Here is a 115,343-nt window from a genome sequence, read left to right on the forward strand (position 1 = left end):
CAACATTATAATCAGCTACTAGAAGAATTATTACATAAAAGAAACCAAAAGAAAGCATAGCACATATCGTTTGCTTGATTATCAATCTATTAAATTATATAAATTTTAAATAATTTCAATAAATGGAAAATCAAAATTTATTTTTTCTGAAAATTTTAGCGTTAACTGATGTGACTATGGCTTTCGCAAGGATTACTTTCTAAAAGAAGGTCATTATTAACCACAACACACCACCCGCTAGGGTGGTTTTATTCATTATTTCATAAATCCAATTCGATTTTTATCCACCTTCCAAATTTAAAATAAATAGCTTAATCATGTACATAGATAATCATAACAAGAAAAATCACATTTCGTGTTGACAACAAAAACACGTTATGTGATTATGATTACATCAACAGCAAACAGGCAGGACGCCCACGAAGTAGCCGCTACCGGCATATGAAGAGGTAGATGATTTGCTCAGACAATACGGCACAGCAGCCGTTTAGGTTAAGTGTTCAAGACCAAATTTGCAGTTTCAGTTGTCATGGAGGAGGAGAACCGCAGCACTCATCGCGACCTGCCATGATTACCACTCGATGACAACTGACTTTTATCTCAACACCAGGGGATACAGTCAGAAAGAGACCAATCACCATTAGCGTGATGCACCAAAGAGGCAACTAAACCGGTCGTCAGCCTTGACCAGGGTAAAGCGACGCTGGATAGCGTAACCAGCACCTTTTAGTTCGGAGACCATCGTCATCTACATGATGATACGTAAGAGGCAATCAATAACCTGACAGCCCGGAAAGACGGGCAACTTATTACAGACGTAAAAAAACCCACCGAAGTGGGTTCTTTTACCCCGGGTCGCCGACCAAAGCTACCGGGTTTCTTAGAGCGGAGACCAATCCGCTCAAAGAGGCAAGACCAATGATAACTCATCGATCCACGACAATATATAGGAGTTGCTATGAAAGCACAACCCAAGACTCTCAAAATTACCCTCTATGTGTATGCCAAAGAAGGTTTTGACCGACAGATTGAGTTCACCACGTTCACCAATGAACCTGTGAACACTACCTTTTGGGGGGCATTAGTTTCTCAGCATGACGTGGAAATCACGCTCCCGTCAGTTAATAAGTCTGATCTCATCCAGGCGCAGATCAACGCACTTAAGGCTGAAAAAGAAAAAGTACTGTCCCATGCGCAGGTAGAAGTGAACCGGATTGAAGACCACATCCAGTCGCTCTTATGCATTGAAGGTAAACCGGTTTCTGCTTCCGATATGGAGCTTCCTTATTAAACCCGGGTGAATTATGCAAGACATCAATGACGTGATTGAAATGATTCTGGATGCAGGCTTAGCGGCTGTTGAGCATGAAAATAACTGTGATTCCGTGAAAGGGGTAACCCATATTTCCATTCTTGGTGGAAAGCGGCGGGTGGAGTATTACCCGACAACGGGGATGGTTTACTCAAATCCTGTCAAGGATCTTTATTCCGCTGTTCGGCTTCCCAAAGCCGGCATTCGAAAAGCCATCAGACTGGCTAAAACAGGCAATTAACAAGAGGCAAGACCCATGACAACTTATGTTTGTGTATTTGAGCCGACTCCAGCGGCTCAACAGGGCGGTGCGATATCTTTAGCCATCGCGCTTGAAGCCAACTCCATCAAAATGGCGAAAGCCATGGCCATTGTGAATTTAGGTGAATTCTATCCTGATGATATGGATAAATTTAACACCGATAATCCCATTATTTGTGAAGATCGGGTCGGCTCCCCTCGCCCACCCGTGGGTAAATTTGATGAGAAGTTTGCGACTGAATATGAATTCAATGGCACAACCTGGCAGGCTAAAAGCCTCGAACCGGCTCAAACCCCAGCCATTAACAAACGTGATTTTGTTCATACTTATGCCACCCTGGATTTAGAAATCGCGCTGGCATTACTGGACGGGGATTTTCATTGCTGGGCGGTTATGTCACACAGTTTGACGGCCGCTAAACAACTCATTGCAGATAACGATAAAACATGGCGTTGGTGGTCTATGGCGTTTCGTATCAGAACGGATGCTTTATCTATCCCACGCGAAACAATTTTCAAGATAGTTCGCGAAGGTAAACGGCGCCCTGAGTTTTTGAGAAGCTTTAACAACATGAAGGCATTTTTGAACCACGCCTTAAGTGATACCCGCATCGCTGAATTACAGGATGCGCCTGACGAGCCGGCATCAATACCAGAAACCTCAGCAGAGAACGGCACTGTCAGTGAAGTTGAAACCCAGACAACGCCCGAAATGAAAGCGGAAAAAAGCGAAACTAAACCCCGTAAAACCAGAAAGACCAAACCAGCCAAAAAGGAGACTGTACCGGAAACCGAAGAAGTAGCGCCAGAAACTGAGAAAGCCGCACCAGAAATCGAGGAAGCTGCACCAGAAACTGAGAAAGCGGCACCAAAAACCGAGGAAACCGCACCCAAAACGGCGGCCAATGATGAAATCACTCCATTATTGCCAGTCAGTGGCCAGAACGCCAGTAATGATAATTTCCAGCACCGTGCCGATCTGCTCGAAGAAACCATCAAGGCACAGGGTAATCAACAGCAGGCCAATCTGCGTATCTGGAAAGCGGTTCAGCGTACCGATCCGCGTTTTACCAAGCCACTGGAAGGGATGGGTTATAGCGGCACCAGCATCAACAGTAACTATATGCTGATGCGAGCCACTGAAATATTTGGCCCAATTGGTAAAGGCTGGGGCTATGACATTCTGGAAGAAAAATCTATCGACGGCATTCCCATGACTGAACCCGTTCTGGATGAGCGTAATAAACAAATAGCCACCCGTTTTTTGCGTGATGGTGATGGCTCATTAATTTTTACCCAGAACCATTCTATCAAGATTTTATTCTGGTACGCAGATGAATATGGCGAACGTGCATCATTCATCAGTTATGGCGCGACACCCTATCGTTACCAATCAAATTATGGACCAAAAGCAGACGGGGAAGTGCTTAAGAAATCCCTGACAGACGCCATCAAAAAAGCCTTATCCATGCTTGGGTTTAGCGCCGATGTCTTTATGGGGATGCACGATAACCCAGAATACTTGGCTGAAAACAAAATTGAATTCGGTATCAAAGCCGCCAGTGATAAAGCCGAAGATCTCACCCGTTTACGTAAGGAGCTGGACGAGAAGTTTGCACGCAACACCGAAACCATGAAAACGGCGATCACTAAAAATGAGCTGAGGGGCATTGCATCCACACTGACCCGTGAAATCGACGTGCATCTCAAGAACGCGAAGTCACTCGGTGACAAAGAGTATGAACGCTATCTATCAGGCCGCTTACGCCGTTTAACTGAAATCGAAAAAGACTGTTTATCTAAACTCGAAGAGGCAGACTCATGACCACTGCGATTGCATTAGCCGCCGACTATGATCAGTTGCAAAAATTGATAGCAGCCGGTGAATTTTCACCGGAAGCCATCGCCGATACCCTTGAAGGTCTTGAGGGTGAGTTAGGTGACAAACTGGATACCATCATGATCCATGTCCGCAATCTTGAAGGGCAGGCCCGAACGCTGGACGATGAGGCCAGGCGACTGACTGAGCGCAAAAAATCCTTTGAAAGTCAGGTTAAACACCTCAAGAAATATGTGCTGGATTGCTTGCTCAAAGCCGAACTGAACAGCCTGAGAACCACGAAAAATACCTTCAGTGCGCGTCAGGGTATCGCCAGAGTCATTATCGATAATGAGATGTTATTGCCCGATGAATTAGTGGATGTGCAGACCATCACCGCACCGGACAAAAAAGCGATTAAGGCGGCTATCGAACGCGGTGAAACCATACCGGGCGCACATCTCGAAATTGGGGAAATAAGTTTGCAGGTTCGTTAACCATCAATTTATGCCCGATGATTCGGGCATTGAGGAGCACATAATGGCAGCAAGACTTGAAGTCAGTATCTTTTATAACGAAGAAATCGGGCAGTGCGAAGTGACCTGGTCGGCGGACAGAACCGAAGATTTTGCCCCCATGGAAAAGGCCGCCCTGGAACAACTGAAAACGGCCTTGGTAGGCCAACTGAATTCCGTCCACCGTCATGGTCAATTACATTGAGAGGGACAGTACGATGAAAAATAATCTGGAAGATCTGCATAATCATCTGTTTGCACAGTTAGAACGCCTTTCTGATGAAGCACTGAAAGGTGAAGAACTCGAAAGCGAAATTGCCCGTTCAAAGGCGGTTTCGGCGGTCGCCAACCAAATTGTGGAAAACGGCAAACTGGCACTTACGGTGCAAAAGATGTTGGGTGATAACGAAATTCAGTCCGCGCCCAAATATCTGGAGGTGAAATAATGGCGAATTTTGTCTATACCCCGGCAATGGAAGCCTGGATGCGGCAACATTATCTATTACGGCTGGGTAATCTCACCGTCGCCTTTAACCGGCAATTTAATGTGATTCGTTCCCCTGATGCCATTAATGCACTGCGAAAGCGATTGGGATTAAAAACAGGCCGCAGCGGTTGTTTTGTGAAAGGTCACACTCCGGCCAACAAAGGCGCAAAAGGGTTAACCGGTTCAAATTCAGGATCATTTAAGAAAAATAACCGTCCCCATAACTCTCTGGTTATTGGCAGTGAAGCCGTGACCAAGGACGGTTATATCAAAATAAAAGTGGCTGAACCCAATAAATGGAAACTGAAACATCGGGTAGTTTGGGAACAACATCATGGCCAGATCCCCAAAGGCGGCGTGATTAAATTTATCAATGACGATAAACAAAACTGTGCGATTGAAAACCTGATGCTGATATCGCAACAAGAGAACGCGGTCATTAACCGGTACTATGCAAATGCCCCCGCTGAATACAAACCGACCACTGTTCAGCTCGCACGGATAAAGATGGCCATTAGAGAGAAAACAAGAGGCAAGACCCATGCTTAAACATCAACATAAACGTTACCAGCCCATCAGACTTACCCTGCCTGATGGAACCAGCGGCCAAGTCATCACTGACCGCCGCTGCGCCGTCTTCTACGACTTCCCGCCCGAAGTCAAAATCGAGCCGGTTGACAACCACCAGAAGGCAGAGGCCGACAGTTTATTCCTCACCCGTAAACCTGATTAAGCCTAATCAGAAATCTGGTCACGTAATGCATAGCATGATGGGACATCCACCGAACGGAGCACCATCATGCAACCCTGGCAACCGGGACAACAACTATTAACTGACTTCGATATCAAACTGGGACGATTAGCCGCCAGCATCAAAAATGCGCCCTGTGATCAGGCAGAGATTACCCGCGCTTGTGACACCGCTGATCTGCTCATTTTATCAATGATGAGGCAAGACCATGAAAAACCACTGCGACATTATCACCGATGAAGAAATGGAAGAATTGACTGGGTATCAAGTTCCCTCCAAACAATGCGAGGCACTGGCCAAACATGGCATTTTCTTTATTACGCGCCAAGACGGTAAACCCCGAACAACCTGGAAGCATTTTAACCACCCCATGATTGCCACCCGTTACTCTAAGCCTGCCGAAGAGCCCGATTTCGAGAACATGTAATTATGGCCAGAACAAGGAAGAACGCCGCCGATGCCAAGTTACCCAAACGGGTCTATCGGGGAAAAACCAAATTTGAATTTCATCCAGCCAGAGGGGGATCGATTTCCCTTTGCCCTCTGGACGCCCCGCTTTCAGTTATCTGGGCGGAGTATGAAAAAATTATCTGTGACATGTCACGCGAGGAAAACACCGTGTCAAAATTAATCAAACAATTCCTGGCTTCAGCCACGTTTCAGGATCTGGCGACAGACACCAAAAAAGACTATCGGAAATATGCCAACAAGCTGATCCCTGTTTTTGGGAGAATGGCACCGGACAATGTGAAACCTGAGCATGTCAGAAAGTATATGGACAAACGCGGGCTGAAGAGCAGGACACAGGCCAACCGCGAAAAAACTTTCTTGTCCCGGGTCTACAAGTGGGGCTATGAGCGTGGAATGGTCAAAGGTAATCCGTGTAAAGGCGTGCAGCAATACAAGGAAAAAGCGCGGGAACGGTATATCACGGATGCGGAATATCATGCACTTTATTCCGTTGCCCCTACTGTCGTTAAAGTAGCGATGGAGCTGGCTTACTTGTGCTGTGCGCGGCAAGCCGATGTTCTGTCACTCACCCGCGCCCAGCTAATGGAAAACGGGATCTTTATTCGCCAGGGTAAAACCGGCAAAAAACAAATTAAAGCCTGGACGAAACGCTTAGAAAATGTGGTGAAGCTGAGTAACACACTCATAACTGATCCCGGTATTGTCAGCCTGTATGTAATTTGTCAGGCCAAAGGCCATAAATATACCCGCGATGGTTTTAACAGCCGCTGGAAAAAAGCCAGAGCCGCCGCAAAAGAGGCATTTCCTCATCTGGATTTTAATTTCACTTTTCACGACTTAAAGGCAAAAGGCATCTCCGATCTGGAAGGTACGCTGGCCGAAAAACAGGTAATTTCGGGTCATAAAAACATTACCCAGACCGCAAGATACAACAGAAAAATTGAAGTGGTTCCGGTTGTTGGCGGCCAACACACGGGATAATATTAGGAAAGGATATTAGGAATTTATTAGGAATGTGATTTGTGTCATGAAAAAAGCCACCGCGAAGGTGGCTTTTTCTAACCCTAACTCAATGTTTTACATCAAGTTTTTATTTGGTGCCCAGGGCGGGACTTGAACCCGCACAGCCTTACAGCCGAGGGATTTTAAATCCCTTGTGTCTACCGATTTCACCACCTGGGCTAAATTTGGAGGCGCGTCCCGGAGTCGAACCGAGGTTGACGGATTTGCAATCCGCTGCATGGCCACTCTGCCAACGCGCCTTTCTTGGAGCGGGAAACGAGACTCGAACTCGCGACCCCGACCTTGGCAAGGTCGTGCTCTACCAACTGAGCTATTCCCGCCTTTCCGAACCGCTTGATTTACTTAACTTGTTTCGTAAATCTCATGTGCCGTTCGATGCGTTGCATTCTACTTACTTCACGAAATGAGTCAACACAATTATTTATAAAACTCGTTCGTTCGATGGTTTTTGCGTCACTTGGATCAACTTTCACGCAAATCCTTCCATGCAGCGCTCAAATATTGAAACATTGACCAGAACGTCAGGACCGCAGCAGCGTATAATAGGATGAATCCCCCTACTTCAAGTTCAATGCAAGGACGCCATAATAAGGCAACCAATGCCGCCATTTGTGCTGTAGTTTTTATTTTTCCCATCCAAGAAACAGCTACACTACTGCGTTTACCCAATTCCGCCATCCACTCACGCAGAGAAGATATGATAATCTCACGAGCAATCATCGTCGCAGCAGGTAACGTAATCCACCACGTATGGTAATGTTCTGCAATCAGTACCAACGCAATAGCCACCATCACTTTATCCGCCACCGGATCAAGAAATGCGCCAAAACGTGTCGTCTGCTTCCACAAACGGGCAAGAAAACCGTCAAACCAATCGGTTGCAGCAGCGATAATAAAGATAATGGCACATAACATCGGTGCCCATTGGAATGGCAAGTAAAATGCCAAAACAAAGAATGGAATTAAGGCAATACGAAATAGGGTAAGCCATGTTGGAATATTTAATTGCATAATGCTTAGTAACTATCTGGCCAAGTTAAGTTTATCAGTATGGTGCATCAATACTTCTAGTGTTTCAACGCATTATAGATTTTTTCTGCCAGTGCATAAGAAATAGAAGGCACTTTTGCGATCTCTTCTACACTTGCATTGCGTAAAGGCTGTAATCCACCCATATATTTAAGTAACATTTGTCTACGTTTTGGCCCAATACCATCAATCGACTCCAATGTACTGGTCTTTTTCACTTTTTCCCGACGCTGACGATGCCCTGTAATGGCATGGTTGTGAGATTCATCACGAATATGCTGAATAACGTGTAATGCAGGTGAATCCGGAGGAAGTGCGATCCCTTCTCCTTCCGCTTCAAAAAATAGGGTTTCTAACCCAGCCTTACGATCACTGCCTTTCGCAACGCCAATTAGCTTCGGATACTTTTTATTCCATTCAACCTCCAAAGAATCGAAAACTTCAATCGCACGCGCAAGCTGCCCTTTTCCACCGTCAATAAAAATAATATCCGGGATTTTTGTCTGATCGATAGCTTTGCTATATCGACGACGCAAAACTTGATTCATCGCAGCATAATCATCCCCTGGAGTAATACCTGTAATATTATAGCGTCGGTATTCTGCACGAACCGGACCATTAGCATCAAAAACGACACATGATGCGACAGTTTGTTCTCCCATCGTGTGACTGATGTCAAAACACTCCATACGGTGGATTTTTTCAGATCCAACAAATGTAGCCAATGACGCTAATCTCTGATGAATTGTCGATTGTTGGGAGAGTTTGGTCATCAAAGCTGTAGCGGCATTAGTGCGTGCTAATTTTAAATAGCGCGCTCTATCACCTCTTGGCCGTGCCTGGATATAGATTTTTCTGCCCGATATTTCAGCAAGTGATTTTTCCAATAGTGCTTTCTCAGGTAATGCAAAATCCAACAAAATTTCTATTGGCAACGTCCTGTTTTGGCTTCCTTGGAGATAGAATTGACCAAGGAAAGTTTGCACTACTTCATCTAATTTCGTATCAGCTGGAATTTTGGGATAATAACTTCGGCTACCTAATATCTTACCCTGGCGGATAAATAAGACATGGACACAGGCCATTCCTGCCTCAAAAGCGACACTAATAACATCAAGATCATCGCCTTCTCCGGAAACAAATTGTCGTTCCGTAACTTGCCGTACTGCTTGGATCTGATCGCGATAACGAGCAGCCTCTTCAAATTTAAGCTGTTGACTCGCTTTTTCCATTTTTGCAACCAGCTCATCCAATACTTGCTGATCTTTCCCTGCCAAAAACAAGCGGACGTATTCAACTTGCTGCTGATATTCTTCATCTGTTACAACCCCCTTAACACAAGGGGCCAAACAGCGCCCAATCTGATATTGCAAACAAGGTCTTGAACGATTGCGGTACACATTGTCTTCACATTGGCGAATAGGAAATAGTTTCTGCAATAAAGCCAAAGTATCGCGTATTGCATGAGAGTTGGGGAATGGGCCGAAGTATTCTCCTTTCGTATGTCTGGCGCCACGATATAAGGTTAAACGAGGGTGGATATCACTACTCAAGAAAATATAAGGATAAGATTTATCATCTCTTAGTAATACATTATAGCGAGGCTGATACAACTTGATGTAGTTATGTTCAAGCAGAAGCGCCTCTGTCTCTGTGTGGGTAACGGTAACGTCTATCTGGACGATATTTTTCACTAATGACTCTGTTTTACGGCTACTAACTTGTACCCTAAAATAGCTAGATAAGCGTTTTTTTAGATCCTTAGCTTTACCAACATAGATCACTGTGCCAGTGATATCATACATGCGGTAGACACCCGGCTGACTGGTAACTGTTTTTAAAAATGCCTTTGAATTAAATAGTTCCGCCATGACTGATCACCCATCAAATCTTATTACCCACCGTGAGTTACTATATTCTGCGCATCAAGCAATCCACAGCGTATTGCCATATGGGTCAATTCTACATCACCTTTGATATTTAGTTTACTGAACATCCTATAACGGTAACTATTCACTGTTTTTGGACTCAGATTAAGCAACTCAGAAATCTCATTAACTTTGCGCCCCTGAGTTATCATTGTCATGATCTGCAATTCCCGCTCCGAAAGTTCATCCAACGGATTTTCTTTTGCAGGTGATAGTTGGTTGAGTGCCATCTGCTGGGCAATATCTGGTGAAATGTAACGCTGGCCTGCATAAACAGTCCGAATTGCATTGATCATATCCTGAGGAGCGGCAGCCTTGCTCAAATATCCCCTAACCCCTGCTTGCATCACTTTTGTGGGCAAAGAACTTTCAGTATGAATAGTCAGCATAATCACTCGTGTATCAGGTGAATAACGGATGATTTTTTTAGCCGCCTCCAACCCTCCTATACCGGGCATTCCCATATCCATCATGACAATATCCGTGCTGTTTGATCTACACCATCTGACCGCATCTTCTCCATTACTGGCTTCTCCTACGACTTTTATCCCTTTTATATCATCAAGGACGCCTTTCACACCAATGCGCACCAGTTCATGGTCATCAACTAATAAAACATTAATCAAACAACATCTCCACTAACATAATATCCACAATAATGATAAAATTAATAAACTCCAAAACAAAATGGACACGCTGAGTTTATCTTTATGATTTTCATAAGATAAATTGACAAAAAATAACATCCTCTCTCGAGTGAGAGAGAAACCTTTTGGATGAGATAACGGATTATACTAACATTAGGGCAAAACAGAAAGAAAATTGTCACATGTCAATGAAATGAAATAAACATATAGCCAATTGATTTCACTTGATATTTTGTTAATAACATATCTCTATATTATTTATAGCAATCCATTTTAATCCAAAAAAATATGGGGTGATACCTCCCCCATATTGCAATGATCATTTAAATAAATTAAGGACGTCTGCTTTAGTCAGCATAGAGGTTTTTTCAACAAAGTTATAATATGCTGGCTTACTGTCCACATAAATTTGGCGAACTAATTTACCTGAATGACTATTCTCAAACAAAGCAACTGGGACATAATAAGCACTTGGCTGATGCAAGTGGTAAAAAAGGTGTGTTCCGCATCTGTTACAAAAAGCGCGTTCTGCCCATTCTGATGACGGATATGTTGAAATATTTTCAGCTCCCTCTATTTTTAGATCATCCTTACAGTCCACAGATAAAAATGGACCTCCATTCCATTTTTGACACGTTTCACAGTGGCATACGTTAATATCTTCAATGCGTTGATTGGTTTTCACACTCACCGCACCGCATAAACAATGACCTTTATTCATCACTTAACTCTCTGTTAATAAGTTTATACGCATTAAACTTCAAGTTGTAATTTACAACATTATAAATAGGTTTTCATAATACTGAGAGTATCAGATGTTGGAGTTCCTTACCCCGCGCGGCGCGCGGGGTAAGGAATACTCCTATCATTTTGAAACACTATTTATGACACCTGATTTCTCCCCGCTTTGCGGGGAAATTTTTATATCTCAGATCGCATAAATCTACCACTATATTTCATCAAAAATACCCTATTCACGACAATAAATCTCTAATTTTTAGCCATACAAATAAATTCTGGAAATTTCAAATTATGGTTTGATAGCTAGCGGGAAAATAAGTTATTTATTTTTTCACATCTTCGTTATCTTCTTCATCATCAATGTGCCAGCTGTGCAGTATTCGGTGGACAAAAGGCGTCACCACCATTCCCACTGCGATAAAAAAGATAGCCTGAAGGAATAGTCCATAAATGGCAGCAAAATATTTTCCCAGTGTACTGACGGGTTCAATATGCAAGTTTTGTGTTCCAATCATTGAAACTGAATTTAGTATTGCATCAGAAATAGCATGACTTTCAATCAAGAAAAAACCCAGGACACCAGGAATAATACCGATCAGAAAGATAATGAATGCATGTAAAAGAAAGCGCAGTATCCGTAAAAGAAATCGGTCAAAGCTAATTAATTTATCAGTAAATTTTTCCATATCAGATCTCCACTAATAAATTAGTTACCATGGTGATTGTATGTTAGTTTTTATTTTTATCAACGTTCATGAGCCGAACATTACTCAATATTCCCTGCCCCAAGAGCACTCCTACAATAGTGACAACAACGCCAATTATCTGTGGCAAGCTGGGGATATTTCCCATTATTAGCTGTATCATAAGTGCAAACATGGGAACCAAGTTAAAAAATATTGCCGTTTTTCCTGCTCCACGAATAGCAACTCCCATATTCCAAAAAAGATAGGCAATAGTAGAACCACCAATACCTATATAGAAACAGGCCAAATGGCTTTCAAATGTTCCTGAAGATAATGCAGCTATTGGCGATTCCACAAAAATCGCAATAAACACTAATATGATCGCACCAAAAAGTATTGTCCAGCTCGTAGTCGCCAAAGGCGTCGCATCTTTGACAAATACCCGTATTCCCACTGTGTAAATTGACCAACCGAGACTTCCCATAAAAATGATTATATCGCCGGCTACTATCTGAGAGACACCGCCCAACATCAATTCACCGTTGGTAATAACTAAAGTAACTCCCAACAAACTGATTGCCATACCAATAACTCTCATCAATCCAGGTAACCGACGATTTATAATCGCTTCCAGAATGTTGGCAGAGATAGGCGTCGTTGCCACAATCAAAGCTGCCGTGACGGGGTTGGAACTTTGGAGACCAACAAAAAATGCCCCATTAAATCCCGCCACACCAATCGCCCCAAGAACAATAAATGCCCACCAGTTTTGCTTCAAAACTTTACCGTGAATCCCCTCTTTCCATGCAAAAAAAATAAAAATACCGATAACTGCATAGAAAAAACGCTCAACAGAAGCTGTCCACGGTGGCAAACTCGTCAGTGCAAATTTTGTTACCTGAAAATTGGATCCCCAAAAGAATGTTGCAATTAGCGTTAGCACTATCGCTAACTGTGGAGTTGTTTTCATATTCATTACCTATCTTGATTAATCTTAAATAAAATAATTCTTGGTAAAATCATTGTGGCATCTTTTAAAATTGAAATATTTAGGCAAAATTGGTAATCAAATTTTCAGAAACGGAAAATAAATCGTGCAATCACTTATTTGGGACGATATTCGAATATTCTTGGCAATAGCGCGAGCAGGAACTATCAGTAAAGCGGCTGAGCTTCTTGGTATTGGTGTGGCAACGGTATCGAGAAAAATAGAACGCCTGGAAAATACTTTCGGAATGCCATTATTTTTGCGGCATCAAACAGGTTATCAACTAACAGAAGATGGCGCAGAACTGTTGGAAAAAGCCAAAGCCATGGAAATGACAGCAAATTCATTTCTGTTTGAAGCCGATCTACGAGCAACTATTGCCGGCAATATACGCCTTGCAACACTTGAAACACTCTCCAATTATTTAATTATGCCAAACTTGCCGACCTTACAAAAAAATCATCCAAATCTGACATTAGAAATCACAACGGATAATTACACAGTAAACCTTCACCGTCGTGATGCTGATTTAGCACTTCGTATCATCAGACCGGAGCAAGGCCATGTCAATGTCCGACAACTAGGAATGCTGGGGTTTGGCCTTTATGGAAGCGAAGCCTATTTAGCCACCTGCACTTCCGATATATTTAGAGGTGAATACAACGACGCTCATTTTATTGGCTGGACAAGTGAATACTCACAACTTCCTTCCGTTAACTGGCTTAAGCAAACCTTACAAGGGCGTTCTCTTTCAGTCGCAACAACTTCGATTTGTTCTCAAATTGCAGCAGCAACTGCGGGCCTGGGATTAGCCGTGCTGCCTCATATTGCAGCCAATAACGCTGGGCTTACGTGTATTTCGCCTGATTTAGGCATAGATAAACCCATCTGGCTTGTTATTCAATCTGATTTGGCCCATTCTCCCAGGATCCGGAAAGTGGCAGATTTTTTAGCAGATATAGTTTTTCAAAATCAGGATAAACTGTCAGGACGGTCACACCAATCGGGCATACTATAACATTCCGCATAACCAACAGCGGCACACTTGATTGGATAAGCGATAAGATAGCCATCTAATTTTAATCTGGACTTCTGTCTAATCAATTATTATCGGCCAGGCTTCCGTTTAAGCTTATATTAAGATGTTAAAGATGAATAAATCTTTCCCATCCGATGATATTCGGATAAAAAATAATTTTTATCCGATCTTACATACATATTATTTACAATTCATTTATTCACGTTATGATGTTGTTGTGATATTGTGTATTGCAGCATCATTATCTCATTGAACCAATTTATTAAAGAATAAACTTAAAAATTTGTTAAAACATAATTCAGTAAGACGCTATTTCCACTATTGGAGCAACTAAGTGATTTCTCTAAAATTGGTATATATTCTTTATTATCATTAATATATCGCCATACTCATATATAGAAAAACGGGGAAATACTTTATCTTTTTTAATCATGAGGTTACTATGTTAGGGCGTGTTGACGTTTCGTGGAGGGAAGTTTGAACAGCATGATGATCTGGTATCATTGTCTTCGCGAAAAAACCATTACCCCAGCTCATCATGCCAAGAACAATGTTATCAAAATCTTTATGGAATACGCTAGCTGTATTAATGCAACAACATGGATGTATTTACCACAAAGACGCGCATTACCTGACTTTCGAAGGGATCCTTTATCGAATGAGAACGGGATGTCCGTGGCGGGATTTACCCGATGAATTTGGCAAATGGAATACGCTTTTTAAGCGCTTTAACGCCTGGTCAAAGAAAGGTGTTTTTGAATTATTATTCAAATTGTTATCTGAAAATACAGACACCGAATGGTTATTCATTGATGGGAGTATTATCCGCGCTCATCAACATAGCTCAGGGGCAGCTTCAACAGAAGATGAAGCCATCGGTAAAAGTCGAGGTGGACGTTCGACTAAAATTCATTTGGCCGTAGACAGTTATGGTTTGCCTGTCCATTTTGAGCTGTCAGGGGGTCAAACGCACGACATTGTACATGCAGAAAGTTTGGTCACCCATTCACCCGCATCCGATTTTGTGATCGCGGATAAAGGTTACGATAGCGGTACTTTCAGAGATTTCGTTGAAAAACAAGGTTCAAAAACGGTCATTCCCTATCGAAAAAATAGCCGAAAACCCGATAAAAGTATTGATGAAGTTTTATACTGTTATCGGCATTTGGTCGAAAATGCGTTTGCCAGAATAAAACATTTTCGAGCTATTGCGACAAGATACGATAAATTGGCGCGAAATTACGCCAGTATGTTGGCACTGGCGTTTGTCATTATATGGTTACCGATGTGGGTTGAGTAAATGGTGAACTCAAAACGTCAACAGCCCCTAATCATTGATGAAAAAAACAAAAGCATAAAAAACATGTTTTCTAACTTGTTTCATCACCCTTCAGTCAATAAAAAGAGAGAAAATAGCGAGGTTATTAACTTATTAATTGGATGGGATGAGAGACATAAAAATATTATTGAAAATATTTCAAGTGCCTCGACAGAATTCCCTTTGCTGGAAACTTGCTTACTGCCTCTCGATTCTACTCCTTCATCAATATTAATTGAACAAATTGAAAAATGTGATGTTTTCATGTTTCTTTATCTTTCATCAACATTAAAACCTTTTACATCATCAGGGCCTCAGTTTTTGTCCCCCATAAGGAAAGTTATGCAAGAAAATTGGCGAAAATCAATTATCTTCAAGGATTATGGTGAGCATTTTTATGAAGCTTTCTCTGAGCAAATAGAAATAATAAGTAATAGAAACCAATCAATCATAAATCTTGCCATGGTAAGTAAACAAATTATCTTTGAACAAGAACATGATAGCATTCTGACCGCAACGATTAACGAAAAACAATCATGGACATCAATAGACGGTAAAAATAGTTATGATATCACTCCTGGTGAAATAGCAACAAAACTACACAATCTAGAAGGATGTATTACTTTTAGTGGTACTTTTCTCAGTACTATCCCTTTTGCTATTAAATATGGAGTTGTAAAAGATTTTTTCAAAATAAAAGTAAAAAATAGCCAGATCATTGACTTTACATGCCGAGATCCTATTTTCTCCCAAGATTTTGACAAATATCTATCCGCAAATCCAAGCAATAGTGTGATTGAAGAATTTGGTATTGGGACAAACTATGGCGTTAAAAGGCTGTACGGTTTAAATGCTGGTTTTGAAGAACGGCACCCTGGCCTGCATCTTGGATTAGGTGGCGGTGCGATGGGTAGCCACCATTTGGATCTTATTTTTGAAGGCGGAAAACTATTCTTTGATAAGAAAAACTTTTTTCATAATAAATTATTTAATATTTAGATTAACGATACATTCATAAAATTCAATTTGATATATGGTTGCTAATCAAGAAAATAATACAACCACTTCAAAGTTTAAAAAATCAACTAAACAGCAAATTTTTATGAAAAACTAATATAATCGTACCATTATACCAGACAAAATAATTTTTGTTTTTTTACAATATATTTATTTACAATCCATTTTCATTCACTATCATACAATATTGTTATCTGCAACATATCATAGATAAATTATTTATCATACAGTTTAATCATCATAAACTTAGTAAAGTTGAGGTTAATATGGAAAATACCACTATCGAATTAAACGAATGGTTTGAAGAAGAAACTTTTGAAGAAGCTGTTGAAATTATGCAAGAAAAAGCCGTTGTTCCCGTTGGAACAGCCATGTGGCCCATTTAAAAGAATATATATTCTTCGCATTAGTATATTAATGATTATACCAATCTAACTTCAAGATGCGTGTGATTTCTCCCCGCTTCGCGGGGAGAAATCACGTTTCATAAAGTGTTGTAAATTGCAACTTGAAGTTTAATGTATATATAAAACGGAGAAATACTTCTTCATTTTCATATTTCAAGTTTTTTGCAAAATTCCTTTTGCCAAAGGTTAATTTATTATTTACTCCTATACCCTCTAAAAGCATCATGCAAATCGACTATTGATTAAAGCCATCCCCATCACATCACAATATTGACCATTTCTAAACGACTGCATACGCCGTATACCTTCGGCTTCAAAACCAAATTTTTTATACAGAGCAATCGCTTTTTCATTATCAGTAAAAACTTCAAGTTCAATTATGATGCAGCCTAACCAGTTGAATGCATAGTCAATAATAAAAGCCATCAACTTTGAACCAACACCTTTACCAAAATAAGCCGCATCAACACCGATACCAATCGCCACGGCGTGTCTACGTCTCGGATTAGCATAGGTAAATAACGCTATTGTACCCACAACTTTGCCATCTATTTCAGCCACAAAATCAATATGCCCTTGTGTTTTATTTAATTTTAAACGTTCACACCACATTTCATGCGAAGGACATGGGCGTTGTAATGTATTGAAGTAAACATCAGGATGGCCAAAAATTCGTTGATAATGCTCAGCATCCTCAGGCTCAGTTGCCCTTATTATAATTTCCATACACACCTCTTTTTAACTTGTTCTCTTTATAACTACCTGATAAAAAAACAAATGTAAATAGCATATTAAATGTTTACTTAAAGTAATAATTCAACCTTCTACTGAAGTTATTTCATACCCATTTATTTTTTGGAGTTCATATGATTCAGGAAAATGTAGCTATTTTTGAATTACTCAAAAATTTTGAAGTAAGCCTTCACGGTAAAAAGAGAAATAATGCCGATTGGTTAAATATAGTATTACACGATAATTTTCTAGAAATTAGTAAGTCAGGTTATGTTTATACTAAAAAAGATGTGTTTGATGCATTAACTACAGAAAAAAAACTAATTTTCAGCTTTTCTCAAAAAACTTTTCTATAAACCTTCTTGATAAAAATATTGTATTATTAACTTATCAATCTTACGAAATGGATCTAACTGGCAACCTTTTCAATCAAGCACTTCGTTCATCAATTTGGCAATTATCTTCAACTGGTAAATGGCAGCTTAGATTCCATCAAGGTACGATCATACCTGTTTAAGAGAAAAAATGGCCCAATATTTGGGCCATCCAGATTAATCAGCAGGATTCTTCTTTTGCTCAATGAGCAAGGCGAATTTTACGCTTTTTCACAATCTGAAACCCGATCATTAAAATAATAAACCAGATTGGTGTGGCTAATAACGCCAGGCGAGTATCTGGCTGCAAAGAAAGCAATACCAAAACAAAAGCAAAGAAAACCAAGCATACCCAAGACATGACAATACCAAATGGCATTTTATACACCGAAGCCTGGTGTAATTCTGGGCGACGCTTTCTATAAACCAGATAGGAACACAAGATCATGCTCCAAATAAACATAAACAGGATCGCAGAAACGGTTGTCACTAGAGTAAAAACCCGCATCACATCGGGGATAAAATAGATCAAAATGACTCCAAATGAGAGACATAGACAAGTAAAGACCAACCCTGATGCCGGAACCGAACGGCGGGAAAGACGGCTAAACTGCTTTGGTGCATCTCCTTCTTTCGCCAGACCGAACAACATCCTGCTAGTGGAGAAAACCCCACTATTTGCCGAAGATGCCGCAGAAGTCAAAACCACAAAGTTAACGATGCTGGCAGCAGCGGGTAATCCGATCAAAACGAACAATTCCACAAAAGGACTTTTATCCGCGCTAACAGCTCGCCACGGTGTGACTGACATAATGACAATCAAAGCCAATACATAAAACGTGATAATACGGATAGGAATAGCATTGATCGCTTTTGGTAAAGATTTCATTGGGTTTTTAGTTTCTGCTGCGGCAGTTCCCACCAACTCAATACCAACAAAAGCAAATATCGCGATCTGGAACCCGGCAAAAAATCCGCTTAACCCCATAGGGAACATACCACCATCATTCCAGACATTAGAAAGTGCTGCAACATGTCCTGCTGGTGATTTAAAATTGATGCCAACCAAAATGCCTCCTGTCACAATCAAGGCAATAATGGCAATAATTTTGATCATGGCAAACCAAAACTCCAGTTCACCAAACAGCTTAACTGTCGCGAGATTCAGAGTTAGCAATACCAGAACACACAAAAGCGAAGTTCCCCATTCTGGAAAACCAGGTACCCAATATCCAACATAAGCAGTGATGGCAACAATATCGGCTATACCAGTAATTACCCAGCAGAACCAATAAGTCCAGCCGACAAAAAAACCGGCCCACGGCCCTAGTAAATCTGCGGAGAAATCGCTAAACGACTTATAGTGCAAATTAGAAAGTAATAACTCTCCCATTGCCCGCATAACAAAAAACAGCATAAAGCCTATGATCATATAAACAAAAATAATCGATGGCCCAGCAAGAGAGATAGTTTTGCCTGATCCCATAAACAGACCAGTACCGATGGCACCACCAATTGCAATTAACTGTATATGTCGGTTGGTAAGACTTCGCTGCAAGTGCGAACTTCCAGTTTCAGTAGTGTGAGTGGGTTGTATTTTTTCTTCCATAGTTGTATCCAATTTATTCTCACAGCATGGCCTTAATACCCTCAAGCTGTGTTTAATAGAACATTTTGACATAGACAACCGCGCTATTAACAGAAGGATTTCACATGAAAAACAGAATGGTTATAATTAAACCGATTTGTTAAGCGTTTACTGTGCGTATTTCATTCAATTAGTAAAAAAATGGATATAGTCCATTGACGCCAAGTTGGCATTGGAGAATAATTAATCTTGATGGGTCGTTAGCTCAGTTGGTAGAGCCGTTGACTCTTAATCAATTGGTCGGGAGTTCGAGCCTCCCACGACCCACCAACATTATCAAGGACTTGCGTTAATATCGTGAGTCTTTTTTATTTTCAAGGATACCGATAGGATACCTTTTCGAAGTAGTAGAAAGTATAACGAGTTAATTTAATTCGTATATAAAATCATCAATACATAAAAACAAAAAAGCCATGAGTTCTAAAAATGGCTTAGTAGATGTACCATTTCAGCCTCAAGGCTTCATCTCAAAAATTACGCTTTTCACAAAATAAATAACAATGAGTGAACAATTATTATTCTGGTTTATTTCTAACCTTCCGCTCAATAAGCTGCCCACGCTGATCAAAATAGCGACTAGGCCATAAGAGGGAAACCGATTATCGGCGTATCGGGACGCTGGCGGAGTCTGGACTATCTGTCGTGGTATCACGCGGATACACAAACCGGAAATTACCAAATTGATATGCGTTGGTTGAACGAAGGTCGCACTGATTTACCAAAAGGGCATCATGTGCTGGGTTCGTGTCGTGGCTCAACCAACGACATTCTAATTGCCACCTCAGAGCAAATGATGCTGGGATGGCGGGCTAAATACAGTATCATGACGAGAGGACGGCGGGAATACTACCACCCTACTTGATTTTATTATAAACACAATACGTAATTCCACACCCCTGGATGCACTTTTGTACACTGAGCTAAACAGCTTGCCCATGCTGAACTGGCTGGAGGAAACATTGAGCAAGTCATGGCATACGTCTGTATTGAAGCTAAAAGAGTAGAGCCTGCCAACAGGCAAAGAATAATGAACTTTTTCATTTTACTCACCCCATTTCACTGACAACAACAAAAACCAATTAACCTATTAAACCTATTTTCACCCAACAACAAGTGAATAATGCTTAACAATTAGTTAGCCTCTGAAACTAAAGTCAATATTTCTTTACCCATTCCCTGAGTGGCTACAGGAATAACCCATGCTGCCACCCGTTCTCATCGCGTACCCAACGCCCACGGGCTGGTGACATTTTTGTTTTCACCGTACATTCACAGCGCAATTTTTTAAACGTCGAATCCAATCACTTTGATATGAGCTTTCGAGAAAGTCAGTTATAAAAGGACAAGTTGTTGCCCTTACCTTGAATAATTCAGGTATCCGTGATACTGCACGGACATTGCATATCAGCATTAATGCCGTCGTCCGCGTTTAAAAAACTCAACCCATGGGATGTAACCACACTCCCATTGGATAATCTGGAAATTCAGCATATCTGTGAAGTTGATGAAATCTGGTCATTAATAGTCGGAGTCAGAATACTTTGAAAAAACCACGGAAAAAATTATACCGATTTAATGTCGTTTTTTGGTGTACGGATAATTTCAGTGCTTACAACATATTATCGGTAAATAAACACCTCATCGGAAAAACTTTTACACAACGTATTGAACGTGAAAATCTCACTCTCCGTACTCGAACTGTAAAAGCACTGGGTTACTCAAAGTCAGTTGCAATGCATGATAAAGTCATTGGTACCTTCATTGAACGAAAATATTATATTTAACCCTAATCGACGGATTGAATACATGACCAACAAATTAGCCCCTGAATAATCAGAGGCTTTCTTATTTTATTGGGCTATTTGGTCTTATAATGCGCTTCTGCATCAGCAAAACGCTGTTGTGTTGCCTGACTTGGCGCTTTTCCTAGTAAGCTCACCACAATAATAGCAATCGTCGCGAAGATAAAGCCTGGAATAATTTCATACAGGGAAAACCAGCGGTACTCCATCCAAACCAGTACAGTGATAGCGCCTACCAACATACCAGCCAGCGCACCGTTACGAGTCATACGCTTCCAGAGCACTGACATCAGTACCACAGGGCCAAATGCTGCACCAAATCCTGCCCAGGCATTACTCGCCAGTGCTAGCACCTTATTATTCGGGTTAGTTGCAATTACAATTGCGATAGCTGCTACCAGCAGTACCATCATACGCCCCACCCATACCAATTCTTTCTGGCTAGCCTTGGTACGGATAAATGCTTTATACAGATCTTCCGTTAGTGCACTAGAACAAACCAATAGCTGACAACTTAAGGTGCTCATAACCGCAGCCAATACAGCAGATAACAATATACCCGTGAGCCATGGATTGAACAAAATGACAGCCAGTTCTATAAAAATGCGCTCACGGTTTTGCGATACAGCAGCAGCCTGTCCTGGATATAATTCAAAATACGCAATGCCAAAGAAACCCACTGCCACGGTTCCTCCTAAACATAACAGCATCCACGTCATACTAATACGGCGAGCCTTATGAATAGTCTGGTGGGAATCTGCCGCCATAAAACGTGCCAAAATATGCGGTTGGCCAAAATAACCGAAACCCCAGCCCAACAAGGAAATAATGGCAATGATATTCAGCCCCTTGAACATATCCAAGTAAGCCGGATCTTTGGCTTCAATGATATTGATTGCTGTATCAACACCTCCCACTTTAAGCAAGATCAGCACCGGCACCAAAATCAAGGCAAAAATCATCAAAGTTGCCTGAACTGTATCCGTCCAACTCACAGCCAAAAAGCCGCCGAGGAAGGTATAGGCAATTGTCGCCAATGCTCCTAGCCAGATAGCCTTTTCGTAGCTGATGCCGAACGTGTTTTCAAACAATAATCCACCAGCTACAACCCCCGATGCACAATAAATGGTGAAGAAAATCAGAATAACCAGGGCGGAAATAATACGCAGAATTTTACTTCGGTCTTCAAAACGATGGGTAAAATAGTCTGGTAAAGTTAATGCGTTATTATTTATCTCAGTATGCACACGCAATCTGCCTGCTACCCAACGCCAGTTCAAATATGCACCCAGCAAACAGCCCAATGCGATCCAACTTTCTGAAATACCAGAGAAAAAGATCACCCCCGGCAATCCCATCAATAACCAGCCACTCATATCAGAAGCGCCAGCAGATAATGCGGTTACCACACTACCTAATTTCCGTCCACCCAATATGTAATCATCAAAATTCTTGGTGGAACGATAAGCCGCAAAACCTATCAACAACATCCCTGCGATATAGATAATGAAGGTAATGAGCATTGGTGAATTTACTGTCATGCAGGTTCTTCTCCATAGTGTTTTTATAAATTATGTCTCTGCAAATGAGTTATTTACGTAAATAATGTCATCTATGCTTGAAGTACCTTTAAGTGATACCTCATCTTCTTTACCAGGCTGTAACAAGTTGTACCTGAAGATGCCATTAGTTTTCATATGTACTATTTATGCTTGTAATTATTCTAAAATTACATTCTATCCTAATTTAGCTAAAACATTTTTAACAACTAATTAACTGCATTTTTATAAAAAACGTTTGCTAAATCACATTTATCACTCCAGAAGTTGTACCTGAAATTGAATAACTGGTTATACCAAAAACTTGCACGATAAAAATAAAGTTAATAAATATCAATAATATACATAAAAATCAATAATAAGTTTCTCTGAAAAAATAATGAAAACACGATTAATTTCACAAATTTAGAATAACCGCTTTTAACAAAGTTGCACAAAGTTGCAACATGAAAGATATTGTTATGTAACTTGTTATAGTCTTACCTATTAAGGAGTGAAAATGGGTAGTACCACTATGGGTGTAAAGCTCGATGAAGCAACGCGTAATCGAATCAAAGCCGCAGCACAACGAATTGAACGCACACCACACTGGCTAATTAAGCAAGCCATTTTTAATTATCTTGAACGTCTGGAGAATGAGGGAAAGCTCCCAGAAATATCAGCAGGTCAGGATAACAAAGAAGAAATGATTTCCGAAGTAGAATCACAGATTGAGGCGCCTTATCAACCATTTCTGGATTTTGCCGAACATATTTTGCCCCAATCGGTGAAACGTTCTGCAATTACTGCGGCCTATCGCCTCCCCGAAACTCAAGCGGTTCCTATGCTGCTGCAACGCGCACAGCTATCAGAGGAGCAAGCGAAGGCAGCTCATAAACTCGCCTATTCTATTGCCGAAAAGCTGCGTCAACAAAAACAGGGTATTGGCCGCTCAGGTTTGGTTCAGGGATTACTGCAAGAGTTTTCACTTTCTTCACAAGAAGGTGTGGCATTGATGTGCCTCGCCGAAGCCTTGTTACGTATCCCCGACAAAGCCACCCGTGATGCCTTGATCCGCGATAAAATCAGCAACGGCAACTGGCACTCTCATTTAGGCCAAAGCCCCTCCATGTTTGTCAATGCGGCAACGTGGGGGTTGTTGTTCACTGGTAAGCTGGTGTCCACCCATAATGAAGCCAAGTTATCCAAATCCTTAAACCGTATTATCAGCAAAAGCGGCGAGCCGCTGGTACGCAAGGGTGTGGATATGGCGATGCGCCTGATGGGTGAGCAATTTGTGACGGGAGAAACCATTGCCCAAGCTCTTGCTAATGCGCGCAAGTTGGAGGAAAAAGGCTTCCGTTATTCTTATGACATGCTCGGCGAAGCCGCATTAACCGAAGAAGATGCGCAAGCTTATATGGTTTCCTATCAGCAAGCGATCCACGCCATTGGCAAGGCATCAAATGGCCGTGGTATTTATGAGGGGCCAGGCATTTCCATCAAACTTTCTGCCCTGCACCCGCGTTACAGCCGTGCTCAATACGAACGTGTTATTGAGGAACTCTATCCTCGTCTGCTTTCCCTAACCTTACAGGCTCGCCAATACGATATCGGTATCAATATTGATGCTGAGGAAGCCGATCGTCTGGAAATTTCCCTCGATTTGCTGGAAAAATTGTGTTTCGAGCCAAAATTGGAAGGCTGGAACGGTATTGGTTTTGTCATTCAGGCTTACCAGAAACGCTGTCCTTTCGTCATTGACAGCATTATTGATTTGGCACAACGCAGTCGTCACAGATTGATGATCCGGCTGGTGAAAGGGGCTTATTGGGATAGTGAAATTAAACGTGCTCAAATCGATGGTCTGGAAGATTATCCGGTCTATACCCGTAAGGTGTATACCGACGTTTCTTACCTTGCCTGTGCCCGCAAACTGCTCGCTGTCCCTAATCTGATCTATCCACAATTTGCTACCCATAACGCACATACTTTATCCGCCATTTATCACCTGGCCGGGCAAAACTATTATCCGGGACAATATGAATTCCAATGTCTGCATGGCATGGGGGAGCCGCTTTATGAGCATGTTGTCGGCAAAATTTCAGAAGGTAAACTCAATCGTCCATGCCGTATTTACGCTCCTGTAGGCACACACGAAACACTACTGGCTTATTTGGTGCGCCGTTTGCTGGAAAATGGGGCTAATACGTCGTTTGTTAATCGCATTGCTGATACGTCACTACCGATTGATGAACTGGTCTCTGATCCGGTAAAAATTGTACAGGAATTAGCCCAAAACGAAGGGCAAATCGGCCTGTCGCATCCCAAAATCCCTCTGCCACGTGATTTATACGGCAAAAACCGTGTTAATTCATTGGGATTAGATCTCTCCAATGAACATCGTTTAGCTTCTCTTTCCAGCGCCCTGCTCAGTTCTTCAATAGAAACGTGGAACAGCGAACCCTTGTTAGGTGGTGATTACCAACCGACAGGAGAACTGCCTGCAACTAAGCCGGTGAATAATCCCGCCATAAATGCCGACATTGTGGGTTATGTTCGTGAAGCCACTGAACAAGAAGTCAGCCACGCGCTGGATGTGGCTACCGATGCCGGCGCAATTTGGTTTGCCACTCCCCCTTCAGAACGGGCCGCAATTTTAGTGCGTGCAGCGGAGTTGATGGAAAATGACCTGCAATCTTTACTCGGTATTCTGGTTCGTGAAGCGGGTAAAACATTCAACAATGCAATTGCCGAAGTGCGCGAAGCCGTAGATTTTCTCCATTATTACGCGAGTCAGGTTCGCCAAGATTTCGCTAATGATACCCACCGCCCACTGGGACCTGTTGTGTGTATCAGCCCGTGGAACTTCCCGCTGGCAATTTTCACCGGCCAAATTGCCGCTGCATTGGCAGCAGGTAATAGTGTTCTGGCAAAACCCGCAGAGCAAACGCCACTTATTGCCGCCGTTGCGGTAAAAATATTGCACCAAGCGGGCATTCCTCGCGATGTGCTGCAACTACTGCCCGGACAAGGGGAAACGGTGGGAGCGCTGCTGGTTGGTGATGAACGTGTACGCGGTGTGATGTTTACCGGCTCTACCGCAGTTGCCAGCTTGTTACAACGCAATATTGCTGGCCGTCTTGATGCACAAGGGCGCCCGACACCGTTAATCGCAGAAACCGGTGGTCTGAATGCCATGATCGTCGATTCTTCCGCTTTGACCGAGCAAGTTGTTACCGATGTCATTGCTTCTGCTTTTGACAGTGCAGGCCAGCGCTGTTCAGCCTTGCGTATCCTGTGCGTTCAGGAAGATGTCGCTGAAAGGACTATCGCTATGCTGAAAGGAGCGATGGCTGAATGCCGGATGGGTAATACTGAGCACTTATTCACAGATATTGGCCCTGTCATTGATGCAGAAGCAAAAGCGGGTATCGAACGTCATATCCAAACCATGCGTAGCAAAGGTCGGACGATTTATCAGGCGGCATATGAAAATGCCACCGATAGCCAGGAGTGGTCACAAGGCACTTTCGTCAAACCAACGCTTATCGAGTTGGAAAGCTTCGACGAATTGAAAAAAGAAATTTTCGGGCCAGTCCTGCATGTTGTCCGTTTTAAACGTAATGAGTTGGATAAACTGCTGGATCAGATCAACGCTACGGGTTATGGCTTGACGCTGGGGATCCACACTCGTATCGATGAAACCATCGCCCAAGTCACAGGCAAAGCAAAAGTCGGCAACATATATGTCAACCGCAATATGGTTGGTGCCGTCGTTGGCGTGCAGCCATTTGGTGGCGAAGGTTTATCAGGCACAGGGCCAAAAGCCGGTGGGCCGCTGTATTTGTATCGCTTACTGTCACAACGCCCTCTCAATGCCGCCAGCCAAACCCTGGAGCGACAGGATACAGAGTATGAACTTGATGCCAAAGCCCGTGTTGATCTGCACACGCCTTTCTACAAACTGGCAGATTGGGCAACCGAACAAAATAATGAAGCATTATCCCAGGTGATTCAGGAATACAGTTTACTGGCACAAGGTGGAACAATACGCTTATTACCAGGACCAACCGGAGAGCGTAATACTTATACCCTATTACCACGTGGTTATGTTCTTTGCCTTGCAGACAACGAACAGGATGCATTGGTGCAATTAGCCGCAGTACTCTCTGTCGGTTGTCAGGCTCTTTGGGAGAAAGATGAACTGCATCAAGGGCTACAACGCCAGTTACCGAATGAAATTCACCAACATATCCATTGGGTTAATGATTGGCAGCATGAAGAAACAGCGATGGCAGCGGTTATTTATCATGGCGATTGCGATCAATTGCGCCGAGTATGTGAAGTGATTGCCCAACGTAAAGGGCCGATTATCTCCGTCCAGGGTTTTGCCCGTGGTGAAACTAATTTGCTGCTAGAGCGCTTACTGCATGAACGTTCATTAAGTGTTAATACGGCGGCAGCAGGCGGTAATGCGAGCTTGATGACAATTGGTTAATATCATTCGGGTAGCGTAATTTTTTTGTTGGAGCATTTATTTAGTACCCCAAATTCTGTTTAAGCCATCACTGGAAAATCCGCTTCTGAGTAGAAAACTTTCAGTGATGGTTCATTAATACGTTATTTGTGTGCAGCAGATCATCCAGAGAAGATATTTCGTTGGTAAATCTGAAAAAATGCAGGTATGGCAACCAGCGGAGATTTGGCTATCCAGCCATGACCCCGCTGTTTTTTAAATCAAAATAGTCTCGATGTTCTGGAAAAATAATGAAATTATAAGTCAGGGAAATATTGGGGAATAGCAATTGGTTACCATTCTTAAAAATTGCACTTATTATATGAATGCAAGATTTATTATAAATACATAGAGGGGAATGCGATTACTACGCATTCCCCTCTGAAATCGTTTCAATTTGACAACATTATCTATCGGTATAATTAATCAATGACCGTTCTGTTGCCAACTCAGATATTGTTCATATTTACGCAGTGCAATATTGTAATTGCTGAAAGCAGATTGGGATAATTTTTCGCTGAGTTTTTCCTGAATTTTTTCTGTGGTAAATTCACTGGTCGGATAATTACTTGAAGTCAGCAATTCATCCAAACGCCTTAAACGAACCACATACTCACGCACAGTACTGTGACTCATCTCCGTTTGCTCAAACAGATACTGTTTAAATGACATAATGTCGAAATAATCAGTCTGGCTATTGCAATAAATTTCACTACAAAAGCGGCACAACGCCACGAATTTACCCTGCAATTCATTCCAGGTTTTGTCATCCACCAACTCAGTCATCTCAGAAATCGCTTCTTTATTGATGACCTGACCGTTAAAAACCAGCGAAATACGGTCAAGGGTTTTATGACAGTGCAGACAATGAGTCTGGCTGTGTTTATAATCTTTGATATAACGGCTAAGAGGCCGTTTCTTTTGTGTTGTAATAGACATAAGAGATAAAGCCCTGTGTATAGTCTTAACAAAAAAAACAAACAAGCAAAAAGTTACTTCTCTGGATTCAAGCGCGCCCTCAACCTTTTTATTGCCTGGCTGTGAAGCTGACTTACGCGGGATTCTCCCACATTAAGCACCGCGCCGATCTCTTTAAGATTCAGTTCTTCCTGATAGTACAACGTAAGAACCATCTTTTCCCGTTCAGGTAACGATTCTATGACCTCGATAACCCGCTGACGAAGATCACCTTCCAGTAATTGTTGCAGAGGGTTTGCCTCATGCTCCTCCTCAATCACTGGTTCACAGCTTTCACCGTGAATTTCGTGCCATTCGTCATAAGAAAACAGTTGACTGTTATTCGTGTCTAACAGTATTTGCCGATATTCTATCAGATTAATCTTTAATTCTTTAGCAACTTCCTGCTCACTGGCTGGACGGCCTAACTCTTGCTCAAGTTTACGGATGGTCTGCGTGACTTCACGTGCGTTACGCCGCACACTACGCGGAGCCCAATCACGGCTCCTCAACTCATCCAACATTGCACCTCTGATGCGCTGTACCGCATAGGTGGTAAAGGCGGTTCCCTGCATGGAATCAAACCGCTCCACTGCATTCAGTAAGCCTATGCCACCGGCCTGAAGTAAGTCATCGAGTTCTACGTTGGCAGGCAATCTGACCTGTAGCCTCAATGCTTCATGGCGAACTAGTGGTACATAGCGCTTCCAGAGGCTATTTTTGTCCATCACGCCTTCGGCGGTATACAAATCGCTCACAACAACAGACACCTTTGGATAAGAGACTGGATACCATTATCCAATCCCCTAATCGGTACAATCGTTGGAACAATGAAGTAAAAGCACTTCTTTTTCACCTATGCGAAATTTTTGCTGTCCGCCCAAATGCATAATCAGTTTCAGGCTGTCCTTGACGATCTTGCTAAAAACACTCACTCAACACTAAAAAATAAGGATCGGCGAACCGATCCTTATTTTATAAGCGTTGTTTATGCAGGTTGCCCTGCATAATTGCCTAACGGGTAAATAAAAATTAACGCAGCAGAGACAGAACGGTTTGTGGAACCTGGTTCGCTTGTGCCAGAACAGAAGTACCCGCCTGTTGCAGGATGTTACCACGGCTCATATTGGAAACTTCAGTTGCGTAGTCAGCGTCTTGGATACGACTTCTTGCTGCTTCCAGGTTGTTAACAGTGTTGTTCAGGTTGTTAACAGTGGATTCCAGACGGTTTTGAACTGCACCTAAGGAGCTGCGCAGGCTGTCAACTTTAGACAAAGCTTCGTCTATTTTAGTCAATGGCTTTTCTGTAGCTGGTTGCCCTGCTGCTTGTGCTTTTTCAAGAGATTTTTGTGCTGTATCAAGCTTTCCTTGTGCAGTAGCTTTGTCAGCGGGAGATGCGGCTGCTAATTCTTTCTCAGCGTTTTTTACTTTTTCTTCTTCTGCCTTTACTGCTGCTTTCTGTGCATCAGTTTGTTCGAGTGCAACTCTAAACTCACCCAGACCTAGTTCTCCTTTATCAATTTTTTTCAAGTCAATCTTGATAATTTCACCATCATTAGCACCAACCTGAACCTTCATTTCAGTTACTTCGCCACTCAATACCTTCACGCCATTGAACTGAGTTTGTTCAGATATACGGTCAATTTCCGCCAGACGCTGAGTAACTTCTTCCTGGATGGATTTCTTGTCACTTTCAGAGTTTGTACCATTTGTAGACTGAACAGTCAGTTCACGGATACGTTGCAGGTTGTTATTGATTTCGTTCAAAGCACCTTCGGTAGTCTGGGCAATGGAGATACCGTCGTTAGCGTTACGGGCAGCTTGATTCAGACCTTTAACGTTAGCAGTAAAACGGTTAGCGATCGCTTGACCAGCAGCGTCATCCTTCGCGCTGTTAATACGTAAACCAGAAGACAGACGTTCAATAGCAGTACCCAGAGTACCTTTAGATCTGGTCAGGTTATTTTGCGCCAGCAGAGAGGAGTAGTTAGTATTAATGACTGATGCCATAGTAGAGTTCCTTTTAAAATCAAGTCGATATAATTAGTTTGAGCCTTTTGCTCACGGTGTTCATCACCGCCAACAGTTTTATCGGCCCCTTCAAAAGAACCTTTAATATTTCTTGAAAAAACTTTTTTATTTTTTTCTCACTTTTCCCCGATAACCCAAATAGCGCCTGTTCTCACCAATTATTCCATCCATCAAAAAAATCATTTTGTCAGTAAACTTTTCGCAAATTAGTCCGATAACACACCCAGTGATGCTTTTTATTAAAAGGAGTCAATATGGCTAGCATTTCTTCGATAGGAATCGGATCTGGAATAGATCCAAAATTACTGGATCAACTTGAAGCAAATGAAAAAAAACGCTTAGAACCACTAACACAGCAACAAACCAGCTATAAAGCTAAACTTACCGGTTTTGGTACGTTAAAAGGCAGTTTAGAAAAGTTAAAGAGTGCATCTGAAGAACTCAAAAAATTCGATAAACTCAATACCACTAAAACTAGTGAAGATCATAAAACATTTACTCCGAGTACAGATTCCAAAGCTAGCCCAGGTAACTATGTTATTGAAGTGCAACAGCTTGCTAAGGCTCAGTCTTTGCAATCTAAGGCATTTTCTGATGTAAAAACCCCACAAGGGGAACAAGGTAAAGGTACTCGTACCATTACTATTACGCAACCAGGTGAAAAAAAAGTCGGCGAAGAAAAAGAAAAGCCAATACACATTTCCCTGAAAGATAATGAAACTTCTCTGATTGAAATTCGCGATGCGATTAATAAACAAGAAGGCAATGTTAATGCCAGCATTATCAAAGCAGAAGATGATAAAAACTATTTGATCCTGACTTCGAAAAAAGCCGGCACAAAATCAGTTATGACGATTAAGGTTGAAGGTGATGATACGCTAGGTAAGTATCTGAACTATACTCCTGGTGTTGTTAACAATGATTCTGATGCAATAAAAGAAACTGTCGCCCCTAAAAATGCAATATTAACGGTTAACGGTATTAAAATTGAACGCCAAACCAATGAAATAAAGGACGCGCCAGAAGGTGTTATTCTAAATCTGAAAAAAGTCTCAGAAACAGTCACAGAACAAGTTCCGGGAAAAAATGGTACAACCGAAACCAAAGAAGTAGTTAAATCAGAAACACTGGTTGTTTCCCGTGATATCGAACCAATGAAAGAAGCAATCAAAAAATGGGTTGATGCTTATAATGATGTACAGGCCACTTTTACCTCACTGACAAAATTTAAGTCCGTAGGAAAAGGTGAAGCAGCTTCGAAAGACAATGGAGTCTTATTGGGTGACGGTACATTAAGAGGTATTCAAAGCCAGTTAAGACAACAACTGTTTGCGGCACAACACGTTGATGATATCGCTACCCTGAATAAACTGGGCATCAAACAAAAAGAGGATGGCAAGCTGGAAATTAGTAACGAAAAACTGGAAAAAAACCTGAAAGAGAAACCTGCCAATGTTAAGGCTTTTTTTATGGGGGATGGAGAAAAAACCGGTTTTGCCACCCAGACTTTTAATTTATTGAAAAAAACGCTGGATAGCCATGAAGGGACTATCGATACAGCAACAGAAGGTATCAAGAAGAGTCTGAAAACACTAGAAAGACAAGTAGAACAGACTAACAGAAACATTGAAGCCACAATGGCGCGCTATAAAAAACAATTTACCGCCCTGGATAAACTCGCCAGTTCACTGAAGCAATCAGAGTTATCCTTGTTCCAGCTTTTAAGATAAAAAAGGACACTAATGTATCAACGTTCGGCAAGCCAATTATACGCTCAAGTAGATCTTGAGAGCGAAATTATGAATGCCTCTCCCTATCAGTTGATTCAGATATTGTTCAACGGGGCGCTCAGCGCCCTGCGTCGTGCAATCATTCTGATGCAACAAGGGAATATTCCAGAAAAAGGGATAGCTATTTCAAAGGCGATTAATATCATTGATAATGGTCTCAAAGAGGGATTAGATTTCGAGAAAGGCGGCGAGATTGCCCAGAATCTTTTTGCTTTATATGATTATATGGGTCGCCGTTTACTCCATGCCAATTTACGCAATGATGAGAAGGCTATTACCGAAGTGATTGATTTACTTACCGAGATTTCAGATGCTTGGCGGCAAATAGGTCCTCATTACAACGCCAGTCAGGATATTGTTTAATGAAAAATGATACGGATCTTTTGTCAGCTTATCAGCAGATCCTTAGTTTAAGTGAGCAAATGATTGATTTAGCCAGAAATGAAAAGTGGGACGAACTGATTGATATGGAGATCACTTACCTGAAGGCAGTCGAAGTGGTGACTTCATTATCAGAAAATTCAGACGCCCCCATTTCATTACAGCAACAATTGACCAAAATTTTGCAAACTGTCTTGGATAATGAAAAAGAAACTAAGAGATTGTTGCAAAGAAGGTTAAATGAACTCAGCGACCTGATTAAACAGGAAAGTTGTAAGCAACTCTTACATGATACATACGGACAGTTCCCGACTAATAACTATGAAATGGAGTTAATTACGACGGAATCAAAATAGATATCACAGAGGCACCAGTGATTCCATTTAACAATAACTCTGATTAATGGTGTCATTTATTTTTTTATTTCAGGCGGTGTCAATTCGTCACTATCGTTTTTTTGGTTAATCTAATTCGGCACTTTATTGTATTGATATTTTGCAAACAATCAAGGTATCCTATCTATAATTTTTAACAAAAAATTAACCATTAAATGATAGTGGCGATTCTGATTTCGTGAGGCAATTAACAGGCGATATTATCAACAAATATGATTTTTAATTAAAAGGCGAATAACACAAAAAAACTATATAAATAATATCGTTATCATCATGATATTATCCATTCGAGAAATAGGATTTTCTCAGTATCAATTTTAATTGACAGCTATCCTCTGGAAAAAGGGTACCGATTCATATCAGTCTGGAGAATACCTGCGTTCAGAAAGAATATCGAAAAATCCGCCGGGATCACACTTTCAGCTACGGTAATCGGTTTTATCTAATCGACTCTCCGCTCAGGTATTCGATAGCCAACCAGAAAATCGAGATACGAAAACACTATGGTGGTTGCTTTATAGCCTATTTTGCAGACCGACAATTACAGATCTCTGAAGTGATTGAACCTGCGAAACCCTCGCTGTATGACTTGGAAATCCAAAGAAAACTAGATGCGCTAGCATTAGCGGATAAGCTGGGTAATGTTGCTGAAGCCGCTCGGCAGAGTGGTTGCTCCCGTGACACGCTCTACCGCTATCGTAAGTTACTCGAAGAAAAAGGACCGGAAGGCCTCAAACGCACTTTTACTCCCGCATTACATCATAAAAATCGGACCACAAGGGAAATAGAAGAACAGGTGATTGCTTTCTCATTAGAAAATCCCCATCTGGGTCAGGTACAAGTCTCGGCTCAGATGCGAGAAAAATATCAAATAACCCTTAGTCCGAATGGTGTGAGACACATTTGGCTGCGGGAAAAGATGAATACAAGTGCTCTACGAGTTGAGAAAGCCAGAACCTCGCTTGCTATTTTATTATGACACTCTGCAGTTGAGCAATGAACACGGGAGCAGGTATACTGAAGCGACAAAGTCCCTCGGTAATTAGTCCGTCAGTCTCCCTCGGTAATCACACTAGTACAAATAACGACCTTTATTTTTACTTTTTCACCAGAGAAGTAAATGCTCTTTTCTTTTGTCTAAGAAACTAACGTATGTATAATAATGCGTTTTTATATAACTATTAAATAGTATAACTTATGAACATAATGAATAAAGTCTTATACAAATACATTTTGACTATTCTTTCAGCATTTGGGGTGTCTTATCTGCTTAATGTTTTTATCTTTCAAAAAGATTCTAGTATCCCTCATTTGTCAACTTTTGCACTAATCTTATCAATTTTTCTGTTAATTAAAAGAAAGAATAAAATTCTGGTCAGTAGTGGTGGAATGTTACTTTTCTTTCTTATTATCCAAATAAATTATTCTCTTGTGTTTGGTGAAAGAGTGTCAGTATCAGTTCTTGACTCATTCGTTGAGACGAATAAAAAAGAATCATTGTCTATGGCTGGTCATTTATCTTTTATACTGATATTACCATCATTAGTGGCAACAATAGTTTTATTTCATTTAATAAGAAAAAAATCAAAAAATATTCAGTATCACATTACATTCAAATCATTACCCGTATTTTTATTCTTTGTCACATTTTATCTTAGTGCTTCTGTTGTAGACAAAAAACTAATATCAGACTTCAGAGAAGATGATAAAACAGTCGGTAGATTTATAAGAGATAGATATCCCGCAGTTATTGGAGATTTTGCTTATTTATATATTTCCAGCAATTCAAATGATAAGTATGCAAACACCAATGAAATAAATGAATTTAATAAGTCAATAATAGGAAAGCGAAAACCTGATATTAATGCCGTTATTTTAATAGTGGGTGAATCATCATTATCGACTCATTATAGCGCATATGGATACAAATTAGACACAACACCCAATATGAGTCATATATTTTCTTCTAACGAGGGATGTATAATCAATAACGCACACTCTAGTGCACCAATAACAAGAAACTCTGTTTCTATGTCACTTGCTTTTCATATACCAGAGAGTGAAGAAAATTTATTTAAAAATAAATCAATAGTAGAAATAGCCAAGTCAAATGGCTATAAAACATATTGGTTGGGTTCACAAGATCTAGATGGACTCCACTCATCTAAATATGGATTTATAGCAAAAAAATCTGATGTAATAAAACTCACTAATTTTAAAGATGACAATCTAAGCTCTCTGCTAAATGAAGTTATTTTAGATAATTCAGATAGTAAATTTATTGTAATTCATTTACATGGAAGTCATATGCCTTATAATAATTACGATAATGCTGATAAAATAGCGCTACCTAATGCTGATAACTATGACTTAACTATCCATCATACAGATAGAGTTATAAAGAATATATATGATGTTATTAATAAAAAAAACATCAATTACTCATTAATATACACTTCTGACCATGGAGAAATTGTTAATAAAGGGCATGGCTATCAAAAAGGTAGAGAACAATATCTTATACCTTTAATGTACAAATCAAACAATCATCAATATAACTGTCAATTCATAGAGTCATTCCGAAATAAGGATGGTTATCTTAGTGGATTAATGAATAAGTATATATTATCAACTCTCATAGGTTATGATATTGATCCATCAATCCTTGATAAAGAAAGAAATAATGATAGAGTGTTAACAGCAGATGAATCTGTTTTACCATTTTCACAAATAGAATAAGCTAACATAAATAGGTTTTCATAATACTGAGAGTATCAGATGTTGGAGTTCCTTACCCCGCGCGCCGCGGGGATAATACTTTGGGCATCCATCGTGGATTTTTTCACGGTGACACGACAGAAGGTGATTTTTTCGGTCGCGGTAGAAATAGCCATTGCTGGCTACCCCCACAAAGATCCGGTTTGAACGGTATTCGCTGGAGGCGGACAACAACGCCTGATCCATATCACCTTGATGATACGACCGTCTGCTAGGCGGTCTTTTTTTGCCTGAATAAAATGTAGTTTCAAATGTAATAATTATGTGATGAAATTTGAATTTGACACGTCATTAGACGCCGCCACGCCTGCCCACTAAAGGCAGTGTTTTTTATACACCTGCAAGGGATCTTCTAAAGCCCGCTGATACTGGTGCTTTGCGGGGTATGAGATCTTGATTTGATCTTGCGGATTGAAGGACAAAATGAGTGATTTTATGCGAGAGGGAATATCACTGCTTTTTTATTCGAAAACTGAAACTGCCTTACTGATATGTAATGATAGTTTGTAGGAGATTTTATGGCCCGACTACTTACAAAAAATGAGTACATTGAAAATTTTATTGAATCCGAAAGACAGACATATAGAGTAAGCTGGACTACACATAATCAGTTGAATACACTAATTTTATATGAATCTGTCCCATATTACAGCTCTGCTCATTTAGATTTAGATGTTGGATATAGTGGTAACCTATCTGCACTCACCTATTACCCACGACCTCCGTCGAGCGGCGCATTGATATTATTTCAATATGATTTATGGTACGACACTGCTTTCAATCAATTACCCATAAATGGGTTTATGCAAGATGCCGTCCGGCGTGTCATGAAATATTGGACGCCCCATGATTGGCGAGGGTTTTAATTTATATCCCTATCCCGCCCCTCAAAGGCGGGATTATTCACAACTTCGTAACATGTCACAACCTCACTTCATGCTAGCCCTGTGTCACCCAACATTGAGAATCATCCAAAAAGCAGCATTCCGCCACCGGAAACGCATCACCGCACTGGCTAACCATCTATACCCATCTAACTTCAAGATGTGTGTGATTCGGGCAAATCTGGAAGTTCCTAATCAAAAGGTCAGGCGTCAGACACAGAAAATCCTACCAAACACGACATACATACGCCTGCTGGATGCTTTCCGCTGGCGCCAATCCTTCATTTATTGCAACTCAAATGGGACATGTTTCGTCACAAATGGTTCACCGTGTTTACGGTGCGTGGATGAGTGAAAATAGCAATGAACAATAAATATCAATTTAAAATCAAATAGATAAAGATCTAAACCTGCATATTCATAATCTCATGATAGGCACTAACCAGTTTATTTCTTACCTGGATACCCATTTGCAGGGAAATACTCGATTTTTGCATATTCACCATGACATCATTTAGCTCCACACCAGGTACTCCCAGCGTGAAATCCTGTGCCTGCTTCGTCGCCTGTAAGCGGGTTTGGTTTATTTTTTCCACTGCCGTAGTCAGCTGGCTGGCAAAACTGCCTTGTATTGGCATGGGCTTAGCAATATTTGCAGCTTGTAACGCCTGAACCTGCATCTGTTGCAGTACACCTTCAATTGCCGGAATTGGCATAAAAACCTCGCGTTAAATCACCCTATTGATTATGAGATGCCACCGTAACATAGCCTTTCTAAACTAAAGCGGGTAATTGAAGTAAAAATTCGAAGCTTATTGTGCCATTAAAAGGGGTGTGAACAGCGAATAATGATGGGATTAATAATAGGAAGAATCTTTTCGCTTGCGTATGGGGAGTCTGTTTTGTTACGCCACGCTTTTAGTATTCATGTTGACCAGCAAGGCAAGGATCGTCTATGAGTGCAGCAACAACCGACGTTGAAAACCAAAATAAAGGCTTCAACGCTATCATCAGCAGGATAAAAGCTGATCCAAAAGTTCCGTTATTAGTTGCTGGCTCTGCTGCCATCGCTATTGTTATCGCCCTGTTTCTCTACTTGCGCAGCCCCGACTATCGGGTGCTTTACAGCAATCTGAGCGATAAAGATGGTGGCGAGATTGTTACGCAATTAACCCAAATGAATATCCCTTACCGTTTTGCCGAGAACGGCGCGGCTATCATGATACCGACCGATAAGGTGCATGAAACGCGTCTGAAACTGGCACAACAAGGGTTACCCAAAGGGGGAGCCGCGGGTTTCGAACTCTTGGATAAAGAAAAATTCGGTATCAGCCAGTTCAGTGAGCAGGTTAATTACCAACGCGCGCTGGAAGGCGAATTGGCTCGTACCGTGGAATCCCTTGGTCCAGTCCAGAGCGCCCGTGTCCATCTGGCCTTGCCTAAACCTTCTTTGTTCGTTCGTGAACAGAAATCGCCATCAGCCTCAGTGACTGTGGGATTGTTACAAGGCCGAGTGCTGGATGAAGGACAAATCAACGCCATCGTGCATATGGTTTCCAGTAGTGTTGCCGGCTTACCGGCAAGTAATGTCACGATTGTGGATCAATCTGGACGTTTGCTGACACAAAGCGATGCGACCAGCCGTGATTTGAATACCACGCAGTTGAAATATACCCAAGAAGTGGAAAATCGTTTCCAACATCGAATTGAAACCATTCTGGCTCCTGTGGTTGGCCGTGGCAACGTTCATGCACAGGTCACTGCACAAATTGATTTCTCCCGTCGCGAAGAAACAGCAGAAGAATATAAACCTAACCAGCCACCGAATCAGGCTGCTGTCCGCTCTAAACAGAGCAGCACCAGCGAGCAAAGCGGCGGGCCATTGGTTGGTGGCGTGCCAGGGGCGTTGTCAAATCAGCCAAGTGCTGCACCAAGTGCACCAATCGAGAAACCGAACGCAAATGCCAAAGGCAACGGTGACGAAAAATCTGACCAACAGCGCAATAACGCTAACAAAAACAATAGCTACGAGCGTATGTTAAGCAACAACCGCAATAACCGTTATGACGAAACCACTAACTATGAAGTGGATCGTACCATTCGTCATACCCAATTGCAGGCTGGCGCAGTGGAACGCCTTTCGGTTGCAGTTGTGGTCAACTATGCCACCGTGAAGGGAGAAAATGGTCCTGAAACACAAGCGCTGACACCAGAACAACTATCACAAATTGAAGCATTGACTCGTGAAGCCATGGGCTTCTCTGCTGACCGTGGCGATAGCCTGAATGTGGTTAACACACCGTTCAATGACACCACCGAAGTGATAGAGCCTTTGCCATTCTGGCAGCACCCTGCCCTGCTGGAAAAACTGTTAGAAGCAGGTCGTTGGTTACTGTTGGTACTGGTTGCATGGCTACTGTGGCGTAAGATGGTCGTGCCACAAATCGCCAAAAAACGTGCTGCGGAAAAAGCTGCGCTGGAAGCGCAAAAGAACCCGCCGAAACAGCAAACAGAAACCAATGCTGAATTGGACGAAAAAATGCGCCGTAAGCTAGCTCGCCAACGTGTCAATGTTGAGCTTCAAAGCCAGCGTCTGCGTGAACTTGCAGAAAAAGATCCTCGCGTCGTCGCGCTGGTGATCCGTCAATGGATGAGTAACGAACAATGAGCCTGACAGGAACAGAAAGAAGTGCCGTCATGTTAATGACCCTGGGAGAAGATCAGGCGGCCGAGGTGTTCAAGCACCTGAATTCCCGCGAAGTACAACAACTGAGTGTCGCGATGGCGGGGATGAAACAAGTCTCCAACCAGCAACTGGTTGAAGTGCTGGCAGAATTTGAAGAAGATGCCGGGCAGTTTGCTGCCCTCAGCATCAACGCCAACGACTATCTGCGCAACGTACTGATCAAGGCATTGGGAGAAGAACGGGCTTCCAGCCTGCTTGAGGATATCCTTGAATCCCGTGACACCACAACCGGCATCGAAACGCTTAACTTTATGGAGCCGCAAATGGCAGCCGATATGATCCGCGATGAACATCCGCAGATCATTGCCACCATTTTGGTTCACTTAAACCGTGGTCAGGCAGCGGATATCCTCGCCCTGTTTGATGACCGTCTGCGTAACGATGTCATGTTGCGTATCGCCACGTTTGGTGGTGTACAACCCTCGGCGTTAGCGGAATTGACAGAAGTCCTGAATAACCTGCTGGATGGTCAGAACCTGAAACGCAGCAAAATGGGTGGGGTTCGTACTGCTGCAGAGATCATCAACTTGATGAAAAGTCAACAGGAAGAAGGTGTCATTGAAGCGGTTCGTTCCTACGATAACGAACTGGCGCAGAAAATCATTGATGAAATGTTCCTGTTCGAAAACCTTATCAACGTGGACGATCGCAGTATCCAACGTTTGTTGCAGGAAATTTCCACCGATTCCTTGCTGGTGGCATTGAAAGGTTGCGATCAGGCATTGCGCGATCACTTCCTCAACAATATGTCGCAGCGTGCTGCTGAAATCATGCGCGATGATTTGGCAAACCGTGGCCCTGTGCGGATGTCTCAAGTGGAAGCCGAACAGAAAGCCATCTTGCTTGTTGTTCGTCGTCTGGCAGAAAGTGGCGAAATGATCCTCAACGGTGGTGACGATACCTATGTCTGATAAGTCGAATAATGGCAACTGGCGGCCGTGGCAGCCAGGCGAATTGACTCAGTGGGAAACCCTGCGGGAAAAACTGGAACCCATAGATGAAGCACAGGAGCCAAGCGAACAAGAGCGGCTGCTGGAACAGGCAAGAATACTGGACGAGCTAAAAGCGCAGGCCCGTCAGGCTGGTCATGCGCAGGGGTTTGCCGAAGGTCAGATCCAAGGCTATGAGCAAGGGGTTCAGGAAGGCCGCCAAGCCGGACTGGAACAAGGTTTGCAGGAAGCCAAACAACAACAGCAAGTGATTACTGAACAGTGGAAAGCTTTGCTAGCGGACTTTAGCCATTCACTGGATGGATTAGATACCGTTATTGCTTCCCGCCTGATGCAACTTGCATTGACTGCGGCTCATCATATTCTGGGGCAACCTGCGGTTTGTGATGGCACCGCCCTGCTGAATCAAATCCGCGAATTTATTCAGCAAGAACCTATGTTCAGCGGTAAACCCCAATTACGTATCCATCCTCAAAATATTCCGCTGGTTGAGCAGCAACTGGGGGAAGTTTTAGCACTGCACGGCTGGCGTTTAGTTGCGGATAACAAACTGCATCCGGGTGGCTGTAAAGTCAGCGCCGATGAAGGGGATATGGACGCCAGTTTAGCTACCCGCTGGCATGAAATGTGTCGTCTGGCAGCACCAGGAGAATTGTGATGACGGCAAGATTGGGCCGCTGGCTGGCAACTTTGGATTCATTGGAAAAGCGACTGGAAAAAACCCCCAAAGTACGTCGCTATGGGCGCCTGACTCGCGCCACTGGCCTGGTACTGGAAGCCACTGGTTTACATATGCCGCTCGGCGCTACCTGCCTGATCGAGCGGCAAAATGGCAACGCGATTGAAGAGGTTGAAAGTGAAGTCGTCGGCTTCAATGGCGAAAAACTGTTGCTAATGCCACTGGAAGAATTGGAAGGTATTGTGCCAGGCGCTCGCGTTTATGCCCGTTCTTATGGCGAAGATGCGGGCGCCGGACGCCGCTTACCTCTCGGAGCGGAATTACTCGGCAGGGTTCTGGATGGTGCAGGCCGCCCCCTTGATGGTTTACCTGCTCCCGACACAGGTTATCGTGCCTCCTTGACAACAACGCCATTTAATCCCCTGCAAAGAACCCCTATCAGCAATGTACTGGACGTTGGCGTTCGTGCCATCAATGCTTTGCTGACAGTGGGACGCGGGCAACGTATGGGATTATTTGCCGGCTCCGGCGTCGGTAAAAGCGTGCTGCTTGGCATGATGGCTCGTTATACCCAAGCCGATGTGATCGTTGTGGGATTAATTGGTGAGCGTGGCCGTGAAGTTAAAGACTTTATTGAAAATATTTTGGGTGCGGAGGGATTATCACGCTCAGTCGTCGTTGCCGCTCCTGCCGATGTTTCACCTTTGCTGAGGATGCAAGGTGCCTCTTATGCCACGCGTATCGCCGAAGATTTCCGCGACAGAGGCAAACATGTCTTGTTGATCATGGACTCCCTGACTCGTTACAGCATGGCACAGCGTGAAATCGCACTGGCTATCGGCGAACCACCAGCAACCAAAGGTTATCCCCCTTCTGTATTTGCCAAGTTACCAGCACTGGTGGAAAGAGCCGGCAATGGTGTCAGTGATGGCGGTTCCATTACTGCATTTTACACCGTGCTGACAGAAGGTGATGACCAGCAAGATCCGATTGCCGATGCTGCCCGCGCCATCCTGGATGGTCATATCGTGCTATCCCGTTCACTGGCGGAATCTGGCCATTATCCTGCTATTGATATCGAGGCATCTATCAGTCGAGCCATGACCGCGTTGATCGACAATACCCATTATCGTCGAGTGCAACATTTCAAACAGTTGCTTTCCAGCTATCAACGCAACCGAGATTTGATCAACGTTGGTGCTTATGCGGCGGGCAGTGATCCTCTGCTTGACAGAGCGATTGAGCTTTATCCTCATATGTCCCAATTCCTGCAACAAGGTATTGACGAGCGTAGCGAATACGATGAAGCCTGTACTCAGCTTCAACAATTATTGCCAACATAATATTTTTCCTATGGGAATTTAACTCAAAAATACTTTTGCCAAGAGGTATAACATTTATCAATACGGTGCCGATATAAGTTTACTATTGATGTCATTCAGTAACGCTGATGTCTGTTTGGTGATTAACACGAGGAAATACATGCAACAACACTCCCCTCTCATGACTTTGCGTGAACTTGCCCAGGATGCGGCAGAAAAAGCAGCATCGCAGCTTGCGCAGATTCGGCAAAGTCATCAACAAATGGAGCAACAACTCACAGCGTTAATGAATTATCAGGATGAGTATCGTACCCGCCTGAATGATACGCTCAGCAATGGTATGTCCTGCTCGACTTGGCAAAATTACCAGCAGTTTATGAAAACGCTGGAAATGGCAATTGAACAGCACAGATTACAACTCAATCAATGGAAAAAGCGTCTTGAACAAGCCCTGTCACAATGGCAGGAAAAACAGCAACGCCTGAACGCCTTCGACACACTGCAACAGCGGGCAGAGCATAATTTGAAGTTACACCAAAATCGCATGGAGCAAAAACAAATGGACGAGTACGCACAACGCGGTGCACAACGGAGAATGAAACAATGAATATCACTCTTTTGCCTACTGATTTAAAACTCACGGACAAAGGTACGGATAAAAGTCAGCCGACTTTAAATAATACCGTGAACGATAACCATTCTTCTCAATTTGGCCAACTTCTCAATGCAGAAACAGCCTCTATGCGCAAGCCCATTACTCAGGCAGATAAAAATCGTCTGACAGAGGAAAAATCCACTTCTGATCAAACAGCAGAAAGCGGCTGGCCGCAATTGGCAGCAGTGTCAGATAACAGTATGGTCAAGGATAAATCATCGGTAGAGGCAGCACCGCAAGAAAACCGTGCTGAATTTGCTGTATTAAAAGATGACGATCTCTTATCAGCCGAAGCATTAAGTGCGGCGATACCCATCCAGCTTGCTGGACTGCTGACTTCTCATCCCCATTCCGCGGTGCTTGCTGAAAACTCACAGGGTTTGGTGGGCAAGGGATCGTTAGAAAATACATTGTTGGAAAACCCTTCACCAGAAGATGCCTTGTCGGAAACGGTCTGGTTGGATAACGAAAACAGCCCTGCTAATACACTGCTGGTTAGCAACGCCAAAGATAGCAGATTAACTGACACTAATTTTGTTGAACGGTCTACAGCGGGTGAGCAAGGTGAAAACATCCAACTCTCGGCTCAACAAGCGGCGATCCCTCTGAACAATAAGACAGCGGATCCCGTCAGCCTTCAAGCTGAATTGGCGCCGCTCGCTGGACAACTCAAACTAACGACCAATCATCTTGCCACCAATAATAAGGTTGAATCTGACAAGACTCTTCTCAAAGAGACAGTTTCAGGCAATAGCAAAGATCCAAATCTGCTCCAGATGGCAATTCCAGCAGCGTCTGCATTGCCATCTTCGACGGCAGAAACAGCTTCTATCGACTCACCTGCGGTATTGGCAAGCCCTTCCCTGCTTTCAGCCGGACAGCCGTTTCAGCTCAACAGTAGCGCTACCACTACGCCTTTATTAAATGCTCATCTTGGCAACGAAGAGTGGCAGCAACAACTCAATCAACATGTGCTGTTCTTTCATCGTAACGGTCTGCAACAGGCAGAACTTCGCTTACATCCTCAAGAGCTGGGCGCGTTGCATATCCGCATGAGCGTTGAAGACAATCAGGCACAATTGCATTTTGTTTCCGCCCATCAGAATGTGCGTGCGGCTCTGGAAGCGGCATTACCCGGGTTACGCCATGCACTGGCTGAAAATGGTATTCAATTGGCACAAAGCAGTGTTAACAGTGATGCGCACGGAAACGGTCAACAAGCGTATTTTGCCAATAACCCGAACAGCAATTCTGATCCCCATGCTGAAACGCAAGAGTCTGGTTTAACCGCTACAACCGAGATCACCGCTTCTTCTGTACCAGCCATCAAGGTGACACCTCAACAACTCACCTTGGCCAGAGGAGGTATTGATATTTTTGCCTAATTACCACCGATACGCATTAAACTTCAAGCTGCAATTTACAACACGATATGAAACCTGATTTCTCCCCGCTTCACGGGGAGATATCACATGCATCTTGAAGTGAGACTGGTATAAACATTCGCCTAATTTTGTGAGACATCCGCATAAAACGAAAACCGGTCGATAACAAACGTGTGAGTTAATGGTTTTTTCCCCGTTTGTTCCAGCCATTGCCGAAACAAAGACGCGGGATAATTGATCTCGAATTTGATGGATAAGGGTTTCGCCACGGAATGCGCGGAGACTTATTCGCAACAGAAAACAGGAATTTATCTGTCCATGTCTGATTATAGCTACGAGCATAAACGCACAAATCCAATTTGGATGATACTGTTAGTATTGATTGCTGTTCTTGGTGTTGCCATCGGAGGGTATAGCTGGTGGGTAATGAATCAGTCAGCCAATAACAGTACAGAAAAAACCAAAGCCATTGATGCTCCCGTATTTATGACTTTGGAGCCTTTTACCGTCAATTTGATTGACAACGAAGAGCATTTCGATCGTGTTCTCTACGTTGGCATCACATTGCGTTTGACTGACGAGAAAATCCGTCAGCGCTTCCATGCATATCTGCCAGAAGTTCGTAGTCGTATGTTGCTGTTATTATCTCGTCAGAAAGCCGCTGATCTGGCAAAAGATGACGGCAAAATGAATTTGGTGGCAGATATCAAACAGACATTACACCCGACACTAATACCCGGTGAACCCGATCAGGAAATCACCGATGTATTGTTTACTACGTTTATTCTGCGATAATCACAATGAGTGACAATATTCTTTCACAAGCGGAGATCGACGCTCTGCTCAATGGTGACAGTGCCTCTGCTGATGACGTAGAACAAACTGCGTCCCAAGAAAATGAGGTTCGCCCTTACGATCCCAATACGCAACGCCGTGTTGTACGCGAACGTTTGCAGTCACTGGAAATCATCAATGAACGTTTTGCCCGCCAATTCAGGATGGGGCTGTTTAACATGCTGCGCCGTAGTCCGGATATTACGGTTGGTGCTATCAGGGTTCAGCCTTACCACGAATTTGCCCGCAATCTGGCCGTGCCAACCAACCTCAACCTGGTTCACCTGAAACCATTGAGGGGAACGGCGCTATTCGCTTTCGAACCTAGCTTAGTTTATATCGCCGTTGATAACCTGTTTGGGGGGGATGGCCGTTTTCCAACCAAAGTGGAAGGTCGTGAATTTACCTATACCGAACAGCGGATCATTAACCGGATGCTGAAACTGGCACTGGATGCCTATCGTGATGCCTGGGATTCTATCTTTAAACTTGAAGTGGAATACGTGCGTTCCGAGACGCAGGTGAAATTCACCAATATCACCACTTCACCGAATGACATCGTGGTAACGACACCGTTCCAGGTAGAGATCGGGGCATTGACCGGGGAATTCAATATCTGTATTCCTTTTGCCATGATCGAGCCTCTGCGCGAGCGCCTGACCAATCCCCCTGTGGAAAATGTGCGTCAGGAAGAGAGCCAGTGGCGTGAAAGTTTAGTGAAGCAAGTTCAACATTCAGAATTAGAACTGGTGGCGAACTTTGTTGATATTCCTCTGCGGCTGTCAAAAATCCTTCAATTGAAAAGAGGCGATATCTTGCCGATTGAAAAACCTGAACGTCTGATCGTTCACGTTGATGGTGTGCCTGTGCTCACCAGTCAATATGGAACACTGAACGGGCAATATGCCCTGCGTGTTGAACACCTGATTAACCCTGTTTTAACTGCTCTGGATGAGGAAAAGCCCAATGAGTGATGCTAAACAACCTACAGATACCAGCTCGACTGAAGATATGTGGGCAGAAGCGCTGGAACAACAGGCCGCACAGCAAACCTCTGACGGCGGCGCGTCAATATTTGAGAATCTGGAAGCGCAGGATGCGTTGGCCCAACTTTCCGATATTGATTTGATCATGGATATTCCTGTCAAGCTCTCTGTCGAGCTAGGCCGTACTAAAATGACCATCAAACAACTGTTGAGACTGTCACAAGGCTCAGTCGTTCCCCTTGATGGTTTAGCGGGAGAACCATTGGATATTCTGATTAATGGTTATTTGATCGCGCAGGGAGAAGTGGTTGTCGTATCGGATAAATACGGTATCCGTATCACAGATATCATCACTCCTTCTGAACGCATGCGTCGCTTGAGTCGTTAACTATGATGGCGAACCAGCCTTCCGTTCATACTTCTTTTCAACTGGGTGCGGCATCTGATGCTGCACCTGTTAACACGGCAGCCAGCCATGCCCATGTGAATATGATCAAACAGACCGGCAATAGTGATCCTCTTCCAGCCAGCCAAACGTTGATGCAAGTCAGCAGTGCCCTGGGGGGGATTTTATTGCTGATTTTCTTCATAACATGGTTAGTTCGTCGTTTGGGTTTTTCCCCTGCCAAAAGCAGAAATCATCGTTTGCTAAACGTTAAGGCAAGCTGCGCCCTTGGACCGAAAGAGCGGGTTGTGGTGGTAGAAGTCGAGGATAACTGGCTGGTTTTGGGAGTCACCGCCCAACAGATCAGTATGCTGCATCAAATGCCGGCACCGCCTGACAACGTGGACAAGGAAACTGCACTCAAATCGCTACCATTTGGGCAGATGCTAAAAAATACACTCCAGAAAAAGCAAAAATAACAAGGACGATGATGAAAAATAGCGTTTTTATGACAGGCAAGAAATTTGTTTCACGGCGTTACGCAATGCGTTTGACGACTCTGTTTATGGCGCTCTTGCTGCCACTGTTCCCCATGAACGCGGCGGCTGAGTTTCCTGGTATCATCAGTCAGCCCCTGGCCAATGGCGGACAAAGTTGGTCATTGCCAGTCCAAACCCTGATTTTCATCACGGCACTGGGGTTTATCCCTGCGGCCTTGCTAATGATGACCAGCTTTACCCGCATCATCATTGTACTGGGTTTGCTGCGCAATGCGCTGGGAACACCTTCAGCGCCCCCTAATCAGGTGATGTTGGGTTTGGCGTTGTTTATGACTTTTTTCATTATGGCGCCGGTGTTCGACAAAGTGTACCAGAACGCTTATCTGCCCTACAGTGAGGATAAAATCACCCTGGAAGTCGCACTGGATCAGGGAGCCAAGCCTTTGCGCCAATTCATGTTACGCCAGACACGGGAAAATGACCTGGCACTGTTTGCCCGCCTTGCCGATCAGGGTGCATTTGAAACCGCAGATTCTGTTCCAATGCGCGTGCTCGTTCCCGCGTTTATTACCAGTGAATTGAAAACCGCGTTCCAGATTGGCTTTACGCTTTTCATTCCGTTCCTGATCATCGATCTGGTTGTTGCCAGTGTTTTGATGGCATTGGGGATGATGATGGTTCCGCCTGCGACCATTTCACTGCCGTTCAAACTTATGCTGTTTGTTTTGGTTGATGGTTGGCAACTCTTGCTGGGTTCATTAGCACAAAGTTTTTATGTTTAGCGTGAAACCTAAATCTTATTGGAATAAAGATCAAAAAGCGGTTTGAGGAAATTATGACTCCAGAATCGGTAATGGCCCTCGGTGTTGAAGCAATGAAAGTGGCGTTAGCACTGGCCGCCCCTCCTCTCTTATCGGCCTTAATTAGTGGCTTGATCATCAGCTTATTACAGGCGGCAACCCAGGTAAACGAGATGACCTTATCGTTTATTCCAAAAATCCTGGCCGTTTTCGTGACTATCGTCACTGCCGGACCATGGATGTTAAATTTGTTGCTGGATTACATGCGTACCCTGTTTAGCAGTATTCCGGCTATTATCGGTTAGTTATGATCCCATTTGATAGCGAAACACTTTCCCGCCTCGTCAGTGATTTTTTCTGGCCCATGGTGCGCCTGCTGGCTTTGTTCAGCACAGCTCCCATTTTCAGTGAAAAACAGATACCGATAAAAGTTAAAATGGGCTTGGCGTTAGCGATCACCGCGTTACTGGTTCCAACCCTTCCCTCCTCTCAAATTCCGATTTTTTCTGTTGCCGGCATTTGGGTTTTGATCCAACAAGTATTGATTGGTATGGCCCTGGGATTGACCATGCAGATCGCCTTTGCCGTAGTGCGTCATGCTGGTGAAGTGCTCGGTTTACAAATGGGACTGTCATTCGCCACATTTTTTGATCCCACGGGTGGGCCGAATATGCCTATCTTAGCCCGCATCCTCAATATGATGATGATGTTGCTGTTCCTGGCTTTTGACGGGCATTTATGGCTATTATCGATTCTGGCCGATACATTTTATTCTATTCCTGTTCAATCAACCCAATTGAACCCAAAGGGGTTTTTATTGCTATCCCAAAGTGCCAGCCTGATTTTTATTAATGGCATGATGTTAGCAATGCCAATGATTACCCTGCTTTTAGTCCTGAACTTTTCTCTGGGTATGTTAAACCGCATGACACCACAACTTTCTGTATTTGTAGTCGGTTTTCCATTAACTCTGACAGTGGGGATTTTCACGCTTTCCCTGTTATTTCCAACATTGGTGCCATTCACTGAGCGGTTATTTGGAGAGATGTTTGACCAGTTAGCGATAATTATTCATGAACTGGTACGGTAGCTGTTATTTTTTTGATATATCCCCATGTGACTGCTCCCCGCCCTGTCGAGGGTTTACGGCGGATTTTGCTAACTTCAAGATGCGTGTGATTTCTCCCCGCGAAGCGGGGAGAAATCGGGTTTCATATCGTGTTGTATTGAAGTTTAATGCGTATACCCACCAATCTGGTGGGATAATTTCCATCTTGTCCTGATATTCCGCTTTAACCATCCGCTATAACGCCCGCATTCATTATCAACATTTAAGTAACAAAAAAATATCGACACACGGTATTTATTTCAGTTAATTTAATTTCAAGATGTTACTATCAAGTGTGTATTTAGCGCAGAAATACACCAAATCATCGACAACTCGTTCATGTTTACAGAGAAACAGTTATAGGCATAACTTCATTTATTTTCAAACGGATGCAACAAATAAAAACCAAATAATTACACAAAGGAGTCATGATAATGTTACACGAAAACGCTTCACAAACTTCTTCAGTCGCTTGTAATAACCATTCTCTCTCCTTGTCTACCTATCCCCTCAGTTCTCCCCAGCAAGCCATCTGGTTTGATCAGGCAATTCATCCCAATTCTTCCAACTACAACCTCAGCATTTTTATCTGCATTGAAGGGGAATTGAATGAAACATTATTTGCCCGTGCCTTTGAATCTGTTGTTTACTGTCATGACACTCTGCGTTTGCAATTTCTCAACACCCACGCTTTACCCAGGCAAAAGGTTGTTCGTTCTCTCTCGGTAGCCGTGGATATACAGGATTTTTCATTGCATCCAGATGCTGAAACCAGAGCAAAGCAATACATGGATGACGAGTTCATACGTCCATTTCGCCTAAATGAAACACTGTGGCGTTCCAATTTATTGCGCGTCAGCAATAACTATCGGTACTGGCAATTTTGCTGTCATCATTTAGTCATTGATGGCACAGGTATGTTCATACTCACCAATCAGGTTATCGATGCCTATAATCGCCTGATGAATGGAGAAATCCTGAACAATTCTGCTCACTCTTATCTGGATTTTATTACGGATAACCTCAATTACCTGGCTTCTGAACACTACTCACACGATCAGCAATTTTGGTTAAAACGCTATGAAAACCAGCCTCCTCCCTTGCTCCAGCCGGCCAATTTCAATAACACGATAAACCATAAACAAACCAAGCCTGTTATTTGGGCCATCGACCAGGCTTTGTTTAAACGTATCGAAAAAGTAGCTGGCGGACAGGGATTGCCTTTCCTGCATTTCATGTATGCCATTCTGGCCTGCTACTTTGCACGAACAGCAGATGTCAATGACATTGTTATTGGTATTCCTGTGCACAACCGCAAAAATACGCGACAAAAATCCACGATGGGTATGTTCGCCTCCGTGCTCCCCATTGGCATCACCCTTTCGCCAGAGGATACGTTTCGTGATGTCATGCGCAAAGCTGCAACCGAAATGAGTCTTTGCCATGAGCATCAACGCTTTCCCATCGCAGAACTTAACCGACAAATACACGCGCGCCAACAAGCAGGAAATGCTCGATTATTTGATGTAACTTTATCTCTCGAACCCTTTAAAGCCAATTTGCATATGGCAGGAGAAGACGTCAGCGTCAAACAATTAGAACTACATTCCGGTGCCCCCTACCCTCTTTGTATCAGAATGAAGCAATACACAAACACCGCCCGTTCTGAAGAGACCTGTTCCCCGATTTCCATTGAGTTCTATTATTCTCCTGATTATCTGAGTAGCACGGAAGTTATAACGCTCCGCTCCCGTCTTGCTGTCCTGCTTGATGCCGCTCTCACTTCTCTGGCGATGCCTTCTCTTACGCAGACCAAAATAGCCAATCTGCCAATCCTGCCCGACATCGAGCATCAGCAGGTATTGGTGGATTTCAACGCCACCCACGCCGAGTTTCCGCAAGATACTCTGATTCATCAACTGTTCGAAACACAAGTACGGCGCACACCCAATGCCATTGCCGCGGTTTTTGAAGAGCAATCGTTAAGCTACGATGAACTAAATAAACGTGCCAATCGTCTGGCGCATCATCTGATTGCTCTCGGCGTACGTCCTGATGATCGAGTGGCAATTTGTATTGAGCGTAGTCTGGAAATGGTGATCGGTTTATTAGGTATCCTCAAGGCCGGTGGAGCTTTTGTTCCCCTTGATCCGACTTATCCAGCCACACGGCTGACCTATATGCTCAATGACTCCGCTCCCGTGGCGCTGATTACTCAAACAACGATGACAGAAATAGGGAATAGTCACCTGCCAACCATTCTGCTTGATATTCCAGACGATTCTGTTTTGGATGAAAAATCGGAAGAAAATCCAGAGGTTCAAACCTTGGGACTGACCTCCCGTCATCTGGCTTATGTTATCTATACTTCAGGCTCCACAGGGCAACCCAAAGGCGTCATGATCGAACATCGCAGTTTGTGTAACTTGATCACTACTCAGCAAGACATACTCACCATCTCTCCAGACAGTCGGATTTTGCAATTTGCCTCAAACAGTTTCGATGCCTGTATTTGGGAATGTTGTATGGCTCTGTTGGCGGGCGCTCGCCTTTACCTTGCCAGACGGGAAAACTTGCTGCCGGGAACAACGCTGTTTCACTACTTAGAGACTCACGCCATTACTCATGCCCTCTTATCCCCCACGGCTCTGGCAACTATGGACTCGCTTCCGGCAACCCTACAAACCTTAATAGTGGGAGGAGAAGCGTGTCCGCCTACGCTGACCAAACGCTGGGCGCAAGGACGACAGATGATCAATGCATATGGCCCGACGGAAGCCACTGTTTGTGCGACTCTTTGTCGATGTGAAAGTCAGGGAAATCATGCCCCGCCGATTGGTCGTCCCATCGCCAATACTCAGATCTATATCCTTGATATACACGGTCAACCCGTGCCGTGCGGAGTTGTGGGAGAAATATATATCGCTGGCGTCGCTGTTGCCCGCGGTTACTTGAACCGTCCTGAACTTACTGCTGAACGTTTTCTCATCAACCCGCTCGCTTCTGAGCACAATGCTCGTATGTACAAAACCGGTGATCTGGGACGTTGGCTCCCCGATGGCAAAATTGAATATCTCGGCCGTAATGATTTCCAGATCAAACTGCGTGGTTTCCGTATTGAGCTGGGAGAGATCGAAGCAAGACTGCGGCAATGCCACGGCGTACGTGAAGCCGTAGTATTACCTTGTGAAAAGCTGCCTTGTGAAAACAGTTCAGTAGCAAAACAGCTAGTTGCCTACTTATTACCGCAAACCGGTGTTGAACTGGAACCCATGGCATTAAGGCAGCAACTCGCACAACAGCTTGCAGAATACATGATACCCAGTGCCTTCGTGACACTTGATGCCTTTCCACTGACACCCAATGGCAAACTTGACCGTCAGGCGCTTCCCAAACCCGATCATACGGCAATCGTCACACGCAGTTATCAGGCGCCCATAGGTGAAGCAGAAACCCTTCTGAGTCAAATTTGGCAAATATTGCTTGGCGTGAAATATGTCAGCCGCTGCGATCACTTTTTCGAGCTTGGCGGGCACTCGCTGATAGCTGTTAGCCTGATCGAAAAACTACGTGAATTGGGATGGTGTCTTGATATTCAGGTTGTCTTCACTAAACCTGTCTTGAAAGAGATGGCAAAAGCGCTACTGTCGGTTCAAAAAGACACGGTTCCAGGGAATACAGAACAAGAAAATACCACGATATTCACTGTACCCCCCAATCTTATCCCTGACGGCTGTACTGCCATTACCCCCGACATGTTGACTTTAGTGTCCTTATCCCAGCACGAGATTGATGCCATCGCCGCGACCATCCCGGGTGGTGCGGCCAATATCCAGGATATTTATCCTCTCGCACCGCTACAGGAAGGAATTTTGTTCCATCATCTGTTGCAAAAACAGGGCGATACTTATCTGTTACGCGAGTTGCTTGCTTTCAACACCCGCGAACGGCTCGATACCTTTTTGGCAACCCTACAACGAGTCATTGACCGTCACGATATTCTGCACACTTCAATCTACTGGCAGGGGTTAGCACAGCCAGTCCAGGTCGTCTGGCGACAAGCAGCTTTGAACATTAATACATACTTACCCAATGACGAACAGGATATCCCTTGCCAATTACTGGCGCGTACCGATCCACAACAGTACCGTCTTGATGTGAGTCAGGCCCCCCTCTTCTCCGCTGATATCGCCTATAACCCGCATCAGGATGAATGGTTACTGGTTTTGTGTATCCATCATTTAGTCTGTGATCATGTCGCACTGGAACGCATCATTGATGAAATTGATGCATTATTACCTGACCATCGCGACAATGAACATCCTGACAACTGTCATGCTGAAAAATTACCTCCAATATTGCCTTATCGTAATTTTGTCGCCCAATGCCTGCATACGCCGGCTTCAGATCATGAAGTTTATTTTCATAAGGTACTCTCTGACATAGATGCACCAACAGCACCTTTCGGGATACTGGATATTCACAGTGAAGATAAGCAGATAACCGAGGCCAGACAGCCACTGAATATGGCGCTGTCCAGAGCCATTCGCACACAAGCCCGACGTCAGGGTGTCAGCCCCAGTATATTGTTTCATGTTGCTTTAGCGCTGGTGCTGGCAAAAACCAGTGGCCGCGACGATGTCGTCTTCGGTACGGTATTGTTGGGGCGTATGCAGGGCCGTACTGGCATCGATCAAATGATGGGGCTGCTTATCAATACGTTACCCATTCGGATCGGGCTGACAGATAATAGTGCACAAGCGAGCGTTCAAGAAACTTACCTCAATTTGATGAGGTTGCTGGAACACGAACAGGCAACACTGACACTGGCTCAACATTGCAGTAGCGTGATCCCTCCTTTGCCACTCTTTAACACACTACTCAACTATCGTCATAGCCAGGCGGATACGACCTTGGCTAAATGGGAAGGTGTGCGTCTGCTGATGGTAGAAGAGAGAATCAATTACCCTATTGGTTTATTTGTTGATGATTGGGGTGATGGATTTAGTTTGGTTGCTCAAACCGTATCGGACATCGATCCGATTCGTTTGATCGGCTATATGACGACTGCCCTGGCGGGACTGGTCGAAACACTGGAAACCTCACCCCACCAGCCTGTTTTGGCTATTTCGATTTTACCCAGCGCAGAACGCCAACAAGTGCTGGTGGATTTCAACACGCTTCCACCGTCTCCAGACTTTGTATTCTCTCAAAATACAGCAACCGACTTCTCACAAGACACATTTATTCATCAACTGTTTGAAAAGCAAGTACAGCAAAATCCCGATGCGATTGCTGTCATCTTTGAAGAGCAATCATTGAGTTATGTTGAACTGAACCGTCAAGCCAATTGTTTAGCGCATTATCTGATTACCTTGGGTGTCCGTCCTGATGATCGGGTAGCGATTTGTGCTGAACGCAGTCCCATCATGATGGTGGGATTACTCGCTATCCTTAAAGCTGGTGGGGCTTATGTCCCGCTCGATCCAGGCTATCCGACCGAACGACTGGCTTATATACTTGAAGATGCTGCTCCCGTTGCCTTACTCAGCCAAACGTTATTCAGTCAAACAATGTTAATCAATCGACTGACCAACGTACCCATTGTCGATCTCAGTAACCTTACATTCCTTACCACAAACATGCCAAGTAGCAACCCAGATCCCAAAGTGCTTGGCCTAACCTCACACCATCTGGCTTATGTGATTTATACCTCTGGTTCAACTGGTTTACCCAAAGGGGTTATGAACGAACACCGTAGTGTCGTGAATGGTCTGCTCTGGTCACAGAAGACTTATCAATTAACTCCGCAGGATCGGATCTTGCAGAAAACACCATTTAGTTTTGATGTTTCTGTTTGGGAGCTATTCCCACCCCTGATGTTTGGGGCCAAATTGATTCTGGCTCGCCCCGATGGTCATAAAGATCCGCACTATTTACGGTCTGAAATAGAAAAACACCGGATTACGCTTATCTACTTCGTGCCCGCCATGCTCCAGCAATTTGTCCATGCTATTCCTGCTGGTTGTTGTCCTTCCTTGCGTCATATTTTATGCAGTGGTGAAGAGTTTCCTTATGCCTTGCAGCAGAAATGTCTGTCCCATTTTGCTCACTGCCAGTTACACAATTTATATGGCCCAACTGAAGCTGCGATCCATGTCACCGCTTGGCAATGCGTGCCAGAACGGTATATCGGACGAGTACCGATTGGAAAGCCCATAGCCAATATCCAAATTTATTTGCTTGATAGTCACCAAAAACCCGTGCCAATCGGTGTTACAGGCGAGCTTTACATTGGCGGCATCGGTGTTGCCCGCGGTTATCTGAACCTTCCAGAGTTAACCACTGAACGCTTCCTTGCTGATCCTTTTTCTTCAGATCCTGATGCCCGCTTATACAAAAGTGGTGACCTGGCGCGTTGGTTGCCTGATGGCAATATTGAATATCTTGGCCGTAATGATTTTCAGGTCAAGATACGTGGTTTCCGTATCGAACTTGGTGAAATTGAGACGACATTAGCGCAATGTCGCGGTGTACGGGACGCGGTTGTGGTTGTCCGCGAAGAGACATCCAATGAAAAGCGGCTGGTTGCTTATCTGCTCGCCGAACCCAATGCGACACTGGTCCCCGCAGAACTACGCCAGCAACTGGCACAACACCTTGCCGAATATATGCTGCCTAGCGCCTTTGTCACGCTTGATGCTTTTCCATTAACACCCAATGGCAAAATCAACCGTCAGGCCCTGCCAATGCCAGATCAAACAGCACTCGCGACACGCAATTATGCAGCGCCCATCGGAGACATAGAAACAGCGCTGGCCGGAATTTGGCAAGAATTGCTGAAACTGGCACAAGTCGGTCGTCATGATCATTTCTTTGACCTTGGTGGTCATTCTTTGCTCGCCATTCAGCTTGCCGCACGAATACGCCAGAAACTGGCGCGAGAACTGCACTTGCAGCAACTCTTTTCCCATCCGGTTCTGGCCGATTTAGCTGCCTTGCTCATCGACACGCCTGTCACAGCGCAAATCGTTATTCCCGTTACCGATCGCAATCAACCGCTACCGCTTTCTTTCTCCCAGCAACGCTTGTGGTTCCTTGCCAGACTCAACAGCAAAGCCAATCTGGCCTATCATATTCCGATAATCCTGCATCTCAGCGGAAAGCTCGATCATACTGCGTTTACGGCTGCACTTGACCAACTCGTTAGCCGACATGAAAGTTTGCGCACCCGTTTTGTCCTGATTAATGACCAACCTTACCAACACATCGATAATGCAGACACGGGTTTTTCTCTCACCAGTCATGATCTGCGCAGGCTAGACGAAACGTCTCGTCTGAGCCGCATTAACGAATTAGCAGAACTTGAAACACAAACCCCATTCGATTTCGCTAATGAGCCAATGATTCGAGGTCATTTACTGCAACTGACTGATGAAGAACATGTGTTGATCCTTACCCAGCATCACATCATTACCGATGGCTGGTCAGTAGGAATCTTGTTCCGCGAGCTGAGTGCCCTCTATCGTACCGCGCAAGGGAAATGTGGCGATCCTTTACCTCACTTACCTATCCAGTATGCAGACTATGCCGTCTGGCAACAAAAATGGCTACGAGATGAGGCTCTGACTGCACAACGGGATTTCTGGCAGAAACAACTGCAAAACGCACCGACATTGCTGACTCTCCCGATTGATCACCCACGCCCGCCAGAACAAAGTTACACCGGCGCTTATGTGCCCGTTCACTTGAATGCTGATTTATTGTCGGCTCTCAAAGCGCTCGGACAACGGCAGGATGCCACATTATTTATGACCTTGCTTACAGCCTGGAGCATCGTGCTTGCCCGTTTGAGCGGACAAGATGATATTGTGATTGGCACCCCCGTTGCCAACCGTTCATTGAATGAACTTGAAGGCTTGATCGGCTTTTTTGCCAATACCCTGCCTGTACGTATCGAACTGGAACAATGCAACTCGGTGGCAAATCTACTCGCTCACGTTCGTAAACAGACGCTGGCAGCTTATGCACATCAAGATCTGCCTTTTGAACAATTGGTGGAAACCCTAAAACCCGAACGCAGCTTGAGCTACAACCCGATTTTTCAGGTTATGCTGGCCCTGAACAATACCCCCACTCAATCCCTTGAGTTACCGGGTTTATCTGTCTCGAAGATGGTGCCTCCACATCGCAGCGCGTATTTTGACCTGACACTGTCACTGACCGAAAGCCAGGATAGTCTCAGTGGTTATCTGGAATATGCATCAAGCCTGTTCGACCGGACGACAGTTGAACGCATGGTCAGTTATCTCAATAATGTACTGACTGCTATGACAACGAATGAAACACAGGCTATTGCTCACCTGCCAATGTTATCCGTTGCAGAACGCCAACAATTATTGGTTGATTTCAATGCGCCTCAAGCTGATTTTCCGCATAATACCTTGATTCATCAACTGTTCGAAACTCAGGTACAACGTACACCAGATGCTACGGCGGTGATCTTTGAAAAACAAACCTTAAGTTATGAAGAACTGAACTGCCGTGCCAACCAACTGGCACATCGTTTGATTGCTTTTGGTGTACGTCCCGATGACCGCGTAGCAATTCAGGTTGAACGGGGTTTGGACATGATCATTGGACTGTTTGGGATCTTAAAAGCCGGTGCCGGTTACATTCCGCTTGATCCAGAATACCCTGCCGAACGGCTGATTTATCAATTGTCAGACTGCAAACCTGCCATATTGCTGACTCAGAAACATTTACAGACACGCTTACCAATACAAGATATTCCCATCTGGCTGCTGGATGATGAAACTTACCAAGATAATCTGCAAAAACAGCCTGTTTATAACCCTGACAGCAGGCAAACAGGCGTTCAGCCGCATCATTTGGCCTATATCATCTACACTTCGGGTTCAACCGGTAACCCCAAAGGTGTCATGCTGGAACATCGCAATGTTGTCAGCCTTATCCATGCTCATTGCCAGATCAGTGAACCTGGTTTGGGGGATCGTATTCTGCAATTTGTGACTTTCGCGTTTGACATTTCAGTGTCAGATATTTTTCCTACCCTGGCATCGGGTGCCACGCTGGTTTTGCGTCCACCTTCTATCAAAATACCGAATAGCTCATTTGTTGATTTTTTACGTGAACAGAAAGTGACGATCATCAATATACCGACGGCTTTCTGGCATCATTGGGCTCAAGAAATGAAGGCAGGACGTGTCGGTTTCAGCCCCTATATACACACCGTGATTGTTGGCGGAGATAAAGTGGAATACCGCTATTTAATAGATTGGCTGTCGTGCCCGGAAACCCAATCCTGCCGCTGGTTCAACGCTTATGGTCCAACAGAAATTACCATCACTGCTACGGCTATGCAGATAGATAAAGAAATGGTGATAGATAAAAAATATGCTCCGCCTATCACTAACAATATTCCGATTGGCCGGCCACTGTCCAACACACGTATCTATATTTTGGATGCATTTTGTCAGCCAGTGCCTGTTGGCGTAAGTGGTGAAATCTATATCGGCGGAATGGGGGTCGCCCGTGGTTATTCCAACCAACCGGCGCTGACAGCAAAGAAATTTATTGTCGATCCCTTTAGCGAACATCCCAACGCTCGCATGTATAAGACCGGGGATTTGGCTCGCTGGCGATCTGACGGCAATATCGAGTACCTTGGTCGCAATGATTTTCAGATCAAGCTACGCGGCTACCGGATCGAACTGGGGGAAATTGAAACCAGATTGATGCAATGCCACGGCGTGCGTGAAGCTATCGTGCTTGCCCGTGAAGATAAGCTGGGTGATAAGCGCCTAATTGCTTATCTGATCGCCGAACCGAATATAAAACTGGCACCAACAGAGCTGCGCCAGCAACTCGCACAATATCTCGCCGACTATATGCTACCCAGTGCATTTGTGACACTGGATGCTTTTCCATTGGCTCCTAATGGCAAAATTAACCGCCAGGCACTACCGATGCCGGATCAGACATCCATTGCAACCCATAGTTATGAAGAGCCGCTCGGTGAAATGGAAATTGCCCTGGCTGAAATTTGGCAAGCTTTATTAGGACTGAAAAAAGTTGGGCGTTATGATCATTTCTTTGAACTTGGTGGGCATTCTCTGATGGTTATCAACCTGATTGAGCGGCTGCGCAATCGAGGTTGCCACCTTGATATTCGTACTGTATTTTCCACACCAACACTGGCTGAAATGGCGAAAATAATACAGGTAATTCAGGATGATGCCCCTTCGCTCACCGTGCCGCCCAATCTTATCCCGGCTGGTTGCACCGCCATCACGCCTGATATGCTGCCGCTGGTTTCTCTGACACAACGCGAGATTGATATTATCGCTGCAACTACGCCCCATGGTGTCAACAATATTCAGGATATCTATCCGCTTGCACCATTACAGGAAGGTATGCTGTTCCATCATCTACTGCAACCACAAGGAGATGCTTATCTGTTACATCTCCTGCTTGCTTTCAATACTCGCGAGCGTCTCGATGCTTTTCTGGCTGCTTTGCAACAGGTGATTAATCGTCACGATATTTTGCGTACTGCCATCTGCTGGCAGGGCTTAACACAGCCCGTTCAGGTGGTTTGGCGTCAGGCTTCTCTGCGCATCAGGACCTTTGTGCCCGATAACGATAAAGACGTGCCATCTCAATTGTTGGCACAGACAGATCCGTACCAACACCGACTCGATATCAGCCAGGCTCCGCTACTCTCTGCTGATATCGCACATGATCCGGATCAGGACGAGTGGTTGTTAGCGTTGTGTTGTCACCATATCCTTAATGACCATATCTCTTTGGATATTATCGTTGCCGAAATTAATGAACTCCTGCATCATCGTACGGAGCAATTACCGCCTGTATTACCGTACCGCCATTTTATCGCCCAATCCTTGCATATGCCGATGCCCGATCACGTAGCCTATTTCCGGAAAGTGCTCGCGGATGTGGATACGCCAACAACCCCGTTCGGCATATTGGATGTACACAGTGGAGACAGACCAGTCACTGAGACTAACAGGCCACTTGGTGCAGCACTGACTCGTGCTATTCGCAAACAGGCTCGCCGTCAAGGTGTTAGCCCTGGGATCCTGTTCCATGTTGCGTTAGCACAAGTGCTGGCAAAAATAAGTGGGCGAGATGATGTCGTCTTCGGAACAGTTTTGTCAGGGCGTATGCAAGGAAGTGCCGATATTGAGCGAATTCTGGGACTGTTTATCAACACCTTGCCCGTGCGGATCACACTTGCGGGGAACAGTACACAAGAAACCGTACAAACAACTTACCGCAGTTTGACGCAGTTACTTGAACATGAACAGGCACCCTTGGCGCTGGCTCAACGTTGCAGCGGAGTAGCACATCCTCTGCCGCTTTTTAATACACTCCTCAATTATCGCCATAGCCAACCGGATGTTACCAATACTCTATGGGAAGGTATACGTCTGGTAACAGGACGAGAAAGGACTAACTATCCCATCTATCTGGCTATAGATGATTTGGGTAAAGGCTTCCTGTTGACAGCTCAGACAATATCGGGAATCGATCCGGCACGCCTGATTGCTGAGATGACATCTGCTTTAGCAGATCTGGTAAAAACATTAGAAACCGAACCCCAAAAACCAATCATGAGTATTGCTACCCTGTCTGCCACAGAGCGCCAGCAGCTATTAACCGGTTTCAACGCTATTCAGGCTGAATTGCCGCAAAATGCACTGATATCACAATCTACTATTGGAACAACTTCCGGTTACGAAGCGCCCCTTGGTGATGTGGAAACTGCACTGGCTGAAATTTGGCAGAAATTGCTGAAACGAGAACAGATCGGTCGTTATGACAATTTCTTTGCATTAGGAGGTCATTCATTGATAGCAATACAATTGCTGGCTCGTATGCATGAGCAAGACATGGAAATTCCATTAGCAACCTTGTTCACTCATCCTACACTGTGTGAACTGGCCAGCGTTATAAGCCCAAATTGATACCATTGACCAAAACGAAATCAAGTGGTTCCACACCTCGTGGAGCCACTTTTCAGTCGATTACCTAACAGGCAATGTCTGCGGCAGACTTAATTAAAATTAGGTTGACCATTGGATGCATTAACCCCACCATCTATCGGCAAGTTCACCCCATTAATAAAACTGGCGTCTTCGCTGGCCAAAAATGCAATGGCTGCTGCCACTTCAGAAGGTTGGCCCGCTCTTTTTAACGGAATGCGGCTATCGAAATGCGCAAGGGTTTCATCATCAAAGCGAGCAACCATTGGCGTCAATACTAAGCTTGGGCAAACAGCATTGACACGAACCCCTTGTGAACCATGATCCAGTGCCATCGCGCGGGTTAAATTTACGACAGCGCCTTTGGCTGCGCAATAGTGAGCGCCACCCCAATCACCCCCCAAGCCTGATACCGAAGCATTATTGACAATACACCCTTTGCTTTTCAGTAAATGAGGCAAAGCAAAATAGCTACAATTGAGTACACCATTAAGATTCGTCGCCAGCGCGGCATTACCGTCTTCTTGTGATGTACTCAATAAATCACCAACCACATACAAACCTGCGTTGTTCACCAAAATATCTATCCGGCCAAAATGCCTGATTGTTTCATCAACCATATTTTTAGCCGATTCCCGATCCGCAACATCTGTCTGAATCACTAACGCTTTGTTTGATGACAATTCACTTAATACACGATTAAGCTTCTCTGTGTCCCGCCCAGCTAACACCACAATGGCACCTTCTTGTGAGAAACGCTTCGTTGTAGCCTCACCAATACCACTGCCTGCACCAGTAATAATGACAACTTTATTCTCAAATCGAATCATTTTATTATCCTTATTGATATATCTTCAAAGCTTACCGGTTAAATAGGTTTTCATAATACTGAGAGTATCAGATGTTGGAGTTCCTTACCCCGCGCGGCGCGCGGGGTAAGGAATACTCCTATCATTTTGAAACACTATTTAATATAAAATATCAGAGTCTTCCCTCAACAAAATTATATTAGTTAGCCACAATATAAAATATTACTTATTTAATATTAAATATAATGTACTTATTTATATACGCATTAAACTTCAAGTTGCAATTTACAACACGATATCACACGCATCTTGCAGTTAGATTGGTATATATCTGACAATTAAAGCCAAATAGGTTTTCATAATACTGAAAGTATCAGATGTTGGAGTTCCTTACTCCGCGCAGTGGGAAAATATAAAGCCTCGTCTCGTCTTGCGGATTGCAACTTGAAGTTTATCGAATATATATTGATGCTTGTTTTAGGTGCAAAAAATAAATTAGATTGATTAACCATGTACACTTTATCTTATATAAATAATTTTTTCGCAAGGAGTGCAATACCTAATTAATTCACCTACCTTAAGGGGAAAATGATGACATACAAACAACTTCACTCTCCCGAACCAAAATATCCATCATGGAAATCCAATGATGCTCCATTACTTATCATCCTTGGACAATCCAATAGCTATGGTCATGGCACACAATTGCCGCCAAATAAAAGGATTACTCAAGGTTTAAATAATGTATTCACACTATCCCTGCCAGAGGTTTATAACACTCATTTTTCCAAAATTCACTGGACAGGATTAACCAGCTTCGGAAGCGCCAATATTGGTGCTCCCGCTGGCTTACCTCGCGGTAACCAGGATCATCCTTATAACGCGGCCAACCGCTTTGCGAAATTTTGGCAAGATCATATCAATCAGGGCAATGCTCTGGATTTACCCGATCTTTACGTGATTTTGATGGGCTGGGGAGGACAAGGAATGTATCTAGATAATTACCCTGATAACCGCTGGGCACCGGAGCGTGATGCCAGAGATGTGGAATCCCTCTATCCCCGTGCAATTAGAACCTTACGCATGGCAATTCAATCATTGCGTAATATGGGCAAAAAACCGCGTATTTTGGCTATTCATTGGAATCAATGGGAAGCAGAAACAGAGAGTTTAGATGCAGCCAAAGCATCAGAGATAAATTTTATCCGCATTATTACCGGTATTAACAATGCTATCGGCTCGCACAATATTCCGTGGCGGTTATATTACCCACTCTCAGTCGCTTTTGATCCCATCAATACCAGCTATGTGCATGAAGCAATTAAAGCCGTTATTGCCGCAGCACCTAAATATCGTACTTTAATTGATGCAAGGAATTCGCCAAATTACACGGGCATCGCTTCTGAATATGGTGTCTTCCTATCCGATGAAATGCATTATAATGGCGAAACCCAAACCTGGTTCGCCCAACAAGAATGGGAACGGATTCTAACCGGTTATCGCGGCTATGAAATATAAATAATATGGCGGCTTATGCCACCATATAAATTAAGATATATACCCATCTCACTTCAAAATGCATATTGTTTCTCCCCGCGCAGCGGGGAGAAACAATGAGTTATGTTGTCTTATAATGAGCAACTTGAAAGGTAATGCGTATATACACATTAAACTTTAAGTTGCCATTTACAACACGATATGAAATGTGATGTCTCGCTGCTTCATGAGGAGACATCACACACATCTTGAAGTTAGATTGGTATAGTTTAACCGATTCTATTTAAGCCGCATTATTTTAGATATTCACCACTACGAAGGGCTTCAATACGTTTATCCAACGGCGGATGAGATAAGAACAACTCACTGAAACTTTTACCCTTACCATTAATGCAGAATGCCATCATGCTGCCCTCTTCCTGAGGTTCATAACTGGTCTTAAGACGTTGCAATGCAGCAATCATCTTTTCGCGACCAACCAATTTCGCTGATCCTGCATCCGCATGGAATTCACGGTAACGGGAGAACCACATAGTAATAATACTAGCCAAAATACCAAATACGATCTCCAACACCATGGAAAGCACCATGTAGACGATGGGATTACCATTACTGCTGCTTTCACTTTCATCATCGCTGCTGGAAAGGAAACTCGCAGCAGCCTGTGCAATAATACGTGAAATAAAGATGACGAATGTATTCACGACACCCTGCAACAATGTCATTGTTACCATATCACCATTAGCAATGTGGCTAATTTCATGAGCAATGACGGCTTCAGCTTCATCACGGCTCATATTGTTCAATAGCCCCGTACTAACAGCAACCAGAGAAGCATTACGGCGCGCTCCTGTAGCAAATGCGTTAATATCCAAGGCATCATAGATAGCCACTTGTGGCATAGTAATTCCAACTTGATCCGCCTGACGACGTACAGTTTCCATCAACCAGGCTTCAGTTTCGTTGGAAGGTTTTTCAATAACCTGACCACCAACAGAACGCAAAGCCATCCACTTCGACATTAACAAAGAAATGAATGCTCCACCAAAACCAAACAAACCAGCCATAATCATGAGGCCAGCAACACTGCTCCGCTGAACCCCTGTAAGTGAAAGTATTATTCCAAACACCACCATGACAGCAAGGTTTGTGAGAAGGAACAAGGCAATTCTCATCATATAAATTTGCTTCCTTTAATTATCAAACAGTTCAACTAAGAGTTAAGCCATAAGATGGGGATTCATCCCATATTATTCAAGTTTTTTAAGACGTTAAGCGATAGAATCAACATAACTTTACAATATGATAAAAAGGCCGACTAACAAGCCGACCTTTTATCTATAACGAAGTTTAAAACTACCTTGTTACAGCCATTTCAGCAGGCTGATGCGCCAAATCCAGGGCAATTTTTACAGATTCATCTAAATAAGGATCTGGCCCTTTATAATCTTTTGGCAAATCATCAAGCGACTTGAGCGTTTTTTTGTCTTCCCGTTTAAAGCGTTCATTAAGGCGATTCAATTTGATTGTTTCGTATTCCTTGTTTTCTTTCTCTCTTTGAGCATAGTTCAAGGAATAAACGCCCTTACGTTCTTTGATGACTTTATAGTAAGCAATATCCTGTTTGATATATTTAAATTCAGGATCATTAGCAATCCGTTGATTATGCAGCTTAGTCAATAGTGGCGTTAACTCTGAAATCACTTTCAAGGAAGTATAATGCGCAGGCTGAACGCTGTCCCAAGGTAACGCATTATCTTCTTGGCTTTCCCCTATTTCAGAAGGTTCTTCTCCTGTCGGCATAATGATATCAGGCGTTACCCCCTTAATCTGGGTACTGCCACCATTTATCCGATAAAATTTCTGGATCGTATATTGCACAGAACCAATTTCTGGCCATTCAGGCCGTAGCATTTGATCATAAATACGGTTCAAAGGGCGATATTGCTGAACTGTACCTTTACCGAAAGAGGGATCTCCCACGATCAGTCCACGGCCATAATCTTGCATGGCCGCTGCAAAAATTTCAGAGGCAGAAGCACTTCTGTTGTCAATCAGAACAACCAGAGGACCTTTATAATATACGGCTTCATCTGTATCTGCCTCCACTTTCACTCTACCAGTATTGTCCCGAACCTGGACAACCGGACCAGTAGGAATAAATAAACCAGATAACGATACAGCTTCGGTTAATACTCCACCACCATTGCCACGCAAATCAATAACAATCGAGGAAACCCTCTGTTTAGTGAGTTTCTGCAACTGCACTTTTACATTGTTAGTCAAGCCGACATAGAAACTTGGTATATCCAGAATACCAACCTTCTCTTTCCCTACCGTTTTTACTGACATCTTGACAGCACGATCTTCAAGGCGGATATTCTCGCGGGTTAAGGTAACAATGTGGTTTTTTGCCCCTTTTGTGCTTGGTATGATTTCAAGGCGAACTTTACTCCCCTTCGGCCCTTTAATAAGAGCAACAACATCTTCCAAACGCCATCCAACAACATCGACAATGGGCTTACCTGCTTGCCCAACACCAATGATTTTATCTCCAACTTTCAATAAATTGCTTTTGGCCGCCGGACCGCCTGCGAGCAATGAATTAATGGCAATATACTCATCATCGTATTGTAAAGCAGCACCGATACCCTCAAGAGATAAGCTCATTTCTGAATTAAACTGTTCTGTCTCACGAGGTGAGAGATAACTGGTATGCGGATCTATTTCACGGGCAAAAGCCATCATGATGCTTTGAAAAACATCCTCACTCTTGGTTTGTGTGAGGCGTTTTAATAACGTCCGATAACGCTTAGTCAGGGTTTCTTTAATTTCTTTATCATCTTTTTTGCCGGATAACTTGAGGTTTATCCAATCAAATTTGATTTTGGCATCCCAAAGCCTATCCAACTCTTCAACACTCTTTGGCCATGGTGCTTTGATGCGGTCAGTTTCAATAGTGTCATGACCGTTTAAGTCAACGGGTTGTTCTAAACGGGAGAGCACATATTGATAACGTTCAAAGCGGCGCTTTTGCATCAGATTAAAGAGATCATAAGGAAGTTTTAGATCGCCATTTTCAAGCTCTTTTCCTAATTTTCCCTTTTGAGGCGCGAATGGAGCGATATCAGATGCTAAAAAAACATTATGTCCATAATCCAGTTGATTCAGGTAACGATCAAAAATTTTTCCTGAAAAATCTGCATCCAGATAAAACTGGCGATAATGAGAACGAAGGAAGCGGGAAACAATCCGCTTACTTACAGTGGAATGCTGTGGTTCCGGTTTTAAATCTGGCAGTTGGCTCAGACTGATAACAGCCGTATTGTGATCATTAATGACATTGGCGTTAGTAGCGTGGCTACCACTCGCAACATTATCATTAATAGTATCTGCATAACCTATACTAGAAAATGATAGACCTAAAACGAAAGCCAATGTAATGAGTTTGTTCATGCCCAAGTTGGCCTCCGTATCAGAACTTTAAGTGTTCTGCGCGTACAATCATTGCCAAACCAGTAGGTAACTGCACTCTGACACCATCTTTTGCAATTTCAAGCACAGATGCATCCATTAAGCTTTTTCCTACGTTTACTTTGATAGTCTGACCGACTGTCAAAGAGGATACGTCAGTGACTGAGTTTAACTCAGGTTGTGCAATTTTTTTTATGGTTTTATCTGCCGGTTTACGCGATTGTTGCGAGCGATTTTGCGAACGCACTGGACGTTTTTCACTATCACCAGCTCTCTTTTGATGTCGAGGAGCCGGTTTTTTATTCACAGGGCGTTCAGTTTTCTTGTCAGATACGTTTTCAGTTTCACGTTTCTTGGCACGCTGTTCAGATCGTTGAGCCTGTACTCGTGCTTTCGCTTCTGCCAATTGTTGACGCGCATGTTCAATATGTTCAATTTCCAGCTCGCCACACATGTTTCCGTCAAGGTCAACACGCTGGGCTCCTTCTTTTACACCATAGAGATAACGCCAACTGGAGGTATACAAGCGCAAAGCAGAACGAAGCTGTGTTTTACTCAAACACTCCTCATCCTTAATACGTTCAACGATGTCCTGGAAGATCCCGATCTTCAAAGGACGTGCTTCACCTTCTGCTACAAAACAAAGCGGGAAGCGCTCAGCCAAGAAAGCAATGACTTCTTTACTACTGTTCAACTTAGGTTGATTTTCCATGAAATTTCCTGATTACAACGGTTTTGCCAACCAGCGCAGGCATGAACAGGCGACATTATAATAGCGTTGCTGATAAATGCCACGTTATACGTATGTTAAGTTACGTTCTGTTGTTGATATTTTGACACAACACATTGTTCCAAATGGTTACAAAGCCTGATAACTAGCGCTTTCAAGCCATTTTCATCATTCTCGTCAAACCGATCAAAAACCGTGCTATCAATATCCAAAACGCCAATAACTTGCCCATTAACTTCTAAAGGAAGCACAATTTCAGCATTACTGGTGGCATCGCAGGCTATATGACCGGGAAAAGCATGCACATCAGAAATACGCTGTATACACTTACTTGCAACAGCCGTTCCGCATACACCCTTTCCTACAGGAATACGAACGCAGGCGATCTTACCCTGAAATGGCCCTAATACTAGGGTATCATCATCAACTAAATAAAAACCAACCCAATTAACATTACTCAAACGTTCGTATAACAACGCACTTGTGTTAGCAAGAGAAGCGATAAGATCGTATTCCCCTGATAGCAAGGCCATCAGACTATCTGCTAGCTCTTGATAAAATTCATTCTTATCCATAAGCTCCTACGCAATAGACAATATTTAACAAAATAGAAACAATTATTTCACGCAAAATTTTTACCATATTTAACAGACTATTTCTAAGCATAATCTGCCACTATGATTTAAATTTTCTTTCAGAATACCGTCTCTCTTCCTGAATTTAAATTTTCTTTAATTATTTTTACCAGTATTCACTTATAAAATTTAGGGAGATATCACAGCTTATTTAAAAACTAACGTGACTTGCATCAGGATAGTGTCTTGTGACTTTAAGCACACGCAAAAAAAGGCCGAGTTTACTCCTCTACTCGGCCTAGGGAAAATAGCTCTATTAAAGAGCCTTGCGCTAAAAGTTGCTATTGAGACGTAGAACAACTTACGACTTAAAGCGTAGTTGACATACAATGATTTACCAAATTTTAACCATTATCGGTGGGATGGATGGTCACATAGAGCCAATGCCGCTTTCTGGAAAGGTTCAACACTCATTTTTTGATTGGGATGATCGGGGTCATTTAAGAGGATTGTCTCTAATGATGATGCAATCACTTTATTAGCTTGCATCAGTTGTATTGCGCGATCATTCAACGGATATTGCATCAACGTGCTGGGATTTATCACAAACAACGCGCCATCTGCCCGACAATCAAGCATGACCTCTTCGCGAGTAAATGCCCACTGTTTGCCAAACTGTAGCTTGCTAATGGTTTTTATTGGTGCAGCCACTCCCTGAAAAGAGAGAAGCAAAAGAGGCAAAGCCCAAAATAGTCGTTTCATTATCTTTCCCCTGATAGATACGTGCCGTGATTTTATCGTTAATTTTCCTGTTCATGTACCCAAATCTGCACCAATCATTACGCAGGCGGTTGCGTTGCAAAAATCGCTACGCATAACAGTGCCGTTGTACCCAGAATAATTTCCAAACAGCTATTGATTATCAATTGCTGATAGCTCCTTTTCTGCTTCAATTTGGGAACGAGAATATAGCGGTTAATCAAAGCCAAAAGAACCATTCCAATAACCAGCACTATTTTTAACCATAACATGGATTGGTATTCTGACAGATCACGACTGAAAATGGGCCAATCTGGAATAAGAATCACACTACTCACAATGCCTGTCACAATCACCAGAAACACGGCAAAATGCCCATAAAGAGAGAATTTCCGCATGGCTATTACACTATCTGCATATAAGTCAGTCGCATTAGGCGATAAGCTTGTTTCTGCTGGCGGCCGTAATCGCAAGAATTGCAGACACACTAAGAATGGCCACAATCCACCAAACCAGTAACCTGCACTGAGTAAATGGATAACCTGATTGGCTTGAAGTAATAGCCCTATGCTTCCTTCATACATAGCTGCATGTCCAATGAAAGCATGGCTTGAAAGTAAAATAATTGAGCAACCTAACAACAGGAAATTTCTGACCTTAATATTGGAAAGGAACAATCCCCCCACAGCTAGTGCAGCTATTAATAACTGCCATCTCCAGACTTGCCCAAAAGAGGTTCCCAAGACTGCCAGCCAAATATCCAGAGCATAAATATCGTGCCAGCCATCCCCCATTAATCCAGTCTGCACAATAAACCAGATAATTGAAGTTATCAAAGCCAGCACGGTGCTGATTAATACTCCAATTTTTAACCGTTCTCCCATTAGGATCGAAAAATGCCCGGAAACAATTACGGTGAATAAGCTAAGGCCGAACATCAACATGACGACCACAAAATGAGAGAAACGGCAGAATATGTATAGCGCCTCTAGAGAGATCATTATCTTACGGTAAAACTATAAACGCCTTTGGTTTTATGGCCATCGACAGAGAGTACACTCCAGTCAACACTGTATTTTCCCGCAGTAAGTTTACCTTCAACTGGCAGGATTAACTTGGTTTTGGTTTCAGGATCGAGTTCCAACTTACCTGTTTTAACTACAGCTTTTTCTGGACCAATCAATTTTACCTTACTAAATCCCAGTTCAATACGTTCTGAGAAGTTCAAGGTGATAGTTTGTGGAGCAGCTTCAACCGTTGTATTTTCTGCGGGAGTCTGATCTTTCAAATGTGCATGGGCCAAAGCCTGCTGACAAGATATGCCGACAAACAGAACCACAAGCGCCGATAATTTGGTCCAGAATGAGCGGAGGTTAAGAATAAACATATAGATAACCCTTTAATATGTAGATGAATTTTTATGCTTGAAGGGAGATTCTATACCAAAAAATCTGTTTAATCTGCGGTAATTGACGAGTAATGTCCTGACCTGTGAGACACTACGCAAAAAATGGAGATCATAGAGATAAGATCATAGAGATAAAAGAGGAAGAGCCGTAACCCCAGTTTCATAATGCATGAAAAAACACGCAAAGAAACGGGTGTTACGGTAGAAAAACAATCAGGCGTGTGCCGGTGCCATAGACAATCCCTTAAGCTCTTTATCCAGCAGGAACAGCGCTTTTCCGCCTTCACCCACCATATCCAATTTGTCCAGAATGGATTTGAACAATTTCTCTTCTTCATGCTGTTCAGCAACATACCACTGCAAGAAATTAAAAGTAGAGTAATCTTGTGTCGTCATCGCTACATGGGCAAGCTTATTAATCTCTTCTGTGATCAGTTTTTCATGCTCATAAGTCTGATTAAATACATCAGAGATAGACTTGAATTCTACAGGAGGAGCCTGAATAGCACCTAATACAGGCATTGAACCCGTGTCACCCAAATAATCAAACAAGCGTTGCATATGTTGCATTTCTTCCTGTGAGTGAGTCTTTAAAAACGCTGCTGCGCCTTCATATCCCTTATCACTACACCATGCACTCATTTGCAGATATAAATTCGCAGAATAAAACTCCAGATTTAATTGCTCATTTAATTTTTTGATCATTTCTTGTTTTAACATCAGCCAACTCTCCCAATAATTCATTAAACTTGGCGTATTATGCCAATTAAAATCACATAATACAAAAACAAAATAAAAACAAATAATTGATTGATAAATAACAGTTTATTTATAAATCCCAACAAGAATAAATCTCATTAAATATCAGGAAATAAGAATCAGTTTTATTTAATTAGTTTTTTATTCAAAAAAAACATTTTTAATAAAAATGAGAATTGATATTATTTATGTTTATTATATCAATCCAACTTCAAGATGCGTGTTATATTTCCCCGCCTCGTCTTGCGGATTGCAACTTGCTAAACAAAAAAGAGTCGATTAATTTTCTTATTAGAGAAAGTTAAAATGAGTTTTCAGAGAGGCCAAAATGGAACATAACTTAGCCAAATTATCTAAAGATGAGATGGATAAAGTCAATGTTGATTTAGCAGCATCCGGTGTTGCTTTCAAAGAACGTTATAACATGCCTGTTATTCCTGACACGGTTGAACAATCACAACCAGCCCATCTGCGGGAATATTTCCAACAACGTTTACAGCACTATCGCCAGCAATCAAGAGTACTGTCACGCCTGCCTTATGAGCCTAAAAACCGCTAAGGGAATCCGATGAGCAAAGATAACCACCACTTTTCTGGTGGTTATCTTATTCCAGCTAATTTATTTTCCAACAAATTTATCAGTCGCCTTAATGAGTTGGTGTAAAATACCGGCTTCATCAAAAGAGTGCCCAGCACCTTCCACAATATGCAATTCTGCTTCCGGCCACGCTTTTGCCAAATCCCATGCATTCTGTATCTGACATGCCATATCATAGCGACCATGGATAATCACCGCAGGGATATGTCTGATCACATCAATATGATCCAGTAATTGCTGAGTTTCATCCATAAAACCATTATTGATAAAGTAATGGTTTTCAATGCGTGCAAACGCCAAAGCAAAATTATCTTCGGCAAAAGTCGCTGAATTTGCAGAAGGCAGCAGTGTTACCGTTTCGCCTTCCCAAAGACTCCATAAACGGGCCGCTTCCAACCGGACTTGCAAATCTTCACTGGTCAGCCGTTTGTTATAGGCGGCGATGACATCTTTACGCTCTTCTTCTGACAGGATCGACAAGGTCCGTTCCCATTTTTCCGGGAAAAAGTGAGAAGCGCCTTCTTGATAATACCAGTGCAACTCTTGTGGGCGGAGCAAGAAAATCCCTCTTAACACTAATTCTGACACGCTATTCGGGTGTTTTTCAGCATAGGCCAAAGACAGTGTTGATCCCCATGAACCGCCAAAAACCAACCACTTTTCAACGCCCATAAGATGGCGCAGCCGTTCAAGATCCGCTATCAAATGCCATGTTGTATTATTTTCCAGGCTAGCATGGGGCTTAGAACGCCCACAGCCACGCTGATCAAATAACATAATATGATAGCGTTCAGGATCGAATAACTGACGATGATAGTTTGCTATCCCACCACCAGGGCCACCATGGATGAATACCGCGGGTTTACCTCTTGGGTTACCGCACAATTCCCAATAAATTTGGTGCCCATCTCCCGTATCCAGATACCCTGTTTGATATGCATCATAAGCGGGATAGAGTTTCCGTTGTTCCGTCATAAAGCCCTCTCAGTGTTTAAACAAAACGGGATACTCTCCAGTATCCCGTACATATTTAAAGAAAAGATAGCATGACAAATTATTTACTTTATTTCACCATAACTGATAGTTTCTTGTTGACAATCAATGATGACATTGTAACTTTTATCTTTTTTCGTACCGCGGACGATTAACGGAACCTGCAATGCGTCCTGATCACCCGTAATATCATTGACATTTACCCACGCAATCGGTTTTGCCGTGCCTAATTGCTTTCTGTCTTTATCCCAGCGATTAATACGATTTTGTAAAAAATCTTGTTTAACCTGCGCTGCCACTTGATCTTTGGTTAAATTTTTACAAGAAATAAACTTCGCCACACGCTCATTATCAGCAGCGCTGGCAATAAACGAAACAGACAACAGAACACCCGCACTCAATAAACTAATACGACGAATAAATTGACTTTCTTTCATGTTACCCTCCTATTACCATTCAAACAGTATGGATTAAAAGTTGCGATAAATTAACATGTCGTAGAAAGCAATTATGTGAGTTTTGTTAAAAATGCGTTGCAACTAGTTTTCATCATCTTCAAATAAAACAGGGATCTGCTCATGGTTTCGGTGCGTTTCGCGTAATTCCTGAGCAACAATAGCAATGGCTTCTCCGCTGCCCATTCCTTCGGAAATAAGCTGGTGGATCCTCTCTACGGCCGCTTGTTGCTCTTCATGGGATAATGCTGGCATACCTGAAAACATCGTTATAACCTCAAACAAAACATAGCACTTAATGGCAAACGGCGATTATAGCCTGTTTTATCTCAAGTCAGGAGCAAGATTGTGTGATAATCTCCGTGGATTAATATGTTATTCCTTGTGGATTGCTCAACACCAATATTGATTCCGCCATGAAAATTGCATTACAAAAACGACAATTACCGTATTCTCCTGATCTCGCCATTCACTATTTCGCCCCTCTGTCTGCATTACCCTGGGCCATGCTGTTACATTCTGGAACCGCCGAACATCCGCATAATCGATTTGATATTATTGTCGCCGAACCTGTAACAACCCTTGTCACTCAAGGAGCTTCTACCGAAATTCATTGCAATGGTCAGGTCTCTCTTTCCAAAGAAGATCCCTTCCAGCTATTAAAAAACCATCTTCACGCTTGGGATATTGAGGCTCAATTTGATCCGGACCTCCCTTTTCAAGGAGGAGCATTAGGGATATGGGGATACGATCTCGGACGACGTATCGAAAAGTTACCTGAATTAGCCACCCACGAACTGAGCTTTCCTGATATGGCTATAGGGATCTACGATTGGGGATTAATTATTGATCATCAGTTACAGAAGGTGACATTACTAAGCTACCACAATATTGACGAACGGCTGACATGGTTAGAGTCTCTGCGAGAACACAGGAAAGAAGGATTTTCCCTGACAAGTCCGTGGCAATCCAATATGACAGCACAGCAATACCACGAAAAAATTGCTCATATCCACCGCTACCTGCGAGAAGGGGATTGCTATCAAGTTAATTTATCCCAACGGTTCCATGCTCATTATAAGGGAGATGAATGGCAGGCATTTATCCAGCTCAATGAAAGCAACCATGCTCCCTTTTCTGCCTTTATCCGCTTGCCTGAGCACTGCATTATCAGCGTTTCACCTGAACGTTTTATCCTTTTGAAAGATCATCACATTCAGACGCGCCCAATAAAAGGAACGCGGCCCCGATTGCAAGCCCCCGCAGAGGATCAATTACAAGCAGAAAAATTGGCAAACTCACGCAAAGATCGTGCGGAAAACCTGATGATTGTTGATCTGTTGAGAAATGACATTGGGCGAGTTGCCACGCCAGGATCAGTCAAAGTCCCTGAATTATTTGTGGTTGAACCGTTTCCGGCCGTACACCATCTGGTCAGCACCATCACAGCAACCCTGCCTGACACATATCATGCTACAGATTTACTGCGCGCCTGTTTTCCAGGCGGATCAATTACGGGAGCCCCTAAAATTCGAGCCATGGAAATCATTGAAGAACTGGAACCACATCGCAGACATGGATATTGTGGTGCTGTTGGCTATATTAGTTTCTGCGGTACAATGGACAGCAATATTACTATTCGTACCTTACTGACAGAAAAAGGAAAAATTTACTGTTGGGCCGGTGGTGGTATCGTCGCAGATAGCATCGCTGAAAAAGAATATCAGGAAACATTTGATAAACTTGGACGGATCTTACCTCAATTAGGGGAACTCGCTCTATCATGACATCGCTCTCTGACTTCATTCATCGGTTTCAATTGCAGCTTCCTGCAAAACCAGCATATTTAGCCAGCAACCAACGGAATGCGGCAGTATTATTACCGATTATATGTAAGCCAGAACCAACGCTGTTATTCACCCAACGCTCCGCAAGCCTCCGCTCCCACGCCGGGCAAATTGCTTTTCCGGGCGGAGCGGCAGATCCTGAAGACGCATCTCTGATTGCCACCGCGTTGCGTGAGGCAGAAGAAGAAGTCAGCCTACCGCAAGATAAGGTACAAATACTGGGGCAATTAGCCCCTCTGGATAGCATTGGCGGTTATCGTGTCACGCCGGTAATTGGGCTTATTGCCGAACCCATCTCTTTTCGCACCAATCCCGCAGAAGTAGCAAACATTTTTGAAATCCCGCTGCTTGAGGCACTTTCCCTTCCCCATTATCGGTATCTGGATATAAAACGCCGTAATCAACAGCGCCGAGTCTATTTTTATTGGCACCAAGAGCATATGATTTGGGGATTAACCGCCGCTATTATTTATCGCTTAGCCCAGCAAGTACAAAAAACGTTCTAAATTGACCACAAAACACTACAAAACTGTGCATTACTTATCCATAATCATATCAATTGCTATTATAATTAAAAAAAAACTGTAAACTCCTTTATCAACACTACCAAATAACAGTAAAGTAGCGCGCTTTATATAAATAACTATATTTCTTTCTTCTTTAAAGGAGTCTGGCGTGATTAGCGTTTTCGACATGTTTAAGGTGGGTATTGGCCCATCCAGCTCTCATACTGTTGGTCCTATGAAAGCAGGCAAACAATTTGTCGATGATCTTGTAAACCAAGGAGTAATGTCCTCTATCACGCGTGTAGCTGTTGATGTATACGGCTCACTTTCATTAACCGGGAAAGGTCACCATACGGATATCGCTATCATCATGGGCCTGGCAGGTAACATGCCCGCAACTGTTGATATTGATTCAATTCCAGGTTTTATTCGTGATGTTGAGCAAACTGAACGTTTGCCGCTGGCAAATGGTTTACACGAAGTCGATTTTCCTCGCGATGGCGGTATGAACTTCCGTAGCGATAACTTATCACTGCACGAAAACGGCATGCAAATTCATGCATTCGCAGGTGACGAAAAGGTTTACAGCAAAACCTACTACTCCATCGGTGGTGGTTTTATTGTTGATGAAGAACATTTTGGCAAGCCATCCCAGGATTCCAAGCCGGTTTCTTACCCTTACAGCTCTGCGGCTGAGCTGTTAATGAATTGTAATAAAACCGGCTTGTCTGTTTCTGGCTTGATGATGAAAAATGAATTGGATTTACACAGCAAAGAAGAAATTGCTGAGTATTTCGCAGACGTATGGGCAACTATGCAAGCTTGTATTGAGCGTGGCCTGAATACAGAAGGGGTTTTGCCTGGCCCATTGCGTGTTCCTCGCCGTGCCGCCGCATTGCAGCGTATGCTGACATCATCAAACAAATTGTCTAATGACCCAATGAATGTTGTTGATTTAATTAACATGTTTGCATTGGCCGTCAATGAAGAAAATGCAGCGGGTGGCCGCGTTGTTACCGCCCCAACCAATGGCGCGTGTGGTATTGTTCCTGCTGTTTTGGCCTACTACAACCATTGCATTGAGCCTGTGACAGCGGAACTATACACCCGCTATTTCCTGGCTGCGGGTGCCATTGGTATCTTATATAAGATGAATGCCTCTATTTCTGGTGCTGAAGTTGGCTGTCAGGGTGAAGTTGGGGTAGCTTGCTCGATGGCAGCAGCCGGCATTGCCGAATTATTTGGCGCAAGCCCTGAACAGGTTTGCATCGCAGCAGAGATTGGCATGGAGCATAACCTTGGTCTGACGTGTGATCCAGTTGCAGGCCAGGTGCAAGTTCCTTGCATTGAACGCAATGCTATTGCTTCCGTTAAAGCGATCAATGCTGCCCGTATGGCACTTCGCCGTACCAGTGAACCTCGTGTTTCTCTCGATAAAGTTATTGAGACTATGTACGAAACGGGCAAAGATATGAACGCAAAATACCGTGAAACTTCACGCGGTGGTTTGGCGATAAAAGTTCAGTGTGACTAATGTAAGCGTTGCTCACTCATTAGACAGAAAGCGATATTATCGCCTCCTTTTTCTACATTTAAATTTTAGCTGAAATCGTATCCCTGCCAATTGGTAGGGATATTTTTTTGGCTGAAACGAGTTACTAAAGTACATTATTTTCCATTTTACGGTAAAAACATCACAATTTTTTTATAAGAAAATTAAGAAAATGTTACCGGAAACAAAAGAAAATACCAAACCATAAGAAATAAGAAGATTTTTTTAAAAAATCATTATTATATTTCGGAATAAAATATTGTTTTAACCTATTAAAATAGTCTATCTTAATTTTTCTGACTGATAGCAATTTTCTTGAAGGCAGCAAATGATATTCTAACTATATATTTACTTATGTAACAAAATATAAAACCATGACAGTTTTATGTTCACGACTATCCTATTGATTGATAGGAAGTTAAATACATTAGAAATATTGAGTATGAACTTGCAGTAGTCTGAGTGCAATTGTTATAGAAAGGGGAAAACAAGTGAGTATAGCCATTATGATTGGCACACACGGGGCTGCGGCGGAACAGCTGCTTCGTACCACAGAGATGTTGATTGGGGAGCAGGAAAATGTTTCTTATATCGACTTTGTGCCCGGTGAAAATGCTGATACGTTATTCGAGAAATACAACCAAAAGCTGGAATCGCTTGATACAGAACAAGGTGTACTGTTTTTCGTCGATACCTGGGGTGGCAGCCCATTCAATGCCGCAAACCGCATCGTAGTTGATAAAGATAACTACGAAATCGTCACAGGTGTCAATGTTCCGATGCTGGTTGAAGCTTTCATGTGCCGTGACGATGATCCAACGATGGAAGAGCTGGTTGCCGTTGCATTGGAAACCGGCAAAGAAGGCATTCGAGCCCTTAAAGCAAAACAAGATGAAGAGCCAACCAAACCTGAACCCGTAAAACCCGCTGCACCTGTTTCCGCCGTTTCAGCTTCAGCAACCTCTGCGGGCGGCCATATGAAGATTGCCCTCGCGCGTATTGATGATCGCCTTATCCACGGCCAAGTTGCTACTCGTTGGACTAAGGAAACTAACGTCAAACGTATCATTGTCGTCAGTGATGAAGTTGCCCAGGATACGGTTCGTTCTACCTTGTTGAAACAAGTTGCACCTCCCGGCGTTAGCGCACATGTCATAGATGTTGCTAAGTGCGTTCGGGTTTATAACAACCCCAAATATGCTAACGAACGCGTCATGTTGCTCTTTACCAATCCAACAGATGTTCTGCGTATTGTCGAAGGTGGCGTCGCTATCGAATCCATCAACATCGGTGGCATGGCTTTCCGTCAAGGAAAAACCCAAATCAACAACGCGATTTCCGTTGATAAAACTGACATTGAAGCCTTTGAAAAACTGAACTCACGCGGCATAGAACTTGAAGCCCGTAAAGTTGCCAGTGATACCCGTTTGAACATGATGGATCTGCTGAAAAAAGTTTAACCATCAGAACAAATGTCATTTTATTAACCATTAGTCAATAACAAAATTCTTACCAAATTACATTTGGTTACAGGAGAAAAACAATGGAAATTACCGTTGTTCAACTTGTGTTGATATTCATCGTTGCCTGTATTGCAGGTATGGAGTCAATTCTCGATGAATTTCAATTCCACCGTCCATTAGTTGCTTGTACATTAGTCGGCTTAGTGCTTGGCGATATGAAAACCGGCATTATCATCGGCGGTACACTGGAAATGATCGCCCTTGGCTGGATGAATATCGGTGCAGCAGTCGCCCCCGATGCAGCATTAGCTTCCATCATTTCAACCATCCTGGTTATCGCCGGTGGGCAAGATGTCGGTGCCGGTATCGCACTGGCTATTCCACTGGCAGCAGCAGGCCAGGTTCTGACTATCATCGTCCGTACCTTGACTGTGGGTTTCCAACATGCAGCCGATAAAGCCGCAGAAAACGGTAATCTTCGTGCAATTAGCGTCATTCACATTTCAGCTTTGCTGCTTCAAGCTATGCGAATCGCCATCCCGGCCCTGATCGTTGCAATATCAGTAGGAACATCAGAAGTTCAGCATATGTTGAACTCCATTCCACAAGTGGTCACCAGCGGCCTGAATATCGCCGGTGGTATGATCGTGGTTGTCGGTTATGCAATGGTGATTAACATGATGCGCGCAGGTTATCTGATGCCGTTCTTCTACCTTGGTTTCGTTACGGCAGCCTTCACTAACTTCAATCTTGTGGCATTAGGTGTGATTGGTATTGTGATGGCAATCCTGTATATCCAGCTTAGCCCTAAATATAATCAATCACAGGCAGCCGCTTCTGCTGGCAATACGCCAAACGACCTTGATAACGAATTAGATTAAGAGGATGAACAACATGTCAGAAGCAACAAATATGGGTCAGAAGAAGCTGACACAAAGCGATATTCGTGGTGTATTCCTCCGCTCTAACCTATTTCAAGGGTCGTGGAACTTTGAACGGATGCAGGCACTCGGTTTCTGTTTTTCGATGATACCTGCCATTCGTCGTCTGTACCCGGAGAATACCGAAGAAAGGAAGCAAGCTCTCAAACGACATATGGAATTTTTTAATACCCATCCTTATGTTGCAGCGCCTATCCTGGGTGTCACTATGGCAATGGAAGAGCAACGGGCCAATGGAGCTGACATTGATGACGGGGCTATCAACGGTATCAAAGTGGGTTTGATGGGGCCTTTAGCAGGGGTTGGTGATCCTATTTTCTGGGGAACTGTTCGTCCGGTATTTGCCGCTCTGGGAGCCGGTATTGCCATGAGTGGTAGTCCGTTAGGCCCTGTTCTGTTTTTCATCCTGTTTAATTTAGTGCGATTACTTACCCGTTACTTGGGTGTCGCTTATGGCTACAAAAAAGGGTTAGATATCGTTAAAGATATGGGCGGTGGCTTCTTGCAGAAAATGACGGAAGGTGCGTCCATTCTCGGCTTGTTTGTCATGGGTGCCCTCGTCAACAAATGGACCAAAGTCAATATTCCGCTCGTGGTTTCTGAAGTGCCTGATCCAATCACGGGTGAGATGAAAGTGACTACTGTTCAAACCATCCTTGACCAGTTAATGCCTGGCCTCATGCCATTGTTGTTAACATTTGGCTGTATGTGGCTACTGCGGAAGAAAGTCAATCCGTTATGGATTATCGTCGGCTTTTTCGTGCTGGGGATTGTCGGTTTCCGTTTTGGTTTCCTCGGTTAGAACTGATATTCCTGCATGACTTGAATATTCGGGGGGAGGTTTTGCCTCCCCTTTCTTTGTGAGAAAATAGGGATTAAAAATGAGTTTGAATGATATTATTCTAATAGTTTTAATTGTATTAATGCTCGCTTTTGCGATTTATGATGAATTTATTATCAATCAGCTCAAAGGCAAAACGCTATTAAATATCAAACTCAAAAGAAAACAGCGGCTTGATGCGCTGATATTTATCATTTTGATTGCTATTATTATTTACAATAATGTCACATCACATGGCAGTCAGTTCACGACCTATTTATTAACTTTTATCATCCTGGTGACATTGTATTTAGGTTATATTCGCTCACCAAAACTAATATTCAAAAAACAGGGTTTTTATTATGCCAACCGTTTCTTTTCTTATGAAAACATTAACGCAATGAATTTATCTGAAGACGGCATTCTGATGATGGATTTAGGGCAAAACAAAATATATGTATCCGTCACAAAACTGGATGACTTAGAAAAAATTTATCAATTTCTGGTTAACAACAGATGATTGCAATTGGCAGATTCGATTAAATAAGATCAATAATTCATATTGGTCTTATTTCCCTCCTAAAACAGATACAGATAACGATAAGCATTATCATTTTCATATTTAAATTGTGGCAAAATATCTTTTGCCTTTTATTCTTAATATGATATTGTCCGTCGCAGTCATTGGGGAGTAGCCTGTTCCAGAAAATCTCTGGAAAATTCGTATCAACATACTCGTTTAAAATAAAACGTGGTACGAATACCTAAAGAACCTAATAACATCCAGGTTTTTACATTCCCGTTATATTTCAAGTGACGATTAACAAAGTTGCAGCTTGAAAGATACGGGGATAAATCGGTTGGCAAGACCATAGACACATAACAGCGCCGTTGGTTGGGGGTGTGTTGTGTGTGTATGGAATCACCCAACCGAGGCTATTTTGATGAATCTCTATGCAACACTTATTCTCGCGCTTGCCCTTTCCATGGATGCTTTTGCCGCTGCTGTAGGAAAAGGGGCCGCCCTTCACCGCCCTCATTTTCGTGAAGCCATCCGCACTGGTATCATCTTTGGTTTGGTTGAAGCCTGTATGCCTTTAATCGGTTGGTCATTGGGCCTGTATGCCAGCCAATATATTATGGAATGGGATCATTGGATTGCCTTTTTCTTGCTCCTGATCCTTGGCTGCCGCATGATAATTGATAGCTTCAAACGTGAACCTGAAACTTCTTATCAAGCTACTCCTCAACGCCATAGTTCAGCGGCATTGGTTCTCACTGCAATTGCAACCAGTCTGGATGCTATGGCAATAGGTGTCGGCCTTGCCTTCTTACAGGTTGATATTCTCCACACAGCCATGACAATTGGCCTGATGACTATGATTATGGCCACATTAGGCATGTTAATTGGGCGTTATATTGGCCCGCTATTGGGTAAAAGAGCCGAGTTAGTTGGGGGATTGGTCTTAATTGCCATTGGCTTCAATATATTATTCGAGCATCTTAAATTATTCTGGTATGCGAAATAAGGTTATTATTTAACGTTTTTCACGTTGTCGTTTTATTAACTCAATTTACTCCGGATATATATACGCATCTTGAAGTTAGATTGGTATAGTTCGTTATATTCCGGAGATTTGTTCCTTTGTCACCATACTTCTAAATAATAATACTGAGAGTATCAGATGTTGGCGTTCCTTACCCCGCGCGCCGCGCGGGGTAAGGAATACTCCTATTATTTTGAAACGCTATTTAGCGGTTATAAGATGACAGAAATTATTTTATTATCAAATACGTCGATACATTTTTAACGTAAAATCTGCTTCACAAGCAAACTGTTCTCTCGATATCAAATGCGTTTTAACCTTTTCTGATGCCCGCCAGGCAAAAGGGGTCATCTGCAATAAATTATGTGCTTGTTCACCATTTAATGACATGGTATAGGCCAACGTTTCGGTTGAAATTAATTCAAATTCTTCCCATTGTTCCTGATTTTCAGGATGTAAATGCACTTCCTGATAAATAAGCTCTTTCAATTGATACAAATGACGAGGCCCTGGTGTTACTGTCAGGACAATCCCCTCTGTTTTCATTACCCTGGCCAATTCTGCCGCTTTGCAGGGAGCGTAAATCCGCAAAATACCATCCAGTGAACTGTCCGCAAATGGCAACCGGTGGCTAGATGCTACGCAGAAATTAACATCGGGATAACGCCTGGCACCATAACGAATTGCGACTTTCGCCACATCCAATCCAAACACTGTCAATTTCCACTGAAGATTGAGCTGTTCTTGAACCGCAGCGGTGTAATAACCTTCACCACAACCAATATCCAGCAAAGCTTTGGCGCCTTCTGGTAAATATTCACCAAGCAACTCAACCGTTTTTTGTCGCAGAGCCTGATAATGGCCTGAGTGCAAAAATGCCCTTCTCGCTTGCATCATCTCCACACTATCCCCAGGCTCTTTTGAGCGTTTATGCTGAACGGGCAGTAAATTGACATACCCTTCTTTTGCACAATCAAATTGGTGATTATTCTCGCAACGCCATTGGTGGTGAGTAAACAGTAAAGGTGTGTGACATAAAGGACATTGATAAGACATAACATTCCGACGGATAGGGAAAATCAGGGGGCGTACTATACCATATTTCTGATATATACGTTTTTAAACTCCATACTTTTGAAATTTAAACGTGACACTCCACTGCCTGACTGCGTTAAAGAAATTATATTGACTATTCTCAACACCCTATTTATTTTTACCACCTAATAACACTTTCATTACAAATAGGGGATGATATGCCATACGATAATCTAGAGACCAAACGGCTTCTATTAAAAAAACTCGCTTATGATGACGCTATTCAAATTCAGCAAAAATTTCCTCATTGGGATGTTGTCAAATACTTAGATAGCAGTGCAGTTCCCTGGCCTTATCCCAATGATGGTGCAGAATACTTTGTTAAAAAGGTGGCTTTTCCCGCCATACAATCAGGAAAAGCCTGGCTATGGTCTATTCGGATAAAAAAACATCCTGATGAACTCATCGGAATGATCGGGTTACATGACCGGCAAGATAATAACCGAGGGTTCTGGCTTTCCCTGGAGCATCAAGGCCAAGGATTGATGCGCGAAGCCTGTGAGAAAGTGACTGATTATTGGTTTCACGTACTGGGGAAATCCGTTCTTAGAACACAAAAAGCCAGTATTAACCACGGTTCGAAAAAAATCTCATTAGCGCAAGGTGAAAGGTTGATAAAAGTGGAAGAAAAAGAGTATGTTTCAGGAAAATATGCTTGTGAGTTCTGGGAAATAACCAGGGAAGAATGGTGTAATCGACATGCGCCTTCTTAATAAATTTTAACTACCCATTAATCCTGCATTTTCTGCCTGGGAAACTGGGCTTGCAGGAATGGCAGTAATAATAAACCTATCAATACAGCACAAACAGAAATAGTAATAAATAACCCCTTCCAATGATAATATTTTAAAATAATGGCAAAAGGATAACCAGCAAGTGCAGCTCCCGTATACGCAAAAAGGCCGACAAACCCCGTCGCCGCCCCCGCTGAATCTTTATGGGAACATTCCGCCGCAGCCATACCAATCAACAATTGTGGCCCAAAAACAAAAAAACCAATGGCGAAAAAGCCAATGGATTGAAAAATCAAATCAGTCATAGGCATCAGCCATAAGGCAGCCACCGATAAGAAAATACCCATCGCAAATATCAAATTCATCGGCCCACGGTTACCGCCAAACACGCGATCCGATCCCCAGCCTGCCACCAGCGAACCCATAAATCCCCCCACTTCAAAAAGTGATAATACAGCGTTCGCACTCACTAAATCATAATGGTGATATTCTGTCAGATAGAGGTTTCCCCAATCGTTAATAACCGTACGGACGAGATAAACCAAAACGTAACTCAATGAAAGCAACCAAATATATTTATTGCCAAAAACATAGGTTTTCAGTATTTCTTTGGTCGTTAGCCCTTGCCCTTGATTTTCCTGTACCTTTTCTAAATGATCATTACGAAATTGGCCAATGGTCGGTAACCCCATAGTTGCAGGCTTGTCACGTAACCGCCAACATAAAAATATTCCGGCCAAAATACCTAAACAGCCCGGCACAATAAACCCTTCTCGCCAGCTAAAATGTAATGTTAAGAAACTGATAAATAACGCAACCAAAGCGCTGCCTGTATGGTGTGATGTATTCCATAAAGACCACCAAAAACCACGCTCTGAGCGAGAATACCAACTGGTGAGCAATTTGGCGCAGGGTGGCGAACCCCAGCCCTGAAACCACGCATTTAATATCCACAAAAAGGTAAACATCACAATCGAGCTGGACAGACCAAAAAAGATATTAATGATCCCTGTCGCAATTAACCCGATTCCCATGAAATAACGTGGATTGGAGCGATCAGAGATAATGCCGGAAAGAAATTTGGAACAACCATAAGTGATATAAAACAGGGTTCCAATCAGGCCAATCTCGCCTTTATCAAGGCCGAGATCGGTTATCATGGCAGGCATCGCATAGTTGAAACTTTTACGGGTAAAGTAAAACAGCGCATATCCCACATAGAGACTCAGCATGATATGCAAGCGCCAGTAGCGATACTGTTGTCGGATTTCCTCAGCAGATAGCGGCTCGTCATGCATCGGCCTGGATTGAGAAGAAGCTGTCATAAGCGTATTTTAAAGTTTAGGCAAAGTGATAGACAAGTCCGTCCCCGAAGATGTCGAGTCAGCTTGTCGTTTTTCACTGTGAATTGAGAACGTTCCACCCAGCGCCTGCACACGTTCCCGCATACCACGTAAGCCAAACCCTTTCATATGATCCTCAGACTTACAGCCAATACCATTATCTCTGATTAATACATGGATCATCCCGTTGATGGAAAAATGTAATTCAATACGATCCGCTTGAGAATATTTCATGGCATTATTCAGCGCTTCCTGACAAAGGCGATATAACGTAATTTGGGTGGTGTCACTTAGTTGCGCAATTGCCATAGCTGAATCCGTTTCCCAATAAACATCTACCAATATGCCATGGGATGCAAATTCCATATCCCGCAATAATTGCTCAATAGCCTCTTTCAAACCGAGGTCATCAAGAATTTTAGGTCGCAGCCGACTAAGTAACCCTTTAGTTGTATCATAAACGTTGAGGGATAACGATTCGATCGTTTTCGCACAATTAGCGCTAATCGGTGCAACTTCTACCCGCTGGATAATATTGGCCTGAGTACGAATAGCGGTAATATTCTGACCAATTTCATCATGCAGTTCACGCGCAATTTCCCGCCTTACCGATTCTTCTGCTTTTACCAATTGACGGGACAAGCTGTGATTGCAATGAAGTTGACGCTTTAATTGTGCATTAAGATCACGCTGACGCTGCACCGCCATTCCCAGCATGATCCCCGTTAGCGTTTGAGCCAATAGCGATAACAAGAGATCCGTGATCTCTATATTCGAAACACCATTATTCGAGACACCATTGCGCGCGGCAATCAAGGCAATGCTGTTTAGCAAAGTGCCAACCACCGCCCCTTGCCAGCCGTAACGAAAAGCCAGCAAGATAATGGGAATGGCCAGACAAAACGGGGCAAAATAACGCAACTCATTCGGCAGACCAACTTGAAGAAAAATATTCAGTATAAACAATGAACTATAAAGAATAATGTGCTTCAGGTGAAACTGAATACGATGTGATACAAGATTAGCAGTCAGAGGAAACCAAATATTTTGGAACAAGTAGTGCCATATTAAATAGCATAAAGGAACTAACATAACACCACCGGTTAAACTCACCAAAAATGCAATACTCAAAGCAGAATTATGATTACTGATCGCCGCCACATTAATCATAGATGTTGTCAGAATGATACCAGCCATGACTACAAATCGCTGCCATTGGTTGCCACAATAATAACGACTGGCAAACCAAACAAGAGGAAAACTGGCCACGCTAGCTGTTAACACCGTCAACCATTGTAGTTGCCCCATGAGGAGCGTCAAACAAATGGTAAGCCCCCATTCTGCACTGTAAATAGTCGTCCAATAGCGTTTGGGGGTATGGAGAACAATACCGAGGCGCAAAGCAAAAGGAAAAAACAGGATCGCCAGTTCAGAGTCATTGACAAAATAGTAGGCGATAACCCATAAGCAGAACCACCAACAAGAAAACAGTAACCAGCCGCAAAATGAATTAATCAGATATTGACGCATTAAAGATCACTAGTAGCAAAATAATTTGCCAAACCAACGTTATTCGTTACCCCTAATTTACTCATCGCATTGGCTCGATGGACATGTACGGTTTTATGGCTTAATCCTAATTCAGCCGCGATGGCTTTAACATCCATACCACTCGCCAACATCTCTCCAACTTGTCGTTCTCGTCTGGTCAGGTATTCCAATGAAGACGGATTGCTCTTTGATGATGTTAAATTAAGTACAATATCCGGTGTAAGATAACAACCATTATTGGCGGTCGTCCGCACCGCTTGAATCAGTTCATCCGGGCTGCAACGTTTACTGAGATAACCGCGCGCACCTGCTTTCAAGGCATTTTCCACCATTGTGGCAGAATCATGAACACTCAGCATAATACAGGTAATACCTGAGGGAGGATCTTTCAGTAGTGAAAGCCCGCTTTCATCTTTCATTGAAATATCAAGAATACAAACCATTGCACCCGATCCCGGTAAGCCTTGTCTGGCTTCAGCACATGAACTGAACTCTCCCACGACTTCAATATCAGGCTCTAAATTCAGCAACTGCGCGAATCCTGAGCGTACAACAACATGATCATCAACTAATGCTACTTTAATCATCATTATTTATTATCGAATTAAGCATCGGACTAAACTACTCTTATTGATATGGCTTCGCAATAGTACGCCATAGATAGAAAATAGGGGATATTAAGGCAAAAAATGATGGCAAGATGCTACTGCGGATATACAGTAGCATCAGTAAATTTTTAATCTGGCTTAATGTGCTTTCTTCGCTTTTCGGATCTTTTTCTCTTCCGCAATAGCCACGAAAGCAAGCAAAGTAAGACATACGAATGCTGAAGTATCCAAGGCAACAAATGTCCCTTTCCAACCTGTTAAACCAAAGACAGGCACACCATCCGCAATCATTCCCAAGCCAAGCTTGGCAAAGCTGTCACCGATTAAATAAGCAAATGTTCCTTTAACACCATCAGCCACACTGATTGCTTTTTTCGGTACAAATCCAACAGCCGCCACACCAATCAACAACTGTGGACCAAATACCAGGAAACCAAGCACAAACAGGGAACCCAGATACATATATTCACTGGTTGCATGTTGATAGAATTCAAGGCAAACAATAATCAACCCTAACGAGACACAGGCAACCAGAGCACGACGACCATTTGCCAAGTCTGACAAATACCCCCACATTAATGTCCCTACCAGCGCACCTATTTCGAACATGGTAAAACCCGTGATGGCGGTTTCTTTTGATTGTCCCAGTTCCTGATACGCATACACGGTTGACCATTGGTCGATACCAATACGCACAATGTAAAGAAAGATATTGGCAAAACAGAGTAGCCAAATGACTTTGTTTTTTAATACATATTCAACAAAGATCTCACGTTTAGTCATCTGGTTTTCTTCTGCCGCGATATCTTCTTCGCTGACAGGTTCATCAAATAACTCTTCTACCTTACCCAAGCCGTAACTTTCTGGAGAGTCGCTACCATAACGCAATCCAATGAAACCAATGATCAGGGCAATGATTGAAGGGAAAATAAACATCCCTATCACATGACCATCAAAGAAATAATTGGCCCCAAAGAGTGCCACCCCAGCCGCAGCAGCCCCCCCGACATTATGTGACATATTCCACAAACCCAGATAGGTTCCACGCTTGTTACGGGGAGTCCATTTTGTAATGGTGGAATAGCTGGCCGGCCCACCTATACTTTGGAAAAAGCCACTCAACGCATAAAATGCCACCATCAGGAAAATACTGACGCCGGAATTTCCCATACTCATGCTAAACCCTAACATGGCAATGCCAGACAGGATCAGCATAAATGGCAGGAATTGTTTGGTATTTTTGCCATCGGCATAATAAGCAACAACGGTTTTACCAATACCATAAGTAATAGAAAAACCTAACCCTATCAACCCAAGCTGCGTCATCGACAGACCATAAGTTGAGATCATATCGTTTTGGGCTATGTTAAAGTTCTTACGTACCAAATACATAGCCATATAGCCAATAAAAACCACCAAATACGACTGCATAAAGGGTTTGAACCACATTTTGCGGCGTACTTCCACTGGTAGATCCAGTGTTGGCTTACGAATTTGTTCTAGAATCTTAAGCATTTGAAATCCTTAGATAACTACGAGAAAAAGCGCCTTTTTGAAGCAGGTGAAGATAAAAAAGGCAAATCGCAAGAAAGCAAAAGTTTTCGTAGTTATAGTTTTCGTAAATATAGTTTTGCAGATATAGTTATTATCTGGTCAGTTTAGAAAACTAAAGGAAGATTGGCTTGAGCTATGGTCTTAGTTGGACTAGGAATATTTCCTAGTTTTATCCTGTTCGAGCATAAAGCGTGAAAGAAATCACACTCTTTACTCAAATTTGTATTACATTGTGCATTATTCCATCTATGGAAAAATGATTTTTACTGGATGCATGGTTTACCGTCAAAAGTTGCATACTGATATGGTGTGATTTAGTGTGATATGGAAGCAAAAAAGCCCTGAAATCAGGGCCTTAATTAGAAAATCATGATGATTTGGGGAAGATCTAAATCATTCCCACTCAATTGTCGCTGGTGGTTTACCGCTGATGTCATAGACTACCCGCGAAATACCATCAATTTCATTGATGATTCTGTTCGAGACACGCCCCAAGAAGTCATATGGCAGATGCGCCCAATGAGCGGTCATAAAGTCAATGGTTTCTACCGCCCGCAAGGATACAACCCAGTCGTATTTACGGCCATCTCCCATAACACCAACAGAACGAACTGGCAGGAATACGGTAAATGCCTGGCTGACTTTATGGTACAGATCCGCTTTATGCAGTTCTTCGATAAAGATAGCATCAGCGCGGCGCAGAAAGTCACAATATTCTTTCTTCACTTCGCCCAATACGCGAACACCAAGGCCTGGACCTGGGAATGGATGACGATACAGCATGTCATATGGCAAGCCCAATTCCAGACCGATACGACGTACTTCGTCTTTAAACAACTCTTTCAGCGGTTCAACCAGCCCCAGCTTCATATCTTCTGGCAGGCCACCAACATTGTGGTGAGATTTAATCACATGGGCATTGCCAGTAGCAGATGCGGCTGACTCGATAACATCTGGATAAATCGTGCCCTGTGCCAACCATTTAACCTGAGTTTGTTTCGATGCTTCTTCATCAAACACATCAATAAATACGTGACCGATGGTTTTGCGTTTAGCTTCTGGCTCATCAATGCCTGCCAGTGCAGATAGGAAGCGCTCTTCTGCTTTAACATGCACGATGTTCAGGTCAAATTTACCCGCAAACATCTCCATCACTTGATCCGCTTCGTTCAAACGCAGCAAGCCATTATCGACGAAAACGCAAGTCAGGCGCTTACCAATCGCACGGTTCAACAGCAGTGCAGTCACAGAAGAATCCACGCCGCCAGACAGAGCCAAAATAACATGGTCATCACCAATCTGTGTACGCAGACGTTCTACGATATCATCGATGATAGAAGCAGGCGTCCACAAAGCTTCACATTGACAAATATCCAGCACAAAACGTTGCAGGATATTCAGGCCTTGGTGAGTATGGGTGACTTCAGGGTGGAACTGTACGCCATAAAAACGTTTTTCATCGTTAGCCATGATAGCAAACGGGCAAGTATCTGTGCTGGCAATGGTTGTAAAGTCAGCAGGGATTGCCGTTACTTTGTCACCATGGCTCATCCATACATCCAGCAGCGGTTTGCCTGCTTCACTCAGGGCATCTTGAATATCGCGGAATAGTTCACAATTATTCTTGATTTCAACCTGCGCATAACCAAATTCACGCTCATCAGAGTTGGAAACTTGACCACCCAATTGCATAGACATGGTTTGCATACCGTAGCAAATACCCAACACAGGTACACCTGCATTGAAAACATACTCCGGCGCACGTGGGCTATTATGCTCAGTCGTACTTTCTGGTCCACCAGAAAGAATAATACCATTCGGATTAAATGCACGAATTTGTTCTTCAGTGACATTCCATGTCCAAAGTTCACAATAAACACCGATTTCACGAATGCGGCGAGCAATAAGCTGGGTATACTGCGAGCCAAAATCAAGGATCAGAATGCGATGCTGATGGATATTAGTTGTCATTTGAGGTGAATTCCAAAAACAAGTGGCGATTAAAAAATAAAAAAGTCAGTGGCCCAATGATGGGCCACTTTGAATAAAATTACAGACCTAAACGATAGTTTGGTGATTCTTTGGTGATCGTCACGTCATGAACGTGGCTTTCCTGAATACCTGCACCACTGATACGAACGAATTCGGCTTTAGTTCTCAGTTCATCAATGGTTGCACAACCCGTCAGTCCCATACAGGAACGTAAACCGCCCATTTGCTGGTGAACGATGGTTTTCAGCAGGCCCTTGTAAGCTACGCGACCCTCGATGCCTTCAGGAACCAGTTTGTCAGCCGCATTATCAGATTGGAAGTAACGATCTGAAGAACCTTTGGACATCGCGCCCAAAGAACCCATGCCGCGATAAGATTTGAACGAACGGCCTTGGTAAAGTTCGATTTCACCTGGAGATTCTTCTGTTCCTGCCAGCATGGAGCCAACCATCACACATGATGCACCCGCCGCAATTGCTTTAGCAATGTCACCAGAGAAACGGATACCACCGTCTGCAATAACAGGAATGCCTGTGCCATTCAGTGCTTCAACTGCATCTGCAATAGCCGTGATTTGAGGAACGCCAACACCAGTAACGATACGGGTTGTACAAATGGAACCAGGACCGATACCTACCTTAACAGCGTTCACACCCGCGTCTACCAGTGCCTTGGCGCCTTCACCTGTCGCTACGTTACCGCCGATGATGGGCAGATCAGGATACTTAGCGCGAGTTTCACGAATACGCTGCAATACACCTTCAGAATGGCCATGGGAAGAGTCAATAAGCAGAACATCTACTCCCGCAGCAACCAATGCGTCAATACGTTCTTCGTTGCCAGAACCCGCGCCTACCGCAGCGCCAACACGCAGACGACCTTGTTCGTCTTTACATGCGTTTGGCTTACGCTCTGCTTTCTGGAAATCTTTCACGGTAATCAAGCCAAGCAAGTGGAAGTTATCATCAACAACCAGCGCTTTTTCAACACGTTGTTCGTGCATTTTTTGCAAAACCACTTCACGGGCTTCACCTTCTTTTACCGTCACCAAACGTTCTTTAGGCGTCATCACCGCAGTTACAGGTTGTTCCAGATCAGTCACAAAACGCACATCACGACCAGTAATGATACCTACCAGTTCGTTTTTTTCTGTTACCACTGGGTAACCCGCAAAACCATTGCGTTTGGCCAGTTCATGAACTTCGCGCAGAGTCGTCTGTGGCGTGACAGTAACAGGATCAGTCACCACACCACTTTCATGTTTCTTCACGCGGCTGACTTCTTCAGCTTGGCGTTCAATTGACATATTTTTATGAATGAAGCCAATGCCCCCTTCTTGTGCCAGTGCGATTGCCAGTGAAGATTCCGTCACAGTATCCATGGCTGCGGAAAGCATAGGTATGTTCAGGCGAATAGTGGAAGTTAATTGAGTGGACAAATCTGCTGTGTTAGGCAAGACTGTTGAGTGGGCAGGAACCAACAATACATCGTCAAAAGTTAATGCTTCTTTTTTAATTCGTAACATGGGCAATATCTCACCAGGCTATGGAGCAATAAGAGGGATAAAATATTGCCGCGGCATTATACAGGCCGAAATCGGTTGCCTCCAGCATTTTTTGAAAAAAATTCTTGATTAGTAATATGATGGGATTAATATCAGTCGATTAAGTCATTGTTTTAAAATTTGATCTAGCTCACATGTCACTACCAATCAATACCGGAATTTTTTCCGTTAGCCGTTTAAACCAGACTGTTCGTCAGTTGCTTGAGCTGGAAATGGGCAGAATTTGGTTATCCGCCGAAATATCCAATTTTTCTCAGCCATCGTCAGGGCATTGGTACTTCACATTAAAAGATGAGCGAGCACAGGTTCGTGCGGCTATGTTTCGCAGCCACAATTTGAGGGCAACGTTTCGTCCACAAAATGGTCAGCAGGTATTGGTGCGGGCACAAATCACATTGTATGAGCCAAGGGGTGACTATCAACTGATTGTAGAAAGTATCCAGCCTGCCGGAGATGGTTTGCTGCAACAACAGTTTGAAATGTTAAAGCAAAAGCTTTCCACCGAAGGCTTGTTCGATCAAATTCATAAAAAATCATTGCCCTCTCCGGCCAAACGACTTGGTGTCATCACTTCCAGTAGTGGCGCAGCACTGCATGATATTCTGCATATCCTGAAACGCCGTGATCCTGCCTTGCCAATCGTCATTTATCCTACAGCTGTTCAGGGAGCCGAAGCGCCATTACAGATTATTCGGGCAATCGAACTGGCAAATGCACGACAAGAGTGTGATGTTTTGATTGTCGGGCGAGGGGGCGGATCTTTGGAAGATTTGTGGTGTTTCAATGATGAACACGTGGCACGGGCAATATTCCAAAGCCATATTCCCATTGTTAGTGCTGTCGGTCATGAAACCGATGTCACTATTGCGGATTTTGTCGCTGATTTACGCGCACCGACACCTTCTGCGGCAGCAGAGTTAGTTAGCCGCAATCAAATAGAGTTATTGCGACAAATACAATCCCTGCAACAACGTCTGGAAATGGCAATGGATTATTTCTTTGCTCAAAAACAACAGAGAGTTAATGTATTGCAGCATCGCCTCCAGCAGCAACGTCCTGATTTACAACTGGCGCGCCAGCAGAATCATTTAGCTGAGTTACGGCAAAAGTTGATTGATCGTTTTTTACGTTGCCTGAAACAGCGATCAGTTTCGTATGAGAAGCTGAATCAACGATTGTTACAAATCCATCCTGAGCGGGAAATTCAGCGCTACAGCCAATCCATCCAACAATTTGATTTTCGTTTAAAACAGTCCATCGAACGACAGTTAGGGCGTTATCGGGAAAAGTTTGCCATTTCCTGTTCGCGCATGGAGGCTGTTAGCCCACTGGCAACGTTAAGTCGTGGTTATAGTATTAGCGAAGCTCCTGATGGAAAGTTGCTAAGACAGGTTAAGCAAGTCAAAGCAGGTGATATGCTGAAAACACGGTTGCAGGATGGCTGGATTGATAGCCAGGTAACGCAGGTTACAAAAGCCAATAAGAGAAAGAAATTAAAATAGATTTATATACCAATCTAACGTCAAGATGCATGTGTATAGATAGCGGTGGTTCTTCACCGCTATCGTTATATGGCTATTTAGATGCTATTTCCGCTAGCGAAATTAGAAACGAATTTCTGCTCCCATGACGTAGGTTCTGCCACGAGCGGTTTGGGTTTTAGTATCTTGGTCCGCCATCATCGGTGACGTATTCATACGGTTCAATGCGTCAGAATAGTTTCGATTAGTTAGATTCTGCACAGAGAATTTAAGCAATAAATTTTTATTAATCTGATAATCGCTATACAGATCAATTATTGTTGGAATTTTATCTGATTTTTCCATTACGATTTTATTATCATCATCCCGTTCATCTCCAGGACTCTGATGATAAGATTGCCCTGTATATTTTATAATAGTTCCTATCCGAAGTTTTTCATCCAAGAAACGAACACCGGTATCTAATGTCAAATAGCGTTCCGGCAATTGAGATTCCGGACTTGCGCCAAAATAATATGTCGCTAATGATGTCGGTTGCTGTGTTTTCTGTTGACTATATGCCAATGAACTATAGAACATACCCGCATCATAGTTAGCAGAGATCTCATATCCTTTCATAGTTACTGGTTTCAGGCTATTGGTATAGATATAAGCGCTAACATTCGGGTTAAGTGAATCCTCTTCTTCGGCGGTCAATTTTCCATCAAGCTTACACAATTTCTTTCCAGTACAAAGCATATACTGATCACTACTAATGTAATTTTTTATTTTGGTATGGAATAATGTTGCTTTTAAACGAAATGTATCTCCATCTACAATTAAATTCGGACGGTAGCTATTAAATCCAATTTGATAGGTCTCCGCTTTCTCCCCCTTCAGAAATGGATTAATAGAAGTACCACCGTCATTGGAATGAAAAATTTCCTGAGCATTAGGGGCTCGCATTGAACGGGTATAGCTTACAAACGGTTGAAACTCAGGAATAATTTCTGCCGATAATAAGATATTTGGATTAAATCCACGCTCTTTCAGGTTTAATTGCGCTTCCCCTTGTGGGAAACACTCTACGCGTTCTTCACAAGCTGGCTTGAATCCTTTGACACTATAATCCAGATAATTTAACCCCAGATTAGCAGTATAAATACCACGTTCAATTTTCAACCTACTATAAATGCTGGTAATATCTTGCTTACCACTTGGAGCAAACCCATTATTTGTCCGTATTTCACTATCACTTTTTTTATCATCTGAACTTATATCTATTTTTTTATGATATTCAGTTCTCATCCATTTGCTACCCAGCGTGAAAGCAAAATCAGTGCCACCATAATTGAATCGGCTGGTATTGCTGATATTAATAGAATCGGATTGACTTTTTGCTTCACTCTTATCCAATACCCCCACTGAATGGCCTTGAAGACTTTGTTGACCATTGCTGGTACTCAACATGACTTTGGTATCAACCAATTCAGTAAATGGCGTATAGTGATATTTCAAATAATAATCATTATTATCAATATGACGCTTGTTAAATTTATTATGGTAAAAACGACCGCTTAATTCCAGATCATGAAAATCATTCGGTTTAATATTGAGTTTCATCAATTGAGAATTTGGCTTTTGTTTAAATGTTTTGTTGGTACCAAACTCTTCACTGCTGATACCATCCGCATTTCGATAATGAGCTTCAATATTATGCCCACTAACAGCAAATAGCGCGCCTAAAGAACCTTCTGGGCTGAACGCTTGTGTTTTTCCTGCAAAAGCCATCATACCACTTCGGCCGATACCATTATTACCATATGACCATTTAGTACGAACGCCCAGATTATTACCTGCGAATATGACATCATCAACACCGATAGTACGGAAATTAGCACTTCCAACTAAGGCATTAATAGAGTCAGCGTCATCCGCTTGCCCTCGTGAAATATCAACCCGAACAATAAAGTTGGGATCAATCAAGGCACCAAACTGGCTATACGGTTGTGCACCATGTGCAAGTTCATTGGGGGAAGAACCATAAAAGGTCTGACTAACACCATCCACCATCATATTAACGCGGCCAAAGCCACTTAAGCCACGGATATTAACACTCACCACTCCTTGCCCCTGGCTTGCATCCATCTGAGTATAAGTGCCTGGCAAGCTACGCAATATGCTATCTACGGATTCTAATTTATTATCTTCCCCCACAGAGCTATAAGCCCCAGGTTTTTCCATGGCCTCAATCTGAGGAGAATTATGATTATCCTGAGAGCCTGAAACTTTCAGGCTACTGAATCGTATGACCTTCTCTTTTTTATCATCATTGCCATTTTCAGCATAAGCGATACCCTGAAGCCCAATCAGCATTGCGCTGGCTCCCGCTATTTTTGCCACAGTTTTCATTAATATATTATCCTAATATTGAAGAATATTTATTATCGCTCACATTGCTTCACAAATTTGTGCAATAAAACACCCAAGACGCTGATAAAATAATCAGCATCCTGAGTAATAATTAGCTATGCCAATCCAACTTCAAAATGCGCGTTATATTTCCCCTCACAGAGAAGGGGAATATAAGGCATCACTTCGTTTTGCGGATTGCAACTTGAAATTTATCGATTATATTTTTTATTGATCTTTTAATTCTGGAAAATAAGTTTTAGCGTCATCTAACATTAATAAGAAACTATAATCAAAGGCAATGTCATTCAGACGATTAAAACGTCCTGGTTTTCCACCATGCCCCGTATCCATATTAGTCTCTAACAATAACAGACTGTCGCCCTGTTTCATTTCCCTTAATTTCGCTACCCATTTTGCCGGCTCCCAATATTGCACTTGGGAATCATGCAAACCTGTCGTCACTAATAAATGAGGATAGCGTTGATGTTGAATATTGTCATAAGGGCTATAGGATTTCATACGGAAGTAATCTTCTTTATTATTTGGATTACCCCACTCTTCATATTCACCCGTTGTTAATGGAATAGAGGGATCAAGCATGGTTGTCAAAACATCCACAAAAGGCACTTTTGCAATCACACCACGGTATAATTCTGGCGCCTGATTAATGACCGTCCCCATTAATAACCCCCCCGCGCTGCCACCTTCAGCATAAACGCGCTTGCTATTACCATATCCATCAGCAATCAAGGTCTTGGTCGCATCTATAAAATCGTGGAAACTGTTTAGCTTATTTTTGAGTTTCCCCTGCAAGTACCAATTTTTACCCAAATCACCACCGCCGCGGACATGTACCAAGGCATAGACAAAGCCTCGATCCAGCAAGCTCAGCAAGGCAGAACTAAAATAAGGATCCATGCTGATACCGTAAGAACCATAACCATAAATCAGGATCGGATTCTCACCTTTTTTAAACAAAGATTTGCGGTATACCAGAGAAACAGGAACTTCCACGCCATCACGAGCTTTCACCCAGATGCGCTGGCTTTGATAGTTTTCTTTGTTGAATCCTTTTACTGTCTGTTGCTTCAACAATTCACGCTCACCCGTTTGCATATTCCATTGGAATACTGAACTTGGTGTTGTCATCGATGAATAGCTATAGCGTAAAACATGGGTATCAGGTTCTGGGTTATAACCCAATGATGCCATATAGGCCGGATCATCGAATTGAACCCGTTTTTCCTGTTGGGTTTTCCAGTCAATCTGGCGGATCGATGACAATCCTTTAGTGCGTTCCTGCACAACCAACCAATCGTTGAACAGGGCAAAATTTTCCAGATCGGTATTTTCCTGTGGGGCAATCACGGTTTCCCAAGGGGAATTAATGCTATCTGTCCGATACAAGCCAAACAATGGGTTTTCGTGATTAGATCGGATATAGAACTGCCCACGAAAATGGTCTAGATCATATTCACGTTCAGCTTGACGAGCAGAAAAAACCTGCGGCTCTGATTGTGGGTGATTAGCATCAATCAGTCGATATTCTGAACTCGTGTAACTGGTACTCGAAATCAAAATATAATCAAGTGAAGTGCTTTCCGCAATCGACAGATAGAAGCGCTCATCTTCCTCTTGATAGATCTTTTTATCTTGTTGGCTATCAGTGCCATATTGGTGACGGAATAACTGATAAGGCAGCAATGTTTGTGGATCTCTGCGCACATAAAACAGCGTCTCGCCATCATTTGCCCACACAATATTGCCAGAAGTATTTTCTATGACGTTATTCTGCCAATCGGTATCACTGAAATTTTTAAATGAAATTTTGTAGTTACGGCGCCCTTGGGTATCTTCTGCCACCGCGATACGCTTATTATCCAATGAAACTGCAAAGCCACCAAGTTGATAAAACTTATGGCCTTTTGCCCGCTCATTACCATCAACCATGACCTGCCAATCAGTTGAATTATCGACTGGCTTGCGCTGATAGATTGGAAAATCTTTTCCTGCCTCATAAACAGTACGATAAATATACCCATTATAGGTATAAGGAACGGACTGATCCTCTTTGCTCATTCTATCAGCCATTTCTTTATAGAGGGTTTCGCGCAATTCCTGGCCTGATTTTAGTCTCTCTTCGGCATATTGATTCTCAGCCGTTAAGTACTCAATGACGTTTTTATCCTGACGGTTGTCATCACGTAGCCAATAATAGTTATCAACACGCACATCCCCATGGCGTTCCATTTTGTGCGGCTGTTTTGCGGCCATAGGCGGCATCATATTTTCCTCCATTGCAGTAGTAGCAAAACTATAGCTCAACAAACTACCACTGAATAACAAACCAAGCATGACTCTTTTACCGCGCACGCCTCTACTGCACATCGTATTACTGCAAACTCTCTTTTTCTTATTCGACCTTTTCGTATCTGGTGAAAACGCCGCCTTATGTTGTGACATGCCATTAACCCTGTATTTTTATTGAGATAAATAAAAATCTATCGGCAGTTCAACCGTAACACTGCCATTAGTTAAAACGACTTCAGGTGGCTTAGGTAAAGGCTGTGCCCTTTCCAACACCATCCTTGCTTCCCTGTCCAGTGAGTTAGTTCCTGAACGTCGAGTGAGTTCACTGTTAATTACGACGCCCAATGGGTTAACCGTAAATTTCACCATCGGCCGCCCTGTTCGTCTTCTTCTCTGAGCATCTTCTGGATATTTTTTATAGCGGTTTAAGTGTCCGGCGACCTCTGCCTGCCAAACGGCTTTGGCATCGGCAATAGCATCAGAATTGCTTTCATAGGATGCAGCAGTACGTGCAGTCACATTATCGGCCGTCGCATTACTGGTTGTTGGCGCAGCACTACTTTGGGATTTTTCACTTTCTTGCTCTTTTGCTTTCACTCGCTTAACAGGCTGAGTTTTCTTCGGTGCATCTTGTTCTTTCTTCTTTTTCTTCTGCTTATCCACCAACAACAGGGCATTTTCATTTACATCCAATTTTGGCATGTTAATTTCGTCAACTTTGCTCTCCTGCTGCTTACTGACAACAGAGAGCTGCTGCTCAATGCCAATGGGTTGTTTTTGAATTTTTTGTAGCGCTTCTGTCTGCGTTGACAGTTCCACCATCACCGCCGGCGGAGGAAGAAGCTCCTCAAGATCCACATCCTTTGGTTTGTAGACCAGCCATCCTACGAACAAGGCGTGAAGTGTGATCGCAGCGAGAAAGGATTTCGCCACATGACCAGAGTGAGCATTTTGATACGTGGTGTACGTCAACATCTCTTATAGCACATTATGTCAATAATAAATGGAGGTGAATAATAATCAATTCAATATATAAATGAAAACTATTTTTATTTGTTAATGAGTCACTTCCTTGTGATACTTACTCTTATTTGGTTATATTTTCACTTATTTTGGGAGCAAACCAGACAAAATCAGCATATTCACTGTCTAAGGAAACCCCTTCTTCCGCGATGACAAAAACAGCTATTTTTTCATTTGGCGCTATTTTTTTGACATGCTGAGGCACACCCATGGCTTTTACCGCATGATATCCTCCGGCAACCAGTAAGGCAGGTGATGGAGCCTTCATCAATTGTTCTGCCATCCGTTGATCCCGCATTTGCTGAATCTTGGTCATACCAGAAAGAAGTTGTGGCTCTATATTTCCGCCGTGGGAATTTTTAATTGTGGCCTCAATCAGCTTTTTAACTTCATCAGAAACCAAGGAATTTTTATCTTCTGCATTATGATTTTTATACGCTTGTTCAATTTCGCTGCGATCCAAATTTGCGGCCAACAGAGGATAAGGTGCTCTCATCAGTTCCATAACTAAATCACCATACCATTTCCACGGCCAGCCTTGTTGCCAGGCCAATAAATTCTGAACCCGCTCTTCCCTGACGATCGGATTACCCTGCAACCAGCTTTTCACCTTATTCACTTTTTCTTGCTGGTTTGGGTTAATCATTTCCAGTAATACAGAACCCTGAGGACGCTTTTGCCCAAGTTGTTGAACTAACCATAACTCGATTTGGTGATGGTAAGGATTGTCATGTTTTTCACCAACAATGACACGAGGGTAACTTGCCAATTGCTCCAGCAATTGATCTGGCGTGATTGCTTTGCCTGTTTTCATATCAAGCACTGCCCCCGCTTGCATCAACTCATCAGAGAGAGTTTGCTGCGTTGTCTGAGAGCTATTTTGCGCGTTGTTTAGAGTGGCAGTACAACCAGCAAGAAAACAACCGCAAAGCAGGAGAGAAGCAGTTAAAAAAGTCGATTTTATACGGGTAGATGTTTGCATAACTATTAGTCATTAAAAGAAAAATTGCCCGCATATTATAGATAATGAGAATTATTTACAAATTAAAAACCCTGTCAGGCATAAGCCTGACAGGGTAGTTCACCGATTTATCCCAAATTCACGGTTAGAATAGGGAGTTATTTTTAGAGTGGATCTGTTTGTGCTTCAACCGCCGCCAACGCCACCATATTCACGATACGACGAACAGACGCAATCGGCGTCAGGATATGAACAGGCTTCGCAACTCCCATCAAAACAGGGCCAACGGTTACCCCCTCTGAACTGGTGACACGCAGCAAGTTATAACTGATACGCGCCGCTTCCATATTCGGCATAATTAACAGGTTTGCTGAGCCTTTCAACGGGCTGTCCGGCATGATATCGCGGCGGATACTTTCCACCAGCGCTGCATCACCGTGCATTTCACCATCAATTTCAAGCGATGGTGCTATTTGCTGAACCAATGCCAGTGTCTTACGCATTTTTTGTGCAGAATCACAATCAGAAGAGCCAAAACTTGAGCGTGATAATAAAGCGACTTTAGGTTCAATACCAAAACGACGAACCGTGTCAGCCGCCATCAGAGTGATTTCTGCCAACTCTTCTGGGCTTGGATCTTCATTAACATAAGTATCGGCAATGAACGTATTTCCCATCGGTAACATCAAGGCGTTCATAGCACCTGCGGTATGCACTCCCTGGCGGAAACCAAAGACATCTTTCACGACCTGATAATGCTCACTGTAGCTACCAACAGTGCCACAAATCAGGCCATCTGCTTCACCACGGTGTACCATGATTGCACCTATCAGGGTTGGATTACCAATCACTGCCCGACGTGCTTGCTCTTGCGAAACACCACGGCGTTTCATCATATGATAATATTCTTTCCAATATTCTTTGAAACGTGGATCATTTTCATTATTCACCACTTCAAAATCTTTACCCACTTCAATATGCAGCCCCTGCTTTTTAATCCGCATTTCAATAACGCCAGGTCGGCCAATCAGGACAGGGAATGCCAGACCAAGGGAGACAAGTTCTTGGGTTGCATGCAGTACGCGAACATCTTCCCCTTCTGCCAATACAATTCGTTTTTTCTCTTTTTTGGCTTGGGAAAAGATTGGTTTCATAAATAAGTTGGTCTTATAGACAAACTCATTGAGTTTCTCAATATATGCCCCGAAATCGGTAATAGGTCGGGTTGCCACACCTGATTCCATCGCCGCTTTCGCTACCGCTGGTGCAATTTTTACAATCAAGCGAGGATCAAATGGTTTTGGAATGATGTAATCAGGGCCAAAGAACAGGTCTTGATCGCCATAAGCGGAAGCAACTTCCTGACTTTGTTCCGCCAGTGCAAGATCAGCAATGGCGTGCACACAGGCAAGTTTCATCTCTTCATTGATGGTGGTGGCCCCAACATCCAATGCGCCACGGAAAATAAACGGGAAGCAAAGAACGTTATTCACCTGATTAGGGAAATCAGAACGGCCAGTACAAATAATTGCATCAGGGCGTACTGCTTTTGCCAGTGGCGGCAAAATTTCTGGCTCTGGATTGGCTAATGCCATAATGAGCGGATCTTTTGCCATGGTTTTCACCATGTCTTGTGTCAATACGCCTGGCCCGGAACACCCCAAGAAAATATCAGCATCAGGGATCACATCTGCCAATGTGCGGCTGCCATTATCCTCAATAGCATAATCCGCCTTGGTCTTCTCCATGTTCTCTTCGCGGCCACGATAAATAACCCCTTTTGAGTCACAGACGACAATATTTTCACGTTTCAAACCTAATGCTACCAGCAGGTTCATACAGGCAATTGAGGCGGCGCCAGCCCCCGATACCACCATGCGCACTTTGCCAATATCTTTATTAACTACCCGCAATCCATTCAGCACGGCGGCGGTACAGATAATGGCTGTACCATGTTGATCATCGTGGAACACCGGAATTTTCATGCGCTCACGGAGTTTCTGCTCAATATAGAAACACTCCGGTGCTTTAATATCTTCGAGGTTGATTCCACCAAAAGTGGGTTCCAGCGCTGCGATGATATCAATCAATTTATCAGGATTGGATTCATCCACTTCGATGTCAAAAACATCAATACCAGAGAATTTCTTAAATAAAACGCCCTTCCCTTCCATAACAGGTTTACCGGCTAATGCACCGATATTACCCAACCCTAAAACAGCGCTGCCGTTAGAGATAACCGCAACAAGATTGCCACGTGCAGTATATTTATAAGCCGCCAAAGGATCTTCTGCTATTTCAAGACAAGGTGCAGCAACACCCGGTGAGTATGCCAATGCCAAATCACGTTGTGTTGCCAGTGGCTTGGTTGGTGTAACCGTAATTTTTCCCGGTTGTGGAAACTCATGAAAATCAAGAGCGCTTTGTTTTAATTTTTCATCCATCATCAGATCCTTTACGCGTCATGTCTTAGTGAAAACCGTTCCAGTATAATAGTTACGGGAGGTTAAATCATGATGTCAGCAGCATTTTGTTCATAATCCTTAAAATCAAGGCGCAAAAAACAAACAAATAATGACTTTACGTTAATCAATATTATATATACCAATCTCACTTCAAGATGCGTGTGATTTTTCCTCACTTCGCGAGGGGAAACCAGGTTTCATAGCGTATTGTAAATTGCTACTTGAAATTTAATGCGTATAAATATTATCTTAATGATACCCATATAGAGGTATTTCATCCCAAATTAACAACCTGATAAATTAATTAAAGATGAATTTTTAAATTAATATTTAAAATAAGTTTACAAAAACAAAACTTAATCTATAAAATATTCATCCAAATTTATTTGGAAAATTATTAGCAATTAAGGAAACACATTTTCTTATGAAAGTAAATTTCATCTGAGTGGTTAAACCTGTTTGCGCCATTTCTATTTTTATATCAGGATATATTTCCAGAATCTCATTAATGATGATTCAATATACTCCATAAAAATCACACAGCAATTTAACATAAAGCAGAAATCTGTCTTTTATGTTTTATTAAACATAAATCTGCATTTCTATATGGGAGAAAGAATATGCATAATCATTCAGTCATGATAGTTGATGATCATCCTATCATTCGTCACGGCTTAAAAGGGTTGATTGAATTAGAACGAGAACTCATTGTGACTGCCGAAACTGGCAATGGCGAAGACGCAATTAATATCGCTTGCCAAATAAAGCCTGACATTATTCTGATAGATTTGAAAATCAATGGTCTTTCAGGGATTGATACGATTAAATCTCTCCGCCGCAAAGGGCTTGATTCCTATATCCTGGTACTTTCCGATTCAGATCACAGAAGTGATATTTACGACGCCGTTGATGCCGGTGCGAATGGTTATTTATTAAAAGATATCGAGCTTACCTCTCTATTGAACAACATAAAAAAAGCTATTGATGGTCATGCTGTGTTCAGTGAAAAAGTCCATCAATATTTATCCACTCGCCATCTTTATGTTGATCCGTTATCAAAATTAACCAAACGTGAATTAGATGTTTTAAAAGAAATTGCAGAAGGGATGACAAATAAAGAAATTGCTGATTTCCTTTTTATTTCAGAGGAAACGGTGAAAGTTCACACCCGTAACTTATTGAAAAAACTTAAATCACGTTCCCGTCTCGAAGCCACTATCATCTATCTAAAACACAGAAAAACAGAGTTCATTTAACATTGGCTTGTTGCTTAACGCCCCAATACGAAACACAATTTCCCTCATTTTTACCGATGGGGAAATTGTGAGTTATCAAGAATTATAAATTAATTAGGAACAAATTAATTTTGTATATAATAAATAAGGATATTATCTATAAATTTATTGTTTGAAATAAAGGCAATCCGCTTTTGTCGATAATTTAAACACCCGTAACGTCAATGTCAGGAAAAAGCAGGCAGAAAGTATGCGCAAAAACGCGTTATCTGGATAAAATAGCCAATTTCCCGCATTATGTCGGATATGTTGAACAAGACAAAATCAAGGCTCTCATCATGTCAAATACCCCTTTTCATTCAGATACCCTTTCTCACAAAATAGCCATTCTCTACGGTATCAAAAACTGCGATACCATAAAAAAAGCGCGTCGTTGGTTAGACGATCAAAAAATACCTTATCAATTCCATGATTATCGGGTTGATGGTCTATCCCCTGAATTACTTCAATCATTTATTGAGCAAGTTGGCTGGGAATCACTCCTGAATACCCGTGGCACAACATGGCGCAAATTGCCCGATGAGCAAAAAGCCACGATTAACAATGCAGATGCTGCCAAGGCGCTCATGCTGGAGCACCCTTCAATCATAAAACGCCCTCTATTGGTTTCAGGCTCAGAAGATTCAAAAAGCGCAGGAACAGAAAAGTATTTACTCGGTTTCAAGGCAGAACAATATCAACAATTTTTCTCGCATGACTAGATGAGGAGAACATCATGACTTGTCCGGTAATTGACCTTGCTCAGCAGTTAATCAAGCGTTCTTCTGTCAGCCCAGATGATCAAGGTTGTCAGGAACTACTTATCCAGCGCCTGCAAGACATCGGTTTCACAATAGAACGAATGCCTTTTGGCGATACCCAAAACTTTTGGGCTTATCGTGGCACTGGAGTGACTTTTGCTCTTGCTGGACACACCGATGTTGTCCCTGCTGGCGATATCTCACAATGGCAAACCCCGCCCTTCGAACCTTCTATCCGTGATGGAATGCTGTATGGCCGTGGCGCCGCAGACATGAAAGGCTCTCTAGCGGCGATGGTGGTTGCCGCTGAACGTTTTGTCGCAGAAAATCCTGCGCATAAAGGTCGTCTGGCTTTTCTGATCACCTCCGACGAAGAGGCCAAAGCCACCAATGGTACAGTTAAGGTAGTTGAAGCGTTAATGTCCCGCCATGAACGTTTGGATTATTGCCTGGTGGGTGAACCATCCAGCCAGAAATACCTTGGAGATATGATCAAAAATGGACGACGGGGATCACTCACTGCCAGCTTAACTATCTTTGGCACCCAAGGGCATGTTGCTTATCCACAGTTAGCAGATAATCCTATCCATCGTTCCATGCCTTTTCTGCAAGAACTCGTCAATACTCAGTGGGACAACGGCAATGCATTTTTCCCTGCCACAAGTATGCAAATCGCCAATATTCAGGCAGGAACCGGCAGTAATAACATTATTCCTGGTAAACTGTGGGTGCAATTTAATTTCCGTTTCAGCACTGAACTGACAGATAGCGAGATCCGCCAACAGGTTGAAGATATGCTGAAAAAGCATCATCTAACATATGAGATTGACTGGTGGTTATCAGGCCAACCTTTCCTGACCTGCAAAGGGGCGCTTGTTGACACTGTAGTGGGATCCATTGAGCACTATTGTGGCTATAAACCCGAGCTATCAACCAGTGGCGGTACATCAGATGGGCGTTTTATTGCCAGGATGGGAGCTCAGGTTGTGGAATTGGGGCCAATTAATGCCACCATTCATAAAATCAATGAATGTGTCAAAGTAACTGATTTACAAACATTGAGTCTGATTTATCAACGTATCATGGAGCAATTAATCCAATGATGACACCTGAAGCTTTGACCGGCCTGTCCACGGATCACCTGGTCACTCTGACCGGCAATCACCGTTTGCAGTTTAATGCCACCAAAGCGTTTCTTGCTATGCAAAAAGCCGCTGCCAAAGCAGGTTTTAAGCTGCAACCTGCCAGTTCGTTCCGCGATTTCACACGCCAACAAACTATCTGGAATGAAAAATTCCGCGGTCAGCGGCCAGTATTAGATGAAAATAGCCAGCCCCTTGATATCTCGAAAATGGATGAAGGGGAACGTTGTAAAGCCATTCTTCGTTGGTCAGCCTTGCCAGGAGCAAGCCGCCATCATTGGGGTACGGAGCTGGATATTTATGATCCCTTTCTGCTACCAGAAGGTAAAAAATTGCAGCTAGAACCGTGGGAATATGAAAATGGCGGATACTTTGAGCCATTAACCCATTGGCTGACAGAAAACATGTCCCAATATGATTTCTACCGTCCTTTTACACGCCACGATGCGGGTGTAGCTTATGAACCGTGGCATATCAGCTACTGGCCATCATCCCATGAAGCCGAATATTTATTCGACGAATACGTTCTATTGAGTGTCTGGGAAGGACGTGATATTGCCGGTATAAACTGGTTAAAAACCAATCTATCCTATATATTTGAAAAATACATCAGGATAATAGATTAAGAAAACGATAAATCAGGAAAATAACAGGACAGTAAAATGGCTGGTTATGAAAATAATTAGCAGATATATCAATCTAACTTCAAGATGCGCTTTATATCTCCTCCGCTATGCGGGGAGATATAAATAATCATATTGATACTTAAAGTTGGATTTTGGTATAGAAATAATCCATTAGGCTCCTGAGCCTCATGGAAGAGGCTCTAAACACTCTGAGGAAAATACCATGCAATGGTTGATAGATTATTGGTGGATTGTTCTGTTAGTGCTCGTCGGCATTATTGTTAATGCAGTAAAAGCACTAAGCCGCGTCGATAAGAAATCTTTCTTAGATAACAAACCCGAATTGCCTCCGCACCGAGATCTTAATGCTCAATGGGATGATGAGGATGATTGGCCGCAGCGGGATCGTAAGAAATAACCCAATCTTTCCAGTGCTTGGCAAGTATTTTATCGATGCTTGCCAATGCATCAGCAGCCTCTTCACGCCACTGTTTTAATAGGGCCTTACGGCCATTTAACGATAAGTCGCTAACACATTGTTCGATACTTAGCCGCTGCTGAAGATGCTTTCTCAGTGCAGGCAAGCTCAAGCTGCTCTTCAACAGTAATCTCTGTAATGCAAAATAAGACGCCGACAAAGGACGATGAGCAAATGCAAATCCAGCCAATTCCTGCCAATCACTGTCATTGAGCTGTTCGTCACTATCATGCTCAACCGGCAAGGCAAAGCCGAGTAACGATTCCAACCCTTTGGCATCTCTGGCTAATCGCTGTTGTGCGAGTTGGGTAAATCGTTCTCCCTGCTCACTTAAAGGCAAAACAGCCATTGCGGTATAACAACCACTGCTTGCTTCTCGGTAAGTTCCCATTCTCACCAGACGAAAACCACATTTTTGCCAAAGAGCCCACAAATCAGTGGTATAACCAAAACTGACAGAGAGGAAATCCAGCTTTTGTTTACTGGCTTCCTGACATTGTTGGATTATCAAATGTTGTGCGATACCACGACGGCGATATTGAGCCTGCACAGCAATACGGCTGATTCGCTGTGATCGCAAAGTTGCCGCCTGCGGAAAACCACTATGTGCCGCCAGGGATTGAGCCACTAAATTGCCTCTTGGCCGCCGACGTCCTGCCCAGATTTCATGTGCTAATGTCTGTGACAAAGCACCTTCGTTCACCATCCACAAAGCACCAACCAATCGTTGATCATGTTTTGGAGCACCAGAAAGGGCTGCCAAAAATGTCATTCCGTTACCATCCATTAATCGCCGCAGATCAAGGGGAGAGGTTCGGTAATGTGCGCTGGTTAATAAGCCATAAAATTGGCGCAGTAATGTAGAGTGTTGTAACCATTCAGGCTGACAGATCGCGTGAAAATGTAATTCTTCTGCGTTTAATCGTGTGTCATAAACAAACGATTTATCATCGAATAACAGCGCACTATCCAGCCACGCTTCCAATGGATCATGTTCAGCCCAGCGCATAGGGGTTTTCAATTCACGAATATGGCAGTCAGGCAATTCAGCACAAAGTTTCAATAAAAAACCACGTCCCGTTCCCTCATAACCCTGAACGGTTGAAGTCAACAATACCCGTGGAAAATGGCGAATTAATTCGGCTAATTGTGGCGTTGGGATCGCGGCTGCTTCGTCAATCAACAACCAATCAGCATCGCTTTTATTTTCCGGTTGGCCTTTTTTCGCTCGGCAATATTTCAACAAATTGTCAACTGACCAAAAAGGCGTTTCTTGCTCCAACGATTTCTGTTCACCAGAATCTGTGATAGCGGAGTAACGTCGAATAACCTCTGTGGTTATTTTGGCAGGGGCACATAGCCAGCATTTCCCCTGCCAATATCGCACTAACATTCCTGCCAGAGCCGATTTTCCCCGTCCCCGTGGTGCGGTGATCACCCAAACGCCTCGTGTGGCCTGTAACAATTCGTCAAGAATAGATTGCTGGTTTACCGTAGGCTTGCCATCAGGCATCTGCCACGCTCCGGTTGCAGGCAATGGTGATATCTGAGATAGCTGCAAAGGTATTTCCTGACGCCATAATAAGACTTCAGGAAAGGCGAGGATTTGCTGCTGAATATGACGAATAAAATGAGGTGTCGAAATAACATCTGCCGATTCATTCCAGCGCAAACTATCTTCATCAGGCTGTTTGGGCCATTGTGACCAGGCTGGTACGCGCATGACCAACCAGCTTCCCGCTTTTAGTGTGCCAGCCAATATCGCCAATGCTTCAGCATTAACGCCTTGAGTCGCATCAAAAACACCATGCAAGAATTCACGACCAAGTAAGCTGACAGCTTTTGTTGGTTCAATAGCACCCGACACATGGGCTGAAACCGTTAACCAGTCCCCTTGAAACTGTTTCGTTAGCTGATTGACAATCCATTCACTCCATTGCGGATCACCACTCAAAACAACTAAACGGCGCTGTCCCTGTTGTTGCATCTGTGCCTGTAACATGGCCCATACGCTATACATAATATGAACTATCCATAAAGTGAACTGTATAACAGGTGAAATATCTGGTGGTTAAAATGGCTAACTGCATGGTCATGATTTACCAATCATAAGTGATAAAATGCCAGCAGCAATCAGAGGGCCTACCGGAACGCCTTTAAATAGGGCCACGCCCAATACAGTGCCGACCAATAACCCAGCCACAGTAGAAGGCTGACCAGACATCAGCGCCACACCACGGCTTCCCAGCCATGACACCAGGACACCAACAACAATAGCCAGCAGTGATTTCCAATTTAAGAAAGAGCTAAAAATTTCCTGTGCGGAGATTTTCCCGCTTGCGATAGGTGCCATGACTCCTACAGTCAGAATCAGGATACCTATCGTCAAGCCGTACTTTTCCACCCAAGGGAAAAATTGATTCAACGGCGTAATACGCACTACCAATAGAAATAACATGGCAAGTGTCACTGTCATGTTATGGCTGATGATGCCAAGACCGGCAAGCACGAGCAAAATAAGTAAAGTAGGATCGATATGACTCATGAGTTTTTATTTCCTGTAAACTCCGATATACGCATTAAACTTCAAGTTGCAATTTACAACACGCTATGAAACCCGATTTCTCCCCCGCTTCGCGGGGAGAAATCATACTCATCTTGAAGTTAAATCGGTATAGAACAATGTTTGATTGTTTTTTAGGCCAGACAATATAAATTCTGACATGGAAAAGATGATAACTTAAAATTTTTGCACTTAATCAAAAATATACGCATTAAACTTCAAGTTGCCATTTACAACACGATATGAAACCGGATTTCTCCCCGCTTCGCGGGGAGAAATCAGATGGGTATATTCATAAAGCGCTATCCCAAAATTGGGTAATAGCGCAACAATGGGTAGTTTGTTAACATCCTTGCTTTAAACAATCACATTGATAAATAATTAGCCATATAAACCAAGATACAACCTCTGTTTCTTGATAGTTAACCTTTTAAACACCAACACCTTTTTACCAAGGGAAATGCAGAAAGGTTGTAAGAAGTGCCTTGCAGCTAATATGCGTGCGTATAAGCGATATGAATATGAAAAAATTAACCTCTTCCATGATAATCTGTCTCTCTTTAGCGGGTTGCACCACTCAATGGGTCCCTGCAAGTAGTAATCCTGTTCCTTTCAGTGAAGCAAAAGTTGAATGCAGATTATCAGCATTACAACAATTTCCTATCAAAAATGAAGTCGCCCAAAGATCAACACTGAAAATGGTGCAGCAACCTTGTTTCAATAAAGAGCAATGTGGAAAAAACGGTTACTACAGTCAAAATGTTCCCATGATCGAAAGCTATGTGACGGATGTCAACGAGGGTTCCAGAAGTGAATTTTATTACGGCTGTATGCACCAAAAAGGCTGGAAGCAAATAACCAAATCCCTACTTTAAAGTTTATCCAACCTGCAAGACCGTGACAGGATGCCCTTTTGATTATTGGAGCATCCTGCCTATTTTATATTATATTTTTAAAGTAATCGTTTGCGTCACTAGTCCAAAATAACACCAATACGGCGTGCAACTTCCTCATACGCTTCGATCAAGCCACCAAGGCTTTGGCGAAAACGATCTTTATCCATTTTATCCATCGTCTGTTTGTCCCATAAACGGCTACCATCCGGTGAAAACTCATCCCCCAAGATGACTTTGCCCTTGAACAAACCAAATTCCAACTTAAAATCCACCAGAATCAAGCCCGCATCATCAAACAGTTTGCTCAATACTTCATTGGCCTTGTAGCTCAGACGTTTCATCTCAGCTAAGTGCGCTTTGCTCACCCAACCGAATGTCTCACAGTAGGATTCATTAACCATGGGATCGTGTTTGGCATCATCTTTCAGAAACAGGTCAAACAGTGGCGGATTAAGCACCATTCCCTCTTCCACCCCCAAACGCTTCACAAGAGAGCCTGCGGCACGGTTACGAATAACACATTCAACAGGCACCATCTCCAGTTTTTTCACCAAGGATTCATTATCTGACAACAGTTGTTCCATTTGCGTCGGAATGCCCGCTTCTTCCAGTTTACTCATGATGAAATGATTGAATTTATTATTCACCATTCCCTTGCGATCGAACTGTTCAATGCGTTCACCATCCAATGCTGATGTATCATTACGGAATTCCAGCACAAGTAAGTCAGGATTGTCAGTGGCATACACTGTTTTTGCCTTTCCACGATACAACTCAGCTTTTTTCTGCATTTTACACTCCAGAAATATAACGTCTTTAAACGTAACTAATTAAACAAAAAACGCATCCAAAATATAAAAGGGGCCTAAGCCCCTTTTATAGATATTACTTATCCTTGGATTGGCTAAACGCAGCTTCCAGCGCAGCCACCATTTGATCATTTTCAGATTGAGTCAGCGGTTTACCTTTGTCGCTGATAAATTGCAGGCTGCTTCGGTTGTCCAAATCACCCACCTGTAACTTATAATTTCCTCCATGGATGGAAGGTGCTTCAACTCCCAGCGCTTTCCAGTCAGAAGAGCTACGTTCTTCATAAGTCACCGCTATCGCTCCGGTAGAACGAGTACGATCCGTGACTTGCATACCGATGTTTTCCAACACGTATGGCAATCTGTTCCAGACGATGTTGTATGGTGCACGCACGATAATTTGCGGTAATCCGGTATTATCACTGCCACTTTGTACCGATAGTGGACCTGAATTTTTAGTGCTGCTCAGGCTCGCTGCTTCTTGTTGTTGGCTTAAGTCACTCGCCAATTTATTGAGCATCACGATGTTGTAACGCTGGATTTGTATCGGATCGGTAATTTCCTTTTCTCCCTGTTTCAAACCTTCGTTCGCAACAGATAATGCTATTTGGTAATCCTGTTTGGTCACTGAAATACGGTAACGCCCCTGATAAGGAACATTTTCATCCGCCCGTTGCCATGTAATCCAATCTGTCGTCAACGTTTGTGCAGCATCATCTTTCTGACTGATCTTATACCCTTTTTCTGCCAACAGATTGTTTACCTGAGACCATAAGTTACTGTATTCAGGAGTATTTTCAAGCAACAATTTACTGCTGTTAGCACTATTTTCAACGCGGGAACCCGTCAACAATGCAAAAGCTTGCAACGGAGGACGGATATCCAAATCTTTACCCACAGCCCCCGTTATCGTCGTTGTCGGAAGATTATACTCACCATTTTGCAGCGGTAATGTCATGCCCGCAGGGACGTTCAATAATTTCAGTGGAGGTGCATCAAGATAGGATTGATCCCCGCTTACCTGATGTTTATAGCGCTGATCGCTGGAGCAGGCAGCTAAAAAAACGACCAATGACAGTCCAGCAATCTTCATGATCTTCGATTTTTGCAATAATGTTGCCATTAAAATTCCCTAAAATTTTACAGTAATCCAGCTATTTTCAAGGCCCTACCAACTGGAATTTGCCCTTCCTGCGTTAGCGGAACCATTGGCAAACGCAATGTATCATCGGCAATCAACCCCAATTGACGGCAAGCCCACTTAACTGGTGTCGGGCTAGGTTCAACAAATAATTGATGATGCAATTCCATCAATCGGCTGTTCAGTTCACGAGCTTGCAAAAATTCACCTTGCTCAGCCAATTCACACACTTGCGCTATTTCTGCTGCCGCAACATTTGCCGTGACAGAAATAACGCCTTTACCACCAAGCTGCATGAAATCGACAAAACTTGCATCATCACCACTCAGAAGAATGAAATCTTCATCACTAACCAATTCTTGGATCTGACTAACACGACTTAAGTTCCCTGTCGCTTCCTTAAGCGCAACAATATTTTTCAGTTTCGCTAAACGGGCAACAGTCGGTGGCAATAAATCACATCCGGTACGAGATGGCACATTATACAGAATTTGTGGTAAGTCAGTATTCTCAGCGATTGCCTGATAGTGCAAATATAAACCTTCCTGTGAGGGTCTATTATAATAAGGTGTGACTGACAGGCAACCCACAACCCCTGTATTTTCGAAACGGTTGGTCAGAGAGATAGCTTCTGCTGTCGCATTTGCCCCTGTTCCTGCAATCACTGGAATACGCCCATCAGCTATTTCCAGTGTTGTCAGTACAACATCAACGTGCTCGTCGTGGTTAAGTGTTGCACACTCCCCCGTTGTCCCAACAGACACAATAGCAGATGTGCCACTGGCGATATGATAATCAACCAATTTTTTCAAACTGGCCTTATCAATCTGACCAGCTGAGTCCATCGGAGTGATCAATGCAACTATACTGCCTGTAAAACCAGAATGATGACTTACCATTGCCATTTCCCCTTAATTAGACTTAAAACTGCAAATGAGAGGTTCATGGTACTTTCTTGCTATACAGAAGAAAACTCTTTAACCACGCGATTTCAATGAATTTTGTTAATATCAAGTGTAGCCGATTAAACATAAATTATAATTTTGCTTCCTTAACAAAGGCGATTGACCTTCTCCTGATCATTTTTTATGTTAAAACACAACATACACAGCAAACACCAACTAAAATTAAAGGAAAATCGCTTTGCCAACATCAGAACAGCATTTTTTAGTGATCACAGCCCTAGGTACCGATCGTCCCGGCATCGTCAATACCATTACTCGCCTCGTCAGCACATGCGGCTGTAATATTGAAGACAGCCGTTTAGCTATGTTTGGTGAAGAATTTACTTTTATCATGTTGCTATCTGGTAGCTGGAACGCCGTGACGCTGATCGAATCCACCTTGCCACAAAAAGGCGCAGAACTTGAATTACTCATAGTGATGAAACGTACCCGATGCGGTGTCCAGAAAACATTTCCTTCTACCATCACCGTTAAAGTAGACGTAGTTGATTCACCAGGAATTGTTGAGCGTTTTACCAGTTTATTCACAGCCCAAGATCTTAATATCGCGGAACTGGTATCAAAAACTCACCCCGCCGAAGGAAATCACCCTGCTCGTCTGCAAATCCAAATCACTGGGCACAACCCAATTGATGATAATGGCACGATATTTAAAGAAAACTTTCATCACCTATGTACAGAATTAAATGCACAAGGCAGTATTATTGTACAGGATCATTTAAATCAAAACGATTAAACGGAGAATAAGTGATGAGTCCATTGAAAGCCGGAGACAAGGCCCCACAATTCAGCCTTCCTGACCAAGATGGCGAACCCATTAAGTTATCTGACTTCAAAGGTCAACGTGTTTTAGTTTATTTTTATCCCAAAGCAATGACACCAGGCTGCACAACCCAAGCCTGCGGCTTACGTGATGCTATGGATGAGCTAAAAAACGCCAATGTTGAAGTCTTGGGTATCAGCACAGATGCACCTGAAAAGCTATCCCGCTTTGTAGAAAAAGAAATGCTGAATTTCACGCTGCTTTCTGATATTGACCACCAAGTTGCCGAACAGTTTGGTGTTTGGGGAGAAAAGCAGTTTATGGGAAAAATTTATGACGGGATTCACCGCATCAGTTTTTTAATTAACCCACAAGGTGAGATTGAACACGTTTTTAATAAATTCAAAACCAGTGATCATCATCAAGTTGTACTGGATTACCTAAACCAACATTAATTATCAGTATACTTCAAGATGCGTGTGATACCTCCCCGCTTCGCGGGGAGGTATCAGGTTTCATAGGGTGTTGTTATTGACAATATTGGTCGTTATCATTCTTTTTCTTCCGGCCAGACATGGATAACTGCTTTGATTAATGTAGCAAGTGGAATAGCAAAGAAAACTCCCCAAAACCCCCATAACCCACCAAAAATAATGACAGAAAGGATGATAACGAGTGGATGAAGATTGACAGCTTCCGAAAATAAGATTGGCACAAGCAGGTTACCATCTAACCCCTGCACCACCAGATACGCGACAAACAACCCCCAGAAATCAGCCCCAATCCCCCATTGAAACAGCGCCACAACAATAACTGGAAGGGTAACAAGTACGGTACCGATATAAGGAGCGAGTACAGATAAACCGACCAAAACCGCAAGCAACAGCGAATAATGTAATCCAAAGAAGGCAAATACAGCATATGTGCAGATAGTCAGTATAACCATTTCGGTCACTTTACCACGGATATAATTGGTAATCTGCTGGTTCATTTCACGCCATACTTTCCCCGCCAAACTACGATTACGTGGCAATACACGCCGCAATGCAGCCACTATTTTGTCTTTATCTTTCAATAGAAAGAACACCATCAAAGGAACAAGGATCAGATAAATTGCCAGAGTCAATAATCCAATCAACGAAGCAACCGAAAACTTAAAAACGGACTCACCCGCCAAAGAGAGTTTGCTACGCAGATTAGCAGCAACCATATCGATAATGCCGGCATCAACCAGTGCTGGATAGCGGGAAGGAAAAGTAAGCGCGTACTCATTAAATCGATTAATCATATTGGGAAGATCAGAAAATAAGTTTAAACCTTGCTGCCAGACGGTTGGGGCTACAATCAAGATCATCAACGCACTGATTCCCATAAATAGGGTTAATACAATAGCAACAGAAAATGTCCGGCTACATCCCAATTTACCTAATTGTGTCGTAGGCCACTCCAACAAATAAGCCAATACAATAG

Annotated in this window: 100 protein-coding genes, 4 tRNA genes, 3 pseudogenes and 1 riboswitch (2 of these 108 cut by a window edge); of the genes and pseudogenes, 61 read left to right on the top strand and 46 right to left on the bottom strand. The window is 43.1% G+C overall.

What is annotated here, in order from left to right:
- The 12 genes from WDV75_RS11840 to WDV75_RS11895 form a co-directional block, all read left to right on the top strand.
- A protein-coding gene (locus WDV75_RS11840; RefSeq protein ID WP_273571037.1) for a helix-turn-helix domain-containing protein crosses the window boundary here: on the top strand, positions 1–60 show its 3' portion. It extends 345 nt beyond the left edge of the window; only the last 60 of its 405 coding nucleotides appear in the window; its start codon lies off the left edge, out of view; it ends in the stop codon at positions 58–60.
- 898 nt (positions 61–958) lie between these two features.
- Complete coding sequence (locus WDV75_RS11845; protein ID WP_273571038.1) at positions 959–1,291, top strand: hypothetical protein; 333 nt, start codon at positions 959–961, stop codon at positions 1,289–1,291.
- A 13-nt stretch (positions 1,292–1,304) separates the two neighbouring features.
- Positions 1,305–1,553, top strand: coding sequence for a hypothetical protein (locus WDV75_RS11850; protein WP_273571039.1), 249 nt, complete (start codon positions 1,305–1,307; stop codon positions 1,551–1,553).
- Between the two features lie 15 nt (positions 1,554–1,568).
- The gene (locus tag WDV75_RS11855; protein ID WP_273571040.1) at positions 1,569–3,398 is read left to right on the top strand and encodes a hypothetical protein; all 1,830 of its coding nucleotides are present in this window, start codon (positions 1,569–1,571) and stop codon (positions 3,396–3,398) included.
- On the top strand, positions 3,395–3,889 hold the full coding sequence (locus tag WDV75_RS11860; protein ID WP_273571041.1) for a siphovirus Gp157 family protein: 495 nt from the start codon (positions 3,395–3,397) through the stop codon (positions 3,887–3,889). The genes WDV75_RS11855 and WDV75_RS11860 overlap by 4 nt, the downstream gene beginning before the upstream one ends.
- Before the next feature lie 43 nt (positions 3,890–3,932).
- Positions 3,933–4,112 carry a hypothetical protein gene (locus WDV75_RS11865; RefSeq protein WP_273571042.1) on the top strand — a complete coding sequence of 60 codons (180 nt, stop codon included), beginning with the start codon at positions 3,933–3,935 and terminating at the stop codon, positions 4,110–4,112.
- Between the two features lie 13 nt (positions 4,113–4,125).
- The gene (locus tag WDV75_RS11870; protein WP_273571043.1) at positions 4,126–4,353 is read left to right on the top strand and encodes a hypothetical protein; all 228 of its coding nucleotides are present in this window, start codon (positions 4,126–4,128) and stop codon (positions 4,351–4,353) included.
- Complete coding sequence (locus tag WDV75_RS11875) at positions 4,353–4,943, top strand: HNH endonuclease signature motif containing protein (RefSeq protein WP_273571044.1); 591 nt, start codon at positions 4,353–4,355, stop codon at positions 4,941–4,943. The genes WDV75_RS11870 and WDV75_RS11875 overlap by 1 nt, the downstream gene beginning before the upstream one ends.
- The gene (locus tag WDV75_RS11880) at positions 4,936–5,127 is read left to right on the top strand and encodes a hypothetical protein (protein WP_273571045.1); all 192 of its coding nucleotides are present in this window, start codon (positions 4,936–4,938) and stop codon (positions 5,125–5,127) included. The genes WDV75_RS11875 and WDV75_RS11880 overlap by 8 nt, the downstream gene beginning before the upstream one ends.
- Positions 5,128–5,193: 66 nt before the next feature.
- Positions 5,194–5,385, top strand: a complete 192-nt coding sequence (locus WDV75_RS11885; RefSeq protein ID WP_273571046.1) for a hypothetical protein — start codon at positions 5,194–5,196, stop codon at positions 5,383–5,385.
- Complete coding sequence (locus WDV75_RS11890) at positions 5,354–5,572, top strand: DUF4224 domain-containing protein (protein WP_273571047.1); 219 nt, start codon at positions 5,354–5,356, stop codon at positions 5,570–5,572. Before WDV75_RS11885 ends, WDV75_RS11890 begins: the two co-directional genes overlap by 32 nt.
- A gap of 2 nt (positions 5,573–5,574) precedes the next feature.
- Positions 5,575–6,597, top strand: a complete 1,023-nt coding sequence (locus WDV75_RS11895) for a tyrosine-type recombinase/integrase (RefSeq protein ID WP_273571048.1) — start codon at positions 5,575–5,577, stop codon at positions 6,595–6,597.
- Positions 6,598–6,711: 114 nt separating this feature from the next.
- Here WDV75_RS11895 and WDV75_RS11900 read toward each other — a convergent pair.
- The 9 genes from WDV75_RS11900 to WDV75_RS11940 form a co-directional block, all read right to left on the bottom strand.
- Positions 6,712–6,798, bottom strand: a tRNA-Leu gene (locus WDV75_RS11900).
- Positions 6,799–6,804: 6 nt separating this feature from the next.
- Positions 6,805–6,878, bottom strand: a tRNA-Cys gene (locus WDV75_RS11905).
- Positions 6,879–6,883: 5 nt separating this feature from the next.
- A tRNA-Gly gene (locus tag WDV75_RS11910) sits at positions 6,884–6,959 on the bottom strand.
- 142 nt (positions 6,960–7,101) lie between these two features.
- A complete protein-coding gene (pgsA, locus tag WDV75_RS11915) occupies positions 7,102–7,650 on the bottom strand; it encodes a CDP-diacylglycerol--glycerol-3-phosphate 3-phosphatidyltransferase (protein WP_273571049.1) in 549 nt (182 codons plus the stop codon).
- Between the two features lie 56 nt (positions 7,651–7,706).
- Positions 7,707–9,539 carry an excinuclease ABC subunit UvrC gene (uvrC, locus tag WDV75_RS11920; RefSeq protein WP_273571050.1) on the bottom strand — a complete coding sequence of 611 codons (1,833 nt, stop codon included), beginning with the start codon at positions 9,537–9,539 and terminating at the stop codon, positions 7,707–7,709.
- 23 nt (positions 9,540–9,562) lie between these two features.
- Positions 9,563–10,222: a UvrY/SirA/GacA family response regulator transcription factor gene (gene uvrY, locus WDV75_RS11925; protein WP_273571051.1), complete on the bottom strand. Its 660-nt coding sequence runs from the start codon at positions 10,220–10,222 to the stop codon at positions 9,563–9,565.
- Between the two features lie 340 nt (positions 10,223–10,562).
- Positions 10,563–10,964, bottom strand: coding sequence for a GFA family protein (locus WDV75_RS11930; RefSeq protein ID WP_189760458.1), 402 nt, complete (start codon positions 10,962–10,964; stop codon positions 10,563–10,565).
- A 343-nt stretch (positions 10,965–11,307) separates the two neighbouring features.
- The gene (locus WDV75_RS11935) at positions 11,308–11,670 is read right to left on the bottom strand and encodes a hypothetical protein (protein WP_273571052.1); all 363 of its coding nucleotides are present in this window, start codon (positions 11,668–11,670) and stop codon (positions 11,308–11,310) included.
- A gap of 43 nt (positions 11,671–11,713) precedes the next feature.
- A complete protein-coding gene (locus tag WDV75_RS11940; protein WP_273571053.1) occupies positions 11,714–12,640 on the bottom strand; it encodes a DMT family transporter in 927 nt (308 codons plus the stop codon).
- Positions 12,641–12,764: 124 nt separating this feature from the next.
- Between WDV75_RS11940 and WDV75_RS11945 the strand changes: the two genes are divergently transcribed.
- From WDV75_RS11945 to WDV75_RS11955, 3 genes are all read left to right on the top strand, one after another.
- On the top strand, positions 12,765–13,676 hold the full coding sequence (locus tag WDV75_RS11945; RefSeq protein ID WP_273571054.1) for a LysR family transcriptional regulator: 912 nt from the start codon (positions 12,765–12,767) through the stop codon (positions 13,674–13,676).
- A 559-nt stretch (positions 13,677–14,235) separates the two neighbouring features.
- Complete coding sequence (locus WDV75_RS11950; RefSeq protein WP_338802971.1) at positions 14,236–14,997, top strand: IS5 family transposase; 762 nt, start codon at positions 14,236–14,238, stop codon at positions 14,995–14,997.
- Positions 14,998–16,014, top strand: a complete 1,017-nt coding sequence (locus WDV75_RS11955) for a leucyl aminopeptidase (RefSeq protein ID WP_338859872.1) — start codon at positions 14,998–15,000, stop codon at positions 16,012–16,014.
- 647 nt (positions 16,015–16,661) lie between these two features.
- Here the strand turns inward: WDV75_RS11955 and WDV75_RS11960 are convergent.
- Positions 16,662–17,165, bottom strand: a complete 504-nt coding sequence (locus WDV75_RS11960) for a GNAT family N-acetyltransferase (RefSeq protein WP_273557950.1) — start codon at positions 17,163–17,165, stop codon at positions 16,662–16,664.
- Positions 17,166–17,305: 140 nt separating this feature from the next.
- Between WDV75_RS11960 and WDV75_RS11965 the strand changes: the two genes are divergently transcribed.
- Positions 17,306–17,527, top strand: coding sequence for a hypothetical protein (locus WDV75_RS11965; protein WP_273557951.1), 222 nt, complete (start codon positions 17,306–17,308; stop codon positions 17,525–17,527).
- A gap of 220 nt (positions 17,528–17,747) precedes the next feature.
- On the opposite strand, the gene cycA is transcribed toward WDV75_RS11965, so the two are convergent.
- Positions 17,748–19,154: a D-serine/D-alanine/glycine transporter gene (gene cycA / locus WDV75_RS11970; RefSeq protein WP_273557953.1), complete on the bottom strand. Its 1,407-nt coding sequence runs from the start codon at positions 19,152–19,154 to the stop codon at positions 17,748–17,750.
- A gap of 233 nt (positions 19,155–19,387) precedes the next feature.
- On the opposite strand from cycA, the gene WDV75_RS11975 reads away from it, so the two are divergent.
- The 4 genes and pseudogenes from WDV75_RS11975 to WDV75_RS11985 all read left to right on the top strand — a co-directional run.
- Positions 19,388–19,463, top strand: a tRNA-Lys gene (locus tag WDV75_RS11975).
- Positions 19,464–19,786: 323 nt separating this feature from the next.
- Positions 19,787–19,891 (top strand): annotated as a pseudogene (locus WDV75_RS22150) (hypothetical protein); the annotation flags it as partial.
- Positions 19,879–20,055, top strand: a complete 177-nt coding sequence (locus WDV75_RS11980) for a hypothetical protein (RefSeq protein WP_273557954.1) — start codon at positions 19,879–19,881, stop codon at positions 20,053–20,055. The pseudogene WDV75_RS22150 and the gene WDV75_RS11980, both read left to right, overlap by 13 nt.
- 472 nt (positions 20,056–20,527) lie before the next feature.
- A pseudogene (locus WDV75_RS11985) lies at positions 20,528–20,977 on the top strand (IS1 family transposase); the annotation flags it as partial.
- A gap of 74 nt (positions 20,978–21,051) precedes the next feature.
- On the opposite strand, the gene putP reads toward WDV75_RS11985, so the two are convergent.
- The gene (gene putP, locus WDV75_RS11990) at positions 21,052–22,536 is read right to left on the bottom strand and encodes a sodium/proline symporter PutP (RefSeq protein WP_273557955.1); all 1,485 of its coding nucleotides are present in this window, start codon (positions 22,534–22,536) and stop codon (positions 21,052–21,054) included.
- 517 nt (positions 22,537–23,053) lie between these two features.
- Between putP and putA the strand changes: the two genes are divergently transcribed.
- Complete coding sequence (gene putA, locus WDV75_RS11995; RefSeq protein ID WP_273557956.1) at positions 23,054–27,034, top strand: trifunctional transcriptional regulator/proline dehydrogenase/L-glutamate gamma-semialdehyde dehydrogenase; 3,981 nt, start codon at positions 23,054–23,056, stop codon at positions 27,032–27,034.
- Between the two features lie 444 nt (positions 27,035–27,478).
- Here the strand turns inward: putA and fliZ are convergent, their stop codons facing one another.
- From fliZ to WDV75_RS12010, 3 genes are all read right to left on the bottom strand, one after another.
- On the bottom strand, positions 27,479–27,991 hold the full coding sequence (fliZ, locus tag WDV75_RS12000) for a flagella biosynthesis regulatory protein FliZ (RefSeq protein ID WP_189760624.1): 513 nt from the start codon (positions 27,989–27,991) through the stop codon (positions 27,479–27,481).
- Between the two features lie 53 nt (positions 27,992–28,044).
- Positions 28,045–28,767, bottom strand: coding sequence for an RNA polymerase sigma factor FliA (locus WDV75_RS12005; protein WP_099116287.1), 723 nt, complete (start codon positions 28,765–28,767; stop codon positions 28,045–28,047).
- Between the two features lie 274 nt (positions 28,768–29,041).
- Positions 29,042–30,019 carry a flagellin gene (locus tag WDV75_RS12010; protein ID WP_273557957.1) on the bottom strand — a complete coding sequence of 326 codons (978 nt, stop codon included), beginning with the start codon at positions 30,017–30,019 and terminating at the stop codon, positions 29,042–29,044.
- Between the two features lie 275 nt (positions 30,020–30,294).
- Between WDV75_RS12010 and fliD the strand changes: the two genes are divergently transcribed.
- The 6 genes and pseudogenes from fliD to WDV75_RS12040 form a co-directional block, all read left to right on the top strand.
- Complete coding sequence (fliD, locus tag WDV75_RS12015; RefSeq protein WP_273557958.1) at positions 30,295–31,770, top strand: flagellar filament capping protein FliD; 1,476 nt, start codon at positions 30,295–30,297, stop codon at positions 31,768–31,770.
- Between the two features lie 12 nt (positions 31,771–31,782).
- Positions 31,783–32,193, top strand: coding sequence for a flagellar export chaperone FliS (gene fliS, locus WDV75_RS12020; protein WP_099131292.1), 411 nt, complete (start codon positions 31,783–31,785; stop codon positions 32,191–32,193).
- Positions 32,193–32,567, top strand: a complete 375-nt coding sequence (fliT, locus tag WDV75_RS12025) for a flagella biosynthesis regulatory protein FliT (protein WP_189760620.1) — start codon at positions 32,193–32,195, stop codon at positions 32,565–32,567. The genes fliS and fliT overlap by 1 nt, the downstream gene beginning before the upstream one ends.
- 595 nt (positions 32,568–33,162) lie before the next feature.
- Positions 33,163–33,585 (top strand): helix-turn-helix domain-containing protein, encoded by a 423-nt coding sequence (locus WDV75_RS12030; protein WP_273557959.1) that lies wholly within the window; start codon positions 33,163–33,165, stop codon positions 33,583–33,585.
- 227 nt (positions 33,586–33,812) lie between these two features.
- A complete protein-coding gene (locus tag WDV75_RS12035) occupies positions 33,813–35,345 on the top strand; it encodes a sulfatase-like hydrolase/transferase (RefSeq protein ID WP_273557960.1) in 1,533 nt (510 codons plus the stop codon).
- Between the two features lie 1,120 nt (positions 35,346–36,465).
- Positions 36,466–36,639: pseudogene (locus tag WDV75_RS12040) on the top strand (tyrosine-type recombinase/integrase); the annotation flags it as partial.
- Between the two features lie 33 nt (positions 36,640–36,672).
- Here WDV75_RS12040 and fliE read toward each other — a convergent pair.
- Positions 36,673–36,984: a flagellar hook-basal body complex protein FliE gene (fliE, locus tag WDV75_RS12045; RefSeq protein WP_189759185.1), complete on the bottom strand. Its 312-nt coding sequence runs from the start codon at positions 36,982–36,984 to the stop codon at positions 36,673–36,675.
- 239 nt (positions 36,985–37,223) lie between these two features.
- Between fliE and fliF the strand changes: the two genes are divergently transcribed.
- The 14 genes from fliF (at position 37,224) to WDV75_RS12115 (ending at position 60,629) form a co-directional block, all read left to right on the top strand.
- Entirely contained in the window at positions 37,224–38,936 is a 1,713-nt protein-coding gene (fliF, locus tag WDV75_RS12050) for a flagellar basal-body MS-ring/collar protein FliF (RefSeq protein WP_273557961.1), read from the top strand.
- Positions 38,933–39,925: a flagellar motor switch protein FliG gene (gene fliG / locus WDV75_RS12055; protein WP_189759187.1), complete on the top strand. Its 993-nt coding sequence runs from the start codon at positions 38,933–38,935 to the stop codon at positions 39,923–39,925. Before fliF ends, fliG begins: the two co-directional genes overlap by 4 nt.
- Positions 39,918–40,622 (top strand): flagellar assembly protein FliH, encoded by a 705-nt coding sequence (gene fliH, locus WDV75_RS12060; RefSeq protein ID WP_273557962.1) that lies wholly within the window; start codon positions 39,918–39,920, stop codon positions 40,620–40,622. Before fliG ends, fliH begins: the two co-directional genes overlap by 8 nt.
- Positions 40,622–41,986: a flagellar protein export ATPase FliI gene (fliI, locus tag WDV75_RS12065; protein ID WP_273557963.1), complete on the top strand. Its 1,365-nt coding sequence runs from the start codon at positions 40,622–40,624 to the stop codon at positions 41,984–41,986. The genes fliH and fliI overlap by 1 nt, the downstream gene beginning before the upstream one ends.
- A gap of 139 nt (positions 41,987–42,125) precedes the next feature.
- Complete coding sequence (gene fliJ / locus WDV75_RS12070) at positions 42,126–42,572, top strand: flagellar export protein FliJ (protein WP_273557964.1); 447 nt, start codon at positions 42,126–42,128, stop codon at positions 42,570–42,572.
- Entirely contained in the window at positions 42,569–44,005 is a 1,437-nt protein-coding gene (locus WDV75_RS12075) for a flagellar hook-length control protein FliK (RefSeq protein ID WP_273557965.1), read from the top strand. The genes fliJ and WDV75_RS12075 overlap by 4 nt, the downstream gene beginning before the upstream one ends.
- Before the next feature lie 318 nt (positions 44,006–44,323).
- Complete coding sequence (fliL, locus tag WDV75_RS12080; RefSeq protein ID WP_273557966.1) at positions 44,324–44,800, top strand: flagellar basal body-associated protein FliL; 477 nt, start codon at positions 44,324–44,326, stop codon at positions 44,798–44,800.
- A 5-nt stretch (positions 44,801–44,805) separates the two neighbouring features.
- Positions 44,806–45,813 carry a flagellar motor switch protein FliM gene (gene fliM, locus WDV75_RS12085; RefSeq protein WP_273557967.1) on the top strand — a complete coding sequence of 336 codons (1,008 nt, stop codon included), beginning with the start codon at positions 44,806–44,808 and terminating at the stop codon, positions 45,811–45,813.
- Positions 45,806–46,213 carry a flagellar motor switch protein FliN gene (gene fliN / locus WDV75_RS12090; protein WP_047767905.1) on the top strand — a complete coding sequence of 136 codons (408 nt, stop codon included), beginning with the start codon at positions 45,806–45,808 and terminating at the stop codon, positions 46,211–46,213. Before fliM ends, fliN begins: the two co-directional genes overlap by 8 nt.
- 2 nt (positions 46,214–46,215) lie before the next feature.
- Positions 46,216–46,689, top strand: a complete 474-nt coding sequence (gene fliO / locus WDV75_RS12095) for a flagellar biosynthetic protein FliO (protein ID WP_420497499.1) — start codon at positions 46,216–46,218, stop codon at positions 46,687–46,689.
- A gap of 65 nt (positions 46,690–46,754) precedes the next feature.
- The gene (gene fliP, locus WDV75_RS12100; RefSeq protein ID WP_189759218.1) at positions 46,755–47,492 is read left to right on the top strand and encodes a flagellar type III secretion system pore protein FliP; all 738 of its coding nucleotides are present in this window, start codon (positions 46,755–46,757) and stop codon (positions 47,490–47,492) included.
- A gap of 53 nt (positions 47,493–47,545) precedes the next feature.
- Positions 47,546–47,815: a flagellar biosynthesis protein FliQ gene (gene fliQ / locus WDV75_RS12105; RefSeq protein ID WP_047767907.1), complete on the top strand. Its 270-nt coding sequence runs from the start codon at positions 47,546–47,548 to the stop codon at positions 47,813–47,815.
- A 2-nt stretch (positions 47,816–47,817) separates the two neighbouring features.
- A complete protein-coding gene (gene fliR / locus WDV75_RS12110; protein ID WP_273557968.1) occupies positions 47,818–48,600 on the top strand; it encodes a flagellar biosynthetic protein FliR in 783 nt (260 codons plus the stop codon).
- 452 nt (positions 48,601–49,052) lie between these two features.
- Complete coding sequence (locus tag WDV75_RS12115) at positions 49,053–60,629, top strand: non-ribosomal peptide synthetase (RefSeq protein ID WP_273557969.1); 11,577 nt, start codon at positions 49,053–49,055, stop codon at positions 60,627–60,629.
- 89 nt (positions 60,630–60,718) lie between these two features.
- On the opposite strand, the gene WDV75_RS12120 is transcribed toward WDV75_RS12115, so the two are convergent.
- Positions 60,719–61,477, bottom strand: coding sequence for an SDR family NAD(P)-dependent oxidoreductase (locus WDV75_RS12120; RefSeq protein ID WP_273557970.1), 759 nt, complete (start codon positions 61,475–61,477; stop codon positions 60,719–60,721).
- Positions 61,478–62,044: 567 nt separating this feature from the next.
- On the opposite strand from WDV75_RS12120, the gene WDV75_RS12125 reads away from it, so the two are divergent.
- On the top strand, positions 62,045–62,974 hold the full coding sequence (locus WDV75_RS12125; RefSeq protein ID WP_273557971.1) for a hypothetical protein: 930 nt from the start codon (positions 62,045–62,047) through the stop codon (positions 62,972–62,974).
- Between the two features lie 272 nt (positions 62,975–63,246).
- Here WDV75_RS12125 and htpX read toward each other — a convergent pair whose 3' ends face one another.
- The 8 genes from htpX to ftnA all read right to left on the bottom strand — a co-directional run bounded on the left by htpX (position 63,247) and on the right by ftnA (position 70,619).
- On the bottom strand, positions 63,247–64,131 hold the full coding sequence (gene htpX / locus WDV75_RS12130) for a protease HtpX (protein ID WP_273557972.1): 885 nt from the start codon (positions 64,129–64,131) through the stop codon (positions 63,247–63,249).
- 178 nt (positions 64,132–64,309) lie between these two features.
- Positions 64,310–66,409 carry a carboxy terminal-processing peptidase gene (prc, locus tag WDV75_RS12135; protein ID WP_273557973.1) on the bottom strand — a complete coding sequence of 700 codons (2,100 nt, stop codon included), beginning with the start codon at positions 66,407–66,409 and terminating at the stop codon, positions 64,310–64,312.
- Positions 66,410–66,428: 19 nt separating this feature from the next.
- Positions 66,429–67,139: an RNA chaperone ProQ gene (gene proQ, locus WDV75_RS12140; protein ID WP_273557974.1), complete on the bottom strand. Its 711-nt coding sequence runs from the start codon at positions 67,137–67,139 to the stop codon at positions 66,429–66,431.
- 95 nt (positions 67,140–67,234) lie between these two features.
- Positions 67,235–67,732, bottom strand: coding sequence for a GAF domain-containing protein (locus WDV75_RS12145; RefSeq protein ID WP_273557975.1), 498 nt, complete (start codon positions 67,730–67,732; stop codon positions 67,235–67,237).
- Positions 67,733–68,143: 411 nt separating this feature from the next.
- Positions 68,144–68,494 carry a YebY family protein gene (locus WDV75_RS12150; RefSeq protein WP_273557976.1) on the bottom strand — a complete coding sequence of 117 codons (351 nt, stop codon included), beginning with the start codon at positions 68,492–68,494 and terminating at the stop codon, positions 68,144–68,146.
- 77 nt (positions 68,495–68,571) lie between these two features.
- Complete coding sequence (gene copD / locus WDV75_RS12155) at positions 68,572–69,492, bottom strand: copper homeostasis membrane protein CopD (protein WP_273557977.1); 921 nt, start codon at positions 69,490–69,492, stop codon at positions 68,572–68,574.
- Positions 69,492–69,878 (bottom strand): copper homeostasis periplasmic binding protein CopC, encoded by a 387-nt coding sequence (gene copC, locus WDV75_RS12160; RefSeq protein ID WP_273557978.1) that lies wholly within the window; start codon positions 69,876–69,878, stop codon positions 69,492–69,494. Before copC ends, copD begins: the two co-directional genes overlap by 1 nt.
- 234 nt (positions 69,879–70,112) lie before the next feature.
- The gene (ftnA, locus tag WDV75_RS12165) at positions 70,113–70,619 is read right to left on the bottom strand and encodes a non-heme ferritin (RefSeq protein ID WP_189759205.1); all 507 of its coding nucleotides are present in this window, start codon (positions 70,617–70,619) and stop codon (positions 70,113–70,115) included.
- 367 nt (positions 70,620–70,986) lie between these two features.
- Here ftnA and WDV75_RS12170 point away from each other — a divergent pair, with 367 nt between their 5' ends.
- A complete protein-coding gene (locus WDV75_RS12170) occupies positions 70,987–71,217 on the top strand; it encodes a DNA polymerase III subunit theta (protein ID WP_189759206.1) in 231 nt (76 codons plus the stop codon).
- 60 nt (positions 71,218–71,277) lie between these two features.
- Here the strand turns inward: WDV75_RS12170 and pip are convergent, their stop codons facing one another.
- The 3 genes from pip to WDV75_RS12185 form a co-directional block, all read right to left on the bottom strand.
- Positions 71,278–72,231: a prolyl aminopeptidase gene (gene pip / locus WDV75_RS12175; RefSeq protein WP_273557979.1), complete on the bottom strand. Its 954-nt coding sequence runs from the start codon at positions 72,229–72,231 to the stop codon at positions 71,278–71,280.
- A gap of 83 nt (positions 72,232–72,314) precedes the next feature.
- Positions 72,315–72,686, bottom strand: coding sequence for a protein YebF (gene yebF / locus WDV75_RS12180; protein ID WP_273557980.1), 372 nt, complete (start codon positions 72,684–72,686; stop codon positions 72,315–72,317).
- A gap of 102 nt (positions 72,687–72,788) precedes the next feature.
- Positions 72,789–72,971, bottom strand: coding sequence for a YoaH family protein (locus WDV75_RS12185; protein WP_273557981.1), 183 nt, complete (start codon positions 72,969–72,971; stop codon positions 72,789–72,791).
- 149 nt (positions 72,972–73,120) lie between these two features.
- Here WDV75_RS12185 and pabB point away from each other — a divergent pair, with 149 nt between their 5' ends.
- The 8 genes from pabB to mntP all read left to right on the top strand — a co-directional run bounded on the left by pabB (position 73,121) and on the right by mntP (position 81,362).
- Positions 73,121–74,491 carry an aminodeoxychorismate synthase component 1 gene (gene pabB / locus WDV75_RS12190; RefSeq protein WP_273557982.1) on the top strand — a complete coding sequence of 457 codons (1,371 nt, stop codon included), beginning with the start codon at positions 73,121–73,123 and terminating at the stop codon, positions 74,489–74,491.
- On the top strand, positions 74,488–75,057 hold the full coding sequence (locus tag WDV75_RS12195) for a CoA pyrophosphatase (protein ID WP_189759211.1): 570 nt from the start codon (positions 74,488–74,490) through the stop codon (positions 75,055–75,057). Before pabB ends, WDV75_RS12195 begins: the two co-directional genes overlap by 4 nt.
- A gap of 169 nt (positions 75,058–75,226) precedes the next feature.
- On the top strand, positions 75,227–76,591 hold the full coding sequence (locus tag WDV75_RS12200) for an L-serine ammonia-lyase (RefSeq protein WP_189759212.1): 1,365 nt from the start codon (positions 75,227–75,229) through the stop codon (positions 76,589–76,591).
- A gap of 509 nt (positions 76,592–77,100) precedes the next feature.
- Positions 77,101–78,069: a PTS mannose transporter subunit IIAB gene (manX, locus tag WDV75_RS12205; RefSeq protein WP_273557983.1), complete on the top strand. Its 969-nt coding sequence runs from the start codon at positions 77,101–77,103 to the stop codon at positions 78,067–78,069.
- Positions 78,070–78,152: 83 nt separating this feature from the next.
- Complete coding sequence (locus WDV75_RS12210; protein WP_189759214.1) at positions 78,153–78,953, top strand: PTS mannose/fructose/sorbose transporter subunit IIC; 801 nt, start codon at positions 78,153–78,155, stop codon at positions 78,951–78,953.
- 13 nt (positions 78,954–78,966) lie between these two features.
- Positions 78,967–79,815, top strand: a complete 849-nt coding sequence (locus WDV75_RS12215; RefSeq protein WP_273557984.1) for a PTS mannose transporter subunit IID — start codon at positions 78,967–78,969, stop codon at positions 79,813–79,815.
- 79 nt (positions 79,816–79,894) lie between these two features.
- On the top strand, positions 79,895–80,353 hold the full coding sequence (locus WDV75_RS12220; protein WP_273557985.1) for a DUF986 family protein: 459 nt from the start codon (positions 79,895–79,897) through the stop codon (positions 80,351–80,353).
- A gap of 152 nt (positions 80,354–80,505) precedes the next feature.
- A riboswitch (yybP-ykoY riboswitch) is annotated at positions 80,506–80,648 on the top strand.
- Positions 80,649–80,777: 129 nt separating this feature from the next.
- Positions 80,778–81,362 carry a manganese efflux pump MntP gene (mntP, locus tag WDV75_RS12225; RefSeq protein ID WP_273557986.1) on the top strand — a complete coding sequence of 195 codons (585 nt, stop codon included), beginning with the start codon at positions 80,778–80,780 and terminating at the stop codon, positions 81,360–81,362.
- 258 nt (positions 81,363–81,620) lie between these two features.
- Here mntP and rlmA read toward each other — a convergent pair whose 3' ends face one another.
- Positions 81,621–82,436: a 23S rRNA (guanine(745)-N(1))-methyltransferase gene (gene rlmA / locus WDV75_RS12230; RefSeq protein WP_273557987.1), complete on the bottom strand. Its 816-nt coding sequence runs from the start codon at positions 82,434–82,436 to the stop codon at positions 81,621–81,623.
- Between the two features lie 197 nt (positions 82,437–82,633).
- Here rlmA and WDV75_RS12235 point away from each other — a divergent pair, with 197 nt between their 5' ends.
- The gene (locus tag WDV75_RS12235) at positions 82,634–83,188 is read left to right on the top strand and encodes a GNAT family N-acetyltransferase (protein WP_273557988.1); all 555 of its coding nucleotides are present in this window, start codon (positions 82,634–82,636) and stop codon (positions 83,186–83,188) included.
- A 17-nt stretch (positions 83,189–83,205) separates the two neighbouring features.
- Here WDV75_RS12235 and WDV75_RS12240 read toward each other — a convergent pair whose 3' ends face one another.
- The 6 genes from WDV75_RS12240 to guaB form a co-directional block, all read right to left on the bottom strand.
- Complete coding sequence (locus WDV75_RS12240; RefSeq protein ID WP_420497500.1) at positions 83,206–84,534, bottom strand: MFS transporter; 1,329 nt, start codon at positions 84,532–84,534, stop codon at positions 83,206–83,208.
- 9 nt (positions 84,535–84,543) lie between these two features.
- Positions 84,544–86,082 (bottom strand): signal transduction histidine-protein kinase/phosphatase UhpB, encoded by a 1,539-nt coding sequence (uhpB, locus tag WDV75_RS12245; RefSeq protein WP_273557989.1) that lies wholly within the window; start codon positions 86,080–86,082, stop codon positions 84,544–84,546.
- Positions 86,082–86,690, bottom strand: a complete 609-nt coding sequence (uhpA, locus tag WDV75_RS12250; RefSeq protein WP_273558037.1) for a transcriptional regulator UhpA — start codon at positions 86,688–86,690, stop codon at positions 86,082–86,084. Before uhpA ends, uhpB begins: the two co-directional genes overlap by 1 nt.
- Before the next feature lie 159 nt (positions 86,691–86,849).
- Positions 86,850–88,226 (bottom strand): hexose-6-phosphate:phosphate antiporter, encoded by a 1,377-nt coding sequence (uhpT, locus tag WDV75_RS12255; RefSeq protein WP_273557990.1) that lies wholly within the window; start codon positions 88,224–88,226, stop codon positions 86,850–86,852.
- Between the two features lie 432 nt (positions 88,227–88,658).
- The gene (guaA, locus tag WDV75_RS12260; protein WP_273557991.1) at positions 88,659–90,236 is read right to left on the bottom strand and encodes a glutamine-hydrolyzing GMP synthase; all 1,578 of its coding nucleotides are present in this window, start codon (positions 90,234–90,236) and stop codon (positions 88,659–88,661) included.
- Positions 90,237–90,315: 79 nt separating this feature from the next.
- Positions 90,316–91,782, bottom strand: coding sequence for an IMP dehydrogenase (guaB, locus tag WDV75_RS12265; protein WP_273557992.1), 1,467 nt, complete (start codon positions 91,780–91,782; stop codon positions 90,316–90,318).
- A gap of 173 nt (positions 91,783–91,955) precedes the next feature.
- On the opposite strand from guaB, the gene xseA reads away from it, so the two are divergent.
- Positions 91,956–93,323: an exodeoxyribonuclease VII large subunit gene (gene xseA / locus WDV75_RS12270; protein ID WP_273557993.1), complete on the top strand. Its 1,368-nt coding sequence runs from the start codon at positions 91,956–91,958 to the stop codon at positions 93,321–93,323.
- Between the two features lie 102 nt (positions 93,324–93,425).
- Here the strand turns inward: xseA and WDV75_RS12275 are convergent, their stop codons facing one another.
- The 5 genes from WDV75_RS12275 to maeB all read right to left on the bottom strand — a co-directional run bounded on the left by WDV75_RS12275 (position 93,426) and on the right by maeB (position 102,434).
- Positions 93,426–95,693 (bottom strand): TonB-dependent receptor domain-containing protein, encoded by a 2,268-nt coding sequence (locus tag WDV75_RS12275; protein ID WP_273557994.1) that lies wholly within the window; start codon positions 95,691–95,693, stop codon positions 93,426–93,428.
- Positions 95,694–95,921: 228 nt separating this feature from the next.
- Entirely contained in the window at positions 95,922–97,979 is a 2,058-nt protein-coding gene (locus tag WDV75_RS12280) for a S9 family peptidase (protein ID WP_273558038.1), read from the bottom strand.
- A gap of 198 nt (positions 97,980–98,177) precedes the next feature.
- Positions 98,178–98,981, bottom strand: coding sequence for an energy transducer TonB family protein (locus WDV75_RS12285; protein ID WP_273557995.1), 804 nt, complete (start codon positions 98,979–98,981; stop codon positions 98,178–98,180).
- A gap of 112 nt (positions 98,982–99,093) precedes the next feature.
- On the bottom strand, positions 99,094–100,011 hold the full coding sequence (locus WDV75_RS12290) for a ChaN family lipoprotein (protein ID WP_273557996.1): 918 nt from the start codon (positions 100,009–100,011) through the stop codon (positions 99,094–99,096).
- Between the two features lie 143 nt (positions 100,012–100,154).
- On the bottom strand, positions 100,155–102,434 hold the full coding sequence (gene maeB / locus WDV75_RS12295) for an NADP-dependent oxaloacetate-decarboxylating malate dehydrogenase (RefSeq protein ID WP_273557997.1): 2,280 nt from the start codon (positions 102,432–102,434) through the stop codon (positions 100,155–100,157).
- A 641-nt stretch (positions 102,435–103,075) separates the two neighbouring features.
- Between maeB and WDV75_RS12300 the strand changes: the two genes are divergently transcribed.
- The 5 genes from WDV75_RS12300 (at position 103,076) to WDV75_RS12320 (ending at position 106,676) form a co-directional block, all read left to right on the top strand.
- Positions 103,076–103,711, top strand: a complete 636-nt coding sequence (locus WDV75_RS12300) for a response regulator (protein ID WP_189759156.1) — start codon at positions 103,076–103,078, stop codon at positions 103,709–103,711.
- 317 nt (positions 103,712–104,028) lie between these two features.
- On the top strand, positions 104,029–104,451 hold the full coding sequence (locus WDV75_RS12305) for an ArsC family reductase (RefSeq protein WP_273557998.1): 423 nt from the start codon (positions 104,029–104,031) through the stop codon (positions 104,449–104,451).
- A gap of 14 nt (positions 104,452–104,465) precedes the next feature.
- A complete protein-coding gene (dapE, locus tag WDV75_RS12310) occupies positions 104,466–105,593 on the top strand; it encodes a succinyl-diaminopimelate desuccinylase (protein WP_273557999.1) in 1,128 nt (375 codons plus the stop codon).
- The gene (locus tag WDV75_RS12315; RefSeq protein WP_273558000.1) at positions 105,590–106,258 is read left to right on the top strand and encodes a M15 family metallopeptidase; all 669 of its coding nucleotides are present in this window, start codon (positions 105,590–105,592) and stop codon (positions 106,256–106,258) included. The genes dapE and WDV75_RS12315 overlap by 4 nt, the downstream gene beginning before the upstream one ends.
- Positions 106,259–106,481: 223 nt before the next feature.
- Complete coding sequence (locus tag WDV75_RS12320; protein WP_189759159.1) at positions 106,482–106,676, top strand: YpfN family protein; 195 nt, start codon at positions 106,482–106,484, stop codon at positions 106,674–106,676.
- On the opposite strand, the gene WDV75_RS12325 is transcribed toward WDV75_RS12320, so the two are convergent.
- Both WDV75_RS12325 and WDV75_RS12330 read right to left on the bottom strand, forming a co-directional pair.
- A complete protein-coding gene (locus WDV75_RS12325; protein ID WP_273558001.1) occupies positions 106,621–108,756 on the bottom strand; it encodes a tRNA(Met) cytidine acetyltransferase TmcA in 2,136 nt (711 codons plus the stop codon). The two genes, WDV75_RS12320 and WDV75_RS12325, sit on opposite strands and share 56 nt — an antisense overlap.
- Positions 108,757–108,828: 72 nt before the next feature.
- Positions 108,829–109,281 carry a DUF441 domain-containing protein gene (locus WDV75_RS12330; RefSeq protein ID WP_273558002.1) on the bottom strand — a complete coding sequence of 151 codons (453 nt, stop codon included), beginning with the start codon at positions 109,279–109,281 and terminating at the stop codon, positions 108,829–108,831.
- A 539-nt stretch (positions 109,282–109,820) separates the two neighbouring features.
- On the opposite strand from WDV75_RS12330, the gene WDV75_RS12335 reads away from it, so the two are divergent.
- Positions 109,821–110,174: a hypothetical protein gene (locus tag WDV75_RS12335; protein ID WP_273558003.1), complete on the top strand. Its 354-nt coding sequence runs from the start codon at positions 109,821–109,823 to the stop codon at positions 110,172–110,174.
- Between the two features lie 98 nt (positions 110,175–110,272).
- Here WDV75_RS12335 and purC read toward each other — a convergent pair whose 3' ends face one another.
- From purC to dapA, 3 genes are all read right to left on the bottom strand, one after another.
- Entirely contained in the window at positions 110,273–110,986 is a 714-nt protein-coding gene (gene purC, locus WDV75_RS12340; protein WP_273558004.1) for a phosphoribosylaminoimidazolesuccinocarboxamide synthase, read from the bottom strand.
- A 94-nt stretch (positions 110,987–111,080) separates the two neighbouring features.
- The gene (bamC, locus tag WDV75_RS12345; protein ID WP_273558005.1) at positions 111,081–112,127 is read right to left on the bottom strand and encodes an outer membrane protein assembly factor BamC; all 1,047 of its coding nucleotides are present in this window, start codon (positions 112,125–112,127) and stop codon (positions 111,081–111,083) included.
- Positions 112,128–112,144: 17 nt separating this feature from the next.
- On the bottom strand, positions 112,145–113,044 hold the full coding sequence (dapA, locus tag WDV75_RS12350; RefSeq protein ID WP_273558006.1) for a 4-hydroxy-tetrahydrodipicolinate synthase: 900 nt from the start codon (positions 113,042–113,044) through the stop codon (positions 112,145–112,147).
- 244 nt (positions 113,045–113,288) lie between these two features.
- Here dapA and WDV75_RS12355 point away from each other — a divergent pair, with 244 nt between their 5' ends.
- Together WDV75_RS12355 and bcp are read left to right on the top strand one after the other, a co-directional pair.
- Positions 113,289–113,846, top strand: coding sequence for a glycine cleavage system transcriptional repressor (locus tag WDV75_RS12355; protein ID WP_273558007.1), 558 nt, complete (start codon positions 113,289–113,291; stop codon positions 113,844–113,846).
- A gap of 14 nt (positions 113,847–113,860) precedes the next feature.
- Complete coding sequence (gene bcp / locus WDV75_RS12360) at positions 113,861–114,328, top strand: thioredoxin-dependent thiol peroxidase (protein WP_273558008.1); 468 nt, start codon at positions 113,861–113,863, stop codon at positions 114,326–114,328.
- 95 nt (positions 114,329–114,423) lie between these two features.
- On the opposite strand, the gene WDV75_RS12365 is transcribed toward bcp, so the two are convergent.
- Positions 114,424–115,343, bottom strand: the 3' portion of a protein-coding gene (locus WDV75_RS12365) for an AI-2E family transporter (protein ID WP_273558009.1). 133 nt of this gene lie beyond the right edge of the window; the window shows 920 of its 1,053 coding nt (coding positions 134–1,053); its start codon lies beyond the right edge, outside the window — the gene reads right to left on this strand; the stop codon is at positions 114,424–114,426.

It is taken from the genome of Xenorhabdus griffiniae, assembly GCF_037265215.1.
GTDB classification, from domain to species: domain Bacteria; phylum Pseudomonadota; class Gammaproteobacteria; order Enterobacterales; family Enterobacteriaceae; genus Xenorhabdus; species Xenorhabdus griffiniae.

Coding starts and splice junctions, on each gene's coding strand:
- WDV75_RS12285 (WP_273557995.1), bottom strand. CDS start 98,981: ATGTTGACGTACACCACGTATCAAAATGCTCACTCTGGTCATGTGGCG.
- WDV75_RS12215 (WP_273557984.1), top strand. CDS start 78,967: ATGTCAGAAGCAACAAATATGGGTCAGAAGAAGCTGACACAAAGCGAT.
- bamC (WP_273558005.1), bottom strand. CDS start 112,127: ATGGCAACATTATTGCAAAAATCGAAGATCATGAAGATTGCTGGACTG.
- fliS (WP_099131292.1), top strand. CDS start 31,783: ATGTATCAACGTTCGGCAAGCCAATTATACGCTCAAGTAGATCTTGAG.
- WDV75_RS12300 (WP_189759156.1), top strand. CDS start 103,076: ATGCATAATCATTCAGTCATGATAGTTGATGATCATCCTATCATTCGT.
- fliR (WP_273557968.1), top strand. CDS start 47,818: ATGATCCCATTTGATAGCGAAACACTTTCCCGCCTCGTCAGTGATTTT.
- htpX (WP_273557972.1), bottom strand. CDS start 64,131: ATGATGAGAATTGCCTTGTTCCTTCTCACAAACCTTGCTGTCATGGTG.
- WDV75_RS11955 (WP_338859872.1), top strand. CDS start 14,998: ATGGTGAACTCAAAACGTCAACAGCCCCTAATCATTGATGAAAAAAAC.
- yebF (WP_273557980.1), bottom strand. CDS start 72,686: ATGAAAGAAAGTCAATTTATTCGTCGTATTAGTTTATTGAGTGCGGGT.
- WDV75_RS11855 (WP_273571040.1), top strand. CDS start 1,569: ATGACAACTTATGTTTGTGTATTTGAGCCGACTCCAGCGGCTCAACAG.
- WDV75_RS12210 (WP_189759214.1), top strand. CDS start 78,153: ATGGAAATTACCGTTGTTCAACTTGTGTTGATATTCATCGTTGCCTGT.
- copC (WP_273557978.1), bottom strand. CDS start 69,878: ATGTTTATTCTTAACCTCCGCTCATTCTGGACCAAATTATCGGCGCTT.
- WDV75_RS12170 (WP_189759206.1), top strand. CDS start 70,987: ATGGAACATAACTTAGCCAAATTATCTAAAGATGAGATGGATAAAGTC.
- WDV75_RS12280 (WP_273558038.1), bottom strand. CDS start 97,979: ATGCCGCCTATGGCCGCAAAACAGCCGCACAAAATGGAACGCCATGGG.
- WDV75_RS11895 (WP_273571048.1), top strand. CDS start 5,575: ATGGCCAGAACAAGGAAGAACGCCGCCGATGCCAAGTTACCCAAACGG.
- uhpT (WP_273557990.1), bottom strand. CDS start 88,226: ATGCTTAAGATTCTAGAACAAATTCGTAAGCCAACACTGGATCTACCA.
- WDV75_RS12115 (WP_273557969.1), top strand. CDS start 49,053: ATGTTACACGAAAACGCTTCACAAACTTCTTCAGTCGCTTGTAATAAC.
- fliO (WP_420497499.1), top strand. CDS start 46,216: ATGATGGCGAACCAGCCTTCCGTTCATACTTCTTTTCAACTGGGTGCG.
- dapA (WP_273558006.1), bottom strand. CDS start 113,044: ATGGTAAGTCATCATTCTGGTTTTACAGGCAGTATAGTTGCATTGATC.
- WDV75_RS12185 (WP_273557981.1), bottom strand. CDS start 72,971: ATGTTTTCAGGTATGCCAGCATTATCCCATGAAGAGCAACAAGCGGCC.
- maeB (WP_273557997.1), bottom strand. CDS start 102,434: ATGGATGAAAAATTAAAACAAAGCGCTCTTGATTTTCATGAGTTTCCA.
- WDV75_RS11880 (WP_273571045.1), top strand. CDS start 4,936: ATGCTTAAACATCAACATAAACGTTACCAGCCCATCAGACTTACCCTG.
- fliI (WP_273557963.1), top strand. CDS start 40,622: ATGACGGCAAGATTGGGCCGCTGGCTGGCAACTTTGGATTCATTGGAA.
- putA (WP_273557956.1), top strand. CDS start 23,054: ATGGGTAGTACCACTATGGGTGTAAAGCTCGATGAAGCAACGCGTAAT.
- WDV75_RS12195 (WP_189759211.1), top strand. CDS start 74,488: ATGACATCGCTCTCTGACTTCATTCATCGGTTTCAATTGCAGCTTCCT.
- WDV75_RS11860 (WP_273571041.1), top strand. CDS start 3,395: ATGACCACTGCGATTGCATTAGCCGCCGACTATGATCAGTTGCAAAAA.
- prc (WP_273557973.1), bottom strand. CDS start 66,409: ATGAACAAACTCATTACATTGGCTTTCGTTTTAGGTCTATCATTTTCT.
- fliL (WP_273557966.1), top strand. CDS start 44,324: ATGTCTGATTATAGCTACGAGCATAAACGCACAAATCCAATTTGGATG.
- WDV75_RS12125 (WP_273557971.1), top strand. CDS start 62,045: ATGATGACATACAAACAACTTCACTCTCCCGAACCAAAATATCCATCA.
- fliT (WP_189760620.1), top strand. CDS start 32,193: ATGAAAAATGATACGGATCTTTTGTCAGCTTATCAGCAGATCCTTAGT.
- WDV75_RS12235 (WP_273557988.1), top strand. CDS start 82,634: ATGCCATACGATAATCTAGAGACCAAACGGCTTCTATTAAAAAAACTC.
- mntP (WP_273557986.1), top strand. CDS start 80,778: ATGAATCTCTATGCAACACTTATTCTCGCGCTTGCCCTTTCCATGGAT.
- fliZ (WP_189760624.1), bottom strand. CDS start 27,991: ATGTCTATTACAACACAAAAGAAACGGCCTCTTAGCCGTTATATCAAA.
- WDV75_RS12275 (WP_273557994.1), bottom strand. CDS start 95,693: ATGAAAACTGTGGCAAAAATAGCGGGAGCCAGCGCAATGCTGATTGGG.
- bcp (WP_273558008.1), top strand. CDS start 113,861: ATGAGTCCATTGAAAGCCGGAGACAAGGCCCCACAATTCAGCCTTCCT.
- WDV75_RS12315 (WP_273558000.1), top strand. CDS start 105,590: ATGATGACACCTGAAGCTTTGACCGGCCTGTCCACGGATCACCTGGTC.
- fliD (WP_273557958.1), top strand. CDS start 30,295: ATGGCTAGCATTTCTTCGATAGGAATCGGATCTGGAATAGATCCAAAA.
- fliE (WP_189759185.1), bottom strand. CDS start 36,984: ATGCCAATTCCGGCAATTGAAGGTGTACTGCAACAGATGCAGGTTCAG.
- WDV75_RS11965 (WP_273557951.1), top strand. CDS start 17,306: ATGATTCAGGAAAATGTAGCTATTTTTGAATTACTCAAAAATTTTGAA.
- fliG (WP_189759187.1), top strand. CDS start 38,933: ATGAGCCTGACAGGAACAGAAAGAAGTGCCGTCATGTTAATGACCCTG.
- WDV75_RS11885 (WP_273571046.1), top strand. CDS start 5,194: ATGCAACCCTGGCAACCGGGACAACAACTATTAACTGACTTCGATATC.
- guaA (WP_273557991.1), bottom strand. CDS start 90,236: ATGACAACTAATATCCATCAGCATCGCATTCTGATCCTTGATTTTGGC.
- dapE (WP_273557999.1), top strand. CDS start 104,466: ATGACTTGTCCGGTAATTGACCTTGCTCAGCAGTTAATCAAGCGTTCT.
- WDV75_RS11865 (WP_273571042.1), top strand. CDS start 3,933: ATGGCAGCAAGACTTGAAGTCAGTATCTTTTATAACGAAGAAATCGGG.
- WDV75_RS12290 (WP_273557996.1), bottom strand. CDS start 100,011: ATGCAAACATCTACCCGTATAAAATCGACTTTTTTAACTGCTTCTCTC.
- WDV75_RS12305 (WP_273557998.1), top strand. CDS start 104,029: ATGTCAAATACCCCTTTTCATTCAGATACCCTTTCTCACAAAATAGCC.
- WDV75_RS12035 (WP_273557960.1), top strand. CDS start 33,813: ATGAATAAAGTCTTATACAAATACATTTTGACTATTCTTTCAGCATTT.
- fliQ (WP_047767907.1), top strand. CDS start 47,546: ATGACTCCAGAATCGGTAATGGCCCTCGGTGTTGAAGCAATGAAAGTG.
- WDV75_RS11850 (WP_273571039.1), top strand. CDS start 1,305: ATGCAAGACATCAATGACGTGATTGAAATGATTCTGGATGCAGGCTTA.
- WDV75_RS12010 (WP_273557957.1), bottom strand. CDS start 30,019: ATGGCATCAGTCATTAATACTAACTACTCCTCTCTGCTGGCGCAAAAT.
- WDV75_RS11870 (WP_273571043.1), top strand. CDS start 4,126: ATGAAAAATAATCTGGAAGATCTGCATAATCATCTGTTTGCACAGTTA.
- WDV75_RS12330 (WP_273558002.1), bottom strand. CDS start 109,281: ATGAGTCATATCGATCCTACTTTACTTATTTTGCTCGTGCTTGCCGGT.
- WDV75_RS11935 (WP_273571052.1), bottom strand. CDS start 11,670: ATGGAAAAATTTACTGATAAATTAATTAGCTTTGACCGATTTCTTTTA.
- guaB (WP_273557992.1), bottom strand. CDS start 91,782: ATGTTACGAATTAAAAAAGAAGCATTAACTTTTGACGATGTATTGTTG.
- WDV75_RS11930 (WP_189760458.1), bottom strand. CDS start 10,964: ATGAATAAAGGTCATTGTTTATGCGGTGCGGTGAGTGTGAAAACCAAT.
- pgsA (WP_273571049.1), bottom strand. CDS start 7,650: ATGCAATTAAATATTCCAACATGGCTTACCCTATTTCGTATTGCCTTA.
- ftnA (WP_189759205.1), bottom strand. CDS start 70,619: ATGTTAAAACAAGAAATGATCAAAAAATTAAATGAGCAATTAAATCTG.
- fliH (WP_273557962.1), top strand. CDS start 39,918: ATGTCTGATAAGTCGAATAATGGCAACTGGCGGCCGTGGCAGCCAGGC.
- pabB (WP_273557982.1), top strand. CDS start 73,121: ATGAAAATTGCATTACAAAAACGACAATTACCGTATTCTCCTGATCTC.
- putP (WP_273557955.1), bottom strand. CDS start 22,536: ATGACAGTAAATTCACCAATGCTCATTACCTTCATTATCTATATCGCA.
- WDV75_RS12325 (WP_273558001.1), bottom strand. CDS start 108,756: ATGTATAGCGTATGGGCCATGTTACAGGCACAGATGCAACAACAGGGA.
- fliP (WP_189759218.1), top strand. CDS start 46,755: ATGCGTTTGACGACTCTGTTTATGGCGCTCTTGCTGCCACTGTTCCCC.
- purC (WP_273558004.1), bottom strand. CDS start 110,986: ATGCAGAAAAAAGCTGAGTTGTATCGTGGAAAGGCAAAAACAGTGTAT.
- WDV75_RS11960 (WP_273557950.1), bottom strand. CDS start 17,165: ATGGAAATTATAATAAGGGCAACTGAGCCTGAGGATGCTGAGCATTAT.
- xseA (WP_273557993.1), top strand. CDS start 91,956: ATGTCACTACCAATCAATACCGGAATTTTTTCCGTTAGCCGTTTAAAC.
- copD (WP_273557977.1), bottom strand. CDS start 69,492: ATGATCTCTCTAGAGGCGCTATACATATTCTGCCGTTTCTCTCATTTT.
- WDV75_RS12320 (WP_189759159.1), top strand. CDS start 106,482: ATGCAATGGTTGATAGATTATTGGTGGATTGTTCTGTTAGTGCTCGTC.
- WDV75_RS12335 (WP_273558003.1), top strand. CDS start 109,821: ATGAAAAAATTAACCTCTTCCATGATAATCTGTCTCTCTTTAGCGGGT.
- uhpB (WP_273557989.1), bottom strand. CDS start 86,082: ATGCGTCAATATCTGATTAATTCATTTTGCGGCTGGTTACTGTTTTCT.
- WDV75_RS12240 (WP_420497500.1), bottom strand. CDS start 84,534: ATGACAGCTTCTTCTCAATCCAGGCCGATGCATGACGAGCCGCTATCT.
- WDV75_RS11845 (WP_273571038.1), top strand. CDS start 959: ATGAAAGCACAACCCAAGACTCTCAAAATTACCCTCTATGTGTATGCC.
- fliM (WP_273557967.1), top strand. CDS start 44,806: ATGAGTGACAATATTCTTTCACAAGCGGAGATCGACGCTCTGCTCAAT.
- uvrC (WP_273571050.1), bottom strand. CDS start 9,539: ATGGCGGAACTATTTAATTCAAAGGCATTTTTAAAAACAGTTACCAGT.
- WDV75_RS12150 (WP_273557976.1), bottom strand. CDS start 68,494: ATGAAACGACTATTTTGGGCTTTGCCTCTTTTGCTTCTCTCTTTTCAG.
- WDV75_RS12220 (WP_273557985.1), top strand. CDS start 79,895: ATGAGTTTGAATGATATTATTCTAATAGTTTTAATTGTATTAATGCTC.
- cycA (WP_273557953.1), bottom strand. CDS start 19,154: ATGGAAGAAAAAATACAACCCACTCACACTACTGAAACTGGAAGTTCG.
- WDV75_RS11940 (WP_273571053.1), bottom strand. CDS start 12,640: ATGAAAACAACTCCACAGTTAGCGATAGTGCTAACGCTAATTGCAACA.
- uhpA (WP_273558037.1), bottom strand. CDS start 86,690: ATGATTAAAGTAGCATTAGTTGATGATCATGTTGTTGTACGCTCAGGA.
- WDV75_RS11980 (WP_273557954.1), top strand. CDS start 19,879: ATGCGTTGGTTGAACGAAGGTCGCACTGATTTACCAAAAGGGCATCAT.
- fliJ (WP_273557964.1), top strand. CDS start 42,126: ATGCAACAACACTCCCCTCTCATGACTTTGCGTGAACTTGCCCAGGAT.
- rlmA (WP_273557987.1), bottom strand. CDS start 82,436: ATGTCTTATCAATGTCCTTTATGTCACACACCTTTACTGTTTACTCAC.
- WDV75_RS12145 (WP_273557975.1), bottom strand. CDS start 67,732: ATGGATAAGAATGAATTTTATCAAGAGCTAGCAGATAGTCTGATGGCC.
- WDV75_RS12120 (WP_273557970.1), bottom strand. CDS start 61,477: ATGATTCGATTTGAGAATAAAGTTGTCATTATTACTGGTGCAGGCAGT.
- proQ (WP_273557974.1), bottom strand. CDS start 67,139: ATGGAAAATCAACCTAAGTTGAACAGTAGTAAAGAAGTCATTGCTTTC.
- fliF (WP_273557961.1), top strand. CDS start 37,224: ATGAGTGCAGCAACAACCGACGTTGAAAACCAAAATAAAGGCTTCAAC.
- WDV75_RS11950 (WP_338802971.1), top strand. CDS start 14,236: ATGCCAAGAACAATGTTATCAAAATCTTTATGGAATACGCTAGCTGTA.
- WDV75_RS11890 (WP_273571047.1), top strand. CDS start 5,354: ATGAAAAACCACTGCGACATTATCACCGATGAAGAAATGGAAGAATTG.
- WDV75_RS12075 (WP_273557965.1), top strand. CDS start 42,569: ATGAATATCACTCTTTTGCCTACTGATTTAAAACTCACGGACAAAGGT.
- WDV75_RS11875 (WP_273571044.1), top strand. CDS start 4,353: ATGGCGAATTTTGTCTATACCCCGGCAATGGAAGCCTGGATGCGGCAA.
- pip (WP_273557979.1), bottom strand. CDS start 72,231: ATGACGGAACAACGGAAACTCTATCCCGCTTATGATGCATATCAAACA.
- fliN (WP_047767905.1), top strand. CDS start 45,806: ATGAGTGATGCTAAACAACCTACAGATACCAGCTCGACTGAAGATATG.